A 115343-nucleotide genomic window follows, 5' to 3' on the forward strand; every position below is an offset into this window, starting at 1 on the left:
CCGCGCGACCAAGCCCTTTTCCGCGTCAACCCCATGTCCTACATCGTCATCGCCATCCTGGTCGTGGCCATCCTCTGGCCCGTCGCGGCCTACCCACTGGCCCTGGGCTGGCTGGTGCTGATCCCGGTGGCCTTCGCATGGTGGGTGGCGAGGACCCGCACCCGGCTCGACGAGCGCGGAGTGCACCTGTCGACCTGGCGCTCCCGGCGCTCGGTCTCGTGGGACGAGGTGAAGGGCGTGATGTTCCCGAAGAAGGGCTTCGCCCGGCTCGTGACGACCTCGGACGACTCCCTACCGATGGGCGGCGTGTCGTTCCACGACCTCCCGCGCCTGTCCGCCGCCAGCCGGGGCCGGATACGCGACCCCTATTCCGCGCCCGGACCCGAGCAGCCCTGATATTCACCGGCCGACTGACACCCGGTCGCCCAGCACCAGGCTGACAGCACCCCGGCGTTGCCGATCGCGGCGGCCACCATGACGACGAGCGCGTAGAACACCGGCGGCGGGTCGTTGGAGACGCCCGCCGGCAGCGGGTTCCACGCCGAGACGTCCACTCTGATCGGGTCCTCGAAGGCGAGCGCGGCGCCCGCGCCCACCGAGCCGCCCTTCGCGCCCACCGGGGCGTATCGTGGGGAGGTCACGGCGCGTCCGGGGCGCCCCGCGGGTGCGGCCCCTCCGGCCGCCCGCCCCCTTCGAACCGGATCGAGGTCCCATGCCGCCCCTGAGGTCACGAACCAGTACCGCCGGACGCAACGCCGCGGGGGCCCGGGCCCTCTGGCGTGCGACCGGTATGACGGACTCGGACTTCGGCAAGCCGATCATCGCGATCGCCAATTCCTACACGCAGTTCGTGCCCGGCCACGTCCACCTGAAGAACGTGGGCGAGATCGCCGCGGAGCAGATCGCGGCGGCGGGCGGCGTGGCGCGGGAGTTCCACACCATCGCGGTCGACGACGGCATCGCCATGGGGCACGCCGGGATGCTGTATTCGCTGCCCAGTCGCGAGATCATCGCGGACTCGGTGGAGTACATGGTCAACGCCCACACGGCGGACGCGTTGGTGTGCATCTCCAACTGCGACAAGATCACGCCGGGCATGCTCAACGCGGCCATGCGGCTCAACATCCCCACGGTGTTCGTCTCGGGCGGTCCGATGGAGTCGGGCTTCTCGGTGGTCGTGGACGGCGTCGTCAAGGCGGGTTCCGACCTCATCACCGCGATCTCCGCCTCGGCGAACTCCGCCGTCGACGACGAGAATCTGGACGCCATCGAGCGATCGGCCTGCCCGACATGTGGGTCGTGCTCGGGGATGTTCACCGCCAACTCGATGAACTGCCTCACCGAGGCTCTCGGGCTGTCCCTGCCGGGTAACGGTTCCACGCTGGCCACGCACAGTGCGCGTCGCGAACTGTTCGCCGAGGCGGGTCGCCTCATCGTTGACCTGTGCACGCGCTACTACCGCGACGAGGACGACTCGGTGCTGCCGCGCGCGGTGGCCACCAAGTCAGCCTTCACCAACGCGATGGCTCTGGACGTCGCGATGGGTGGCTCCACGAACACGGTGCTGCACATCCTCGCCGCCGCGCAGGAGGGCGAGGTCGACTTCGACCTGCACGACATCGAAGAGGTCTCCCGCCGGGTGCCGTGCCTGGCCAAGGTCGCCCCGAACTCGGACTACTACATGGAGCACGTCCACCGGGCCGGCGGCATCCCCGCGATCCTCGGCGAGCTGTACCGCGGCGGCCTGTTGGAGACCGACGTCCACTCTGTGCACTCGACCTCGCTCGAGCAGTACATCGCCGACTGGGACATCCGCAGTGGCACGGCCACCGAGAAGGCGGTCGAATTGTTCCACGCCGCCCCGGGCGGGGTGCGGACGATCGAGCCCTTCTCCACGGACAACCGGTGGGAGTCGCTCGACACCGACGCGGAGGGCGGCTGCATCCACTCGGTGGATCACCCCGCGACCGCGGAGGGCGGCCTCGTCGTGCTGCGAGGCAACATCGCCCCCGACGGGTCCGTGTTCAAGACCGCGGGCGTGTCAGAGGAGAACTTCCACTTCTCCGGGCCGGCCAGGGTGGTCGAATCCCAGGAGGAGGCGGTGTCGGTGATCCTCAACAAGACGCTGCAGGCCGGTGAGGTCCTGGTGGTGCTGTACGAGGGGCCTGCCGGCGGCCCGGGGATGCAGGAGATGCTGCACCCGACTGCGTTCATCAAGGGCGCGGGCCTCGGCACGAAGTGCGCCCTCATCACCGACGGTCGGTTCTCGGGCGGTTCCTCGGGGCTGTCGATCGGACACATCGCGCCCGAGGCCGCCTCGGGCGGCCCGATCGGACTGGTGCGTGACGGCGACATCGTGACGATCGACGTGGCCACGCGCTCCATCTCGGTGGAGGTGGACGACGACGAGTTGGCCCGCCGCCGGGAGGAGAAAGGACCGCTACCGTGGCGGCCGGCGAACCGGGACCGGAAGGTCTCGACCGCCCTGCGTGCGTACGCCTCGATGGCGTCGTCGGCGGACAAGGGCGCCGTCCGGATCCTGCCGGACTGATCGCGGATGCGGGCCGACCGCCGGCGAGCGGTCGGCCCGCTGCGACCGGCCAGCCAGTCGGCGGCACTGTCGGCCCGCAGTGAGGTCAGCCCGCGGTGATGGGTGCGCTGTCGGCGGTCGATGTCAACGGGTTGGTGCCGTTGAGGAGGTACCACACGAGCCCGGCGAGCACGACGACGATCACCAGCCAGACGATCCCGCTGAACCGTGGGCGGTGCGACCATCCCCACTTGCGGTCGGCGGCCCACCGCCCGGGTCCGGTGAAGAGCAGCGTCAGCAGCGCCGCAGCGTAGAGGATCGACGGCTCGAGTCCCCGCGAGGTGTCGCCGAGGACGGGAATGGGGTCCGCGCCGGTCAACCGGACCGCGATGCCGAGCCCGACTATCCCGAGGAGGCCGGCCGCGGCGATGGGCGTGGCCAGCCCTACGACGAGCATGACGCCGGCGACGAGCTCGACGGCTCCGCCGGCTATCGCCAGCGCGCGGGCCATGTCGAAACCGGAGTCGGCGAGCGTCTCCGTGAACCCGTCGATCCCCGGCCCGCCGAACAGCCCGGCGAGCTTCTGCAGGCCGCGCATACCCAGCAGGACGCCCACTACCAGGCGGAGGACGAACAACCCGAGGTCGATGGTCCCGCGCCTACCGATCTCGTCGCGACGGGCGGGCGTGATGGTTGTCGGCTGCTCGCCGAACGGCAGTGGCGCGGACATGTCGTACCCGCCCGACTCGGCGAACTGCGAATAATCGGTGCGCCCGGCGGCCGGGAACGCGGTGGTGGCGGTGTCGCCCGTCCCGCCGCTCGCGCCCGTAGCCGCGCTCGCTCCCGTGCCCTTGGTGCCGGGCACGTCGAGCGGGTAGTCGACGTCGTGGATGATCTCGGTCCGGGCGTCGTCGTCGCCGCGCTTTGAGGGAGTCACCCCTCGACTGTAGGCCGCGGCCGCCGCGGGGACCCGTAGGACACGGCGCGCCGTAGTCTGGTCGGCATGAGATCGCTCGCGCTCGTCCTGACGCTCGCCGTCGCGGTGTCGGGCTGCGCGAGGTTCGACGATCGCCTGGAGGCCCCGTTCACGCCGGCACCGGGCCCGGGGGCGGGGGCCGCGCCGCCGCCGAGTGCACCCGGCGCTCCGACTCCCCCGCCGACCTCGCCCTCCGGCGAGCCCGAACCGGCCCCTGAGACCGGACCGTGCGTGGACCCTGATCCCGCTGTGATCGCCACGTGTCTGGGTCCGGCCGTCGCCGTGGCCGGTCTGGGTGACGGGGCGCTGGTCGCGGAGTCGACGGGTGCGGTACGGATCGTCTCGCCGGACGCGGTTCCGGAGGAGTTCGGGCGGGTGGATCCGCGGGGCGGTCGGGTGGCCGCGGTCGCGCCGTCCCCGGATTTCGCCCAGGACCGGTTGGTGTATCTCCTCGTCGTCGGCGATGGACCCACACGCGTCGAGCGCCTGGCGCGCGGCGACGCTCCCCGCACGGTGGCGGAGCTCGCCCCTGCTGAGAGCGGCGGCCTCGCGTTCGTCGCGGACATCCTCACCGTCGGCGTCGGTTCGGAGCTCGTGCGGTTCCCGTCGTTCACGGGGATCGGTCGCGCCGAGCGGCCCGAGGTGATCGCGCGCGATCTGGGTGGCATCCAGGCGCTGTGCGTCCACGACGACGAGCTGTATCTCTCCACGGTGACCGACCGTGGTGCCGCACTCCGCGCCCCGGGTCGGATGGTGTGGACGTGGCCGGACCAGCGTTCGGCGGGTGGGTGCGCGGCCGGCGAGGGGACGCTGGCGATCGCGCTACCGGACGCCGAGCGGGTCGATACCCTGCAGACCGCCGGCGGTGCCGCGCGTGGTCAGCCCGAGGCCCTCGCGGAGGGGCGCTACGGGCGGCTCACGGGCCTCACCGTGGTCGGCGGGGGCATCCTCTTGGCCGGGACCACCAACAAAGCCGGCGGCTCCCCTGTCTCGACTGACGACCGGGCGGTCATCCTGCCCGACTCCGGTGGTGGCCGGGACGCCCGCATGTGAGTCCTACTCGAACGCTTGTGCGATCTCGGACCGCCCGGTATGCTCGTTCTCATGTTCGAGTGAGGGTGCGGCGCGGGCGGGGGGGTGACCGGGGTGGATACGACGACGAGGGCGTTCGGTCTCGGCGCGCTGCGCGCGGTGGAGGAGCCGTTGGAGTCGTTGGACGCCTCGGCGCTGAGCGAGGTGGCGCGGTCGGTGACGCTGGCGCAGAATCTGGCCGGGGCCACCCGGTTGCATGCCGCGCACCTGCTGGTCGAGAGCTTCACAGCGCTGGACGAGGCCACCCACGGCGGCCCCGGTGCCGATACCCGTCCCGCGCACGCCCGCCTGGACCCGGCCGACCGGGCCCGCCACCACCTCGCCGCGGCGATGGCCCTGACCGGCTGGCACGCCCGCCACCTGGTCACCGCCGGCGTGCAGATCCACACCCGCCTGCCCCGCCTGCGCGAGGCCGTCGAGCGGGGGCTGCTGCCCGAGCAGTTGGCCATCGACGCCGCCTGCCGCCTGGCCGGCATTCCCGACGACATCATCGGCGGTGTCGAATCCGATGTCGTGGCCCGCCTGACCCGCGACCTGGCCGGCGGTCACCGACCGAGCCGCACCGCCCTGGACACCACCGTCGACGCCTCCCGCGAACGCCACGACCCCCAAGGCGCCGGCGATGCCGTCGACGCGGCCGCCGACAAGCGCACCGTGCGGTTCCGCCCCGAACGCGACGGCATGACCAGCATGTGGGCCCACCTGCCCTCCGGCGACGCCGAGAAACTACGCCGCCGCATCGACGCCGTCGCCCGCGCCGCCGCCGAGTCCGGCCATCCCCGCACCCGCAACCAACTGCGCGCCGACGCCCTGGTGGCCCTCGGCGATCCCAACACCACCGACATCGCCGACCCCCTACCCGACCACCCCGCCGACGCCGACGCCGACGTCGGCACGGCCGCCGCCGCCGACGACGCTGGCGCTGGCGCGGGTCGTGCGCGGCTGGGGGCCTCGTGGGGCACCGACCAACCGATCCGCATCTCCGTGATCAACAGCATCACCCGGGGCATGCCCAACCGCGTGGAGTTCGTCACCGGCGCCTACGCCAGCTTCGACTGGCTCTGCGAGGAACTGCTCTCCGGCGGCGACGCCAAGGTCCGGTTCGAACTACTCGACCCGCAACCGGGCACCGAGGACACCCCCGAGGCGGCGCTGAAGTACCGCATCAGCCCCGCCCTGGCCGAACGGATCCGCCTGCGCGACGGCACCTGCCGCCACCCGGGGTGCACCGTCGATGCCCACGACTGCGAGATCGACCACGTCATCGCCTTCGACCACCAGCGCCCCGAGCTGGGCGGGCCCACCGCCGAGTGGAACCTGGTGTGCCTGTGCCGCAAGCACCACCGGGAGAAAACCTTCGGCCACTGCGCCTACCGGCCAGGCCCGCTCGGCGAACTGACCATCATCACCGAGACCGGACACGAACACCACACCCGACCCCACGGCCCCCTGGCCCAGGCCCGCGACCGCATCCTCGACCACCGCTGGCACCACCACCTCGACCGCCTCATCGCCGACGACGGTCACCTCACCAACCCACCCGGGGTCGAACGCGACGGACCCCGTCCAGCCTGATCGGCGGGGCGAGGTCCGGAGGCGAGGGACGACCGATGACGTAGTCGGTCGTACCGCCTAGGGCGTGTCTCCCATAGCTGAGCGGTGACCCGCGAGACCGTGGCCGTATGGGACAGACGAAGTCACGATTTCGCCAGTTCACCGACGAGCAGTGGGAGCGGATAGAGCCCCTGCTGCCCTCCAATGAAGGGCGGCAGGGGCATCCGTTTCGCGACAATCGCAAAGTCGTCGAGGGGATCATCTACCGCTACCGAGCAGGTATTCCCTGGCGGGACCTACCCCGCGAGGAGTTCGGTGCGTGGCAGACCGTGTGGAAGCGTCACGCCCGCTACGCCCGGGACGGGACCTGGGATCGCATCCTGCACGTGATCCTGGCCGATGCCGACGCGGCCGGAAAGATCGACTGGAACGTCTCGGTCGACGCCACCATCTGCCGCGCTCATCAGCACAGCACAAATACGACGCGCCCTGAGCAGGACACAGGGGGCAGGGTCGAATCACAAGAACCGGCCCTTCCGGGACTGTGAACCCGCAGGTCACGGCATCGGCCGCTCGCGAGGAGGGCTGACCACCAAGATTCACAGTGCTGTCGATGGCCGCGGCCGACCGCTGGCGAACGTGATCACCGGTGGGCAACGAAACGACGGCGCGATGCTGGCCGAAGTCCTGGCCGATATCCACGTCCCCCGCCACTGCAAGGGCCGACCCCGCACCCGCCCCGACGCGGTGATCGCAGACAAGGCCTACTCGTCCGGCACGATCCGCCGCCAGCTCCGCAGTCGCGGTATCGCCGCTGTCATCCCGGAGAAAAGCGACACCATCGCCGCTCGCGAACGCCGCGGCAGCCGCGGTGGCCGACCCCCGAAACTCGACGCTGACCTCTACAGAGGCCGAAATGTCGTCGAGCGATCCTTCGCTCTGGCCAAGCAAGGGCGAGCGCTGGCCACCCGCTACGACAAACTCGCGATCACCTACCGCGCCGCCGTCACCCTCTGCGCAATTCTCACCTGGCTACGCCGATTGGGAGACACGCCCTAGCTGCAGGCGGCGATCACCAGCTCTTTCACGCGAGCCGGGTCAGCTTGTCCGCGGGTGGACTTCATGACCGCGCCGACGATCGCGCCGGCGGCCTGCACCTTGCCGGAGCGGATCTTGTCCGCGATATCCGGCTGAGCGGCGAGCGCATCGTCGACGGCCTTCTGGAGCGCGGAGTCGTCGCGGACCACCTCGAGGCCCCTGTCCGCCACGATGTTATCGGGCTCGCCTTCTCCGTCGAGGACCGCGTCGACGACCTGCCGGCCCAGCTTGTTGGTGAGCTTGCCCTCCGCGACCAGCTCGATGACCCGCGCCAACTGCGCCGGAGTGATGGCGAGGGCGTCCAGCTCGAGGCCCCGCTTGTTGGCCTGCTGCGTCAGGTAGGACACCCACCAGGACCGGGCCTCGGCGGGCGGCGCGCCGGCATCGACGGTGGCGAGGATGAGGTCCAGTGCGCCGGCGTTGACGAGATCGCGCATCTCCTCGTCCGATACGCCCCAGTCCGCCTGCACGCGCGCCCGACGCACCCACGGCAGCTCCGGCAGCGTCGCTCGGATCGACTCGATGAGCTCCTCCGTCGGCTCGACGGGTGCCAGGTCCGGCTCGGGGAAATAGCGGTAGTCCTCGGCCGACTCCTTCGGGCGACCGGCGGTCGTCGTTCCGTCCGATTCGTGGAAGTGCCGGGTCTCCAGGACGACCTCTCCGCCGGACTCGAGTACGTCCGCCTGGCGGCACATCTCGTGGCGCACCGCGATCTCGACGCTGCGCAGGGAGTTGACGTTCTTGGTCTCGGTGCGGGTACCGAACTCGGTGGCGCCCCTGGGCATCAGGGAGACGTTCGCGTCGCAGCGCATCGACCCCTGATCCATCCGGACGTCGGACACGTCGAGACTCCTGAGGAGATCACGCAGCGCCGACACGTAGGCACGGGCGATCTCGGGGGCCCGCTCCCCGGCCCCGACGATCGGCTTGGAGACGATCTCGATCAGCGGGACGCCGGCGCGATTGAAGTCCAGCAGCGAGTGCGTGGCGCCGTGGATGCGGCCGGTCGCAGAGCCCACGTGCGTGGACTTCCCGGTGTCTTCCTCCATGTGGGCGCGCTCGATGTCCACGCGCCAGGTGGAGCCGTCCTCGAGCTGGACGTCGAGGTAGCCGTCATGCGCGATCGGCTCGTCGTACTGGGAGATCTGGTAGTTCTTCGGCTGATCCGGGTAGAAGTAGTTCTTCCGCGCGAACCGGCTGTACGGCGCTATCGAGCAGTTCAGCGCCAGTCCGATCTTGATGGCCCACTCCACCGCCTGCCTGTTGGCGACCGGCAACGCGCCCGGCAGGCCGATGCACACCGGACACACCTGCGTGTTGGGCTCGGCCCCGAACGCGGTCGGACACCCGCAGAACATCTTGGTGTTGGTGTGCAGCTCGACGTGCACCTCCATACCCATGACGGGATCGAAACGTGACACGACCTCGGTGAACTCCATGCGGAACAATCTAGCCGAAGAGGCAGGCGGCCTCGCGGTAGCGGTCCTCCGGAACGGTCTTGAGCACCGACACGGCCTCCTCGACCGGCACCATCGCGATTGACTCCCCGCGCAACGCCACGATCTGACCGAAATCCCGGCGGTGAACGGCATGCGCTGCGTGCACCCCGAACCGGGTGGCAAGGTTGCGGTCGTACGCGGTCGGCGTGCCGCCCCGCTGGATATGGCCCAGCACAGTCGTGCGGACGTCGCGGTTCATGCGCTCACGGATCGCCGTCGCCATCTGCTCCGCGACACCGGTGAAGACCTCGTGCCCGAACTGGTCGGTGCCACCCTCGCGCAGGGTCATCCCGGAGCCCTCGACGGGTGTCGCGCCCTCGGCGACCACGCAGATGCCGTAGGCCTCGCCCATCTGGAAGCGACGCTTCATCACCTTGCACACGTAGTCGATGTCGAACGGGACCTCGGGGATCACGATCATGTGCGCCCCCGAGGCGAGCCCGGCGTGCAGGGCGATCCAGCCGGCGTGACGGCCCATCACCTCCACCAGCATCACCCGCTCGTGGGACTCCGCGGTCGTGTGCAGACGGTCGATGGCGTCCGAGGCGATCGACACGGCCGTATCGAAGCCGAAGGTGTAGTCGGTGCCGCCGACGTCGTTGTCGATGGTCTTGGGCACGCCCACCACCGGGATGCCGTTCTCGGTGAGCCACCGGGCGGCCTTCAGCGTCCCGTCGCCGCCGATCGCCACCAGGGCGTCCAGGGCGTGCCGCTCGAGCGTCCGACGGATCTCCGGGAGGCTGGCCATCAGGACGTCCGGGTTGAGTCGGCCGGTCCCGAGGATCGTGCCACCGCGGAGCAGGATGCGGTCGATGCCCTCGTCGTCGAACAGTGGGACCGCACGGTCCTCCACCAGGCCGGACCACCCGTCCTGGAAGCCCAGGACCGGCGAGTCGTACTCGGAGTTGGCGGTGCGGACCAGGGCGCGGATCACCGCGTTGAGGCCCGGGCAGTCGCCGCCGGCGGTGAGGACACCTATACGCACGTCGAGCTCCTCTCGGTTCCCCCGCAGTCTAGGGGCGCGCGGCCTCCCGCCGCGCGGGTCACCTCGCCCGGCGGGTCACCTCGCCGGGCTCGTCGACGGCTCCGCGTGCGACCGATCGCCCGTTTTGAACGCCATCGTGGCCAGGCCGCCGAGCAGGACGACCACCGCGGGGAGGAACATCGAATCCGCGACCGCCTGACCGATGTCCCCGTGCGCGACCTGGCGGGCCTGCATGAGCGCGCCGATCGCGGCGGACCCCAGCACGGCGCCGACCTGGCGAGTGGTGTTGTACACGCCGGACCCGGCGCCCGCGGAGGCCAGCTCGAGGCGGCGCATCGCGGTGGAGGACGTCGGCGCCCACACACACCCGTTTGCCACCCCCATGAGGGCGATGGGGCCGAGAAGGACGAGCACCGGCGTCTGCGAGTCCATCACCAGCGCCAGCCAGAACAGGGAGATCGCGAAGGAGAAGTAGCCGACGCCCGTGAAGATCCGCGGGTCGAGGCGGTCGGCCCACCGACCCACGACCGGCGCGAGGACACCGGCGACCAGTGCCATCGGCAGCAGCATGAGCCCGGCCCGTGTCGGGGTCAGCTCCTTGACGCCCTGAAGGTAGAACATGAGCGGCACCATGGTGCCCGCGGTGACGAAGCCGATCGTCGACACGCCGAAGGTGCCGATCGAGAAGTTGCGATCGCGGAACAACCGTAGAGGCACCAGTGGTTCGGTACGCACGCGCGACTGCCACCACACGAACAGCGCGAGCGCCACGACCCCGGCCACGATCAGCGCCGCGGTCGTACCGCCCCAGCCGTGTGACTCGCCCTGCTGGATGCCGAACACGAGCAGGAACATGCCGATCGCCGACAGCACGATCCCGGGCACGTCATAGGAGCGCGTTCGAGTCTCCAGCACCGGTACCCACAGCCACACCAACACCACGGCGAGCACGCCGAACGGGATGTTGACGAAGAAGATCCACCGCCAGTCGAAGGCGTCGATCAGCACGCCGCCGAACACGGGACCGACCACCGACGCGATACCCGCCACCGCGCCCCACGTTCCCATGGCCGCGCCCCGACGCTCGGGCGCGAAGACGCGCGTGATCACGCTCAACGACTGCGGCGTCAGGAGCGCGGCCCCGACACCCTGGAACACGCGGGCAACGATGAGCATCTCGACGTTCGGGGCCAGGCCGCACCACAGCGAGGCGCCGGTGAAGACGACCAGTCCGGCGATCGCGACCGTGCGCGGCCCGATCTGGTCCCCGAGCCGCCCCGTGAACAGCAGCGGGACCACGTACGCCAGCAGGTAGGCGCTCGTCACCCAGATCACCTGGTTGGTGCTGGCACCGAGCTGGGTGACGAACGCGTCGGTGGCCACGGCGACGATCGTCTGGTCCACCAGGATCATGAAGAACCCGATGACCAGGGCCGCGAGGGCCTTCCAGGCGTCCCGCTCGGGGACCGTGGTCACCCGATCGCGCCTCTCGCGGCCTCGTACGCCGCGCCCACCCGGTAGAGGCGGTCGTCGGCGAGCGCCGGCGCCATGATCTGCAGGCCGGCGGGCAGCCCGTCGACCAGGCCGGAGGGCACGGACATGCCACAGTGCCCTGCGAGGTTGAGCGGCAGCGTGCACAGGTCGAACTGGTACATCGCGACCGGGTCCTCGACCTTGTCGCCCAGCGGGAACGCGGTCGTCGGCGTGGTGGGCGAGACGAGGACGTCCACCTTCTCGTAGGCGGCGTCGAAGTCGCGCGCGATGAGCGTGCGTACCTTCTGCGCCTGGCCGTAGAAGGCGTCGTAGTAGCCGGCCGACAGGGCGTAGGTGCCCAGCATGATGCGACGCTTGACCTCGGGCCCGAAGCCGGCCTCGCGACTGGCGGCCATGACCTGGTCGGCCGACCCGTCACCGGTCCGCAGTCCGTAGCGCATGGCGTCGAACCGTGCCAGGTTGCTGGAGACCTCGGACGGGAGGATGAGGTAGTAGGCGGGCAGCGCGTACCGGAAATTGGGGCACGAGACCTCGACGATCTCGGCACCCAGCTCGCTCAGGGTCTCCACGGCGGCGCGGAACGACTCCTCGACGCCGGGCTGGTAGCCCTCGCCGGAGAACTCCGTGACCACGCCGACCCGCAGGCCCGTCAGGTCACCCTTCGCGCCCTCACGGGCGGCGGCGACGACGTCCGGGACCGCCACATCGAGGCTTGTCGAGTCGCGCGGGTCGTGCCCTGCGATGACCTGGTGCAGCAGCGCGGTGTCCTCGACGGTGCGGCCACACGGCCCACCCTGGTCGAGCGAGGAGGCGCAGGCGACGAGACCGTATCGAGAGACGGTCCCGTACGTGGGCTTCACGCCGACCGTCGCGGTGAGCGCGGCGGGCTGTCGGATCGATCCACCGGTGTCGGTGCCGATGGCGAGCGGGGCCTGGTGGGACGCGAGCGCCGCGGCCGAACCGCCGCCCGAGCCGCCCGGTGTACGGCTGGGGTCCCAGGGGTTGCGGGTGGGCCCGTATGCGGAGTTCTCGGTGGACGACCCCATGGCGAACTCGTCCATGTTGGTTTTACCGAGAATCGGGATACCCGCCTCCCGCAGCCGGCCCGTCACGGTGGCGTCGTACGGCGAGCGGTACCCCTCGAGCATGCGGGAGCCGCACGTCGTGGGCGCGTCGGTGGTGGTGAAGACGTCCTTGAGGGCGATGGGCACGCCGGCCAGCGGCCCGAGCACCTCACCGGCGGCCAGGCGGGAGTCGACGTCCCGGGCCGCCGCGAGGGCCTCGTCGGCACCTACGTGCAGGAAGGCGTTGATCTCGCCGTCGACCTCGTCGATCCGGTCCAGATGCGAGCGGGTGACCTCCTCCGAGGACACCTCTCGCGCGGCGATCCGGCCCGCCAGCTCGGCGGCGGTGGCGGTGGTGAGCTCGGTCATGCGTCCTCTCCCAGGATCTGCGGGACCTCGAAGCGTTGCTCGTGGGCGGCGGGGGCCTGGTCGAGGGCCTGCTCGGGGGTCAGTCCCGGGGTGACCACGTCGTCCCGGTACACGTTGCTGATCGCGGTGGGGTGGCTCATCGCCGGGACGTCGTCCGCAGCGACCTCGGAGACGGCCTGCACGTGGTCGAGGATGTCGGTGAGCTGCTGTGCGAACGAATCCAGCTCGGAGTCGCTCAGTTCCAGGCGGGAGAGCCTGGCCAGATGCGCGACGTCCCCGCGTGAGATCGAGGTCACGTGCCTGCCCCTTTCCGTGGCGTGGTCGGTACCGGCCCAGCCTAGTCAGGCCGCGGGGGTGCGGCACAATGGGCGTCATGTCTTATCTTCTCCGCGTCATGTTGCCCGACCGACCGGGCAGCCTCGGCTCCCTCGCGGTGGCCCTGGGAACCGTTGACGCGGACATCGTCAGCCTCGACGTCGTGGACCGTTTCGACGGCGTCGCGGTCGACGACATCGTCGTGGACGTCCCCCACGGCACCTTCCCGGACACACTCATCACGGCGGCCGAGCGGCTCGACGGCGTGGTCGTGGACTCCCTGCGTCCGTTCGGCGGGATCCTCGACGCCCATCGCGAGCTCGAGCTGATCGACGCGGTCGCCGGGGCGGGCAGCGGGGCCGCGCAGATGCTCGCCGACGAGCTCCCCGCCGCGCTGCGCGTCGGCTGGGCCCTCGTGCTGGAGGTGACCGGCGACGCGACGTGTCGACTGGTGGCGCGCGGGGAGTCCGCGCCGATGTGGGACGGGGGCGAGGTCCCCGTCGTGTGCGGACTGGCTCGCGTCACCGCTCTGTCTGACGACGACGAGGTCCCGGCCGAATGGACGGCGATGGACACCGCGTTGGCGGCCGCGCCCCTGAACGCCGGGCACGTCCTGGTGGTCGGTCGGCCCGGCGGCCCCTCGTTCCGGCCGTCGGAGATCGCCCGTCTCGGTTACCTCACGGGGATTCTGCGCTCGCTGCACGCCGGCTGAGGCGCGCCGTCACCGGTCGAAGTCTGCCACGTCCGGTTCCGCGGTCCCGGCCGGGGCGGGCCCGCTCTCCATGAGCTCGACGAAGCCCGCCTCGTCGAGGATGGTAAGACCCAGCTCCTCGGCCTTCGCCGCCTTCGAGCCCGGGTTGTCGCCCACAACCACGTAGTCGGTCTTCTTGGACACCGAACCCGAGGCCTTGCCGCCGCGGGCGATGATGGCCTCCTTGATGCCGTCGCGGGTGAAGCCCTCGAGGGAGCCCGTGGCGACGATCGTCAGCCCCTCGAGCGTGCGCGGGATCGACTCGTCCCGCTCGTCGGCCATCGAGACGCCGGCCGCCGCCCACCGGTCGACGATCTCGCGATGCCAGTCGACGCCGAACCACTCGACCACCGACGCGGCGATCGTCTGGCCCACGCCGTCGGTCTCGGCCAGCTCCTCCTCGGACGCGGCGCGGATCGCCTCCATCGTCCCGAACCTGGTGGCGAGGGCCCGCGCGGCCGTGGGACCGACATGACGGATCGACAGGGCGACCAGGACCCGCCACAGCGGCCGGTCCTTCGCGGTGGCGAGGTTGGCCAGCAGCTTGCGTCCGTTCTCGGTGAGCACGGTGCGCTCGGGCTCGGCCCCCTCCTCGATCTGCTTCCGGGTGGCCTTGTCGATACGGGTATAGAGGTGCGTGCGGAGGAGATCGGCCTCGGTGAGATCGAAGAGCCCGGCCTCGTTCTCGAGCACCCCACTGGCGAGGAGGTCGGACGCGCCCTCGTATCCGAGTGCCTCGATGTCCAGCGCGTTACGGGAGGCGAGGTAGAACAGCCGCTCGCGCAACTGGGCGGGACACGACCGCTGATTGGGGCAGCGCCAGTCGGCGTCGCCCTCGCGGGCGGGGGCCAGGACGGTGTCGCACTCCGGGCAGCGCTCGGGGAAGACGAACTCGCGCTCGGTCCCGTCGCGTCGCTCGACCACGGGACCGAGGACCTCGGGGATCACGTCGCCCGCCTTGCGGATCACCACGGTGTCGCCGATGAGCACACCCTTGCGGATGACCTCGGTCTGGTTGTGCAGCGTCGCGAGCGAGACCGTCGACCCCGCGACGAGAACCGGCTCCATGTAGGCGAACGGGGTCACGCGCCCGGTCCGGCCGACGGAGACCCGGATGTCGAGCAGCTCGGTCATGACCTCCTCGGGCGGGTACTTGTAGGCGATCGCCCACCGCGGGGCCCGGGAGGTCTGGCCGAGGCGACGCTGGACGGCGCGGTCGTCGATCTTCACCACGAGACCGTCGATCTCGTGTTCGGGGTCGCTGCGGTGCTCTCCCCAGTACCGCATCCGCTCTACCACCTCCTCGACGCCGGTGGCGGGCGCGGTGTGCGGGGAGACCGGAAGGCCCCAGTCCGCGAGCGCGAGGTAGACGTCGTGGAGACTCTCGAACGTCGCACCCTCCACCGCCCCGAGCCCGTGGCAGTACATGCCGAGTCGACGTTGTGCGGTGATTGCGGGGTTCTTCTGCCGCAGCGACCCGGCGGCGCTGTTGCGGGGGTTGGCGAACGGTGCCTTGCCCTCTGCGACGAGCCGGGCGTTGAGCTCGGCGAAGTCGTCGAGGCGGAAGAAGACCTCCCCGCGGACCTCCAGCAGCGAGGGCACCGGCCTGTCCTCGGTCGGGGTGAGGGTCACCGGGATGTCCTCGATCGTGCGGGCGTTGAGGGTGACGTCCTCGCCGGTACGCCCGTCGCCACGGGTGGCCGCACTGACCAGCTTGCCGTCGCGGTAGACCAGATTCAGGGCCACACCGTCGATCTTCACCTCGCACAGGAACGGCAGCCGGTCCTCGGGCACGCCCGCCTGCTCGACCGCGGAGGCGACCCAGTCGCGCAGCTCCTCCTCGGAGAAGACGTTGTCGAGACTGGTCATCCGCTCCAGGTGCTCGACCGGGGCGAAGTCCGTGGAGAACCCGCCGCCGACCAACTGCGTGGGCGAGTCGGCGGTACGCAGTGCCGGGTACTTCTCCTCGAGCGCCTGCAGTTCTCCGTACAGACGGTCGAACTCGGCGTCGGAGACGATCGGCGCGTCCTTGACGTAGTAGCGGAACTGATGGTCGCGGACGGTCTCCGCGAGCTCGGTCCACTCCTGCCGGATCTCCGGCGGGACGTCCCCGGTGCCGGCGGGCTCGGTGTTCTCCTCGGGTTGGCTCACACAGACAGGTTATGGTGCACGCGGCCGCGACGCCTCCGCGGTGTCGGAGCGCTGGCCTACGGTGAGCCCATGAACAACGACATCACGCTCCCCGCCACCATCGACCGGAACCGCCTGCTGGCCTTCGACCTCGAGACGACCGGCCCCGACCCGCGCACGGCCCACGTCGTGACCTCGGCCCTGATCGAGATCGACGGGCCACGCAAGAGGGAACGGAACTGGCTGGCCGATCCCGGTATCGAAATCCCCGAGGGGGCGACCGCGGTGCACGGCATCACCACCGCCCACGCGAGGGAACACGGTCGGCCTCACGCAGAGGTCATCGCGGAGACCGTGGAGGTCATTAGGCAGGGATGGCGCGATGGGCGCACGCTCGTGGTGTTCAACGCGTGCTACGACCTGACGATCCTGCGCCGGTGGCACCCGACCTTCGAGGTGGCCGGCCCGGTGATCGATCCCTATGTCGTCGACCGGGCCGTCGACCCCTTCCGCAAGGGCAAGCGCACGTTGGAGGCACTGTGCGGTCAGCACGGGGTCCGCCTCGACGCCGCGCACGAGGCGGTCGCGGACGCTCTCGCGGCCGCACGCCTGGCGTGGAAGATGCTGGGGACGCAGCAGGAGTTGTCCGGCTGTGACTGGCGCGAGTCCAACGCCCAGCAGGCCCGGTGGCACGAGGCCCGCCAGCGGGACTTCGCCGCCTACCTCGAGCGCTGCGGGAAGGACGCGTCCGACGTCAACACCCAGTGGCCGATGGCGGCGGTATAACCCCGGCCGGTCACTCGGCCATGCGGGACGCGGTCTCCGCGACGAGTCTGGCTCCGCGGAGCGCCGCGGCGGCCCCTGGGGCGGAGACGGTCTCGTCTGCCGTCGGCGTGAGGACGATCGAGGGAAGGCCCGAATGGGGCGGCGCCCCGAGTCGGTCGAGAAGCGCCAACACCTCCGCCGCGGGCCGTTCGGCCTCGGCGGAGGTCAGCGGCGGCCCGCCGGCACCGGGCAGGCCCTCCAACTGGAGGGTACGGCCGTCCCCCAGCAGGGTGCCGGCGGCGTCGAGGGCGGCGTGTGACCGCGCGGAGAACAGTGGTGAGGCGGGCACGCACGCGCCGTCGAGAGGCGTCTCGCCCCGGGGCGGCTCGGTGATCACGGACCAGACCGGAGGAGCGCCCGGATCCGATGTCGCCGGGACGCGGACCATGACCTCGGCTGCGCCTGCGTGGCGGAGGGCGTCCCCGAAGCGGCACAGCGACAGGGCGAGCTGGTCCGCGGGGACGGCCGCGATCGGGTCGAGCCGGCTGGGCGACTGCACGGTCCCGGCGACCACCCTCCAGAGCAGTGGCTCGTCGAGCAGGACCCGGGCGCCCGCACGCAGTCGGCTCGCGAGCCGCGCGGCGAAGCCTCCCGCGCCCTCGCCGAGGGAGGCCGCCAGGTCGCGTCGGGCACCGCGGTCGGACAGGACCGGCATCCCGCCGGGCAGTTCCACCTGCGCCGCGAGCGACCACGGGCCCACGATCCGTAGCTGGAGCCGACGACGATCGGGCTCGGGCACCTCCTCGGGGTCCCTCGCCAGCTCGTCGGCCTCCTCGAGGGCGTCGCCGTCACGGTCGAGATGGTCTGCCGCCCGCCGGGCGAGGCGGCCCGGCGAATCGGCGAGCCGCCACCCGCGCGGGGTGACGTCCGTGGGCAGATCCGCGAGCATCGCGAGGGTGCGGCCGATCGCGTCCGCGCCCGGACCACGGTCCGGCAGCTCCGGCAGGAACGGCAGGGCATGACACTCCCCCATCACGACGCGGGCAGCCTCGCGAGGATCGGTGCCGGGCATCGGGCCGGGACCGGTGCTGGACGGAGCGGGGCCCACCTCCGGCGTCACACCGTCTCCGTCGCCGGGCGGGAGGCGGAGATGGTGCCGCTGCCCAGGACGCGGTCGCCATCGGGCTCGGAGCGGTACAGGACCGCGGCCTGCCCGGGCGCGACCCCGCGGACCGGCTCGTCCAGGGTGATCTCGAGCGTGGCGTTCGCCCCGCCCCCTACGCGCCGGACGTGCGCCGGGGCGGCCTCGCCGTGCGCGCGGATCTGCACGTGGCAGTCGGTCTCGCGGATCTCGTCGTCGACCAGCCAGTACGGCGAGGTGGCCGTCATGGCGACCGACAGCAGGTGATCGGCGCCGCCGACGGTCACCGTGCCGCTGTCGGCGTCGATCGCGGTGACGTACCGGGGGCGGCCGTCGGCCGCGGGCCCCTGCACACCGAGCCCCTTGCGCTGGCCGATGGTGAACCCGTGGATCCCGTCGTGGCGGCCGAGCTCGTCACCGGTGTCGGCGTCGACGACCGCGCCGGGACGCACCCCGATCCGGGCCCCGAGGAACGCACGCGTGTCGCCGGACGGGATGAAGCAGATGTCGTGACTGTCCGGCTTGGAGGCCACCGGCAGACCCGCCGCCTCCGCCTCGGCGCGGACCTGCGACTTGAGCGAGTCCCCCAGCGGGAACATCGAGTGAGCGAGCTGCTCGGGGGTGAGCACGCCGAGGACGTAGGACTGGTCCTTGGCCGCGTCGACCGCCCGCCGCAGGACGGGCCGGCGGGAACCGTCGGGGAGCTCCTCGGTCGACAGCCGCGCGTAGTGCCCGGTCGCGACGGCGTCGAACCCGAGCGCCATGCCGCGCTCGAGCAGCGCCTCGAACTTGATGCGCTCGTTGCAGCGCAGGCACGGGTTGGGCGTCTCCCCGCGGGCGTAGGACTCGACGAAGTCGTCGATGACGTCGGCCCGGAACCGCTCGGCGAAGTCCCAGACGTAGAAGGGGATCCCCAGCAGGTCCGCGACGCGGCGGGCGTCTCCGGCGTCCTCGCGCGAGCAGCAGCCCCGGGATCCGGTCCGCAGGGTCGCCGGATCGGTGCTGAGGGCCAGGTGCACGCCCACGACCTCGTGGCCGGCGGCCACGGCACGGGCGGCGGCCACGGCGGAGTCCACTCCCCCGCTCATCGCGGCGAGCACTCTCATGATGCGCTCATCCCGGCGCGGGCCATGCCGAGACCCGCGACGCGGGCGCGGTCGGCGGCGGGGCCCAGGGCGGCTATCGCGGCGTCGATGTCGTCCTCGGTGGTCGTGTACCCCAGGCTGAGCCGCAGGCTACTCCGGGCCGAGGCGTCGTCGGCACCGAGCGCGAGGAGGACGTGACTGGGCTCGGCGACCCCGGCGGTGCACGCGGAGCCGGTCGAGCACTCGATGCCGGCGGCGTCCAGCAGGAGGATGAGCGACTCCCCGGAGCATCCGGGGAAGGTGATGTTGGCGATCCCCGGGAGGCGCTCGCCGCCCCCGTTGGCGATCGCACCCGGGACCGCCGCGAGCACGCCGTCGACGAGACGGTCCCGCAGCGCGGTCAACCGCCGAGTCTCGGCCTCCATCTCGCGGACGGCCTCCTCGAGCGCCACGGCCATGGCGACGACGCCGGGTACGTCCACCGACCCGGAGCGCAGGTCGCGCTCCTGCCCGCCGCCGAAGCCGATCGGCAGGCACTCGGCGCCGCGGTCGAGGATCAGCGCGCCCACACCGAGCGGGCCTCCGAACTTGTGGGCGGACAGGCTCAGCGAGGTGACGCCGAGGGCGGCGAAGTCCACCGGCACGTGCCCCACGGCCTGGACGGCGTCGGTGTGGACCGCGGCGCCGACCGCGCGGGCGTGGCCGGCCACCGCCGCGACGTCGCCGAGGGTGCCGATCTCGTTGTTGGCGAGCATCGTCGCGACCAGGGCGAGGCGGTGGCCGGCCTCCTCGGCGAGCTCGCGAACGGTGTCCGGGTCGACGGCGCCGCGCTCGTCGACGGGCAGGAGCCGGACCTCCTTGTCCCCCCCGCGCCCGGTCGCCAAATGGGCGGCGGCGTCGAGCACGGAGTGGTGCTCGGTGGCGCCGACGGCGACGAGGTCGCCGTCGTGCGCGGCCGCCTGGCCGAGGATCGCGAGATTGTCGGACTCGGTGCCGCCGGAGGTGAACACCACCTCCGAGGGTCGACACCCGAGGTGGTGGGCGAGCGACTCGCGGGCCTCCTCGACGCGTCGCCGCGCTCGGCGACCGGAACCGTGGAGGGAGGAGGCGTTGCCGACCACCGAGGCCGCCTCGGCGTAGGCGGCGACGGCCGCCGGACGCATCGGGGTGGTCGCGGCGTGGTCCAGATAGTGCACGGGGCGCAAGGTGGGCATATCGCAGGCAAGGATACGCCCGGATGCGCCGGACCCCGGCACCGCAGGGGTGCCGGGGTCCGGGACGCGTCCGTCAGACACGGTGTACGGGGCTCACTTGCGGGCGTTGATGGCCTCGGTGAGCTGCGGGGCGACTGTGAACAGGTCGCCGACGATGCCGTAGTCCGCGATCTCGAAGATCGGGGCCTCCTCGTCCTTGTTCACCGCGACGATCGTCTTGGAGGTCTGCATTCCGGCGCGGTGCTGGATGGCGCCGGAGATCCCCAGGGCGATGTACAGCTGCGGCGACACGGTCTTGCCGGTCTGGCCGACCTGGAACTGGCCCGGGTAGTAGCCCGAGTCGACGGCGGCACGGGAGGCGCCGACCGCACCCTTGAGGGAGTCGGCGAGCGGCTCGACGACCTCCTCGAACTTCTCCGCCGAGCCGACACCGCGGCCACCGGAGACGACGACGGTCGCCTCGGTGAGCTCGGGGCGGTCGCCACCGACGATCGGGTTGCGAGAGATGACCCTGGCCGCGTTCTCGGGCTCGGGGACCTGGACCTCGACGACCTCGCCCGCGCCCGCGGCCGGGGACGCCTCGACGGAGCCCGGACGGACCGTGTAGATCGGGGTGTCGCCGGAGACGGTGGCCTCGACCGTGTAGGCGCCACCGAAGATCGAGTGGACTGCGGAGCCGTCCTCGCGGATCTCGATGACGTCGGTGAGGACGCCCGAGCCGGTGCGGGCCGCGAGACGACCCGCGACCTCCTTGCCCTCGAACGTGGCGGCCAGGACGATCGCGGCGGCGCCCTGCTCGGCGAGGCCGGCCAGGACGTCGACCTTGGGGGTGACGAGGTAGTTCTGCACCGCGTCGCCCTCGGCGACGTAGATCTTCTCCGCGCCGGCCTCCTTGAGGGCATCGGTGAGCGCGGCGGCGGTGCCGGTCTCGCCGAACACGACGGCGGACGGCTCGCCGAGCGCGCGGGCGGCGGTCAGCAGCTCGTTGGTGACCTTCTTGAGTTCGCCGTCGACGTGCTCGACCGCGACGAGGACTTCAGCCATGGTGGGTTCTCCTTGAAAAAGACTGTGATGAGTCGGTCGGGGTGAGCTCGCGTCAGATGAGCTTCTGCGCCACGAGGTACTTGGCGATGTCGTTGCCGCCCTCGCCCTCGTCGACGACCTTCTCACCGGCCGCACGCGGCGGCTTGGGCGCGGAGGAGGTCACGGTCGACGCGGCGTTGTCCTTGCCGACCTGGCCGGCCTCGACATTCGCGTCGGCCAGGGTGAGGGCCTCGACCGGCTTCTTCTTGGCGGCCATGATGCCCTTGAAGGACGGGAACCGCGGCTCGTTGATCTTCTCCGCCACGGACACGACGCACGGCAGCGAGGCCTCGACCTCGAAGATGCCCTCGTCGGTCTCACGCTCGCCCCTGGCGACGCCGTCGGCGATCTCCAGGGTCCGCATGTGGGTGAGCTGGGGCAGACCCAGGTACTCGGCGAGGATGGCCGGGACCGCGCCCATGCGACCGTCGGTGGCCTCGTTCCCGGCGATGACCAGCTCGGTGCCCTCGATGGTGCCCAGGACGTTGGCCAGGGCCCACGCCGTCTGGACGACGTCGGATCCGTGGAGGCCCTCGTCGTTGAGGTGCACGGCCTTGTCGGCTCCCATCGACAGGGCCTTGCGGATGGCCTCGGTGGCGCGATCCGGGCCGGCGCACAGGACGGTGACCTCGCCGCCGTTGGCCTCCTTGATCTGGAGCGCCTGCTCGACGGCCTTCTCGTTGATCTCGTCCAGGACCGCGTCCGCGGCCTCGCGGTCCAGGGTGTAGTCCCCGTCCGAGAGCTTGCGCTCGGAATAGGTGTCGGGAACCTGCTTGATCAGTACGACGATGTTCGTCATGGGCCTGCGTCGACCTCCTGCGAGTCGGGGCGGGGTGCGCCCCCGTCATGACCGGGCGCACCGGATTGTGATCCTGCCTGACACAATAACGCCACCGGCGTCACGGGGGCGGGGCCGGGTTCGCCCGGTCAGTTGATCCGCTTCTCCCAGCCCGCCCACGCGGCGTCGCGCAGTTCGTTCTTGCGCACCTTGCCCGTCGACGTCCGGGGCAGCGCCTCGGTGAGCTCGACCGCGCCCGGCACCTTGTAGCGGGCGATCTTCGTGCGGCAGTGCTCGATCACGCCGGCCTCGTCGAGCTCCGACCCGGGCCGGACCACGACGTACGCCTTGGGCCGCTCTCCCCACTTCTCGTCGGGCATGGAGACGACCGCGCAGTCCACGACGTCGGGGTGCGAGACGATCGCCTGCTCGACCTCGATGGTGGAGATGTTCTCGCCGCCGGAGACCACCACGTCCTTCGCGCGATCGAGTAGCTGCACGTACCCGTCGGGGTGCATCACGCCGAGGTCTCCGGAGTGGAACCACCCACCCGCGAACGCGGCGGCGGTGGCCTCGGGGTCGTTGAAGTAGCCCTTCATGACACCGTTGCCGGTCATGACGACCTCGCCCATCGTCACGCCGTCGGCGGGGACGTCGTTCAGGCGGGTCTCCCCCGGCGAGGTGCGCTCGACCACGCGCACGGTGTCGGCGTGGATCATCGCGACGCCCTGGCGGGACTTGAGGCCGGCACGCTCGTCGGGGTCGAGGTCGGCCCAGCCGGGTTGCGGGGTGCACACGGTGAAGGGGCCGTAGGTCTCGGTGAGGCCGTACACCTGGGTGACGTCGATCCCGAGATCCTCGAAGCGGCGCAGGATCGTCGGCGAGGGCGGGGCCCCCGCGGTGATCATGCGGATCCCCTCGATCGGCCGGGCGGCCGGGTCGTCCGCGATGGTGCTCAACACGGCGGGGGCACCGGCGAGGCGGTTGATCCCCTCGTCGTCGAACAGTCTCCAGATGTCCTCCCCGCGGACGGCGCGCAGACACACGTGGGTGCCCCGCGCCCCGGTCAGGGCCCAGGTGGTGCACCAACCGTTGCAGTGGAACATCGGCAGGGTCCACAGGTACCGCGAATCGGCGTCGAGGCCCTGCGTGATGATCTCGCCGAGCGCGTTGAGGTAGGCACCGCGGTGGGTGTACATGACGCCCTTCGGGCGGCCGGTCGTGCCGGAGGTGTAGTTGACGGCGATGACGGAGTCCTCGTCGGCGACGGTCCACGGCACGGGCTGCGGCGAGGCGTTCGCGAGCCCCTCCTCCAGCGCCTCGGCGCGGGGGCCGAAGCGGGTGACATCGGGTTGGGTGCCGTCGGCGTCGGGGGCCACCAGGACGAGCCGCAGCGCGTCGGGGACCTCGTCGCCCAGGCCGGCGAGCAGGTCGGCGTCGGCGATGAGCACCTCGATGCCGGCGTGGTCGACGATGTAGGCGATCTCGGCCGGGGCCAGACGGGTGTTGAGTGCGACCACGGCTCCGCCGGCCAGCGGGACGGCGAACTGGGCGAGCAGGGCCTCCGCGGAGTTGGGGGCGAGGACGCCGACGCGGTCGCCGCGCGCGACGCCGCGCATCTTCAGCAGCGAGGCCAGTCTGGTGGCCCGGTCGGCGAACTCGGCGTAGGTCTGGCGCCGCGGGCCGTCGACCACCGCGGTCGCGTCGGGTGAGACGCGCGCGGCCTTCTCCAGGAAGCTCAGCGGGGTCAGCGCGGTGTCGAGTCCGGAGTTCGCTGTCATCGGGGTGTCCGCCTTCCGTCGGGCCGGGGCCGGGGCTGGTGCCCTCGCGGGCAGGGTGAGTGTCGTCACGGTATCGGCGGAGCGCGCTCCGCGAGTGGCGGTTCCCCCGGGCGTACCCCTGGGTCGCCGGGCGCTCGGACTACGCTTACGCCCTGATCACTCTTTCGACGGGGGGACCTGTGGCACCGGCATCGTTACCGCGCACCGTGCGGTCCCTGGTCGTGGCCGGGCTCGCCCTGGGCGTGGCCTCGGGCTGCGCGTCGGACACGCCGAGCGGGGGCGCGCGCCTCGGCCAGGCCGCGAGCTGGTCGTCGGTGGCCGGTGGCCCGCCGAACTCGTCGCGGGCGCACGCCGGGGTGTCGGACTCCCCCGAGCTGCTCTGGTCGCGCACGCTGGGCGCCCCGGCGATCGGAGTGGCGTCCTCCGACGGGATCGGCACGTCGTTCCAGGCGACGGTCTCCGAGCGCGGCTGCAACCTCTTCGCCCTGACCGCCGACGACGGCCGCAAGCGGTGGTGCTCGCGGATGCCGACGGACGGCCCGCGCATCACGGCGACGGTCGACGGGCGCGGGTCACTGTTCGTCCCGGCGTACGGCGGGGTCGCGGCGGTGGCCGCCGAGGGCGAGAACCGGTGGTTCGCCGCCACCCGCGGCGTGCCGACCACCGTGACGTTGATGGACAACCGCCACCTGCTGCTCGTCTCCCACCTCGGGGTCGCGCGTGTAGTCAACGCCCACACGGGTCTGGACGTCACCCCCGAGCTGCGTCTCACCGGTGACGTCGTGACGGACGATCCGGCCTACGGTCTGCCGTGGTGCGCCACCGGCGCGCGGGGGTGTCCGGTGCCGGCGACGGCGGCCGTGGACACCGACGCGGCCACGGCGTACCTCACCGCGTGGACGCCGGGCGCGGCGGAGCCGGAGCTGGTCGCAGTGCGGTTGGTCGGTGACGACGCGCCCGCCCTGGAGGTCCTGTGGCGCGTCCCTCTGACCGAGGGCCGGCTGGGCGTGCCGGTGGTCCTGTCGGGTGACCGGGACGAGGTCTACGTGCACGCCGCGGACGGCGCCCTCGCCGCGTACCGGGCGGCCGACGGCGCCGAACTGTGGTCGGTGCCGGTCGGGTACCGCCCGGACGCCTCGCCGGCGTTGCTGCCCGACGGCACCCTCGTCACCGCGGGCCGCACGACGACCGTGTGGAGGGGTCCCGACGACGAGCACGACGACGACGCGGGCCCGGCGCCCGTGGTGGCCGTCCGCCCGGTCGACGGGACCGGCCGCGAGGTCTGGCGCCGGGACGATCTGCAGCAGCTCACCAACCCTGCCGCGACCCCGGACGGGCAGGTGATCGTGGCCGTGCGCGCGGGCGGTGGCGGCGGCGAGCCCGGCATCGCCGTACACGTGCTCGACGGCGGCGACGGGCGGACCGTCCACCGGCTCGAGGTGCCCGCGGCGTCGGGTCCCGTGTCGGGGCTCAGCGTCGATTCGGACGGTCGGATCGCGTTGACGACCGCGATGGGCGCGGTCTACATGTTCGGCTGATCCCCGGTGGCCCGGGTCCGGGGCCCGCACACGAACACCACGGCCGACGTGCCGATGCGGGTGACCACCAGCGCGAGCGGCCGCGACCCCGACAGCGACAGCGAGCGACGCAGCACGTCCGGGTCGGTGTCGACGCCGCGCACGAGGATCTCCAGCGACCCGCAGTCCCGCGCGCGCAGGGCGAGACGCAGCTGCTTGCGGTCCAGCCGACACCGCTCGAGCACCTCGAACCCGCTGTGGCCCGGAGGGATCCGCGGGCCGGTCAGGTGCGCGATCCGCGGGTCGAGCTGACGGAGCCCGTGTCTGCGGGCCCAGTGCCGCACGAGCCCCGCCCGGACGACCGCCCCGTCCGGGTCCACGATGAACCGCTCGGGTTCGGGGTGGGCGGCGACCTCGTCGTCGTCGCCGTCGGTCACCTCCTCCACGTGCACGGCGACACCGTCCGCGGTCAGGCGCGCCGGTCCCCACGGGCCCGGCGCCCCGGCGGCGGCGGTGCGCACGACCGTCGCGCGTCTCCGTACGCCCCCGGCCAGGCCCGACGACCACAGGCAGGCCTCGCGTACCGAGCCGTCGAGGGAGACCAGCTCGACCTCGCCCTCGTGGCCGAGGGCGGAGGTGTCGAGTCCGGGCGCGCACTTGATAACGTGGTCGCGGTCCGTGGCCACGGCGAGGAGGTCCGGCAGCGGTGGGCTGAGCTGCGCCGGGTCGTGGATGCGGCGTCCCCCGGCGCGGCGGGCGGGATCGGCCACCAGCACGGCGTCGCGGCTCGGCGGCGCGAGCGCGTCCGCCACACACACCAGCGCCCCGGGGACGTTGTGGGCGGCCATCCGCGCGCGCACCGGGTCGAGGTCCGAGCCGATCACGCGGCCGGCCGTGCGGACGAGCTCGGTGAGCTCGGCGCCGACCGAGCACGTCACGTCGTGGACGTCCCGGCCCGCCAGGCGTTCGGCGCGGAGGGCGGCGACGGGCCAGGCCGTGGCCTGCTGCACCGCCTCGTCGGTGAGAAGCATCGCCCCCGCCCCGCGGATCCGGCCGTGCGCGCGGGCACGGGCGGTGACGACGTCTATCGCCGCGGCCGCGTGCTCGGCGTCCGCGCGGCGCACGGTCGCCGTCGAGGACACGACGTGGGCCCGCGACCAGTCGAGCCCGGCGGCGAGCTCGATCAGGTCGCGGCCGGCGTCGGTGCGCAGGAAGTCGAGGTCCTCGGGGGTCACCGCCGCAAGGTTAGTTCCCGCCGGGCGCGATGGCCCGTTCGGTGGCCAGCACCTCGGCGACGTCCGCGGCTCCCGCGAGGTCGGACAGCACGTCGAGGGTCGGCCGGAGCATCCCGAGGTGCCCGAGGACGCCGGCCTGGGCGGCGTCGTCGGCGCGGATCCACTCGGCGGCCCGGGCCTCGCTCGTCCCGCCGTCCGGTTCCGCCCCCTCCGGCAGTGCGGCCACGAAGAACAGCGTGTCGTAGCGCCGCGGCGGCCCGACCGGGGTCGTCCAGCGGTCCCACGGCCGCAGCAGGTGCGCGGACAGCACCAGGTCGTGGGCGGCCAGGAGCGAGTCGAGGTCCCCGTGCCCCGCGTCGAGCGCGCGCCGCTCGGCGACGCCGGGCGACGCCGGGGGCACGGCCGCGGGCGTGGTCGGGCGCGGGGTGGGTTCCGCCGGCTCGGCGAGCAGGACGCCGGTCTCCTCGAACAGCTCGCGCGCGACCCCTCGGACCGCCGCGGCGGCGCGGCCCTCGTCGATGCCGAACCGCTCGGCCCACCACCGCGGCGCGGGCCCCCGCCAGGACCGCGTGCCGTGGTAGTCGCGCGGCTCCACCCCGCCGCCGGGGAACACCGACATGCCCGCCGCGAACTGCATCGTCGACACGCGGTGCTGCAGGAACACCTCGACTCCCCCGCCGACCCGGGCGTCGCGGATCAGCGCGACCGTCGCCGCCTCACGGATCGGGACGGAGTCCGGCGCGTATCCCGCGTGGGTGTCCCCGCCGCCGCCATTCGCGCCCGCCACGCCGGTCACGCCCGTCGGTGCCGGCCCGATCGGCGGGCACGGCGGGCGAAGTAGCGGCCGTCGATCGCGTCGACCGTGATCGACTGCGCGAAGGCCCGGCTGAGGTTCCCGGAGGTGATCACGTCGTCGATGAGCCCCATGGCGGTCACTTCACCCTCCGCCAGCAGCATGGCGTGGGTGAATCCCGGGGGGATCTCCTCGACGTGGTGGGTCACCAGGACCGTCGCGGGGGCGTCCGGGTCCATGGCCATGTCCCCGAGCCGGGCGACGAGGTCCTCGCGGCCGCCGAGATCCAGCCCGGCGCCCGGCTCGTCGAGCAGTAGCAGTTCGGGGTCGGTCATCATGGCGCGCGCGATGAGCACGCGCTTGCGCTCGCCCTCCGAGAGTGTGCCCCACGTCCGGTCCGCGAGATGTTCGGCGCCGATCGACTCCAGGGTGTCGGCGGCGCGGTCGAAGTCCTGCTCGTCGTACCTCTCCCGCCAGCGGCCCAGGACCGCGTACCCGGCGGAGATGACGAGGTCGCTCACCACCTCGTCGCCGGGGATCCGGCCCGCGACGGCGACCGACGACAGGCCGACCCGGCTGCGCAGCTCGGTCACCTCCGTCCGACCGAGCTGCTCACCGAGGATGACGGCTGTGCCCGTGCTCGGGTACTCCAACGCCGAGGCGATCCTCAGGAGCGAGGTCTTACCCGCACCGTTGGGGCCGAGCACCACCCACCTCTCGTCGAGTTCGACCTGCCAGGTCAGTGGCCCCACGAGGGGCTTGCCGTCCCGCCGGAGCGAGACGTCACGCAGGTCGAGGACGAGGTCGGGGTCGATGTCGATGGCGGTGCTCACGACGCCCATCTAACCGGTTATCGCGGCCCCGGGTGGGGAGGAACACGACTCGCGCGGGTTAACCGGAGATGACGGCCCTGAAGGATCGGCCCGACTTCGCTAGCGTCGACGGTGACGGACGTCGCCACTTCGCGGCGCCGACCCGCAGCCGGAAGGAGCACCGACGTGAACGACCGTCTTGCCATCGACGAGGTCCGTCCCCTCGTCTCCTGCGGGAGGTTCCCGTCGAAATCGGTGGTCGGCGAGATATTGCCGATCTCGGCCGTCGTCTGGCGGGAGGGGCACGACGCCCTGTCCGCCAGCCTCGTGGTACGCCGACCCGGCGGCCTCTCCTCGCGCACCACGATGGCGCCCGGTACCGAACCCGACACCGTGCACGCCCTGTTGCCCACCGACGTGCCCGGCATGTGGTCGTTCCGCGTGGAGGCCTGGTCCGACCCCTTCGCCACCTGGCGCAGCGGCATCATCAAGAAGATGGACGCGGGTCAGGACGCCGACGTGCTGGGCAACGAGTTCGAGGTGGGCGCGCGCGTGCTCGACCTCGCGGTCGCCCGGGCCACCACCGCGGGGGAGACCGACCGCGCCGCCCTCCTCTCGGGGGCCGCCGACGCGCTGCGCGGTGACGGAGACGCGGCCACCCGCACGGAGCGCGCCCTGTCGGCGGAGGTCGCCGCGGCGCTCGCCACCGACCCGGTGCGCGAACTGGTCACCGTGGGGCAGACCCACCGGGTGTGGGTCGATCGCCGCGAGGCTCAGTTCAGCTCCTGGTACGAGTTCTTCCCCCGATCCACCGGCGGCTGGGACGCCGAGGGCAGACCCGTCCACGGCACGTTCGCCACCTCGCGGGCGTACGTCGACCACGCGGTCGACCTCGGTTTCGACGTGGTGTACCTGCCGCCCATCCACCCCATCGGGGAGATCAACCGCAAGGGTCGCAACAACACACTGACCCCCGACCCGGACGACGTGGGGTCCCCGTGGGCCATCGGTTCACGGGACGGCGGCCACGACGCCGTGCACCCCGACCTCGGTACGACCGAGGATTTCCGGCGTCTCGTCGAGTACGCGGGCGAACGCGGCGTCGAGGTGGCCCTCGATCTCGCGCTGCAGTGCGCGCCCGACCACCCGTGGGCCGCCGAGCACCCGGAGTGGTTCACCGTCCTGCCCGACGGACACATCGCCTACGCCGAGAACCCGCCCAAGAAGTACCAGGACATCTACCCGATCAACTTCGACAACGACCCCGAGGGCATCTACGCCGAGGTGCTGCGCGTGGTCAGGCACTGGACTTCACTGGGCGTGCGGATCTTCCGTGTGGACAACCCGCACACCAAGCCCGCCGACTTCTGGAACCGGCTCATCAGCGAGGTCAAGCGCACCGAGCCCGACGTGCTGTTCCTCGCCGAGGCGTTCACCCGACCGGCCCGGCTGTTCGGGCTCGCCAAGCGGGGGTTCTCGCAGTCCTACACGTACTTCACGTGGAAGACCAGCAAGGCCGATCTGGTCGAGTTCTGCGAGCAGCTGCTGGCCCACGTCGACGAGGCGCGGCCCAACATGTTCACCAACACCCCGGACATCCTGCACGAGTCGCTCCAGCGCGGCGGCCCGGCGATGTTCGCGATCCGCGCCGCCCTCGCCGCGACCCTCTCGCCCGCCTGGGGCGTGTACTCGGGCTACGAACTCTACGAGTGGCAGCCGGTCGCCGAGGGCAGCGAGGAATACCTCGACTCGGAGAAGTACGAACTGCGGCCCCGCGACTTCGCGGCCGCCGAGGCCGCCGGACAGTCGCTGGCGCCCTGGCTGCGCGCGCTCAACCGGATCCGGCGCGAGCACCCCGCGCTCCAGCAGCTGCGGACCCTGCACTTCCACGACGTCGACAACGACCAGATCCTCGCCTACTCCAAGATCGATCCCGCCACCGGCGACACCGTCCTGACCGTGGTCACCCTGGACTCCCTCGGCGCGCAGGAGGGCACCCTGCACCTGGACATGGCGGCGCTCGGCTACGACGACGACGCCCGGTTCAGCGTCCGCGACGAGGTGTCGGGCACCGAGTTCCACTGGGGGTCGAGCAATTACATCCGGCTCGAGCCGTGGTCCGCGGTCGCGCACATCGTCTCGATCCCACCCTGCTCCGAAGCACGTAGGGTCGAACTGTCCTACCGAACGCACACCGTGGATTGAGGCGAACGACCATGGGAAAGCACAAGAAGCAGGACCCCGCGACCGCCCGGCGCCGGCCGGAGAAGACCTCGTCGTCGTCGCCGTCATCCCCGGCGGCACCCGCGACACCCGGGCCGGCCGCGAGCCCCGCTCCGGCCGCCGCCCCGCATCCCACGCCCCTCACCGACGAGGTGCTCGGTCGGCTGCGCGCGGGCACCCACCACGATCCCCACTCGGTGTACGGGACGCACCGCGACGGAGACGGTTCCGTCGTGCGCACCATGCAGCCGGGTGCGGTGTCCGTCGAGATCGACTTCGGTGACCGGACGGTCCCGATGGAGCCCGTCTCCGACGGCCTGTTCCAGGCCGCGCTGCCCGAGGCCGAAGTGCCCGACTACCGCTACCGCGTCGCCTACGCGGACGGCCACACCCGCACCGTCGCCGACGGTTACCGGTTCCTGCCGACCCTCGGCGAGGTCGACCTGCACCTCATCGGCGAGGGGCGCCACGAGCGCCTCTGGGACGCACTCGGTGCGCACGTCCGCACCTACGACTCCCCCACCGGGCCGGTCACCGGCACGTCCTTCGCCGTGTGGGCACCCAACGCCCGCGGTGTCAGCGTCGTCGGCGACTTCTGCGGGTGGAACCCCGTGGCACTGCCCATGCGCTCGATCGGCTCCTCCGGCGTGTGGGAGCTGTTCGTCCCCGGCGTCGGCGACGGCGCCGTCTACAAGTACCGCGTCCGCGGCGCCGACGGCCGGACCGTCGACCACGCCGACCCCATGGCCGTCGCGACCGAGGTGCCCCCCGCCACCGGGTCGAAGGTGTTCACCTCCGCCTACGAGTGGAACGACGACGAGTGGATCGCCGCCCGAGCGACCCGCGACCACTCCCGCTCCCCCATGACGATCCTCGAGGTCCACGTCGGCTCCTGGCGCCCCGGCCTCGACTACCGCGAGTTCGCGCACCAGCTCGCCGAGCACGTGCTCGAGACCGGGTTCACGCACGTGGAGCTGATGCCCGTCGCCGAGCACCCCTTCGGCGGGTCGTGGGGCTACCAGGTCTCCGGCTACTTCGCCCCCACCAGTCGGTTCGGCTCCCCGGACGACCTGCGCTACGTGATCGACCACCTGCACTCACACGGCATCGGCGTCCTGGTGGACTGGGTCCCCGCGCACTTCCCCAAGGACGAGTGGTCCCTCGGCCGGTTCGACGGCACCCCGCTGTACGAGCACGGCGACCCCCGGCGCGGTGAGCAGCCCGACTGGGGCACCTACGTGTTCGACTTCGGCCGGCGCGAGGTCCGCAACTTCCTCGTCGCCAACGCCCTGTACTGGGCGGACGAGTTCCACGTCGACGGCCTCCGGGTGGACGCTGTCGCCTCGATGCTCTACCTCGACTACTCCCGCGACGAGGGCCAGTGGACGCCCAACATCCACGGCGGCCGCGAGAACCTCGAGGCCATCTCGTTCCTCCAGGAGGTCAACGCCACCGTCCATCGCAAGCACCCCGGCGTCCTCACCGTTGCCGAGGAGTCCACCTCGTGGGGCGGCGTCACCTCCCCCACCTACACCGGTGGGCTCGGCTTCTCGATGAAGTGGAACATGGGCTGGATGAACGACACCCTCCAGTACGTGGGCCTGGACCCGATCTACCGCGGCTACCACCACGGCGAGATCACCTTCTCGCTCATGTACGCCTGGAGCGAGCGCTTCGTCCTCCCGCTCAGCCACGACGAGGTCGTCCACGGGAAGGGCTCCATGTGGGAGCGCATGCCCGGCTCCTCGTGGGACCGCGCCGCCGGGATCCGCAGCCTCTACGCCTACATGTGGGCCCACCCCGGCAAGAAGCTTCTCTTCCAGGGACTCGAGTTCGGCCAGACCACCGAGTGGAACGCCGAGCGCGGCGTCGCGTGGGACGACCTCGAGGGCTGGGAGGGCGAGTACCACCGCGGCATCCGCGACTGTGTGCGCGACCTCAACGCCCGCTACGCCGAGAACCCCGGACTGTGGGCGCTCGACGACGATCCCTCCGGCTTCTCGTGGATCGACGCGAACGACTCCGAGCACAACACGCTGTCGTTCCTGCGGACCGACCACGACGGCAGCACCATCGCGTGTGTCGTGAACTTCTCCGGCGCGCCACTCGGCGACTACCGCATCGGCCTACCCGAGGGCGGCTACTGGGAAGAAATCCTCAACACGGATGCCGAGGCCTACGAGGGATCCGGCGCCGGCAACTACGGCGGCGTCCACGCCGAGCAGGTCTCCCACCACGGGCGGCCCTACTCCGCCGCGATCACGGTCGGTTCCCGCGCGACCGTGTGGCTCCGCCACGCCGCCACCGCATAGCGGTGAGCCGTCGGCGGACTCTCGGGGTGGAGGCCGCCGACGGCTCGACGCGGTTCACCGGCGGCCCGACGCGGGGCCACCGGTGATGCGTTAGTACAGGGCGCTCGCCAGGTCGCGGCGCGCGGCCAGCACCCGCGGATCATCCGCCGGCAGCGCGTCGAGGAGCTCCAGCAGCCTCGCGCGCAGGGCGGCACGGTCGTCGCCGGCGGTGACCCGGACGGCGCCCACCAGCCCGGAGAAAGCGGTCTCGTACTCCCCGGCAAGCAGCGCCGCGTCCGCGGCCCGCAGCGCCTCGGGCACCGTTCCCTCGCCCGCGTCCGCGACCTCCGACACTCGCCGCGCCGCCCGGACGTACTGCAGCGCCTCGACCAGCGTGTGATCGCCGGGTCGCGCGTCCACGAGCGCGGTGAAGTGCTCCTCGGCGGTCGCGAGATCCCCCTCGGCCAACGCCTCCTCCGCGGCGTCCCGCTCGGGATCCGACTCCTCGTCCGGCTCGGCCTCCCCGGCCTCCGGGGCCGGGCCGCTCAGCTTGCCCTCGGTCGCGCGGAGCACGGCCGCGAGCCACTGGCGCAGGGCCTCCTCGGGCTGTTCGCCCTCGAAGTCCGCGAGCGGCCGCCCGGCCGCCACGGCGTAGACCGTGGGCACCGCCCGCGCCTGGAGTGCCTGTGCGATCCCGGGGGCCACGTCGACGTCGACCGTCGCGTGCACCCACTGACCCCCGGCCTCCTCTGCCAGGGCCGCCAGCGTCGCCGTCAGCGCGGTCGGCGCCCGCTGCGACACGAGCTCGAGGATCACCGGCACCTGGTCGGAGCGGACGAGGACCTCCTGCTCGAAGGAGGCCTCGTCCACCTCCACCCGCACCCGCGACCCCCCAGCCTGCGGCGGACCGCCCTGACCCGGGGCGCGACCGGGGGCGGCCGCGTCCCGACGGGTCTCGGCCCGCTTCTTCAGGCCGGAGAGATCGACGGCGCCGGCGAGCGACGCCGCGAGCTTCTGCTCGGCGGCGGACGGGGGTCGGTTACCTGGTCTCGTCACGTATCCGATCCTGCCACGATGCCCGGGCGGGGGTGTCAGCCGGCTGCGGGCACCCGGATGATCAGGGCGTCGCCCTGGCCGCCGCCGCCACAGAGCGCGGCCGCGCCGAGTCCGCCGCCCCGCCGGGCGAGCTCGAGCGCCAGCGTGAGGACGACGCGGTTACCGGACACGCCGATCGGGTGGCCGATCGAGATGGCGCCGCCGTTGACGTTGACCTTGTCCGAGCTGAGCTCGAGCATCCGGGTCGAGTGCAGACCGACGGAGGCGAAGGCCTCGTTGAACTCGAACAGGTCGATGTCCTTGACGTCGATGTCCGCCCGCTTGCAGGCGTCGAGGACCGCGTCGGCGGGCTGGTGCTGCAGCGTCGAGTCGGGGCCGGCGACGGTCCCGTACCCGACGATCTCGGCCAGGACGGTCCAGCCCTCGGCCTCGGCCCGCGCGGCGCTGGTCACGATGACCGCGGAGGCACCGTCGGAGATCTGCGACGACGACCCGGCCGTGATGGTGCCGTCCTTGGAGAAGGCCGGCTTGAGCTTGGCCATCGACTCGGGTGTGGAATCGGGGCGCACCCCCTCGTCGGTGTCCACGACGGTCTCGCCCTTGCGGCCCTTGACCGTGACCGGCACGATCTCGTCGGCGAACCGGCCCTCCGCGGCAGCTGCGGCCGCGCGCTGGTGGGAGATCGCGGCGAACTCGTCCTGGTGCTCACGGGTGATCTCGAGCTCGGCGTTGCGGGTCTCGGTGAGCGCGCCCATCGGCTGGTCCGTCGGCACGTCGTGAAGGCCGTCGAAGGCCATGTGGTCGAGGACCTCGATGGAACCGTACTTGTAGCCCGACCGACTCTTGGGCAGCAGGTGCGGGGCCTGCGACATGGACTCCTGGCCGCCCGCGACGACGACCTCGGAGTGGCCCGAGCGGATCGCCTGGTCGGCGAGCGCGATGGCGGTGAGCCCGGACAGACACATCTTGTTGATGCTCAGCGCGTCGACGCGCTTGGGGATACCGGCCGCGAGCGACGCCTGCCGCGCGGGCATCTGTCCGTTACCGGCGGACAGCACCTGACCCATGATCACCTGGTCGACGGCCTCGGCGGGGACGTTACCGCGCTCGAGGGCGGCGCGGATGGCGATGCCGCCCAGCTCGGGGGCGGACAGGGACGACAGGCCCCCCTGCAGGCGGCCGAACGGGGTGCGGGCACCGGAGACGATGACGGTGCGGGTGGGGTCGGCTGTCATGGGACACCTTCCGATCGAGGGGAAACGACTGTACTGGCCAAACTACCGGGACGGGGGAACGGATAACGTGGCAGGTATGACCACTACCCCAACCGGCCAACCCCTGCTGCCGTCCGAGCTCGTCGTGGCGATCGACCACGTCGGCGTCGCGGTGCCCGATTTCGACGTCGCAGTGGCCTGGTACCGCGACAACCTGGGCATGGAGAACCTCCATGAGGAGGTCAACGAGGAGCAGGGCGTGCGCGAAGCGATGCTCGGCTCCCCCGGACGCCCCGAGGGCAGCGCCCTCCTCCAGGTCCTCGCACCGCTAGACGAGACCTCGACCATCGCCAAGTTCATCGACCGCAACGGGCCCGGCATCCAGCAGATGGCGGTCCGTGTCACAGACATCGACGCGATCACCGACCACCTCACCGGCCGCGGCGTCCGGGTCCTGTACCCCGCGCCCAAGCGGGGCACGGCGGACTCCCGCATCAACTTCGTGCACCCGAAGGACGCGGGCGGCGTGCTCCTCGAGCTGGTCGAGCCCGCCGCCGATCAGCACTAGGCGCGACGGCCGCGCCCGCGGCTAGGGTGGGGGTATGTCGAGCATGCACACACCCCCGGCGACCATCGAGCCGTTCGCGGTGGTGCGCAGGGGTTTCGACCGCGAGCAGGTGACGGCCGCCCTCTCCCGCCTCGAGGCCGAGACGGAACTCCTGCGCGCTGACCGCGACGCCGCCGTCGCGCGCGCCGACCGGGCCGCTGCAGAGGCCGGGCGGGCACACGACCGCGTGCGCGAGCTGGAGTCCCGCGTCGCGGAGCTGGGACGGGCGCCGGTCACCAGCGACCAGATGTCGGATCGCCTGTCCACCATGCTCTCGCTCGCCACCGCAGAGGCCGCGGCCATACGCGACGCCGCCCTCTCGGCCGCGGATCGCGTCCGCACCGAGGCCGACGAGGAGACGTGGAGACTCCGGGAGACCGCGGCCGCCGAACTGTCGGACGTCCGCGCCCGGGCCGCGGCCGTCCGGACAGAACACACCGTCGTGCTCGCCGCGGCCCGCACGCGGGCGGAGGAGATCGTCCGCGCCGCCCAGCGGCAGGCGCGCGCGCTCGACGAGGAGGCCGCCCGTCGTCGGGAGCAGATCGACGAGGATTTCCGACTCGCGTCGGATCTGCGCCGCAGCGAGTCGCTGCGAGAGGAGCGCGAGCGCCACGACGCCGCGGTCGCCGCCGCCGACGCGACGCGCCGTGAGGCGCACGAGGAGGCGCGACGGATCGTCGACCGGGCCCGCGACGAGGCGAGGGCCGTCACGGCGCGGGCACGCGCGCACGTCGAGGAGCTACGGGACCTCCGGCTGCGTGTGGTCGGCGATCTCACCGCGATCCGCGCGAGGCTCGAACCCGTCCCCGGCACCGAGGGCGACGACGTGTTCGAGCTGCCGCCGGAACCGGGGTTCAGCTCCAGCGACGAGTGAGACCACGACGGCCGCGGCCAGCCCAGCATCCGGCGTGCCAGTGCCGTCGCTCGTCGTCGCCGCCCGGCCGGTCCGGCCAGGCGACCACGTGAGGTGTTCCCACGGTGACGAGGTGGTCGCAGCCCGGGCACCTGTAGTCCTTCGTAGCCCGTGCCGCCGGGATCCGTCGGACGTGGTACGGATCGGGATCGCCGGCGGGGCCGGACTCGAGCGGGCCGCCGCCGAGGCCGTCCCGCCGGGGCGCGGGGGGTTCGCCGCCGCCGCGCCGGTGTCTCCTGGGCATCTGCCTAGCTCAGAAGAGCCGTAGGTCGGTGGACTCGATGCCGCGGAGAGTGTCGTAGTCGAGGGTGACGCAGCGGATTCCCCTGTCAGTGGCGAGGGTGCGGGCCTGCGGCTTGATGACCTGTGCGGCGAAGATTCCGGTCACCGGGGCGAGCAGCGGATCGCGGTTGAGCAGCTCCAGGTATCTCGTGAGTTGTTCCACGCCGTCGATCTCGCCACGACGCTTGATCTCCACCGCCACTGTCACACCGTCGGCGTCACGGCCGAGGATGTCGACCGGCCCGATGGCGGTCATGTACTCGCGGCGCACGAGGCTGTAGCCCGGCCCCAGGGTCTCGATGTGTTCGGCGAGCAGTTCCTGCAGGTGGGCCTCGACGCCGTCCTTCACGAGACCCGGATCCACGCCGAGTTCGTGATGGGAATCGTGGTGCACCTCGGCCACGGTGATCCGCAGCTGCTCCCCCGCCTTGTTCTCCACGATCCAGAGGCGGTGATCAGGGTTCTCCGGGTGGTCCTGTTCGGTCAGTGAGCAGGGCGGCGTCATCCAGTTGAGCGGCTTGTACGCCCGGTCGTCGGCGTGGACGCTGACCGAGCCGTCGGCCTTGACGAGCAGCAGGCGCGGCGCCATGGGAAGGTGCGCGGTGAGACGGCCCACGTAGTCGACCTGACAGGTGGCGACGACGAGACGCACGGATTCCTCCTGGATACGGGCAGTGAACCGCTGGGAGCGGGCAGCGGACCGAGAGCGCGGTCCCGGGGCGTCAGCGGTGGGGACGCCGTGGGCGTACCTGCTCGGTCGAACAGGCCTCGACCCATGCGAGCATCCCGGTCAGTTCGGCGGGCGCGAGGCACAGCTCACCCTCGACGACGGAGCCCCCGGGATCGGTCCCGGAGAAGGGCACGATCACCTCGCCCTCCTCGGCCACGTCGAGCTCGGGACCGGTCGGTTGTCGTCGCGCCCCCAGTGCGAGACTCCGACGGTCGAGCCGTACATCGGCTCCGAACCGGACGCTGCCCAGGCGGTAGAAGGCGACGTCGGTATCGGAGTACCGGACCGCTCCGTATCGCCACGACTCCTCCCCCGTCCTGCGCACGAGGACCGACGTGGAGTTCCGTCGGACGACCACCAGACGATAGACCGCGGCCGCGACCACCGGGATCAGGACGAGCAGGACGACGACACCGAGAACGATCTCGATGGGAGCCGTCAATCTGCTCAACTCCTTCCGGTGGCCGCGGCCGGGGGTGCCGGTCGGGCCGGAGGTCGACTTAGGCGCCGGCCTTCTCGATGGCGCGGAGGCGACCCCGGGCCTTTGCGGCGGCGGCGGCGTCGTCGCCGGCCTCGGACAGCGCCTTCTCGGCAGCGGAACGGTCGATCGCGTCGGACCACTCCGCCGCCTCACCGAGGATACTGACCTTGTGGGCGGTGACCGAGAGGAAGCCACCCTGGACCGCGGCGACCTTCTTGCCCTCGTCGGTGTAGACGGTCACGGTGCCACCGGCGTCCAGTTCGCCGAGCAGCGGCTCGTGCCCGGCCTGGATGCCGATCTCGCCCTCGGTGGTCTTGGCGACCACCATCGTGGCGGTACCGGACCAGAAGCGGCGCTCGACCGTGACGAACTCGACTTCGATGTCAGCCATTGTCTACGGTCACTTCCCCGAGAGCTTCTTGGCGGCCTTCTCGACGTCGTCCAGACCGCCGATGCCGTTGAACGCCTGCTCGGGCAGGTGGTCGAGCTCGCCCTTGCACAGCTTGTCGAAGGCCTCGATGGTCTCGGACAGCGGCACGACCGAGCCGACCTGGCCGGTGAACTTCTCGGCGACGAGGAAGTTCTGGCCCAGGAAGCGCTCGAGACGACGGGCCCGCTGGACGGTGACCTTGTCCTCCTCGGACAGCTCGTCCATACCGAGGATCGCGATGATGTCCTGGAGCTCCTTGTACTTCTGGAGGATCCGGATGACTTCCTGCGCGACGCGGTAGTGCTCCTCGCCCACGATGCCGGGCTCGAGGATGCGGGAGGTCGAGGTGAGCGGGTCCACGGCCGGGTAGATACCCTTCGACGCGATGGAGCGGGAGAGCTCCGTGGTGGCGTCGAGGTGGGCGAACGTGGTCGCCGGCGCGGGGTCGGTGTAGTCGTCCGCGGGGACGTAGATCGCCTGCAGCGAGGTGATCGAGCGCCCGCGGGTCGAGGTGATCCGCTCCTGCAGCTGACCCATCTCGTCCGCCAGGGTCGGCTGGTAACCGACGGCGGACGGCATACGGCCCAGCAGCGTCGAGACCTCGGAACCGGCCTGGGTGAAACGGAAGATGTTGTCGATGAACAGCAGGACGTCCTGGCCCTGCACGTCGCGGAAGTACTCGGCCATCGTCAGGGCCGAGAGGGCGACGCGCATACGCGTCCCCGGCGGCTCGTCCATCTGACCGAACACCAGGGCGGTGTCCTGGAGAACGCCCATCTCCTCCATCTCGAGGAAGAGGTCGGTGCCCTCACGGGTGCGCTCGCCGACGCCGGCGAACACCGACGTACCGGAGAACTCACGCGCGATACGGGTGATCATCTCCTGGATGAGAACGGTCTTGCCGACACCGGCGCCACCGAACAGGCCGATCTTGCCGCCCTTCACGTACGGGGTCAGCAGGTCGATGACCTTCACGCCGGTCTCGAGGATCTCGGTCTTGCCCTCGAGCTGGTCGAAGGCCGGCGGCTCGCGGTGGATGCCCCACTGCTCGCCGTCCCGGCCCGTGCCGGGGGCGTCGAGGCAGTCGCCGAGCGCGTTGAAGACGTGGCCCTTGACGACGTCGCCGACCGGCACCGAGATCGGCTTGCCGGAGTCGACGACCTCGGCACCGCGGACGAGACCGTCGGTCGACTGCATCGAGATGCAGCGCACCATGTTGTCACCGAGGTGCTGGGCGACCTCGAAGGTCACCGTCTTGGCGACGGCCGGGAGGGTGATCTCGGCCGTGAGGGCGTTGTAGAGGGCCGGGAGGGCGCCGCGCGGGAACTCCACGTCGACGACCGCGCCCAGGACGCGGGAGACCCGGCCGGTGAGACCGGCCGTGCCCGTCGTGCTCTGATCGGTTACAGCTGTGGTCATTGTCTAGTCACTTCCTGCGCTCGCGGCGAGCGCACCGGCTCCGCCGACGATCTCGCTGATTTCCTGGGTGATCTGTGCCTGACGGGCCTGGTTCGCCTCACGGCTGAGGCCCTCGACGATGTCGGTCGCGTTGTCCGTCGCCGACTTCATGGCCGTACGACGGGCCGCCGACTCCGACGCCGCCGACTCGAGCAGTGCGGCGAAGGCCCGGGTCGACATGTACCTCGGGAGGAGGTTGTCGAGCAGGGTGTCGGCGTCCGGCTCGAAGGTGACCTCGGGCTTGAACTCGGCCTCCGGGGAGTCCATGTAGTCCTCGCCCAGGTCCAGCTCCTCGATCTCGACCTGGGTCTCGATCGGCGCCAACCGCCGCGCCTTGGGCGTCTGGGTCAGCATGGAGACGAACCGGGTGTAGACGATGTGGACCTCGTCCACGCCCTTACGGGTCGTGTCGCCCTGGTGATCCTCACCGAGGAACTCCGCGGCGTCGAACGAGTCCTCGCCGCCGACAGCGAACGCCTTCGACAGGAGCTGGAAGGCCGGCCGGGCCTCCTGGTAGTCGGGCTTCTCGGAGTGCCCGGACCACGAACCGGCGAGGGGGATCTCCCGGAACGTGTAGTAGACGATGCCCTTGTTGCCGAGGACGTAGATGTCCACCTCGCGACCCTCGCCCTCGAGGTACGCGATGAGCTCGGCGGCCTCCTTGAGGACATTGTGGTTGTAGCCGCCGGCCATGCCACGGTCGGAGGTCACCACGAGGACCGCGGACCGCTTGGGATCCTCGGGCTCGTTGAGCATGCGGTGCTGGATCGACGACGCACTCGCGAGGTCGGTCAGGATCGCCGTGATCTGGTCCGCAAACGGCTTCGCCGCGGCGACCCGTGCCTGGGACTTGGAGATCTGCGAGGTGGCGATCAGCTCCTGGGCCTTGGTGATCTTCTTGGTCGAGTTGACCGACTTGATCCGGTCGCGGAGTTCGCGCAGGTTGGCCATGGTCTCAGATCACGCTCCTCTCGCCCGAGTATCGGATGGCTGTCATCGCGAGGCCTCAGGCCTTCTTCTTCTTGGTGACCGTCAGCGTCTCGCGGTCGATCTCGTCCTCGGACAGCGCCTCGGCCTCGGGCTCGTTGACGACCCGCGAGCCGTCGGAGGCCACGAAGCCCTCCTTGAACTCGTCGGTCTTGGCCTTGAGGGTGGACATCGAGTCGTCGGACAGCGCGGCGCCGCCGGCGATCTGCTCGTAGACGTCGGAGGCGGCGTGGTGCAGGTGCTCGAGGAGCTCGTTCTCGAAGCGACGCACGTCCTCGACGGGGACGCTGTCGTAGAAGCCCTCGCCCGCGAGGTAGATCGACACGATCTGGTCCTCGACGGCCACCGGCGAGCTCTGGTCCTGCTTGAGGATCTCCACCAGACGCTGGCCGCGCTCGAGCTGGGCCTTGGAGGCGGCGTCGAGGTCGGAGGCGAACGTCGCGAACGACTCGAGATCGCGGTATGCGGCCAGGTCGAGACGCAGCGAGCCGGAGACCTTCTTCATGCCCTTGGTCTGGGCGGCGCCGCCGACTCGGGAGACGGAGATACCGACGTTGACGGCCGGCCGCACACCACGGTTGAACAGGTCGGACTCGAGGAAGACCTGGCCGTCGGTGATCGAGATGACGTTGGTCGGGATGAACGCCGAGACGTCGTTGGCCTTGGTCTCGATGATCGGCAGGCCGGTCAGCGAGCCGCCGCCCATCTCGTCCGAGAGCTTGGCGCACCGCTCCAGCAGGCGGGAGTGGAGGTAGAAGACGTCACCCGGGTAGGCCTCGCGGCCCGGCGGGCGACGCAGCAGCAGCGAGATCGCACGGTAGGCGTCGGCCTGCTTCGACAGGTCGTCGAACACCACGAGGACGTGGTTGCCCTGGTACATCCAGTGCTGGCCGATGGCCGAGCCGGTGAACGGGGCGAGCCACTTGAAGCCGGCGGAGTCGGAGGCCGGGGCCGCGACGATGGTCGTGTACTCCATCGCGCCGTGCTCCTCGAGGGTCGCCTTGACGCCCGCGATGGTGGAGCCCTTCTGGCCGACCGCGACGTAGATGCACCGCAGCTGCTTGGTCTTGTCGCCCGACTCCCAGTTGGCCTTCTGGTTGAGGATGGCGTCGATGCAGACGGCGGTCTTGCCCGTCTTGCGGTCACCGATGATGAGCTGACGCTGGCCGCGGCCGATCGGCGTCATGGCGTCGATCGCCTTGATGCCGGTCTGCATGGGCTCCTCGACCGGCTGGCGCTCGAGGACGGAGGGGGCCTGCAGCTCGAGGGCGCGGGTGTCCTCCGACTCGATGTCGCCGAGGCCGTCGATCGGCTGGCCGAGCGGGTTGACGACGCGGCCGAGGAAGCCGTCGCCGACGGGCACGGAGAGGACGTCACCGGTGCGACGGACCTCCTGGCCCTGGGCGATCTCCTCGAAGTTGCCGAGGATGACCGCGCCGATCTCGCGGTCCTCCAGGTTCAGCGCGACGCCGAGGATGCCGCCCGGGAACTCCAGCAGCTCGTTGGCCATCGCCGAGGGGAGACCGCTGATGTGCGCGATGCCGTCACTGGTGTCGACGACGACGCCGACCTCTTCCTTGGTCGCGTCGGTCGAAACAGTCGAGGTGTAGTTCGCAATCGCGCTGCGGATCTCATCGGAGGAGATCGTCAACTCCGCCATGTCATTCCTGCTCTCAAAGTCGGGATGTGCTTTATAGGTGTGTGCCGAGCCTCGACCACTGGAGACCGCAGCTCGTCGTTCGACCGGTCGAACCGGTCAGCGCAGGGTGCGCCGCAACGCGTCCAGGCGACCCGCCACGCTGCCGTCGATGATCTCGTCACCCACGCGGACCACCGCCCCGCCCAGCAGGGCGGGATCGACGTCGTTGTGGATGGCCAGCTCGCGGCCGTAGATCGACGCGAGCCGGCCACGGAGGTCGTCGGTCTGCTGCTCGGTCAGGGGCTCCGCGCTCGTCACCACGGCCACGGCGCGGCCGCGCAGTTCCGCGGCCTGCCGGGATATCTCCATGAAGTCGTCCGCGGGCATCCCGGCCGGCCGGGCGACGGCCTGGGAGGCCAGCGCCTCGGTGACCGCGGTGACCTTGCCGTAGAGCACCTGGGCGAGCAGGGCCCGCTTGGCGTCCGCCGGCGCGGTCTTGTCGGCGAGGGCCTGCTCGAACTCCGCGTCGCCGGCGACGATGCGGCCGAGCCGGAACAGCTCGTCCTCGACCGTCTGGAGCTGGCCCTGCTCCTCCGCGGAGCGCAGGAGCGCCTCGCGGCCCAGCAGGATCAGGCCCGCCCGCAGTTCACGCGGGTTGGACCAGTCCCGGGACACCGCAGCGAGCAGGAGGTCGAGCGTGGTCTGGTCGACCTTCCACCCGAACACCCCGCGGACGAGGTCCTGGCGGGCCTCCACCGGGGCGGACGTGTCGGCCACGGCGACCCGGAGTGACCGGTTGTCCTCCAGGACGTCGACGACCTGGAAGAGCTCCTGGCCCACCTTCGCACCGGTCGCCCCGCCGGCCGGATCGGCGGCCAGGGCGGACTTCAGTGCCTCACGGGTCTGGTCGAGCGCGTCGCGACTCGCTGCGTGCATGGACTCCACTTCCCTTAGTTCTTGCCCGCGCCGGGGACCCGGTCGAGGTCTGCCAGAAAGCGGTCGATGGTGCCGGAGCGACGGACGGAGTCCGACAGCTGCTCACCCATGAGCCGCTCGGCCAGATCGACGGACTGACGCCCGAGATCGGAACGGAGTTCCGCGACGATCTGCTGACGCTGGGCCGCGAGCTGCTGGTTGCCGGCGGCGACGATCCGGTCGCTCTCGGCCTGCGCCTCGGCCTTCATGTCCGCGAGGATCTGCTGGCCCTGGGCTCGCGCGTCGTCGCGGATCTTGGCCGCTTCGCTGCGCGCCTCGGCGAGCTGGGCCTTGTATTTGGCCAACTCCTCCTTCGCCTCGGCCTGGGTCTGCTCGGCACGACGCAGACCGCCCTCGATCCGCTCCTCTCGCTCATCGAGAACCTGCTGGAACTTCGGAAGGATGAACTTCCAGAACAGCCAGAGGATGACGGCGAGCGGGATGAGCGACCAGACGATGTCATACAGCGGAGGAATGAGCGGGTTGGGGCTCTCCTCCAGGGGGAGTGTTTCCCCCTCGGCCGCCAAGATGGCGATGACGTTGTTCATGGTGCGTCCCTAAGAGGTCGGTGTGTCGTCGGTCAGAACAGGAAGCCGGCGACGATACCGATCAGGGCGAGCGCCTCGGTGAAGGCGATGCCGAGGAACATCGTGGTACGGAGGGTGCCGGCCATCTCGGGCTGACGCGCCATACCCTCAACGGTCTTGCCGACCAGAATGCCGATGCCGATGCCGGGGCCGATCGCGGCGAGGCCGTAGCCGATCGCGCCGTAGCCGGTGACGGTCTGCTCGGTGGCCTGGGCGAGAGTGACGATGTCCATGGGGTTTCCCTTTCAGATGGCCGGGGCGGGTGGTTCCGCCCCGGTCGGACGTGGGTTGTCTGATTGACGGGTGGTCGTGTCAGGCCTGTCGGCCCGGGTACTAGTGGTTCTCCGCGTGGAGCGCACTGTCGATGTAGACGGCGACCAGCAGCGCGAAGATGTAGGCCTGCAGGAAGATCACCAGCAGCTCGAAGAGCGTGAACGCGACGGACAGCAGCGAGATGCCGGCGGAAAGGACCGTCCAGCCGTTGAGCTGCCAGAAGAAGAAGTTCGACGCGCTGAACAGCAGCACCAGAATCAAGTGCCCCGCGAGCATGTTCGCCATGAGTCGGATGGTGAGCGTGGCGGGGCGCAGGATGAACGTGGAGACCAGCTCGATCGGCACCACCAGCAGGTGCAGGGCCGGCGGCAGGTTGGGGATCACGACGCTCGCCTTGATGAAGCGACCGAAGCCGTAGCGCTTGGATCCCGCGTAGATGAACGTGACGTAGCCCAGCAGGGCGAGCACCAGCGGGAAGCCGATCCGCGCGTTCGGGGAGATGTTCAGCCCCGGGATGATGGCCGGCAGATTCATCGCCACCACCGCGAAGAAGATCGTCGCGATGATCGGGAGGAAGCGGCGACCCTGCTCCTTGCCGAGGATCTCCTCCGAGATGTGCACCCGGACGAAGTCGAGACAGATCTCCGCGACGTTCTGGACGCCCCGCGGCACCAGCTTCGGGTTGCGCATCGCGATCACGAGGAACGCGAGGAGAACGACCGCCATGAGGAGTCGGACCAGCATGAGGCGGTCGAGGGTGAAGGCACCGCCGGCGAAGTCCGTCAACCACTGCTCGGCAGGGAAGAACTCCTTGTCGATGTTCGGGGGGTGGAACTCGCCTTTGAAGGCCAGAAGCGTGGTACTCAGTGTGTTCTCCCCTGGTCGTGTCGGGCGACGGGCGCCCCAGCGCGTTCGGTATGAGCGGCCCGGAGTTCGCGGCCGGATCGGGTCAGCGCGCGAACGTCGTCAGGCCACGTGGCAGCCCGGTGACGTGCTCGTCTCACCGTCGTAAAGAGTAACACCCCGGTCTCGGTCCGTGACGGCAGGGGCACCCCTCAGGACACGGTGGGTTCGACGTACGGCGTCCGGGTCTTGAGCACGGCCCACGTCTCCCCCGCGAGCACCACGACCAGCGAGACGATGATCGTCACGCCGAAGGCCGTGTGCGAATAGAAATCGAACTGTGCGAGGGCGGCGACCACACCCATCGCCACCAGAAGCTTGAGGAGCCACGTGCCCAGCACGACCGCCGCGGTGGTCTGCGGTGCGGAGCGTGCGGTGGCGATGACGACTATCGCGGTGGTGAGCACGAACGCCCCGCCGATCCCGGCGCCCATCAGCGCGCCCCACAACCCGGGAAGACCGTCGACGAGGGCCCAGACGATTGCGCTGATGACGGCGAGCACGGCGAGTGCCAGGACGCCGAGCCGGACCGCTTTGCGCAACGCGGTGGTGTGCGGGCTCTCGGCGGGACGGTCGTCGGGTGCGGGCGCATCAGTCATGCCGTGCAGCCTAGCCGGATGCGGTCCCGCCTCCCGTGTGGTGTTGCGCCCGCGAGCTGCGGAGGCGCGGCACCAGGGTCGCGGCCAGCACGAAGAGCAGACCGGCGGCGACGAGCGGCACGATCACCTCGGTGGGCAGCATGGTCGCGCCCACGGCGCCGAAGGCGATGAGCGAGACCCAGGCGTAGATCACGAGGGCGACGCGGCGATGGGAGTGACCCAGTGCGAGGAGGCGGTGGTGGAGGTGCATCTTGTCCGGCGCGAACGGGCTGCGGCCCGCCCCGACGCGGCGCACGACCGCCATGACGAGGTCGAGGACGGGCACGAACATCGCCGCGGCCACGACGATCACCGGCGAGAGCAGCACGATCATCTCCTGCGGCCCGTACAGGCTCTGCGAGATCTTCCCGGACGCGCTGGTGGAGGCCGCGGCGAGTACCAGTCCGATGAGCATCGACCCGGAGTCACCCATGAAGATGCGCGCGGGCTGGAAGTTGTGGGGCAGGAAGCCCAGGAGCGCGCCCGCGAGCACGGCGGTGACGAGCGCCGGCGGATAGGCGCCGACCGTGCCGCCCTGGTCGAGCATGATGCCGACGGAGAACACGCAGATGGCGAGCGCGGCGATCGCGCCGAGGCCGGCGGCGAGCCCGTCGAGCCCGTCGACGAAGTTCATCGCGTTGACGATCGCCAGCGTGAAGACGACGGTGAGCAGCCCGGCCTGGAGCTGGTCCAGGACGAGGATGTTGCCGTCGCCGAACGGCAGGTACACGAGGGTCCACGACACGCCCATGGCCACCAGGACGCCGGCGGCCGCGGCCTGACCGGCGAGTTTCGTGACGGCTCCGAGGCCGAGGATGTCGTCGACGATCCCCACCAGGACGATGACGCCGCCGGCCATGATGGTGGCCTCGACGTCGGGCGCGAAGGGCGGGAATGCGCGATTGAGGGCGGGGAGTTGGGCGGCCAGGTAGACGGCGACGAGCAGCCCGGTGAAGACGCCCACCCCGCCGAGCCGGGGGGTGGGCACGACGTGCACGTCGCGCTCCCGCGGATAGGCGAGACCGCCGATCGCGGGCGCCACTCCCCTGACGAGTCCGGTCACGACGAAGGTGACGAGACCGGCGGTGACACCGATGAGCAGGAGCTCCCGGAACGGGATCCCGATGCCCACGGCTCAGCCGCGCAGGGCCGCGGGATCGATGCCGAGGACCTCTCCGACGCGCTCGGCGGTCACCGCACCCTCACGCACGATGCGCGGCGCGGCCCCGGTGAGATCGACGATCGTCGACGGGGCCCCGATCGCGCAGGGACCGCCGTCGAGATACACGGCGACGGAGTCGCCGAGCTGCTCGCGCGCCTGGGCGACGGTCGTCGCCGGCGGCTGTCCGGAGACGTTGGCGCTGGACACCGCGAGCGGACCGACCTCCCGGAGGAGCTCGATGGCCACCGGGTGCAGCGGCATGCGCAGCATGACGGTGCCGCGGGTGTGGCCGAGGTTCCAGTTCAGCGACGGCGCCTGGTGCACGATGAGGCTCAGCCCGCCGGGCCAGAAGGCACGGATGAGGTCCCGGGCGGGGGCGGGCGTGCTCACGACGAGGCCGTCGATGGTCTCCCATGATCCGACCAGCACGGGCACGGGCATGTCGGGCCCGCGGTGCTTGGCCGACAGCAGCAGGTTGACGGCGTCGGGGTCGAAGGCGTCGGCGGCGATGCCGTAGAGCGTGTCGGTGGGGGTCACGACCAGCCTGCCCGCGCGCAGGGCGCCGGCCGCGGAGCTGAGGCCGACCTCGCGGCCGGTGTCCTCGGTGCAGTCGTAGGTGATGGTCACCTGGTGGTCCCCTTCCGGGCGCTCGTGACGACCTCGTCGTCGTCGTGGGTGTCACCGTGGTCGCCGACGGTGCCGCGGCGCGCGTCGAGTCGCCTCGCGGTGACGAACCGCGGCCGACCGGCTAGGTCGGTGTGCTGCTCCACGGTACCGAAACCCCCCTGAGCGGAGATCACCGCGGCGACCGCGTCGCCGGTCGTGTCGTCGTGCTCGACGGCGAGGAGGCCGCCGGGCGCGAGGAGCGCGGCCGCGAGGTCGACGAGGGGGACGACGACGACGAGGCCGTCCCCTCCCCCGAACAGCGCGGTGGCCGGCTCGTGCGCGAGGACCTCGGCGGGCAGGTCGTCGGTCACGGGGATGTACGGCGGGTTGGACACGACGGCCGCGACCCGGCCCCGCAGGTGCACGAGGGTCTCGGGAGCGGTGGCGTCGGCGTGGTGGATCTCGACCGGCGTGTCCCCCGCCGCCGCCCGCTCGTCCGCGTTGCGGCGGAGCCACTCGAGGGCCGCGTCGTGCAGTTCGACGGCGTGCACGCTTGCATCCGGCCGGGCGTGGGCGATCTCCAACGCGATCGTGCCGCTGCCGGCGCAGAGGTCTACCACCACCGGTCCGGGTCCGGGCGCGGGAGCGGGCGCGGGCAGCGCGGCGAGGGTCCACCCGACGAGCAATTCGGTCTCCGGGCGCGGGATGAACACGCCGGGCCCCACGGCCAGGTCGAGCCGACCCGAGGCCGCACGGCCCAGCAGGTACTGCAGGGGCGTCCGATCCCGCGCGCGGGCGGCCACGATGCGCTCGACCTCTGCCACCGCCGTGGCGTCGAGGTCATCGGCGATCATGAGTCGGCCGCGGTCGATGCCGAGGACGTGGGCGCAGATGAGCTGCGCCTCGACGTGTGCCGAGTCGACACCGGCCGCCTGTAGCGTCCGGGTGGCCGAGCGCACCACCTCGGCGGCCGGGGCGGGGCGGGGATCCACGACGTCAGCAGCCTTCCACGGGCTAGGTGTACTGTCCACGCAGGTTGTGTACGCGGTCTGCGGGTGAGGCGCCTCTTAGCGCGGTGTGGCCGCGGTGGAAATTGTAGTGGTGCAGGAAGGCCGGTAGACGTGCCGCGCGGTCGGCTTCGCAGGAATAGGGTTCGGCGTAGGCCCATTCCTCGAGCATCGTGCGGTTGTAGCGCTCGACTTTGCCGTTGGTCTGCGGCCGGTACGGGCGAGTGCGCTTGTGCGTGACCTCGGTTCCGAGGGCGTCGGCGAAGGCATGGGAGCGGTAGCAGCTGCCGTTGTCGGTCAGGACCCGGCGCACGGTGATACCGGCATCGGCGAAGAAGGCCTCGGCCCGCTTCCAGAACTCGGCCGCGGTCTCCTTGCGCTCATCTTCCAGCAGCTCGCTATAAGCCAGCCTCGAGTGGTCATCGACAGCGTTGTGGATGTACCAGTAGCCCATTCGACGCTTGCTGTTGCGCTTTCCCTTGGCTCTGCCGAGGACCTTGTGACCACCGCCATCGGGGATGCGGCCGAGCTTCTTGATGTCCACGTGCACCAGATCGCCCGGTGCCTCGTGCTCGTAGCGGCGCACCTGCCGCTTGCCGGCACGCACCGGGGCGCCGGTGGCCGGGTCGGTGAACGACAGGCGCAGACAGCCGTAGCGGGACAGGATCTTGTGCACGGTCGAGGGCTGCATGCCCAGGTGGTAGGCAATCCGGGCCGGCCCCCACCGGCGGGACACGCGCAGGCCGATCACCCGCCGCTCCCGCCGCCGCGGTGTCCGGCCCGGGCTGTGGTGGGGCCGGCTGGAGCGATCGACCATGCCGTCCTTGCCGTACTCGCGATACCGGTTGACCCACTTGCGCACGGTGCCCACCGAGACGTTGAACCGCTCGGCAGCACGGACACGGGTCCAGCCGTCCTCGACGACACACCGGGCCAGACGCAGCCTGCCCGTCGGAGTCAGCGGGGCGTTACCGTGGGACATGAAGACCTCCGTTGTGAGTGTGGTTGCTTTGTCGCTTTCACACCTCACACGGAGGTCTTCCTTATGTCAGCCCGCCATGCCGACCAGTGACACAACGTCCGTGGTCAGTACAGCTAGGCCTGTTCCATGCGGCGACGGCGCTCCTCGGCGGCGAGGGCGTCGAGCACCGCGTCGAGGTCGCCGTCCAGCACGGCGTCGAGATTGTGGGCCTTGAACCCGACCCGGTGGTCGGCGATGCGGTTCTCCGGGTAGTTGTAGGTCCGGATGCGCTCCGAGCGGTCGACGGTGCGGACCTGGCTGGCCCGGCCCTCCGCTGCCTCCGCTCCGGCGGCCTCCTCCGCCGCGGCCTGGAGCCGCGCGGCGAGCACCTGGAGGGCGCGTTGCTTGTTCTGCAACTGACTGCGCTCGTTCTGACACGTGACGACCGTGCCGGTGGGCAGGTGGGTGATGCGCACCGCGGAGTCCGTGGTGTTGACGCCCTGCCCGCCCTTGCCGGACGAGCGGTAGACGTCGATCCGCAGATCCGACTCGTCGATCTCCACAGGGCCGACGTCCTCCGGTTCCGGGAAGACCAGCACTCCGGCGGCCGAGGTGTGGACACGACCCTGCGATTCGGTGACGGGCACCCGCTGAACGCGGTGCACGCCACCCTCGAACTTCAGCCGCGACCAGACCCCGTCGCGCGACGGCTGGCGGGAGCGGATGGAGAACGACGCGTCCTTGTAGCCGCCGAGGTCGGACTCGGTGACGCCGAGGACCTCGACGATCCACCCGTGCTTCTCGGCGTACCGCGTGTACATGCGGGCCAGGTCCGCCGCGAACAGCGCGGACTCCTCACCGCCCTCGCCGGACTTGATCTCCATGACCACGTCGTCGGCGTCGTGCGGGTCGCGGGGCGCCAGGAGATCCGCCAGTCGTGCCTCGAGCTCGGCGGCCTCGGCGTCGAGACGGTCGGCTTCCTCGGCGAACGAGGGGTCGTCCCCCGCGAGTTCGCGGGCCGCGGCGGCGTCGTCGCGGGTTGAGACCAGCGCGCGGTGACACTGCACGATCGGGGTCAACTCGGCGAACCTCTTGCCGACCCGGCGCGCGGCGGCCGCGTCCTCGTGCAACGTCGGGTCGGACAGCTGCGCCTCGAGGCCCCCGTACTCGGACAGGACGTCGTCGATCGAGGACGGCGACCGTCCCGCGCCCTGGGTCACTCCTCGTCCTGCGGCAGCGTGGGCGTCGTCTTGGCCACCTGCAACAGGAACTCGTAGTTGGTGTTGGTCTTGCGCAGCTGCGACATGAGCAGGTCGATGGCCTGGTGGGTGTCCAGACCCGAGAGCACCCGGCGGAGCTTGTGCATGATGCCCGCCTCCTCGGGGCTCATGAGCAGCTCCTCCTTGCGGGTACCCGAAGGGCCGACGTCGACGGCCGGGAAGACCCGGCGCTCGGCGATCCGACGGTCCAGCTTGAGCTCGGCGTTGCCGGTGCCCTTGAACTCCTCGAAGATCACGGTGTCACCGGCCGAGCCGGTCTCGACCATCGCGGTCGCGATGATCGTCAGGGACCCGCCGTTCTCGATGTTGCGTGCCGCGCCGAGGAACCGCTTGGGCGGGTACAGGGCGGTCGAGTCGACACCACCGGACAGGATGCGCCCCGAGGCCGGGGACGAGTTGTTATAGGCGCGGCCGAGACGCGTGATCGAGTCGAGGAGGACGACGACGTCCTGACCCAGCTCCACCAGCCGCTTCGCACGCTCGATCGCGAGCTCGGCGACCTGCGTGTGGTCGGACGGCGGACGGTCGAAGGTCGAGGCGATGACCTCGCCCTTGACCGACCTCTGCATGTCGGTGACCTCCTCCGGTCGCTCGTCTACGAGGACGACCATCAGGTGGCATTCAGGGTTGTTCGTGGCGATCGCGTTGGCGATGTTCTGCAGGATCGTGGTCTTACCGGCCTTCGGCGGCGACACGATGAGGGCGCGCTGCCCCTTGCCGATCGGCATGATCAGATCGATCACGCGGGTGGAGATGATGTTCTTCTCCGTCTCGAGCCGCAGCCGCTGGTTGGGGTACAGCGGGGTGAGCTTGGAGAACTCCGGACGCTGGCGGGCCTGGTCCGCCGGGCTGCCGTTGACCGTGTCGATGCGGGCGATCGGATTGAACTTCGCTCGGTTCTTCCCACCCTGTCCGCCACCGCGGCCGCCACCCTGGCCACCGCCCGGACCGTCGTGCTGTCCGTCGGACTGCCCGTCGCGGGGCATCTTGACCGCGCCGGTGATCGCGTCACCGCGACGCAGGCCGTAACGACGGATCATGTTCATCGACACGTAGACGTCGTTGTTGCCGGCGAGGTAGCCGGAGGTGCGCACGAACGCGTAATTGTCGAGGACGTCGAGAATGCCGGCGACCGGCTGGAGGACGTCGTCCTCCCGCACCTCGGTCTCACCCTCGGCCGGGCGGTTGCCGCCACGATTGCGCTCGCGACGCCGGCGACCACGACGACCGCGGCCCCCGCCGTCGTCGTCGCGGTTCTGGCCGTCGCCACGGGGGCCGTTCTCGCCGCCGTCCTGGCCGCCCTGGTCGTTCCGGCTACCCTGGCCGCCCTGGTCGTTCCGGCTACCCTGGCCGTCCTGATCGTTGCGGCCACCCTGGTTGTTCCGGCCGCCCTGGCTGCCGCGGTCATTGCGGCCGCCCTGCTGGTCCCGGGAGTCCTGGTCGCGGTTCTGATGACCGCGCCCCTGCCGCTGGCCACCGCGGTTGCCGTCCTCGCGGCGCGACCGCTCGCCCTGGGCGCGTCCGTCGCCCGGGGAGCCGCCCTCGTCGCCCGCCGGTGCGGACTCGCCGCCGTCGGCGCCGTCGCGCGTCTTCTCCCCCGCGTCGTCCGCCCGGTTGCCGCGTCCGCGGCGACCCGTACCCGTCGACGGTGCCGGCCCATCGGCCGAGGGGGACTCGGACCGCGCGTGCGCATCCTCGCGGCGGGGCGCGTCCGCCTGTTGCGGTGCGTCCGCCCGGCTCGTGGCTTCTGCCTCGCGCGGGGTCTCCGCCTGACGCGGGGTATCAGCCTGGCGCGGGGTCTCGGCGCGGCGCGGTGCGTCGGACTGAGCGGGGCGGCCGCCCCGCGCGCCTTCGATCATCGCGACGAGGTCGCCCTTGCGCTTACCCGACAGGCCCTTGAGGCCCATCTGCTGCGCCAGTGCCTTGAGCTCGGGCAGTCGCATCGCCGACAGCGCGGCACCCTGGGGAGGGGTGGAAGTGGTGTCCGTCGAGGTCACAAGGATCCTTTCTGGGCCCGGGGCCGGGGCGGTGTGTTCCGCCTCGCATCGAGCAGGTGTCCGGGAAGCGGACTCGGCGTCCCGGGGTGGCCACGTGGGCCTTCCGCACCGGCACAATGGCCGGGCACGGATCTTTCGTCTGAGGGGGATCCACGCGAGGGGAGAACCGCCCGATGCGGGGGATCCCTGTACGTCACTCGCCGATCGGCCGCTCCGACCGAGACCGACCCACGTCGTACCGACCTGCAGCGGCGGGAATGGAAGTGGGATGACTCGGGACGCGGGGACGACCGGGCGCCCGTGACTGAGGTACAGCATACTACCCGGATGCCGATCTCGTGCACATCCCCCTCACGCGGGTCGCGACCGGCGCGAGGGGCGGTCTCCCGGGCCGGTAACGTACACCACACCGAAGGGCGCACGAGGTGGAGGTGACCGTGTTCGGAACCATGGCGGACACGCCGTTGCTCGTCTCCCGCATACTCGAGCACGCCGCCGAACGACACGGCGGTTCCACCGTCACCGGATTCGTCGGAGATCTGGAGCCACGGCCCGTCCGCTTCGACGTCGTAGCCTCGCGGGCCGCCGCCACCGCACACGCGCTCGCCGGCCTCGACGTGCGCCCCGGCGACGTGGTGGGCATTCTCTCCGGCGCCCGCACGGAGGTCGTCGAGCTCATGTTCGCGCTGCCCGCCATGGGCGCCGTCGCATTCCCCGTGAACATCCACCGTTCGGAGGACTTCATCCTCTCCGCCCTGAGGGACAACCGGGTCGAGGTCGTCGTGGTCGATCCCGAACTGCTCCCCTCGGCGTACGCCGTGGCCGCACAGGTCGAGACACTGCGCCACCTCGTCGTCGTCGACGCCGCCGTCCCCTCCGCCCCCGGCGACATGCGCGCCGAGGTCCACGCCCTCGAGGCCCTCCTCGACGGGCAACCCACCACCTACCCGTGGCCCGAACTCGACGAACGCTCCGCGGCGGCCATCGCCTACACCTCGGGCACCACAGGCGCCTCCAAGGGCGTCGCCTACACCCACCGGTCCATCTGGCTCCACTCCATGCAGATGTGCATGGCCGAGAGCGCGGCGCTACGCAGCGGCGACACCGTCCTGACCACCATCCCCATGTACCACGTCATGGCGTGGGGACTCCCCTACGCGGCGTTCATGTCCGGCGCGGGCATCATCACCGCCAGGCCGCGCCCGGGGAAGGTCATGAGCACCGGCGCAGACGTCGCCGGACTTCTCGCCACCTACCGACCCAACAAGATGGCGACCACACCCGCCACCCTCCAACGACTCCTCCAGCGCCTCGAGACGAACCCCCAGCAGGTCGGCCACCTCAGCGAGGTCCTCGTCGGCGGCTCCCCCGTGCCCGAGGCGCTGTTCGACGCGTTCGTCAAGCGCCACGGCGTCACGATCATGCAGGCCTACGGCCTCACCGAATCCAGCCCGATCGCCGCGTTCGCGCGCCCGGACCCGCACTCGTCGGCCACCTACCGACGCGCACAGATGCTCGGCCAGGGCAGGTTCCCCGCCGGCGTCGAGGCGCGCCTCGTAGACGGCGACCGAGTCCAGCCGAACGACAGGTGGTCCGCCGGCGAACTCCAGATCCGCGGACCGTGGGTCACCGCCGGATACCTCGGGGACGAGGCGTCCGACCGGTTCGTCGACGGATGGCTCCGCACCGGCGACGTGGGCACCATCTCGCCGAGGGGCTACCTCGACGTGGTCGACCGGGTCGACGACATCATCGCCTCCGGCGGCGAGCTGATCTCCACCGTCGAGCTCGAGCACGCGGTGCTGCGCGACGACCGGGTCGCGGAGGTCGCCGTCGTCGGCGTGCCCGACGAGCGCTGGGGAAACCGGCCCCTCGTGCTGGTGCGTCTCAAGGCCGGCGCCACCGCGACCGCCCGCTCGCTGTGGGACGGGCTCGACGGGCTCGTCGAGCCGTGGAAACGCCCCGATCACTGGGCGTTCGTCGACAACATCCCCCAGACCACCGTCGGAAAGTTCGACAAGATCCGGATCCGCGCCCGCCACGCCGCGGGCGAATACCAGGTCACGACGATCGCGCCGGGCGCGGCGCGCTGACTCCGGTCGGCGAGGCGCTGCGCGGCGCGGCGTGGCTGCGCCGCCGGTCGGCGCGGGGTGACGCGGCTCAGGCGCCGGTCAGCCGGCCGCCACGACGCGGGCGCCGTCCGCGATCTCCAGGTCCCGGACCGTCCACCCCTGCCGCTCGGCCAGTTCCCGCAGATCCGAGGGGAGCGCGCCGGTGCCGAGCACCAACACGGTCGGGCCCGCACCGGAAACCGTCGCGGCCAGCCCGCGCTCGCGGAGCCGGGTGACCCACTCGGTGGTGCCGACCAGGGCCGGCGCGCGGTACGACTGGTGCAGCCGGTCCTCCGTCGCGGCCAGCAGGTGCTCGGGGTGGGAGGCCAGGGCGACCGACATGAGCGCAGCGCGGCTCGCGTTGAACGCCGCGTCCTCGTGTGGGACGGTCGCCGGCAGCAGGCCCCGGGTCTGGGCGGTCGAGGACGTCTCCGACGGCACCAGCACGGTCGCCACGATCGACGGGTCGACCTCCATGCGCACGGCCCGGTAGTGGACGCCGTCGGACGACCGCTCGGTCCACGAGACCACGACGCCGCCCAGGACACTCGCGGCGGCGTTGTCCGGGTGACCCTCGAACTCACTCGCCAGCTGCACGAGATGGTCGGTGGACAGCGCACCGTCCATCAGTCCGTTCGCCGCCACCAGTCCCCCGACCGCGGCCGAGGCCGACGATCCGAGACCGCGCGAGTGCGGGATGGAGTTGGAGCACGAGATCCGGACGCCCGGCGCTCCGACACCGCCCGCCCGGAGACCCGCCTCGACGGCCTTGGCCACCAGGTGCGAGGCGTCCTCCGGCACCTGGCCGGCGCCCTCCCCCGAGACCTCGAGCTCGAGACCCGAGGCGATGACGGTCACCGTGATGGTGTCGTACAGGCCGAGCGCGACACCGAGCGCGTCGAACCCTGGCCCGAGGTTCGCGCTCGAGGCGGGGACCTCGATCGTCACCGTCCGGCCGACGGGCAGGATGCGCCCGCCTGAACTGCCGAAGACCTCCGGGCCGGAACCGTCCACGGCGCTCACTGCAGACCGAGAGCGCCGGCCACCGCGGAGGGGTCCACCGGCACGGGCTCGACCTCGGGCATGCCCAGCAGCGCCGTGTCCGGGTCCTTGAGACCGTTACCGGTCACCGTGCACACGATGGTCTGCCCGGCCTCGAGCTCGCCGTTCGCGTGCGCGTCGAGCAGGCCCGCCACCGACGCGGCCGAGGCGGGCTCGACGTAGACGCCGTCCTTGCCGGCGACCGTGCGGTACGCCTCGAGGATCTGCTCATCCGTGCGCTTGCGGAACGTCCCGCCGGACTCATCCCGCGCCGCCACGGCCCCGTCCCACGACGCCGGGGCGCCGATCCGGATGGCGGTGGCGATGGTCTCCGGATCCTTGACCGGCGCGCCGTCGACGAGCGGTGCCGCACCCGCGGCCTGCACACCCATCATCCGCGGCCGGGACGAGATGACGCCGTCGGCGTTGTACTCGGTGTAGCCCTTCCAGTACGCGGTGATGTTGCCCGCGTTGCCGACGGGCAGGAAGTGCAGGTCGGGCGCCCGGCCGAGGACGTCGACGATCTCGAACGCCGCGGTTTTCTGCCCCTCGATACGCACCGGGTTCACGGAGTTGACGAGCCCGATCTCCGCGTAGGTGGCGGTGGTCTTGCGTGCCAGTTCCAGGCAGTCGTCGAAGTTGCCGTCGACCTGGATGATCGTCGCGCCGTGCATGACCGCCTGGGCGAGCTTGCCGGCGGCGATCTTGCCCTGCGGGATGAGCACCGCGCAGCCCATGCCGGCACGGGTGGCGTACGCCGCCGCGGACGCCGACGTGTTGCCCGTCGACGCGCACAGCACCGCCTTCTGGCCCCGCGCCTTCGCGTCCGTGACCGCCATGGTCATGCCGCGGTCCTTGAACGAGCCGGTCGGGTTGAGGCCCTCCACCTTGAGGTACACCTCGCACCCGGTCACCGCGGACAGATGGGTGGCGTGGATGAGCGGGGTGCCGCCCTCGTACAGCGTCACCGGCTCCCAGTCGGACCCGATCGGCAGGCGATCCCGGTAGGCCTCGATGAGGCCGGGCCACCGGCGGTGCACAGGCTGGTGGGTGTTACTCATTCGGTGTCCACTCCCTCGAGACGGATGACGCTGGTGATGGCGGTGACCGCGTCCTGGTCCGACAACGCGGCGACGGTGTCCGCCAGTGCTCGCTCGGTGGCCAGGTGGGTCAGGACGGTGATCTCGGCGGTCGGCTCGACGTCCTCCGCCTCGGCGTCGGGCACCTCGACCTCGGTCTGACGGACCTGGGCGATCGAGACCCCGTGAGTGGAGAACTCCGTGGCCACCTGTGCGAGCACACCCGGCTTGTCCGCGACGCGCATGCGCACGTGGTACCTGGTCGAGATCTCGTCCATGTTCGCCACGGGCAGGGCGGCGTACGTCGACTCGCCGGGCGCGCGGCCCGCGCCGGCCTTGTTGCGCGCGGCCGCGACCATGTCTCCGAGTACGGCGGAGGCCGTGGGCGCGCCACCCGCGCCCTGACCGTAGAACATGAGGCGACCAGCCGCCTGGGCCTCCACCACGACCGCGTTGAACGCGCCGTTGACCGCCGCAAGCGGGTGGCTGTTCGGCAGCAGAGCCGGGTACACGCGCGCCGAGACCGCCTCGGAGCCATCGCTCTGACGCAGCTTCTCGCAGATCGCCAGCAACTTGATGGTGCAGTCCATGTCACGCGCGGACTCGAAATCGTCGGGCGAGATGCGCGAGATTCCCTCGCGGTAGACGTCCCCGGCGGTCACGCGGCTGTGGAAGGCGATCGAGGCGAGGATGGCCGCCTTGGCCGCGGCATCGTAGCCCTCGACGTCCGCCGTCGGGTCTGCCTCGGCGTAACCCAGTCGTGAGGCCTCGGCGAGCGTCTCCGAGTAGTCCGCGCCGGTCGAACCCATCTCCGACAGGATGTAGTTGGTGGTGCCGTTGACGATGCCCACCACGCGCTCGACCTGGTCGCCGGCCATCGACCGACGCAGAGGGCCGATGACGGGGATCGCGCCGGCGACGGCCGCCTCGAAGTACAGGTCGGTGTGCGTCGAGTCAGCGGCTTCGGCCAGTTCGTCGGTGTACTCGGCGAGCAACGCCTTGTTCGCGGTGACCACGGCCTTACCGTGGCGCAACGCCTCGAGCAGGAGGGGACGTGGGAGGTCGATGCCGCCCATGAGCTCGACGACGATATCGACGTCCTCGCGCGAGACGAGCGAAGCCGGGTCCGCGGTGAGCAGATCCGGGTCCAGTCCGCGGTCCTTGGTCAGGTCTCGGACGGCGACGCCGCGCAGGGCCAGGGGCGCTCCGATGCGGGCGGCCAGCGCCTCGGCGTTCTCGGTCATGTAGCGGATCACCTCCGTTCCGACGGTGCCCATCCCGAGTACCGCCACTCCCACGGGTCGCACATCCGACGCGGTTACGTCGCTCACTGTCCCACCTCCAGGCTCGTCAGATCGTCCAGGGTTTCACGGCGCAGCATCAGTCGTGCCCGCCCGTCACGCACCGCGACCACCGCGGGACGCCCGATCAGGTTGTAGCGACTCGACATGGAGTAGCAGTACGCGCCGGTGGCCGCGACGGCCACCAGGTCGCCGGGGCCGGCGTCCTCCGGCATCCACAGGTCGCGGACCACCACGTCACCGCTCTCGCAGTGTTTGCCGACGAGCCGGGACACGACCGGCTCGGCGCCCGAGGCGCGTCCCACGAGCCGGGCGTCGTAGACGGCGTCGTAGAGGGCCGTGCGGATGTTGTCGCTCATGCCGCCATCGACGCTGATGTACCGCCTCTGCTCGCCCCCGGCGAGATCGACGTCCTTGACCACACCGACCTCGTACACGGTGACCGTCCCGGGGCCGGCGATGGCGCGGCCGGGCTCGACGACGAGAGTCGGAGGGGTCAGCCCCGCGTCACGCGCGAAGCCTTCGACGATCTCCCGGAGGGAGGCGGCGAGCCTGGCCACCGGGGGCGGATCGTCCGAGGGGACGTAGCTGATGCCCAGCCCTCCGCCGAGGTCGAGGTGGTCGAGCTGAGCCGTGCGTTCCGCCCCGAACTCGTCGACGATGTCGCGCAGGAGTCCGATGACCCGGCGCGCCGCGAGCTCGAATCCGTCGATGTCGAAGATCTGCGAGCCGATGTGGCTGTGCAGGCCGGTGAGCCGGATGTGCGACGCGGCGAAGACAGCCCGGACCGCCTCCATCGCCGCGCCGCCGGCGAGAGAGAAACCGAACTTCTGATCCTCGTGCGCGGTGGCGATGAACTCGTGCGTGTGGGCCTCGACGCCTACGGTGACGCGGATGAACACGTCCTGGATCACGCCCTCCTCGCGGGCGATCCGGTCCAGCAACTCGATCTCCGACATCGCGTCGATCACCACGTGGGCGACGCCGCTGCGCACCGCGTACCGCAGTTCGCCGGCCGACTTGTTGTTGCCGTGCACGGTGATCCGCTCCGGCGGGAAGTCCGCCCGCAGGGCGACGGCCAGCTCGCCCCCCGAGGCGACGTCGAGACTGAGCCCCTCCTCGGCGACCCAGCGGGCCGTCTCGGTGGTGAGGAACGCCTTGGACGCGTAGTGCACGCGGTCCGCTCCCCCGAACGCGCCGGCCATCTCGCGGCAGCGTGACCGGAAGTCGTCTTCGTCGATCACGAACAACGGCGTCCCGAACTCGGCGGCCAGATCGGTCACCGGCACACCGGCGATCTCGACGACGCCGTCATCGCGCCGACGGGCGCCCCGCGGCCAGACCGAGGGGGCCAGCGCCATGAGGTCGTCGGCGTCGGCGGGCCTCTCGGCGATACTGGGTGCGTGCGGGACCTCGTGTCGGGCGCCCGCGGGATGCGCGCTCACATCCTCTCCGGGGCGGTGACGCCGATGAGGCGGAGGCCGTTGGCCAGCGTCTGCCGGGTCGCCGAGCTCAGCGCGAGCCGGGCCGCGTGCAGGGGCCCGGGCTCCTCGTCGCCCATCGGCAGGACCCGGCAGGTGTCGTAGAAGCGGTGGTAGGCGCCGGCCAGTTCCTCGAGGTACCTCGCGACGCGGTGCGGCTCGCGCAGGTCCGCGGCACTGGCGACGACACGGGGGAACTCGCCGATGGTCCGGATGAGGGCGCCCTCGCGGTCCTCTACGAGCAGTGCCAGATCCGCGCCCTCCGTGGTGACCCCGAGGTCGGACGCGTTGCGCGCGAGGGAGCAGAGACGGGCGTGCGCGTACTGCACGTAGAAGACGGGGTTGTCGTTGGTCGCCGACGTCCACAGCTTCAGATCGATGTCCATGGTCTGGTCGACCGAGGAGCGGATCAGCGCGTAGCGCGCGGCGTCGACACCGATCGCGTCCACGAGGTCGTCGAGCGTGATGACGGTGCCCGCCCGCTTGCTCATCTTCACCGGTTCGCCGTCGCGCACGAGGTTGACCATCTGGCCGATGAGCACCTCGATCGTCGCCGGATCGTCGCCAAGCGCCGCGGCGGCCGCCTTGAGTCGTGCGATGTACCCGTGGTGGTCGGCGCCCAGCATGTAGATGCACAGGTCGAATCCCCGCTCGCGCTTGTCGAGGAAGTAGGCGATGTCGCCGGCGATGTAGGCGGCGTCGCCGTCGGACTTGAGGACCACACGGTCCTTGTCGTCCCCGAAAGCGGTGGAACGCAACCACCACGCACCCTCGGACTCGTACAGGTTGCCATTGCGCTTGAGCGTCTCGATCGCCCGATCAACGGCGCCCGAGGTGAACATGGAGTTCTCGTGCGTGTAGACGTCGAAGACGGTGCCGAACTCGGCGAGCGAGTTCTTGATATGGGAGAACATCAGGTCGACCCCGGCCGCGCGGAAGGTCTCCAGCGCCTCGTCCTCCGGCTTGTCGAGGACGCCTGGATGCGCGGTCATCACCTGCGCGGCGATGTCCTGGATGTATGCCCCGGCGTACCCGTCCTCCGGGGTCTCCTCGCCACGTGCAGCAGCGGCCAGCGAGCGGCTGAACCGGTCGATCTGGGCACCGTGGTCGTTGAAATAGTACTCCCGGGTGACCTCGGCTCCGGAGGCCTCCAGGACGCGGCCGAGCGCGTCACCGACGGCCGCCCACCGGGTGCCGCCCAGATGGATGGGGCCGGTGGGATTCGCGGAGACGAACTCGAGATTGACCCGTCGGCCGTCCATCGCGTCGCCGTAACCGTACCGCTCCCCCTTCTCGAGCACGGTGGCGACGAGCGAGCCCTGGGCACCGGAGTCGAGCCGGATGTTGAGGAAACCGGGACCGGCGATCTCCGCCGACTCGATGCCCGGGTCCTGCGCCAACGTGTCCGCGAGCGCCTGTGCGAGGTCCCGCGGCGCGGACCCGGTCTTCTTGGCCAGCTGCAGCGCGACGTTGGTCGCGTAGTCGCCGTGTTCGGGATTGCGGGGCCGCTCCACGGTCACCGTCTCCGGAACGACCGAGGTGTCGGCACCGCGCTCGGCGAGAACGGCGATGAGGGCGGCGCGGATGACGGCGGCGAGGTCGGCGGGAGTCACGTCTGACCATCCTAGATGTCGGCACGTCGACCCGGGAATCGGCGCCCGTGGGCGAACCGGCGACCCGCGCTGGAGGACACCCGATGCGGTGTCCGCCCGGGCCCGGTGCTACGATCAGTTTCGCTGTTCGACCGGCTCCGCCACGCGGGTCCACGAGACAGCCTCCGGCCCCTGAGGGCCGGTATCCCGCCCTCGTAGCTCAGGGGATAGAGCGTTGGTTTCCGGTACCAAAGGTCAGGGGTTCGATTCCCTTCGGGGGCACGACACAAGCCCTCTCCCGCCTGCGCAGTCGCAGGATCGGGAGAGGGCTTGTCACTTATCCGGGGCGGGCGCCGGGAGCAACGCGGCAATCGCCGGGCCGGTGGGCGGCGCACCTGATGAGCCCCCTGCCGCGGCGTCACCGTGGCGTCACCGCGGCAAGGTGATGCCGTCTACCTTCCCGACGCGCTGCACGACCCTTTCGAAGATGTCGGTTAGCATTCCGACCTCCTCGGGCGTGAGCTCGTCGATGAACAACTCGCGGACCTTCTCCACGTGCTTGGGGGCCACGGCGGCGATCGCCTGGGCGCCGGCCTCGGTCAGGGTGACGACGGTGCCGCGACCGTCCTCAGGGCATTCGCCCTTGGCGACCAGACCGCGCCCCTCCATCCGACGGACCTGGTGGGAGACCCGGCTGCGGTCCCAGCCCAGCGCTGCGCCGAGTTCACGAGCACGCAAACCCTGCTCGCTGCCCTCGCTGAGGCTCACGAGTACCGAGTAGTCGGACTGGGACATCGAGGCGTCACGCTGGAGTTGCCGTTCCATCGCGAGCTCGAGCAATTGATTGGCGTCGCGGTACCGCCGCCACATGCGCTGCTCATCGTCGCTCAACCAGCGTGTTTGACTCATGTGACTATTACAGCACGACGTTCCTTCGCCGAGTGTCCAGGCTCTACCCCGCCACCCGCACTCGATCAGTCCGCGTTCACCCGTTGGACGCACCCGATCGCTGCATAACGTGCGTCCGGGCCCCACCGATGCCGGCGAAGCGCGCCCGGTCGCACGTTAGCACGATCACCTGTGAGGTCGCCGCGGCCGCGGCGATGACCGCTCCCATGGTGAGCCTGCGTGTCGGGTCGGTGTAACCCATGGTGTCGTCGAGGAACACCGGGACGCCGTCGTCCCCGACGAGACGCGCACACGCGATCCGGACGATCACCGCCAACTGCTCCCGCGCTCCACCGGACAGTGACTCGTAATCCACTGTGACATCTCCGATCCGCCGGGACAGGATCGTCAGGTCCTCACCGAGCCGGACGTCGAAGTCCCGCCCGTAGACGAGCGACCCCAGTTCGACGACCGCACGGTGGAACGGCTCCTGATAGGCGAGCAACGCCTCGGAGCGCCGGGCGACGAGCGTTCGGTGGAGTAGGTCCGCCGCGCGGGCCCGACGCCAGAGGGCGGCGTTCTCCCGCTCCGCCGCGTTCAGCTCGCGCTCCGCAGTGGCGACCGCCTCGAGCCGTCCCTGGTCGCCGATCGCGTTGACCCGACCGAGCGCCGTCGCCACCGCCGCGGCGGAGTCGCGTTCCTCCGCCGCGAGTGTGGCGAATGAGGCCCGCGCGTTCTCGAGCAGATCCGGCGGTGCATCGGCGAGCGCGTCCTCGAGCGCGGCCCTGGCCTGCTGCGCCTTATCCCGCGCCGACTGGGCGTGCTCGCGTGTCTCCGCCTCAGCCTCCTCCAGGTCCCGGTCGGAGACCGCCTCCCTCGCGGCGCTGAGCGCGTCTCTGCACTCGCCGAGCCGTCCGGCGGCCTCGGCGGCCAACGCCGCCTTGGTCGCGTGCTCGGTCCTGAGGGTCGCGGCCTCGACATCCGCGGCGCGGTCGTCGGCCCGGCATCGTGCGAGCGCCTGTTCCGCGTTCGCGGTCTCCTCCGCCGGGTCCCCGGCCCCGTCGGCATCGGGTGCCGCCGGCCCGCCTTCCTCCTCGGCCGCCGGTTCCGGCGCGTCTGCCAGCAGGGCCCGCAGGTCGGCGCGCCGGTCCTCGAGATCCTGCGGGTTGTCGGCGCCGAGCAGGTCCGCCCGACGGCGCCTCAACGCGGCGACCTCGGCCCGGAGCCCCTCGGCGCGCCGTGCGCGCTGATCCGCCTCCTCGACGGAGTCGATGCCGAGGTCGGCGAGGAGCCGGTCCCGTTCGGTGCGGGCGGCGTTCTCCTCCCGCCTGACCGCCTCCGTGTCGCCCGCGGGGACGACCGTGAGGGAGACCGCGCCCACCTCGAAGACCGTCTCCTCGACGATGTCGCGGGTCCACCCCGTCCCCGCATCGAGGCTCTCCCCCGCCACGCGGACGTCGCCCTCACCGGCGATCTCCACCCTGGGCGCGCTGGCCGCGCTCCGGGCGACGGCCTGCCGGAGCGCGTCCTCGGCGCGGCGGCAGGCCTCGACGGCGCCGTCGGGAACCGCGATCGCGGCGAGGTCGGTCTCCTTGCCCCGCAGCTCCTCGCCGAGCGTCTCGAGCGTCCGCAGCAGGCGCTCGATCCCCTCCAGATCAGCGCGCCTCCGCGCCCGTTCCTCATCCGCCCGGACGGCGTCGAGTCGAGCCCGGGCACGGGACACGCGTTCCTCGGCTGCCTCCAGCTCGGCACGGGCGCGGTCGGCCCGGGCCTGCGCCGGCGCCATCCGTTCGGCGGCCACCGCCGTGGCCGCCGACAGGTCGTCGTGCCGGCGTTGCTCGTCCTCGGCCCTCGCGACGAGTGCCCGACGCTCCCGCAGCGCGCCGGACGCGGCGTCGTGCGCGGCCACGGCGCGGTCGAGTTCGGCGTCGGCGGCGGCACGGGCACGGCGCAGCTCGTCCACCACGCGGCCGGCGGCCTCCAGTCTGTCGACCTCCGCGCGCAGCGTGGTCAGTGACTCCTGCCGCGCCCGGTGGACGGACGCCTGCGCCTCGTGATCGGACACCGCGGCGTCGAGCTCGGCGTGGCGTGCCCGCGCCTCGGACAGGGCGCCACGTGCCTCGGCGAGCCGCGTCTCCGAGCGCGCGAGTTCACCCGTCGGCTCGCCCCGGCGGGCCGTCAGGTAGCGGTTGCGTTCCTCCGCGACCCGGTCCATCAGCGAGTCGTCACCGGTGGGGTCCTCTCCGCCCGCGGCGGCGTCCAGGGCGCGGCGCAGAGAGCCCATCCCCTTGGCCGCGTCCACCTGACCCACCGGTTCGTCCTGCGCGATCCGCAGTGCCTTCCACAGCGACCGGTCCACCTGGCGGTCCAGCAGGTCGCGGACGTGGTCGTGCGCGTCGTCGCCGCTCAGCGCCGGGCGCGTAGAACCCGGGAACTCGAGTGACGTCCGCTTTCCGCGGACGAACTCCTTGCGGTACCGCATCCGCTGCCCGTCGACCGTGAACTCGGCCTCCACCACCACCGGCACGTCCCTGCCCACGGGGCTCGCGGCCTTGATCTCCGCGCGGCCGGACGACGCCTTGTGCTCGAGGAGCATCTCCAGGGCGTCCATGAGGCTGGTCTTGCCCGATTCGTTCGGTCCCTCGATCACCAGGACGCCGCGCGGTTCCAGTTCGACCTCCTCGCGGACCACCCCTCGGAAGTCCTCGAGCATGAGTCGGTGCAGGATCATCGCGTCGCTCCGTCCACGAGTCGGTACAGCAGACTGAGGGCGTGGCCCGCGTCCTCGGCCTCGGCCCCGCCGGACCCGGCCATCGCGACGAGATCCGCGACCGCGCGGCCCGCGTACCCGTCGACCAGGTCCGTGAAGTCCGTGTCCTCGGCCCGGACGACCAGATGCGTCCGGGACTGTCGCAGGTAGGCGGCGGCGAACAGCGCGTCCCACGTCTCCAGAAGGTCGTCGATTCGCGCCCGGAGAGCGACCCCGACCGTACCCGTGAGCCCGAGCTTGAGCACCGTCCGCGGCTTGTCGTCCATGGCCTCGATCCGCTCCGCCAGGGCGTCGAGATCGGCGTCCGTGTCGATCCGGGCGTCGATCGCACGGAACGACCATCGTCCCGTCCGTAGCGGCGTGACCGTGCAGGCACCCCGCTGCGACGGGGGCACGGCCAGGGAGAGTTCGACGAGCAGGGCGTGGCCCGAGTCGCTCTCCACATCGTCGAAATCGGTGGTCTCCGGGCTGCCCGAGAACCAGATCCGCTCACCGGAGCCGACCCGGGTCACCGAGTGCCGGTCGCCGAGTGCGACGTAGTCCAGCCGACCCGATCCGATGGCCTCCTCCAGGGGGGCGACCGCGATCGCCTCGACCGACGGCGAGTGACCGCCGTAGATCTCGTCCGTCCCCCCGTGGGCGACCAGGACACGCAGACCGTCCGTCGGCTCCAGGGAGTCCAGCAACGCCGGCAGTCGGGAGGGATCCGGCCGCTTGGATGTCCACGGGACGCCCACGACCTCGACGCCGGGCACAACCTCGACCGGCCCGGTGCCGTCGAGCACGACGACGCCGCCGCCCTCGACCGCCGGCGCGAAGTCCCTGCAGCGGAACACCGACGACACGTCGAGCGGGTCGTGGTTGCCGGGTAGCACCAACACCGGCACCGGGAACGCCGCCAAGGCCTCGACCGCGCGCAGGACGACCGAGCGCGGCACCGCGTTGTCCTCGAAGGCGTCGCCGGCCACCACGATGAACTGCGCCCCGTGTTCGGCCGCGAGCGTGCCGAGCGCCTTCACGGCGGCCAGCCGGTCGGCGGTGTAGACGGCCTGCGACTCGCCTCCGAGGAACCGCCGGGTCATGCCGAGCTGCCAGTCGGCGGAGTGCAGGAACCGGATCGTCTCGCCGTCCCGTGGGGTGATCATGGCCGCATCGTAGGACGCCGGTCCGACACCACGGCCGGCGCGGGCCCGCTCACCGCCGTCGGTACCTGCCGAACGCGTCGAGGAAGTCCTCCAGATCGGCCACGACCCGCAGCTGCTCGAGGGGGTCGTTCGTCGTCGCGGCGGCGAGTCTGCGGGTGACGGGCGCGTCCAGGAGGTCCTCGAGTCCGGCCGGCTCCGGGGACGGCACCGTCGGCAGGACCGGCTCGGTCCCCCACAGCGCCTCCTCGACGTCGACGGACACCTCGTCGTCGTCCCCTCCCCTCAGGACGGCGCCGAGGTGCTCGGCGCTCAGGCCCCGCAGCGCGAACATGACGTCCGGCCTGGCGTCCCACCACTCGACCATGATGTACGCGGCCGCCAGCACGTGCAGGCACGGCCCGGGCTGGACGGGACACCGGCAGGAGTGCGAGGTGTCGCCGTGGACCGCCGGGAGGAGGAGGAACCCGACGGTATCGGAGAAGTTCCCCGCGAGCGCGCCGATCACGCCGCCCTCCTCGCGTCTCAGGGCGGTGCGGAGGGCGTCCGAATCGGCGGCGTCGAGGGGGGCGAAGGTGAACTCGACGGTGAACGGTTCGGGTCGGCTGCCGTCGACGTCGCAGCGTACGGACCGGCCCGCGTGCTCCAACGAGAGCACCCTGTCGGCGCGCGCGGCCTTCCGCGCGAGGTACGCCTCGCCGCGCGTGACCCCGGATTCGAGGTCGCTCGTCCACCGCCGGCTCCACATGTGCCCGCCGAACGCGCCGGCGCGCGCCCTCGCGCGGATGCCCTTTCCGCCGTTCATTCCTCGTCCCGCCCCTCGTCGGTGAGTTCCACCAGCGCCGCGAGATCGGCGTCGGCGAGTTCGGTCAGCGCACCCGCGAGCGGGCCCAACGTCAGCTCCGCGAGGTCCCGCTTGGCCTCGAGCAGTTCGTCGATGCGGTCCTCGACCGTCCCCGGGGCGACGAGGGTGCGGACCTGGACCTGCCGCGTCTGACCGATCCGGTGGACGCGGTCGGTCGCCTGGTTCTCCACCGCCGGGTTCCACCACCGGTCCAGATGCACGACGTGATTGGCCTCCGTCAGCGTCAGACCCGTCCCGCCCGCGCGCAGCGACGCCAGCATCACCGGCGGCCCCTGCGCGCTCTGGAACTCCTCGACCATCTGCGCTCGACCGGCCGCCGTGACGCCACCGTGGAGGAACGGCACCGAGCTGGCCGCCCGCCGCTCGAGCAGGGGCAGGATGAGGTCCCCGAACGCGCGGTACTGCGTGAACAGGAGGACTTTCTCGCCGGCGTCCAGGATCTCCGTGAGAACCTCGTCGAGCGCGGCGAGCTTTCCGGAACGGTGGCGGCCACCCCGCAGGAGCGCGGACCCGTCCCCGAGATAGTGGGCGGGGTGGTTGCACACCTGCTTGAGCGCGGTGAGCCCGGCGAGGATCGCACCCTTGCGTGCGGTCCCCTCCGACTCCTTCACCTGCTCCATCATGTCCTCGACGACCGCCTGGTACAGGGTCGCCTGCTCGCGGGTCAGGGGCGCGTCGACCCGGATGTGCAGCTTGTCCGGCAGGTCGGCGAGCACCCTGGGATCCGATTTGAGGCGCCGCAGGACGAACGGCGCGGCCAGAGCCCGCAGCCGCGAGGCCGCGGCCTGGTCGCGGTGCGATTCGATGGGCACCGCGAAGCGCGCGCGGAACGTGCCCGCCGACCCGAGCAGACCCGGGTTGGCGAAGTCGAGAACCGCCCGCAGCTCGTCCAGCCGGTTCTCGACCGGCGTGCCAGTGAGGGCGATCCGGTGCTCCGCCGGGATCGAGACGATCGCGCGGGCGACCGAGGTGGAGGGGTTCTTGATGGTCTGGGCCTCGTCGGCGACGAGTCGGCGCCACGGCACCGCGGCGAGCAACTCGGCGTCACGGGAGGCGGTGCCGTACGACGTGAGGACGAGGTCGGCGGCGCCGAGCAGCCCCGCCGCGTCGTCGCCGCGCTCACGTGAGGGGCCGTGGTGGATGCGCACCATCAGCTCCGGGGCGAAGGTCGCGGCCTCGCGCGCCCAGGTGGCGACCAGGGTGAGGGGCGCCACCACGAGGGTGGGGCCGAGCACGCCCCGGGCGCGCTCGGAGGCGGTGAGAGCGAGGACCTGCATGGTCTTACCGAGCCCCATGTCGTCGGCCAGGACGGCGCCGACGCCAGCGCGGGCCAGCGCGGACAGCCAGCGCACGCCCTCGAGCTGGTAGGGACGCAGCGTGGCGAGGAACCACGCCGGGAGGTCGACGGGCATCGACGACGAGGGGATCCAGTCGAGGGTCGTCGGCGCCTCGATCTCGACGCCCTCCGCCTCCTCGGACATCATCGCGGCGGCGAGGGCCGGCGCGGTGACCCGCCCGCCACGCCTGGCAGCGAGGAAGCGGGCCGCGCGTCGGAGCGCCCCCGGATCCGCACGGACCCACTGACCGCGGAGCCGGACGAGGTCCGAGGCTGCGTCCAGGAGCATCCGGACCTCGGTGGCGTCGAGGGGAACGTCGTCGACGACCATCTCCCAGTTGACGTCCGCCAGCTGGTCCAGTCCCAGGCGGCGACCGGAGTCGATGTTCTCCGTCCCGGGTTCCGCGACGATGACGCGCACGGCGGTCCGCACCCTGGTCCACGCTCGTGGCAGGAGCACCTCGACGCCCCGCCCGCGCAGAGCCTCGACCCCCTCGTCGACGAGCTGCACCACCAGCTCGGTGGGGAGTAGGAGATCCGGGCCGTCGGCCGCCGGTACGGCGCGTCCCAGGGGTGTCCAGCAGCGCACCGCCCGGTCGACGACATCGCGGACGGCGTCGCCGACCGCGGTCGCGTCCGGCAGGTCCGAGAACGGGCGCAGGGTGTCCGTACCCGTGCGCACCAGGACCTCCAGCCGCCACAGAACCTCCGCGTCGGCGGCGCCGTCCCGGCCGGCATCACCGTCGCCGTCCCGGTCGACGTCCACCTCCCCGGACGGTTCCACCACGCGGAAGACCACCTCGACGTCTCTCGCCGCCGCCGCGCGACCGAACTCGCCGATCGCCTCGGCCAGCGCGTGGCCACCCGAGGTCACCTCTCCCCCGACGATCAGGGCCGTGCCCAGCGCGCTGCGCCGGTCGGCGGCCAGCGGAGCGAGGGACATACGGGCGTGCTGATCCGCCAGAGCCGCGAGCAGCCGGTCGAGATCCTCGCGGTCCGACACCAGACCGTGGCACCGGCTCAGGCTCTCCGCGGCCCACGCTGACACGACGGGTGAGGCCGCGAGCGCCCACGAGGCGTTCCAGGCGCCGTCGGACCGCGACATCGTCGGAACGACGTGTCCGGCGCGGACGAAGGCCGCCACACCGGCGGAGAGCGCCGCGAGCGCCCGCAGCCCCGGGCCGACCCAGTGCTCGGCGACGTCCGCCATCCCGCACAGGTCCACCGCCGAGGCCACCGAGACGCGGATCCCCGGGACGGTCGCCGCGCGGACCCGGCCCTCGAGCGGCACCCGCACCACGATCCGGTGTGTGAGCGAGAACCCGTCGAGCAGCTCCACCACCTCCGGCGGGGCCCCCGCCCTCGCGACCGCGGTCACCGAGGCCGCGGGGGCTATCGAACCGGGCCGGCGCAGGCCCGTCTCGCACCACAGGCCGACGACACCTGACTGCCACACGGCGTGGAGTCGGGGGGCTGGCGTCCGGGTCACGCCCACATGTAAGCACGCCGGACCGACACGGCTCCGGGCGCACGCCCCCGCTGTGGCGCGCGGTTCCTCCACAGGGCCCGTCCCCCTCCACAGGCCGACCGCCGCCACCGCGTGCGCGGGCGGCGGGATTCGAGGCCGGTGTCAGGATCGGTCCGTGATCCGGAGAGTGCGGCTGTGGACGTCGGCGCGTGCGGCGGCGGGCCCTTGGCCGCCGCCGGGTCGGCGCACCACCGCACGCTCGAGGGTGGTCCCGCCCCTCGCACCGCGGGCACTGGCGGTCGCGTCGGCGGTCCTCGTGGCGGTGATCGTCGTCGCCCGGCTCGGCCAGCCGCCCGACTCGGCGCCCGGCAGCCCCCCGAAGGGAGCCGTCCTCGCGCTGCTGGAGTCGGTGCGCGTGGTGGACGCCCGCGAGCCGGTGCCCGGATACGACCGCGAGTGCAGCGGTGCATCCGCCTGCGTGTTCGGGCCCGCCTGGAGTGACACGACCGAGGCGCCAGGGTCGGGCAACGGGTGCTCGACCCGCCACGACGTCCTGGCGCGTGACCTGCGCGGGGGGACCCCGGTACCCGGCTCGCCATGCGAGCGGGCCGGTGGCGTCCTCGTCGACCCGTACACCGGGAGGACCGTCGACGTGGGCGTCACCGGGCTCCGCGGGATCCACATCGACCACGTGTACCCACTGTCGGCGGCGTGGGACCTCGGCGCGTCGGCCTGGCCCTCGAGCCAGCGTGCCGCCTTCGCCAACGATGTCGACCACAATCTGCTGGCCGTCACCGCCGCGGTCAACACCGGGAAGAGCGATTCCACCCCGGCCGACTGGCTCCCGCCGGACCCGGCCCGTCACTGCTTCTACGCGTCCCGGTACCTCACGGCGGCGACGGTCTACGGGCTACCCGTGACGAAGTCAGATCATGCGGCGCTCGCCGACGCCGCCCGCCGGTGTCCGGCCGGGCGGTGAGGCGGCAGGCTGGTGTCGACACGGACTCCCCGCGGGAATCCGTGTCAGTAGCGGTCCTGCCCGCCCCCGGAACGCCCGCGGAACCCTCCGCCGCCGCGACGGTCGTCGTCCCCCCGGCGGAAACCACCCCGGTCGTCGCGCCGGTTGTCGCGCTTGTCCTCCCGGCGATCCCCGTGCCGCTCACCGCGACGGTCGGAGTAGCCGCCGCGGTCACCGCGATCGTCGCGCCGGTGGCCGCCCCCGCGCGGCTTCCCGCCGCGGTCGTCCCGGAACGAGGAGGGCCGCCCCGCCGGCGCACCGCTGTCGGGTCGGATGTCGATCTCAGCGCCGCCGACGCGGATGCCCTTCATGGACTCGAGCTGATCCGAGGGAAGGCCGGCGGGCAGTTCCACGATCGAGTGATCGAAGCGGATCGAGATACGCCCGATGTCGCCCCCGCTGAGGCCGGCCTCGTTGGCCAACGCACCCATGATGGAACCGGGCTTGACGTTGTTCCGCTTGCCCACCGCGATCCGGTACTGGGCCATGTCCCTGCCCGAGCGCGACGGCCGCGGCCCGTCGGAGAAGTTCCGCGCGGGACGGTCGCGACGGTCGCCCCCGCGGTCGTCCTGCCGCTCACGCCGCTGGGGACGCTCGGGCTCACGCATGAGGAACTCGTCCGAGTTGCGGGACTGGGTGGCCAGTGCGGCCGCGATGTCGGCCATCGAGACCGAGTGCTCGGACGCGTACTCCTCCACGAGCCGGCGGAACAGCGCGATGTTGGGGTCGTCGAGGCTCTCGGTGATCGACTGCGCGAACTTGGCCATCCGCATCTCGTTGACGTCGTCGACGCTGGGCAGCTGGATCTCCGTGAGCGGCTGCCGGGTCGCGCGCTCGATCTGGGACAGCAGTCGACGCTCGCGGGGGGTGACGAACAGCAGTGCGTGCCCGCTCCGGCCGGCGCGACCCGTGCGGCCGATGCGGTGGATGTACGACTCGGTGTCGTGCGGGATGTCGTAGTTGACGACGTGGCTGATACGCGGCACGTCGAGGCCGCGGGCGGCGACGTCGGTCGCGACGAGGATGTCGGTACGCCCGTCCTTGAGCGCCTCGATGGTGCGCTCGCGGAGATTCTGGGGGATGTCGCCGTTGATCGGGGCGGCGGAGAAGCCACGTGCGCGCAGCCGCTCGGCGAGTTCCTCCGTCGCCGACTTGGTCCGGACGAACATGATCATCGCGTCGAAGTCCTCGACCTCGAGGATGCGGGTCAGGGCGTCGAGCTTGTCACGGTGGTTGACCAGGACGTAGCGCTGCTGGATGGTCGGCGCCGTCGACGTCTTCGAGGCGACCTTCACCTCGGTGGGATCGGTGAGGTACTGCTGTGAGATCCGTCGGATCGCGGACGGCATGGTGGCCGAGAACAGGGCGACCTGGGTGCTCTCCGGGGTGTCCGAGAGGATCCGCTCGACGTCCTCCTGGAAGCCCATCGCGAGCATCTCGTCCGCCTCGTCGAGGACGAGGTGCCGCAGGCCGGAGAGATCGAGCGTGCCCTTCTTGAGATGGTCGATGACCCGCCCGGGAGTGCCGACGATGATCTGCGCGCCCCGGCGGAGACCCGAGAGCTGGATACCGTAGGCCTGACCGCCGTAGATGGGCAGGACGTTCACCTGGGGCATGCCCGCGGAATAGGTGACGCACGCCTCGGCGACCTGGAGCGCGAGCTCGCGGGTCGGCGCCAGGATGAGGGCCTGGGGGCTCTTCACCGACGGGTCGATCAGCGAGAGGATGGGCAACGCGAACGCGGCCGTCTTGCCGGTACCCGTCTGGGCGAGCCCGACGACGTCCCGCCCCTCGAGGACGAGGGGGATCGTGGCCGCCTGGATGGCGGACGGCACTTCGTAGCCGACGTCCCGGACCGCCTTCGCGACGGCGGGCGCGAGACCCATGTCCGCGAAGGTGACCGCGGCATCCTCAGCGGAAGACTCGTCGCGGGGGGCGTCGTCGCGGGACCCGGCGTGCGCGGCTACGGGTGTTTCGGGCGTGCTGGCGTCGGTGTCGACCTCGTCGCCGGCGGTGGCGGTACGGTCCTCGTCGTTGTTGTCCATGAGGCTTCACATGCTACGGCCTGCGAGGTCGGTTGAGCGACACGGCTTACGCAGGTCACTCCCCCGCGGCCACCCTGTCGGCCGCCTGTCGGGGTTCCCTGGCCACGACCCAGGGCACCACCGCCGCCAGGAGGAGGACGCCTGAGACCGCGAAACCCGTCGCGTAACCCAACCGGTCCACCACCAGGCCGACGACCACGGGGCCCAGGATCGCCCCGGAATCACTCGCCATCTGGAATGTGGCCAGTACCTTGCCGCCGGCACGGTCCGCACCGATGACGTCGGCGACCGCCGCCTGCTGTGCCGGGTTGAGGATCCCCGCACCCATGCCGGCCACCACCGACGCCGCGACGAGGAGTGGAACGGTGTCGCACCATCCCAGGGCGATGGTCGTCACGCCGGAGACCACGAGACCGGTAATCACCATCGGCCGCCTCCCGAAACGGTCCGACAGTCTGCCCGCCACCGAGACCACGGAGGCCGTGCCCACCGCGAAGGACGCCAACGCCGTGCCCGCGATGCCGGCGCCGGCGTCGAAGTTGGCCGCGGCGAACAACGGGATGATGGCGACGCGAACGCCGAACGAGGTCCAGCCGTTGACGAAACTGGAGATCAACGCGGCACGGTAGCCGCTGTGACGCAACGCTTCGCCGACGAGCAGTGGCTCCTGCTCGGGGGACTCGTCATCGGGTGAGCGTCGACGGCCGCCGCGCAGGAACACGGCCACCACGCCGGTCGCCACGAGCAGGGTCCCGGCGTAGACGAAGAACGGGACGCGCATCCCGAACTCCGCCAGCAGTCCGCCCAGCACGGGCCCGCCGATGTTGCCGATGAGGAACGCGGTCGCGTACAGCCCGGCGATCCGTCCCCGCTCACCCGGCGGTGAGAGCCGTGTCAACAGCGCCATCGCGGAGATGGTGAACATCGTGGACCCGAGGCCACCGAGGCCGCGGAAGACCAGCAACTGCCAGTAGGACTGCGCCAGGCCGGTCGCCAGGGTGGAGACCGCGACGATGAGCAGGCCGGTCATGTAGACCCAGCGCTCCCCCATCCTGTCCACGAGGAACCCACCGGCGGGCGCGAACACCAGGCGGAAGAAGGCGAAGGCACTGACCACGACCGAGGCGGCCGCGACCGACACGTCGAAGTCGCGGGCGAACTGCGGCAGCACCGGCGCCACGAGTCCGTACCCGATCGCGACCGCGAACGCGGCCACGACGAGGACCCAGATGTCCGCGGGCAGGCGGGGTCGCGGCGAGGACCGCGCGGCGTCGCGGTCCTGCGTCGTGCCCCTCACGCCGATCGGAGGACGCGCGCTAGCACGTCGGCACCGAAGTGCAGCGCGTCGACGGGCACCCGTTCGTCGACGGCGTGGAAGTGCCCGAACACGTCGAACTCGTCGGGCACACGCAGCGGGACGAAGCCGTATCCGTCGATCCCCAGCTCGGAGAGATGCTTGTTGTCGGTGCTGGCGGGCAGGAGATAGGGCACCACCAGGGAGTCCGGATCCGACTCTCGGACGGCCTCGCCGATCACGTCGACCAGGGGGGCGTCCGCCGGAGCCGCGATGGGCGGCTGCCAGATCCACTCGACCGACACGTCGGGCCCGAGTTCCCGCTCCACCTCCGCGCGGAACGTCTCCTCGCCGCCGGGCAGGACACGGCAGTCGATCTCGGCGTGCGCCTCGGTCGGGATGACGTTGGTCTTGTACCCGGCGGACAGGACGGTCGGCGACGCGGTGTGCGACAAGGAGGCGGCGACGAGCGGGCCGAAGTGGCCGAGGACCTCGAGGCGGTCCGGCAGCTCCGCGACGTCCCCGCTGCCGCCGGCGATTCGGCCGACCGCCGCGGCCAGCGCGGTGTTGGCCTCGGTGGGTTCCACCGGGAAGTCGATGCCGGCGACGCGGTGGACCGCACCGGCGATGGCCGCGACGGCGTTGTCGGGCGTGGGGCGCGACGCGTGTGCGGCAGCACCGTGCGCGGTCACCTTCGCCCAGGCCACGCCTTTCTCGGCGATCGCGATGGGGTACAGACGACGTCCCGCCACGGGCACCGACCATCCGCCGACCTCGCTGAGCGCCTGGGTCATGCCGTCGAAGAGCTCGGGGCGTTCGCGGACGATCCACTTGGCGCCCATGATGCCGGCCGCCTCCTCGTCGGCGAAGAAGGCGAGTAGAAGGGAGCGACGGGGGACGATCCCCTCGCGGCGGTAGTGGCGCACCACGGCCAGGATCATGCCGATCATGTTCTTCATGTCCACGGTCCCGCGGCCGTAGAGCCACCCGTCCCGGATCTCCCCCGCGAAAGGCGGGACGGACCAGTCCTCCGCGACCGCCGGCACCACGTCGACGTGACCGTGCACGACGAGACCACCTGCGTGCGGATCCTCACCCTCCATCCGCGCGAACAGGCTTCCCCTGCCCGGGACCGACTCCACGAGTTCGCTGTCGATGCCGACCTCGCGGAGGTACTCGGCGATCCGTAGACAGACACGGGTCTCGCCGTCGCCGATCGTCGCGGGATCACCGGTGTTGGTCGAGTCGATGGCGACGAGGTCGGCCGTGATCGAGACGGCCTCCGCGCGCATCCGCTCCCGGGCCTCGTCGGTCATCTCGTGGGCGTCGGTCATCCGAAACACTTCCCTTCACCACGGTAGGTGGGCCAGCGGTCCACGAGGGCGGGCCCGTCAGCAGTCTCGTCCACCACGTGCAGCGTGTCGAACCGCTCGCACAGCTCACCGGCCTTGGCGTGCCTCCACCAGGCACGCCCGCCGATGGCCACCTCCCCGCGCACGGGCGTCTGGACCTCTCCGGCGCCCTCCCGGCCGAGGTATCGCAACCCCGCCGGCGCGACGGGCACGGGCAGGCGATCGCCGCCCGGTGCGCCCGAGGCGACGTAGCCCCCGTAGAGAAACGTGGTCAGTCCGGGCCCGGGCCTCCGCACGGCGGGCAGTGCGAACATCAGGGCCGGCCGTGGCGTGAAGGACCGGTAGGCGTCGAACAGCCCCGGCACGTAGAGGCCCGAACCGGCGGTGACCTCGGTGACGGCGGGAGCCGCAGCGCTCTCGGCGACCGACCCCGAGCCGCCGGAATTGACGATCTCCGGCCACTGACCGGTGATGTCCGCGATGACCTCGGCGACCGAACTACGGACCCCGCGGAGCCGCCGCATCGACAGCCGCTTCACCATGCCGACCCCGGGGACGTCGTCCGGCACCCCTGCGACCTGCGCCTCGTAGAACATCGAGCCGACCACACGGAACCCCTCGCCGGTGGCGTGACGCACCAGGGGTGCCACGTCCTCCGGGCCGCGGAGGGGGGATCGCCGGACCCCGAGGTGGACCGGACCCAACCGCAGCGACGAGTCGACGTCGATGCACACCCGCGCGTCGCCCGCCCCGGCCTCGCGGGCGATCTCCAGCTGCCGCGGGTGGTCGACCATGAGGGTCACGGCGTCGAGCGCCGCCGCATCCGCACCGAGGCGGCCCAGGGCCGCGCGGTCGACGGTGGGGTACCCCATGAGAACGTCGTCGCACCCCGAGTCGACGAGCCACAGCGCCTCGGAGAGCGAGTACGCCATGACGCCACGGACCGCCTCGTCCCCGAGCAGGTCCGACCCGAGTACCTCGCGGAGCACCCCACGCGACCGCACCGATTTACTGGCGACGCGGATCCTGGTGCCACCGGCCCGCCGGCGCAGATCCCGCAGGTTCGCCCGCAGGCTCGGCAGGTGCAGCGCGGCGAGCGGCGCGTCGATGTCGGCTGTCGCGGCGTCCAGGGCGCCGACGACTCCGAGCTCATGGGCCCGGGCCGGGCTACGCACCGTCGGCGGGCCGCGCGTCCCGCACCACGAGGTCGACCGCACGGTGCAGCAGGTCGTTGGCCTCGTCGTCGTCCCGGTAGATCTGCCACCGCAGGCTGATGCCGGTGATGATCGACAACACCACCCGCACCATGTCGTCCAGGCCCATGCCCCACCGCAAGCCGGCCGACTCGGCGGTGCGCTCCAGGACGGAGCGCACGATCGCCTCGTTCGACTCCTGCTGGTCACGGGCCAGCCCCACCTCCGGCAATCCGTGCGTCCGCAGCGAGTACGAGACGATCTCGTAGGTGAGCAACTGCCGATCCGGCGACGCGGAGATGACCGCCCAGATCAGGTCGATCGCCTCGTACAGCCGCCGGCGGAGGCCCTCCGTCCCACGGGCGCCCGAATCGAAATCGACGCTCACGAAGGCCCTGGCTGCCTGGTGCACCTCGGAGTTCACCGCGCCGATCACCTCTCGGAGGAGTTCCTCCTTGTCGGTGTAGCAGTAGTGGACGACACCGAGGGAGACGCCGGCACGCTCGGCGACGCCCCGCACGGTTACCGCCCCCAGGCCGTCGTGCTCGGCGATCTCCAGCGCGGCCCGGAGGAGCTGCGCCCGGCGCTGATCGGCAGGTAGTCGTCTGGTCACCCGTCCATGGTACGACGGCGAGCAGGGAGTAGACACCGATAACAGGGCACCGCCCCCGCGGCCGACCGGGCCCCCACCGAATCTTCAGGTCGATCGTCCAGGACGGCACCCGGCCCGGCCGCCCGCGGGTACTCTCTCGAGCCATGACGACCTCTGTGGCCTCCTGGCAGAACTGGGCCGGCAACGTGCTGGCGGCCCCGTCGGAACGGCGGGCCCCCACGACGGTGGCGGAGGTGAGCGACGTGGTGACCGCGGCGGCGGAGCGTGGTGACCGGGTCAAGTGTGTGGGCGCCGGACACTCCTTCACCCCGGCCGCGGCGACCGACGGGGTACTGGTGTCCCTGGACGACCTCACCGGGATCGAGTCGATCGTACCGACCCGCGACGCGGCCGGCCGGGTCGACGGTGCCGACGTGACGGTCTGGGCCGGGACCCGCCTACACCGGCTCGGCCCGCTGCTCTGGGACCTCGGGTTGGCACAACAGAACCTCGGGGACTTCGCGGAGCAGTCGCTCGCCGGCGCCGTGTCCACCGGGACCCACGGCACCGGGTGCGGGGCGCCGGGTCTGCCCGCCACCGTCGTCGGACTGCAGCTCGTCTCCGCCGACGGGTCCGTCTTCTCCTGCTCACCGACCTCGCATCCGGAGGTCTTCGAGGCCGCGCGTCTCGGAATCGGCGCGCTGGGGATCATCACCAAGATGACGATCCGATGCGTGCCCGCCTTCGCCCTGCGGGCCGAGGAGAGCCCGTGGACGCTCTCGGCGGCACTACGGGACCTGGAGGGATTCGCCCGCTCCGCCGACCACGCCGAGTTCTTCTGGTTCCCGCACACCGACGCGATCACCGTCAAGCGCAACACCCGCTTACCCGGGGACACTGAGCTGAGCCCCGTGGGCCGTGTCCGCGAGCTGGTGAGCGACGAGTTCCTGGCCAACGAGGCGTTCGACGCGTTGTGCCGCGCCGCGACGCGCAGGCCCACCCTGACACCCCGGCTCAACCGCTTCGCCTCACGGGCGCTCACCGCCCGCGAGTTCACGGATCGCGGCTACCGCGTGTTCGCGTCGCCGCGGCGCGTGCGGTTCCGCGAGATGGAGTACGCGGTACCCCTCGGAGCGGCCTCCAGCGTGCTGCGCGATCTGCGAGACACGATCGATCGGTCCGGCGTCGTCACGCCGTTCCCCGTGGAGGTGCGGTTCGCCGCCGCCGACGACGTGTGGATGTCCACGGCGCACCACCGCGAGGTGTGCTACATCGCCGTCCACCAGTACCACCGGATGGACCACACCGAGTTGTTCCGGCTGGCCGAGTCAATCTTCCTCGCATCGGGCGGGAGACCGCACTGGGGCAAAATGCACACCCGGACCGCCGCGGACCTGTCGACGATGGTCGAGCGCTTCGACGACTTCCTCTCGGTGCGCGACCGACTCGACCCCGATCGGCTCTTCGGCAACGAGTACACCGAGCGCGTACTGCCCTAAGGCGCGCCCCGCCCCGGGTTGCGTACCGTGGTGGTCCGAGCGGCCCGAGCCGACCGCCCGCCACGACCCCCAGGAGTGAGTGACCAGTGCCCGACCGCGTCCCCGCCGAAGCCTCCGGTCCCGCAGCGGGGGTGGTGACGGCAGCCCTGCGCCGGGCTATCCGAGGTCAGGCCGGCGCCGCCCGCGCCTATGTCCGCCAGCTCCGTCGCGCGCACCCCGACGAGTCGCCCGCGCGGATCCGTGAACGTCTCGACAGCCGATTCCTCACCGCCGTCACCGCATCCGGAGCGGCCGTGGGCGCCGCCGCCGCCGTTCCCGGCATCGGCACGGTCGTCGCGTTCGGCGCGGTGGGAGCAGAATCTCTGGTGTTTCTGGAGGCGGCCGCCTTCTACACGATGGCGGTGGCGGAGGTGCACGGTATCGACGTCCGAGAGGGCGAGCACGAGGAACTCCTGGTCATGACCGTGATGCTCGGGGCGTCCGGCACGGCGATCCTCGCCAACGCGGTCGGGCCGTCCGGCGGCGCGGGTTCGCTGGCGAGCAGGTCGCTGCACGTGCCGGGCCTCAAGGAGATCAACCGCCGCATGCTGAGTCGTTTCGCCCGCAAGTTCGCCGTCAGGCGCGCCGGGCTGGCCGTGGGCAAACTCGCGCCCGCCGGGCTCGGGGCCGCGGTCGGTGGATGGGGCAACCGGCGACTCGGGAGGACGGTCGTGGAGACCGCCGACGCGACCTTCGGCGCGTCCCCGAAGGAGTGGCCCACCGTATGAACAGACGACCCGGCCCACCGTGTGAACCCACGGTGACGGGCGAGTGGCATCCCCCTGTCAGGTGAGATCGGAAAGCCCCGATCGGGCAGACGGTCTAGCCTGGATCCATTGACGTGTGAAACCCACCACAGAATCAGAGAGGCACCACAAGATCGTGAGCAACAACGTCTCACAGTTCGGACAGAACCAGTGGCTCGTAGACGAGATGTACGAGCGGTTCGCCCAGGACCCGTCCTCGGTGGACGAGTCCTGGCACGAATTCTTCAAGGCCAACCCGGAGGCCGCCTCCTCCACCGGGTCCGGCTCCACCAACGGCACAGCCCCGCGCGGAACGGACGGAGCCGAAGACCGGGCGCGGTCCGGCGGTGAGACCCGTGCGTCGTCGAAGCAGTCGGCCAAGGCGACGGGTGCGACCGCCTCGGCCGAGACCGGGTCCTCGGCGGAGAAGAAGACGAAGAAGGCCGCGGATCTGACTGTGGACGATGTGACGCCGACCGCGTCCGCCAAGGACGTCGCGGCCAAGCCGGACGCCGACGCGTCCCCGCGTCGCAAGGCGCGGGGACAGGGCGTACCCGCCCCCTCGGGAACCCCGGAGACACGCAGGAAACCCGATACGCCTGCGGTCGGCAAGCCCTCCCGTCCGCAGTACACCCCTCCGCAGGAGACGGAGACCAAGGCGCTGCGCGGTGCGGCCAACGCGATCGTCAAGAACATGAACGCGTCGCTCTCACTGCCGACCGCGACCTCCGTCCGCGCGGTCCCGGCCAAGCTGATGATCGACAACCGGATGGTCATCAACAATCATCTCAAGCGCACACACGGTGGGAAGATCTCCTTCACCCACCTCATCGGGTACGCGATGGTGCAGGCCATCAAGGCGTACCCGAATATGAACAACCACTACGAGGAGATCGACGGCAAGCCGCACACCGTCACCCCGGCGGGGATCAACCTCGGACTGGCCATCGACATGAAGACCAAGGCCGGTCGCTCGCTCGTCGTCGCGGCCATCCGCAACTGTGAGGCGCTCGACTTCCGCGGCTTCCTCGACGCCTACGAGGACATCGTCGCCCGCGCCCGCGAGGGCAAGCTGACGATGGACGACTTCTCGGGCGTCACGGTCTCGCTGACCAACCCGGGCGGTATCGGCACCGTGCACTCGGTGCCCCGTCTGACCGTGGGTCAGGGCGCGATCCTCGGTGTGGGCGCCATGGAGTACCCCGCCGAGTTCCAGGGTGCCAGCGAGGAGCAGCTGGCCAACAACGCCGTCGGCAAGATCACCACACTGACCTCGACCTACGATCACCGGATCATCCAGGGCGCGGAGTCCGGCGAGTTCCTGCGTGAGATCCACCGCCTGCTCCTCGCGGACGAGTTCTACGACGAGATCTTCGACGCCCTCGGCATCCCGTACGAGCCCGTCCGGTGGCGCCAGGACATCACCGATCCCCGAGTCGACAAGGACGCCCGCGTCCTGGAGCTCATCGCCGCGTACCGCGATCGCGGCCACCTCATGGCCGACATCGACCCACTCGACGGGAAGCACGCGCAGCGGCGCCGCACCTTCCACCCGGATCTCGACGTCAACTCGCACGAGCTCACCCTGTGGGACCTCGACCGCAGGTTCTCCGTCGGTGGATTCGTCGGCAAGGACAAGATGCGTCTGCGCGACGTGCTGGCCGCGCTGCGCGCCGCCTACTGTCGCAAGATCGGCATCGAATACACCCACATCCTCGAGAACGAACAGCGCCAGTGGATCCAGGAGCGCATCGAGGGGGTCGACGACAAGCCGACCGTCGCCGAGCAGAAGTACATCCTGTCCAAGGTCAACGCCGCCGAGGCATTCGAGACCTTCCTGCAGACCAAGTACGTGGGTCAGAAGCGGTTCTCCCTCGAGGGCGCCGAGTCCGTCATCCCGATGATGGACGCGGTCATCGACGAGGCCGCCGAGTTCAGCCTGGACGAGGTCGTCATCGGCATGCCGCACCGCGGTCGCCTCAACGTGCTGGCGAACATCGTCGGCAAGCCCTACCGCCAGATCTTCACGGAGTTCGAGGGCAACATGGACCCCTCGGCCGCGCACGGTTCGGGCGACGTGAAGTACCACCTCGGCGCCGAAGGCATCCAGTACCAGATGTTCGGCGAGAACGAGATCAAGGTCTCGCTCACGGCCAACCCGTCCCACCTCGAGGCGGTCGACCCGGTTCTCGAGGGCATCGTCCGCGCCAAGCAGGACCTCATCGAGGACCCGGAGTGGCGCGCCGAGTACCCGGTCGTGCCGCTCATGCTGCACGGTGACGCCGCGTTCGCCGGCCAGGGTGTCGTCGCCGAGACGCTCAACCTCTCCCAGATCGACGGTTACCGCACCGGTGGGACGATCCACATCGTGGTCAACAACCAGATCGGGTTCACGACCGCCCCCGAGGCCGGCCGCTCCAGCCAGTACGCCACGGACGTCGCCAAGATGATCGGCTCGCCGATCTTCCACGTCAACGGCGGCGACCCCGAGGCGTGTGTGCGCGTCGCCCGCCTCGCGATGGACTTCCGTCAGCAGTTCAAGAAGGACGTCGTGATCGACCTCGTCTGCTACCGCCGTCGCGGGCACAACGAGGCCGACGACCCGTCGATGACCCAGCCGCGGATGTACGAGGTGATCGACGGTAAGAAGAGCGTCCGCCAGTCCTACACCGAGGATCTCGTCGGCCGTGGCGACATCACCGAGAAGGAGGCGGAGAACGCCCTGCGCGACTTCCAAGGCCAGCTCGAGCGCGTCTTCAACGAGGTCCGCGAACTCGAGAAACACCCGGTCAAGGCCTCCGAGTCGATCCTGCCCAACCAGCCGCTGCCCAAGCGCCTGGTGACGGCGGTGGACGAGTCTGTCATCCACGCGATCGGCGACGCCTTCGGCAGCCTGCCGGAGGAGTTCCACATCCACCCGCGCGTGAAGCCGGTGTACGAGGCACGCCAGAAGATGGCCTACAACGGCAACGTCGACTGGGCCTTCGCCGAGCTCCTCGCGCTCGGCTCGCTCGTCCGTGAAGGCAAGACCGTCCGCCTGGCCGGCCAGGACTCGCAGCGCGGCACCTTCACCCAGCGGCACGCGGTGGTGGTCGACAAGACCACCTCCGAGCCCTACTCCCCGCTGCAGAACCTCGAGGACGCCGAGGGCCGCTTCGAGGTGTGGAACTCGGCGCTCACGGAGTACGCGGGCCTCGGCTTCGAGTACGGCTACTCCGTCGGCGACCCCGACGCACTCGTGCTCTGGGAGGCGCAGTTCGGCGACTTCGTCAACGGTGCGCAGATCATCATCGACGAGTACATCTCGTCCGGTGAGGCCAAGTGGGGCCAGAAGTCCTCGGTCACCCTGCTGCTCCCCCACGGCCACGAGGGCATGGGCCCGGACCACACGTCCGGCCGCATCGAACGGTTCCTCCAGCTGTGTGCGGAGGGCTCGATGACCGTCGCCCAACCGTCGACCCCGGCGAACTACTTCCACCTCCTCCGCCGCCACGCCACCGACGGCATCAAGCGGCCGCAGGTGGTGTTCACGCCCAAGTCGATGCTGCGCAACAAGAAGGCCGTCAGCGCGATCGCGGACTTCACCTCCGGCAAGTTCCGGTCCGTCCTCGACGATCCGACGTTCGCGGACGGGTCCAGGGACGCGGGCAAGGTCAAGACCATGCTGCTGGTGTCCGGCAAGCTCTACTACGAGCTGGCCGCCCGCCAGGAGAAGGAGGGCCGCGACGACATCGCGATCGTCCGCCTCGAGCAGCTCTACCCGATCCCCCACCGCCGCATGCGCGAGGCGCTGGACCACTACCCGAACCTCACCGAGGTCCGCTGGGTCCAGGAGGAGCCGGCCAACCAGGGCGCGTGGAGCTTCCTCGCGCTCGAACTGCCGGAGCGGATCGACGACTTCCCGCCGCTCAAGCGGGTCTCCCGTCGCCCGATGGCCGCCACCTCGACCGGCCTGAGCAAGGTCCACGCCGTCGAGCAGAAGGCTCTGGTGGACGAGGCGTTCGCCTGACCCACCCGAACCGGGAACGGGGCCCGGCCGCCATCGGCGGCCGGGCCCCGTTCTCCTATGCGGCGCGCCGCCGCCGGGCCGGTCAGTACCCGTGCGAGTCCAACCAGTAGTTGGCCAGGGCGACGGGGGTTGAGGTCCCGAACTCCACACCCAGCAGCAGCTCACGCACGTCATCGGTGGTCAGCTCTCCGCTGATCCGGTTGATCAGACTCAACTGGTCCTCCGAGAGCGAGCCCTTGCGGAAGACGGGCACCAGGTTCTGGGCGCGGACCGCGTTCTCGTCGTCGTCCAGTGTCACGATGTCCTCGGGGAGGCCCACCGGGTCGGCCGACTGGACCAACCCCACGCCGATCTCCCCCGCACGCAGGGCGTCGAACACCGCACGAGGATTCGGCCCCAACGGGATCCGACGGCCGAAACCGCAGTCGTACGTCTCTCCCACGGCGGCGGCCAGGTCGCCGTCAGCGAGGGCCTCCTGCCTCGCGCCGAGCGTGAGCTCACCGCACCGACCGGCCAGGTCGGACATCGTCCGCAATCCCCGGGTCTCCGACGTGTTGCGCGTGACCACGTACACCGGCGCGTCCTCGGCGGGTGCCGGGTCCGCGGCGGTGACCCCCTCCGGTAGCGCGGCCATCATCGCGGCATACACCTCGTCCCCCTCGGTCGCCGTCGCACCGGGGTCGAAGGCTCCCAGGAGCTCACCGGTGAATCCCACCGTGAAGGTCGCGTCTCCCGCGACGACGGACTCCACGACCTCCGCCTGGGTCCCGGATTGGGGTCGCGCGGTCACCCGCGAGCCGGACCGTACCAGCGCGTTGCCGTAGATGTGGCCCACGATCTCCGCCTCACCGAACGAGGCCGTCTCGATCACCGCCACCGGGTCGTCCCGGTGCGCCGGCACGATCGACGACTGCGCCTGACAGCCGGACAGAGCCATCGCCACCACACCCGCGAGCGCCACCGCGCGCCTCCCGGGCCGCCCCACCGTCCGCAGCACCCGACCACGTCCTTCCTCACACCGACCGCACCCGTCAGCGCGGACATCTCGTCCGACAGTGTCCCAGGACCGTCCCGGCGCCGTCACGCCGAGGCCCCACGTGGTCGCCGTCCGGAGTCGACGGGCCGTCCGTCAGCGGGTCAGGCCGGGGTTCACGGCGGACCGGGCGGGATCGGTGACGTCGATCCCGGCTTCCGCCCACGCCTCCTCGAGTTCGGCCGCACCCTTCATACGGACCCACGCCGCCTCCGTGTGGGTGACCGGCACGGCCCGGAACACCCGGACGGGTGCCGCGTCACCCGGCAGTTCGACGTCCGGGATCTCGGGGGCACGCAGCACCACGGCGGTGAACGCCGCGCCGGGCCACAGCGGCTCGCCCAGGTCGATCAGCGCGCCCTCGGACAAGACCAGTCCCTCCACCGCGGGCGCGGCCGCGAGCACGGCCAGGGCGCGCACCACGCCGTCCACACCGCCCCGGAGCACGAGGCTCAGCTCCGCGCGCGGCGCTGTCGGATCGGGCACGAGCGCCGACGGATCCCCCATCGGCTCGGCCGAACACCCCAGCGAGACGTACCGCACCACACCGCTCTCCACGTCCACGAACCGGAGGATCCGGATCGGCGCGGTGCCGAGGAACGTCACCGACGCCTCCTGCGGCTCCGGTCCGTAGCGCTCCTCCAGGTGAGCGCGTACCGCCGCCGGAACCGTCGACCCGTCCGCAGGGCCTCCCGGTAGCACTACTTCAGCCCGAGCCGGGCGAGCTCGTCGCGCACCCGCTCGGCGTTGGCGGGTTCGCACAGGACGTCGTAGCGGCCCGCGACCAGCTGGGAGGTGGACGCGAAATCCCGCTTCCCGCGGGTCGCGGCGTAGGACAGCGACGCCGAGACGACGCCGAACACGGAGCCGCCGACCAGACCGGTCAGCACCACGCCCCACATGGGTTGCGTGAAGATGCCCAGGAGCAGGCCGATGAACAGGCCGAGCCACGCGCCGGTCGCCAGCCCGCCCAGCAGGACCTTCGGCCAGGTGAGTCGGCCCGTGACCCGCTCGACCTGCATGAGATCGACGCCGACGATCGTGACCTCGTGGACGGGGAAGTCCTCGTCGGCGAGGTGATCGACCGCCGCCTGGGCCTGCGCGTACGTGGGGTAGGAGCCGACGACCCACCCGGTGGGCGGTGTGGGCAGACCCGGCGTCTGGGCGCCCCGGGCGCGCGCGCCCCGCGGGTTCACGGGAGTGGTCATGAGGTCCGTCCTTCCGTTTCGTTCCCGGCGGGGTCCCGATCCGAGACGGTCATCCCGGCCGCACGGCCACGGGCGGAGACGACCAACGCCATCTTACGGCTGGCCTCGTCGAGCATCTCGTCACCGAACATCACCGCACCGCGGGCGCCGCCCTCCACCGAGGTCGAGCGCGCGTAGGCCTCGAGGATGGCCTCGGCCTTGTCGAACTCGTCCTGACGCGGGCTGAACACCTCGTTACCCGCGTCGACCTGCGCGGGGTGCAGGACCCACTTGCCGTCGAACCCGAGGGCGGCGGTGCTGGCCGCCGCGCGACGGAAACCGTCCTCGTCGCGGACTCTGAGGAACGGACCGTCGATGGCCTGAAGGCCGTGCGCGCGGGCGGCCACCAGGATCGTCATGAACACGTGGTGATAGGCGTCGCCCGGGGCGTACCCGTCCGGCTGCTCCCCCACCGTCAGCGTGCGCATCCCGATGGAGGCCATGAAGTCGGCGGGACCGAACACGAGCGTGAGCACCCGCGGGCTGGCCGTCGCGATCGCGTCGATGTTGGTCAGACCGAGGGCGTCCTCGATCTGCGGCTCGATCCCGATGTGACCGACCGGCAGGCCCGCGGCCTTCTCCACCTGGGTCAGCACGAGGTCGAGCGCGGCGACCTCCGCCGCGGTCCGCGCCTTGGGCAGCAGCAGTGCGTCGACGTGCGCACCCGCCCGACCGACGACCTCCGTGACGTCGCGGACCGTGTACTCGGTGTCCCAGGCGTTGACGCGCACCACCACGGTGGGCGCCGCGAACCCACCCCCGCCGAGAGCGGCGACCACGTTCTCGCGAGCCTCCTCCTTAGCCGGGCCCGCGACCGCGTCCTCGAGATCCAGGAAAACCTCGTCCACAGGCAGTCCCCGCGCCTTGTCGATCATTTTCACACTGCTGCCGGGCACGGCGAGGACCGTGCGCCGCGGCCGGGCGCGCAGGTCCGCGATCGTCGAGGCGGCGTCCGCCGACGGCGCGGCTGTCGCGTGGGGGGCGGCGGTCATCGTGGGTGGCACTCCCTTACGTCCGGTACGGCGGGCGGGCGCCGCCTGTCGGTGACTAGGTTGGTCTGCATGGCGAACCTCAACAAGGCCTTCGTCGCCAGGCTAGCCGGATTGTCCGTGATCGGCCCTGACGGGGACGACATCGGACGAATCCGGGATGTCGTGGTGACGATGCGGTCCGGGCACAAACCCCCGCGGGTCATCGGGCTGGTCGTCGAACTACCCACGCGGCGCAGGATCTTCGTGCCCATGCTCCGGGTCGCCTCGATCGACCCGAGGTCGGTGTCGCTGGTGTCGGGGACCATCAACCTGCACAGGTTCCAGTCCAGGCCCGGGGAGAACCTCGTGCTGGGCGCCCTGGTGGACTCGGTCATCGGGGTCGAGCGCGACCAGCCCGCGGGCGAGCGCTCCGGGTCCCGGGGCCGCCCGGCCCGGTACCAGGTCGTGGACGTGGAGATCGAACGCCAACGCTCGCGGGACTGGCTCGTGTCGCGGCTCGCCGTCCGGGAGCGCCGCGGGCGTTCCCCCCTCGGCCGGCGCGGAGAGGTGTCGATCCACCCGTGGAACCGCATCAGGGGCCTGGACGACGCGATCGGCACCCCTGAGCACGGCGCAGAAAGCCTGGTCGAGCAGTACGCGGACCTCCGCCCGGCGGACGTCGCGATCGCCCTGCGCGAGCTGCCGGAGGTACGGCGGCTGGAGGTCGCCCGCACCCTGGACGACGAACGGCTGGCCGACATCCTGCAGGAGCTCCCCCACGACGAGCAGACCGAGATCGTCACCCGGCTCGAACTCGAGCGTGCTGCGGACGTCCTCGAGGCCATGGATCCTGACGACGTCGCCGACCTCCTCGGCGAGCTGCCCGAGAAGGACGCCGAGTCGTATCTCGAGCGGATGAACCCCGAGGACTCGTCGAACGTCCGGCGTCTGCTGACGTTCGACGCCGACACCGCCGGCGGGTTGATGACGCCCGAGCCGATCATCCTCTCGCCGCAGACGACCGTGGCGGAGGCGCTGGCGCACTGCCGCAACCCCGACCTCAGTCCGGCGCTGGCCAGCCTTGTCTTTGTCGTCCGCCCTCCCACGGCCACCCCGACGGGTAAATACCTGGGCTGCGTCCACATCCAGGCGCTGCTGCGCGAGCTCCCCTCCGCCATGGTCGCCGAGACGGTGGACACGAGCCTGTCGGCGTTGCGCCCCACCGACTCGGTGGACGCGGTGACCCGGTTCTTCGCCACCTACAACCTCGTGTGCGGCCCCGTCGTCGACGACGAGGGGCACCTCCTCGGCGCGGTCGCGGTGGACGACCTGCTGGATCACCTTCTGCCCGAGGACTGGCGGGACATGGACCTGCACGACGACACGGAGACGGCCCGATGACCGAACCCACCGTGAGGTCGTCGCTGTCCACGCCGATGACCTCCCGCCGACCCCGGATCAGCTTCGACTCCGACGCGGTCGGTCGGTACAGCGAGGCCGTCGCCCGGTTCTTCGGCACCGGCATGTACCTGCTCATCCAGACGGTCGTGGTGATCGTGTGGATCGTCATCAACGTCGCGGTCGTGGCGCTGCGGTTCGATCCGTACCCGTTCATCCTCCTCAACCTGGCGTTCTCGACCCAGGCCGCCTATGCGGCGCCGCTCATCCTGCTCGCGCAGAACCGCCAGGAGGACCGCGACAAGGAGTCCGTCAAGGAGGACCGGCTCCGGGCCACCCAGACCAAGGCGGACACGGAGTTCCTCGCCCGCGAGCTCGCGTCGGTACGCCTGTCGGTGGGCGAGACCGTCACACGCGACTACCTGCGCCGCGAGCTCGACGACCTCCGGGATTCCGTGGAACGGATCGAGACGATGCTGGCCGGCTTCCCCGCCGCCGGAGGTAACGCCGATGGCGGGGAAACCGATCCAGACGACAGGGGCCGGGGGTAACCTCGCCCCAGACGAAGCGTCGCGGGGGCGGTGCACGGCCGTCGCGCCGCCCGTTACGTCGTAGGGGGAATATCTTGCGCCGAATCGCGCACACTGCAGACCGTCGGGTGCTCACCAGTGCAGCCGTGACCGTCGGAGCCATCACGGTCCTCGCCGCGGTCGGGCTCACGATCGACACGAGCCGCCCCGCCGCACCCGACATCACGCCGCTGGCCGAGTACTCGCCGGAGCCGCCTCTCGCGACGACGCCGCCTCCCGGCACCGACCCCACCACCTCGGAGAAGATCCCGGAGCCGCCGGTCGACCCCGGCGCCGCGCACATCGAGCCGGCGACGATCCCCGACGGCCCACTCGGGATCCCGGGCATCGCCCTGGACGCCTACCACCGCGCCACGGACCGGCTCAACGCGGAGCGCCCCACCTGCGAGATGGACTGGACCGTCCTCGCCGGGATCGGCCAGGTCGAATCCAACCAGGGCCGCGGGCTCTTCGACGTGCGCGGCGACACCATCGGCCGCATCGTCGGCCCCCGGCTCGACGGCTCCCTGCCGGGCACCGCCGTCATCACCGACACCGACGGCGGCAGGTTCGACGGAGACCCCGACTTCGACCGTGCCGTCGGGCCCGTCCAGTTCATCCCGTCCACCTGGGCGACGCTCGGGCGCGACGGCAACGACGACGGCGTCGCCGATCCGAACAACATCTACGACGGTGCCCTGGCCGCGGCGACGCTCCTGTGCAACCAGGGCGGGTCCATGGCGGACCCGGCAGCCCGAACCCGCGCGCTCCTGGCCTACAACAACTCGCTGGCGTATGTGGCCAACGTCAACGCGTGGGCACACGGCTACGCGATCAATGCCTTCCCGCTGCCCTCCGATCTGCCGGAGATCCACCGACCGGAACCCACGGTCGAGCCCCCGCGGCCACCAGAGCACTGCCCCGAGGGCTGGGAGGGCGAGCCGACCGCCGCGCCGGAGCCCGCGGAGCCCGGTGAGCCGGAACCGCCGGTACCCGGCTGCACGGAGGTCACACCGACGACGACGTCGCCCACGACCGAGGTGTCGGCGACGGCGCCGTCGCCGACAACGACGGAGTCGTCCCCGGCCGCCGCGCCCGCGCCGGCGCCCCCCGCCATCCCGGGCCTGCCGGTGATCGAGTTGCCCTGTATCCCGCCGTTCTGCGTGCCGCCGCCCCCGGCCTGAATCGTCACCGGGTGCCGCGACGCCTAGACTCGGGGCATCATGAGTGCACCCAGCGAAGAATCGATCCGCGCCGCACTGGCCAAGGTCGATGATCCGGAGATCCGCAAGCCGCTCACCGAACTCGGCATGGTCAAGGGCGTCGAGGTGGACCCCGCGACCGGCCGCGTCGATGTCGGCATCTACCTGACCGTCGCCTCGTGTCCGATGAAGGACACGATCAGCGACCGCGTCCGCTCGGCGGTGTCCGACGTCCCCGGCGTCGGCGAGGTCGCCGTCGAGCTCGACGTGATGAGCGACGAGCAGCGCACCGAACTGCGCAAACACCTGCGTGGTGACGCGGCCGAACCCGTGATCCCGTTCGCCCAACCCGGCAACCTCACCCGTGTCTATGCGGTCGCCTCGGGGAAGGGCGGCGTGGGCAAGTCCACCGCGACGGTCAACCTGGCGACGGCGCTGGCCTCCCGAGGACTGTCCGTGGGCGTGCTCGACGCGGACATCTACGGGCACTCGATCCCGCGGATGCTCGGCACCGACGCCCGGCCGACCCAGGTCGAGCAGATGATCCTCCCGCCCGTCGCGCATGACGTGAAGGTCATCTCGATCGCCCAGTTCACGAAGGGCAACACCCCGGTCGTCTGGCGTGGCCCGATGCTCCACCGGGCGCTGCAGCAGTTCCTCGCCGACGTGTACTGGGGCGACCTCGACGTCCTGCTGATGGACCTGCCCCCGGGCACCGGCGACGTGGCGATCTCGATCGCCCAGCTCATCCCGTCGGCGGAGATCCTCGTGGTCACCACTCCACAGCAGGCAGCCGCCGAGGTCGCCGAGCGTGCGGGGTCGATCGCGCTGCAGACCCGTCAGCGGATCGCCGGTGTCATCGAGAACATGTCGTGGCTGGAGTTGCCCGACGGCACCCGCATGGACGTGTTCGGTACCGGCGGCGGCGCGGAGGTCGCGGCCAACCTGTCCCGCTCGGTCGGCGCACCCGTCAAGCTGCTCGGTCAGGTGCCGCTCGAACAGGCCGTACGCGAGCACGGGGACGAGGGCACGCCGATCGTGCTGGCCGAGCCCGGGTCACCATCGGGGCGCGCGTACCGCGACATCGCCGACGGCCTGGCCGTACGGCCCCGGGGCCTGGCGGGGATGAACCTGGGGATCGACACCACGCGTCATCTCTGACGGATCGGCCTCTCCCGTGGTCGGCGGGCGTCACTCCCCCGCCGGCCGCTCGCCGGGTCGCCTACCGCCTCCGGGCGGGTGACGACTCACCCGACGTCCGCCCTCAGGTGGCGTCGAGGTCCCAGACCGGACCGGGGGCCGGTGCCGTGTCGCCGGGGGCGTTCGCGTCCCGGGTCGCTGCGGGCGGGGTGGCGGCCGGCGGTCGGGTCGACCGGCGCGGCTCGGCCGCGGTGCCGGCGCCCGCCGACCCGGCCGCACCGGTGGGAGCGGCGGCGCCGAAGTCCCCGGTGAACAGGGAGTCGTCGCCGTCCAGCAGGTGCTTGGTGACCATGGCACGCGGGCTCATGCCGCGCAGGTCGTTGAGCTGCTTGAGCGGCTCGCGGAACTCCTCGAAGTCGGTCCCGTAGTCGTCCTTGAGCTGTTGCTGGGCGTTGCTGGCGAACTCGCGGACCTTGCGGATCGCGGACGCCAGCCAGCGGGCGGCCTCGGGTAGGCGCTCAGGACCCAGGACGACCAGTGCGATCACCCCGAGAACCAGGAGCTCGGACCACCCCACGTTTGTGAACATCGCAGTCAGGATACGTCGTGGCGGGCGCGAGTGGGAGCCTGGCGTGCCCGGGTGACCCCCCGGGCTCAGCCGAGCGTGGGGCGGACGGTCAGTTCGACGCGCGATCCGCCGCGGATGACCTCGACCGGGACGTCGATGTCCGCACCGGCGCGGCGGACGGCCACCACGAGCTCGTCGGACGAGCGGACCTGTCGCTCGCCGACGCGGGTGACGACGTCGCCCTCGCGGAGGCCGCCGGCCTGGGCGGGCGACCCCTCGCGCACGTTGACGATCTCCGCGCCCTCGACCGCGCCGTTGTCCGCCTTGCGTGCGTTGACCCCGATGGTCGCGTGCCGGACCGACCCCTCGGTCATCAGCGAGGTGGCGATGTCGCGGACGTCGTTGACGGGGATCGCGAAGCCGAGGCCGATGGATCCGCCGGACTGGGTGAAGATCGAGGTGTTGATCCCGATGACCGCGCCGGTGCCGTCGATGAGCGGCCCGCCGGAGTTGCCGGGGTTGATGGCAGCGTCGGTCTGGATGGCGTCGATCACCACGTCGCCGTCGGAGGTCGACTCCCCCAGCGCGATCGGCCGCCGGGTCGCGGAGACGATGCCCTCGGTGACCGTCCGCGCGAGTCCGAGCGGGGATCCGATCGCGATGACCTGCTCCCCGACCTGGACGTCATCAGAGTCGCCGAGGGTGGCGACGGTGAGGTTCTGGACGTCCTCGACCTTGAGGACCGCGAGGTCCGTGGCCGGGTCGCGGCCCACCGTCTCTGCCGCGGCGCGGGAGCCGTCGGGGAAGATGACGTCGATGTCTGCGCGGTCGGCGGCACCGTCCATGGTGACGACGTGGTTATTGGTGACGATGTAGCCCTGAGGGTCGATGACGACCCCGGAGCCCTCGCCGCGGGCCGACGGTGTGGAGACCTGGATGTTGACGACGGCGGGCTGGACCCGCCGTGCGACCTCCCCGACGGGATTGTCCGGGCGCAGGACGTTGTCGGGCGCGTCTGCGATCCGGACGGTCGAGGTGGTGAGGACGCGGGCGGAATCAGCGACGACGGCGCCGACGGCACCGCCGGCGAGGGCGACGACGGCGACGGCCGCGGTCGCCCCGGCCAGCGCCCGCCTGCTCAGTCGGCGCTCGAACAGTGCCTCGGAGAGCGAGAGCCGAGCCGGTGGGGCCTCGTCCGCGCCCGACAGGTCTACCGGGCGCGGCTCGGGTGGAGCCGCCACGGCGGGTGCGCCGAGACCGACCGGGGCCTGCGGGTCACGCCAGGGGTCGGGCGTGCGCGGCGGGGGCGTGGCGGCTTCGTCCTGCCAGTCCGGATGACGTTCGATGCCCCGTGGGCTCTCCGGGCCGGGGCCGAAGGCCTGGGCCAGGGCGGGGTCGGCGTCACGGTCGATCCCCGGGCCAGCGCGACCCACGGCACCGGTGTGGGACGCGGGGTCGAATCCTCCGGAGACGCCGTCGGGGCGGGAGAACAGGGCGACGTGCTCCGGCTCGACGGCCGGTCGGTGGATGGGTGCAGGCTCGCGCAGGGGACGGTCGGGGGCTTCGTCGCGCCCCGTCGACCCGCGCACGCCATTCTGGTCCTCCACCCGACCCACCCTAACGGCCGCGTCGCCCCAGCCGACGAAGTAGCCTCGCCCACGCGGTCCCGGACGTCTCCGCGGGAGCGGGCGTCCGGGACCGGTCGTCGTCTCGCGCGGGAGCGGTCGCGGCCGGGTCCTCCAGATTCCGTAGCCGCTCGAGGAGCTCGCGGGGCATGTGGATGGGTCCCGATCCCCGTAGCGCATGGCGCGCCTCCCGCTGCCCCTCGACCTCGCGGCGACAGTCGGCGCAGCGGGCGAGGTGGGCGTCCGCGCGCGATTGGCCGGCCTCGGGCAGGCGGCCGTCGACGTACGCGGCCGCGGCCTCGATGGAGAGATGATCGGTGGACAGGAACTGCTCTCGCACCCGCGGCGGCCCGGTCCGGCCCGCCACCTCGCGCGCGGACGTCTGCGACAACCTGAACTCGGGCGCGGAGCCGCGCCCGTGACGATGTCGATCCACGCCACGCCCTCCCGACCGTCGTCCTGCGGGACGGCACCGCGCCCCGCTCCTGATGGGTCAACGTCCGCCACGGCTCCGCGGTTCCCGCCGTCGGACGCGGCGGATCAGCTGGAACGCTGGTGCGCTCCGGTGACCCCGGCGGCCTCGAGTTCGGCGCGCAGGGCGGCGCGGCCGCGGTGGATACGGCTGCGGACGGTACCCATCTTGACCCCGAGGATGCGCCCGACCTCCTCGTAGCTGAGGTCCTCGATGTCGCTGAGGACGACGGCCGCCCGGAACTCAGGGGTCAGGTTGTCGAGCGCCGCCTGAAGGACGGGGTCGAACGTCTCATCGGACAGGACCTGCTCCGGACTCCGCTCGCGCCCGGGGACGCGTTCGGCGTCCTCGGGGAGGGTCTCGAAGCGGATGCGCGAGCGCCGCCGGGCCATGTCGAGGAAGAGGTTGGTGACGATCCGGTGCATCCACCCCTCGAAGGTCCCCGGTTTGTAGCGGTCGAGGGACCGGAAGACGCGGATGAACGCCTCCTGCGTGATGTCCTCCGCGTCATGGGCGTTGCCGCAGAGCCGGAACGCGAGGCGGTAGACCCGGTCACCGTGCTGGGCGACGAGTTCGGACCACGTCGGCATGTCCTCGGCGTCGCCGGTCGTGTCGAATCGTGCGGTGCCTGCCGACTCGTCGGGGGCCACCGGGGCGATCGTCGTCCCGTGCACGGTTCGTGAGTACATGCGCTGCCGCCGCCTTCCGGCGCGGGGCCCGTCCCCGCGCGGTGGTGGATCGCGCCCTCGTGACGCGACGTCCGACCACTCTCCCCTACCGGTCTGTCCTCACGGTATACGCGTACTGAGATCGCACTGAGAGTTTCGTACCGATCAGGTCACCGCGCGTTGGTCGCCGCTGTACCGGTCCGCGGCGATACGCTGCTCGGGTGTCCGATTCCTCTGATCTCCCCGCCACCGACCGCTCCGGGACCGACGGGCTGGCGCACCGGAGCGCGGCCCTCGTCGACGACTCCCTCTACGCCCCGGCCCGCGCCGAGGCCGACGAACTGGGTGCGCCCTCACCGGACGCCCCGACCGCGGAGACCATCCGGATGATCGCCCGGCTCAACGGCACCCGCGCCGCGGTGTGCATCACGCCGGCGCCGGGCGTCCCCGCACTCGCGATTCTCGCGGCGGCGGGCCAGGGTTCCGGGACCGTGGTCACGTGCATCACCGAGGATCCGCACCACCTGGATGCCGCGCGGGCCGCGGTCCGCCGGGCGGGCCATCCCTCCTCGGCGGCGCGCTACATCGCGGCCCGCCCGCTGGAGGTCGCGGACAAACTCGCCGACGGCGCGTACGACCTGGTGGTCGCGGATGTCCCCGCCCACTCGGTGACGCGCCTGATCTCCCGCTCGCATCAGCTACTGCGTTCCGGTGGGGCACTCGTGCTCATCGGTGAGCACGCGCCCCTGCCGGAGGACACGGACCTCCCGGAGCACGCCCACGTCACGCTCCTGCCGGTGGGTGTCGGGCTCACCGTCGTCGCACTCTGACCCGTCACACTCTGACCCGTCGCGCCGCCCGGCGATCAGCCCGGCAGGGACGTGACGGTGTTCTTGGCGACGCTGACGACGCCGCCCGCGCTGACGGGGAACCGCTTCCGGTCGCGTTCGTGGTCGACGCCGATGAGGTCCCCGTCGCCGATGTGGCAGTTCTTGTCGACGATCGCCTTGCGCACGACCGCGCCGCGGCCGATACGCACACCCGGCATGAGGACACTGCCCTCGACCACGGCGCCGTCCTCGACGACCACGTTGTTGGACACGACCGAATTGCGCACGGTGGCCGCGGAGATGATCGTGCCCGCACCGACCATCGACTCCTGCGACATCCCGCCGTTGACGAACTTCGCCGGCGGCAGATTGTCCTGCTGGGTGCGGATGGGCCACCGGTCGTTGTAGAGGTTGAACACCGGGTGGACCGAGACGAGGTCCATGTGGGCGTCGTAGAACGCGTCGATGGTTCCGACGTCACGCCAGTAGCCGCGGTCACGCTCGGTCTCGCCGGGTACGTCGTTGCGGGCGAAGTCGTAGACGTACGCCCGCTCCTGCTCGACCAGGGCGGGGATGATGTCGCCGCCCATGTCGTGGGAGGAGTCGGGCTTCTCGGCGTCCGCCCTCAGGGCCTCGATGAGCGCATCCGTGGTGAAGATGTAGTTGCCCATCGACGCGAAGGTCGCGTCCGGGTCGTCGGGGGTACCGGGCGGATCGGACGGCTTCTCCACCCAGCCGCGGATGATGTCGTCCTCGCCGGCGTCGATACAGCCGAACGCGAAAGCCTCGTCGCGGGGGACGCGGATCCCGGCGACCGTCACCGCGGCGCCGGTGGCGATGTGATGATCGAGCATCTGGCGCGGGTCCATGCGGTACACGTGGTCGGCGCCGAAGACGACGATGTGGTCGGGCTTCTCGTCGTGGACCAGGTTGAGCGACTGCAGGATCGCGTCGGCCGAACCCGTGTACCAGCGGGGTCCGAGTCGCTGCTGGGCCGGCACGGGGGCCACGTACTCGCCGCCCATGCCCCGCATGTGCCACACCTGCGCGATGTGGCGGTCCAGGGAGTGGGACTTGTACTGGGTGAGGACGCAGATGCGCATGAACCCGGCGTTGACGAGGTTGCTCAGCACGAAGTCGATGAGTCGGTAGGACCCGCCGAACGGCACGGCCGGTTTCGCGCGGTCCGCCGTGAGCGGGAAGAGTCGCTTGCCCTCGCCGCCGGCGAGAACGATTCCTAGGACATGCGGCTGGTTCCTCACGACCCCACCGTATCGACTCCGCGCGACTCCTCATGGGGCAACGGGCGCTTTGACCCCCGCCGCGCGCCCGGTCGTCACCCCGGCGACGGGCGGTGTTCACCGGGCACGCCTCGGGCGGGGGCCCGAGCGACTACCTTGGCCGGTGTGCGAGTAGCGATGATGACGAGGGAGTACCCGCCGGAGGTCTACGGCGGGGCCGGGGTGCACGTGACCGAACTGGTGGCGAACCTGCGACCACTGTGCGACGTGGACGTGCTGTGCATGGGCGCGGACCGCGACACCGCCCGCGCGTTCCGCCCCGACCCGGAGCTGGGGCCGGACGCCAACCCCGCGATCCAGACCCTGTCCGCCGGCCTGCGGATGTCCGTCGCGGCCGAGGGGGCGGACATCGTCCACTCCCACACCTGGTACGCCGGGCTCGCAGGGCATCTGGCCGGTCAGCTCTACGGCGTCCCCCACGTGGTGTCAGCGCACTCGCTCGAACCGAGCCGCCCGTGGAAGGCCGAGCAGCTCGGCGGCGGCTACCGGGTCTCGTCGTGGTCGGAGCGCACCGCGTTCGGAGGCGCTGACGCCGTGGTCGCGGTGAGCGCCCGGATGAAGGACGAGATCCTGCGTGTCTATCCCGAGGTCGAGCCGGACCGCATCCACGTGATCCTCAACGGCATCGACACCGCGGTGTGGGCGCCGGTCGAGACGTTCTCCGGGGAGAACTCGGTACTGCGGCGCCACGGGGTCGACCCGGACCGGCCGATCGTGGCTTTCGTCGGACGGATCACCCGGCAGAAGGGCGTGCCGCATCTCGTGCGGGCCGCCCGCGATTTCCACCCGGACGCCCAGTTGGTGTTGTGCGCGGGCGCACCGGACACCCCGGAGATCGCCGCCGAGATGGAGTCACTGGTCGCCGAGCTCAGGGCGGCGCGTGACGGCGTCTTCTGGCTGCGCGACATGCTGCCGCGAGAGGAGGTGATCGAGATCTTGTCCGCCGCGACGGTGTTCGCGTGCCCGTCGGTGTACGAGCCGCTGGGCATCGTCAACCTCGAGGCCATGGCGTGTGACACCGCCGTCGTGGCCTCCGACGTCGGTGGGATACCGGAGGTCGTCGTCGACGGCGAGACGGGCGTCCTCGTCCACTACGACGAGTCGGCGACCGTGGCGTTCGAGCAGGGGCTCGCGGAGGCGGTCAACGAACTGATCGCGGATCCCGAGCGGGCGGCGCGGATGGGCCGGGCCGGCAAGGAGCGGGCCGTGTCCCGGTTCTCGTGGCAGGCGATCGCCGAGCAGACGCACCGGATGTACGCCTCGCTGCTGTAACGCCGCCCCCGTCAGGGTCGGAGGTCGCCCAGCGGAACTCGGTAGGAACGCACCTCGACGTGCAACCGGACCGGTCGGTCGTCGGCGCCGAGGGCGGCCTCCAGCCGCGCCCGGTCGAGGTGCACCCCGCTGGGCCCCATGAGCGCGAGGTCGACGGCGACCGCCGCGAGCACCTCGGTGTGCTGGTCTACGACGCGGACCGGGCCCGGCTCGAAGGCGCCCGCCAGCTCCGAGTCCAGCCTCGCGGCCTTGTCCGGCGCCGGCTCGAGCAGTCCCCCGGCCGAACGAAGCGGTTCCAGATGGCCCTCCCCGGGCACCGCGACGACCAGTGTCCCGCCCGGGCGCAGCACGCGCGCGAACTCCGACGGATTGCGGGGCGCGAAGACCACCTGGAGGAGGTCGACGCTGTCGTCGGCGAGCGGGAAGCCGTCCCACGTGTCCGCGACCAACGCGGCCGCCGCGGGGTGCGCGCGGGCCAGGCGTCGGGCGGCCGCCGCGGAGATCTCCGTGCCGATCCCCACCACGTCGGCCCCGCCGGCGTCCCGGCCGACGGCGTCGAGAACCCCGGCGAGGTAGTGGCCGGTTCCCGCGCCCGCTTCGAGGACGACGCGGCGGGAGACGGACCCGGCCGGGGCGCCCGCCCCGATAGCGTCGCGGGCCACCGCCGCCAGCTCGTCGAGGACCCCGTCGAAGAGCCCCGAGGACAGCACCCGGTCGCGGGCCGCGACCTGATCGGCGGTGTCCCCGGGGAAGCGCCGACCCCGGGGGCCGAAGAGGCTGAGATACCCCTGGCGGGCCCGGTCGAACGGATGCCCGGAACCGCACGTGACGCCCTGGTCGGTCGCCCGCATCGCCTCCCCGCAGAGCGGGCAGCGCAACAGGGGCACGATCCGTCGGAGGGCGGGTCCGGGGGTCACGCCCGCGGTCGATCCGCGAGGTCGCGGAGCAACCCGAGCAGCGTGCGGGTGGCGAATCCCGTCGCGATGGGCCCGACCTCGTCGATCTCCTCGGGAGAGCGGGCCGGCCCGGCGATGTCGAGGTGCGCCCACGGGCGGCCGTCGACGAAGCCCTCGAGGAAGAGCGCCGCGGTGATGGCGCCCGGTCCCTTCGGTGCCTGGCGGCGGTCGGCGACGTCGGAGCGGACCGCCGGACGCAGATCGTCGGGGAGCGGGAGCCGCCACCACCGCTCCCCCGCCCTCGCCCCCGCGGCGGCGACCCGGTCGGCGAGATCGTCGTCGGTGGCCATGACCGCACCCGTCCGCATCCCCAACGCCACCTTCATCGCGCCGGTGAGCGTCGCGACGTCGATCACCACCTCCGGGTCGCACTCGGCGATGCCGTGAGCCAATGCGTCGGCCAGGACCATCCGGCCCTCCGCGTCGGTGTTGGTGACCTCGGAGGTCGTCCCGCCCACATGGGTGACGACGTCGCCCGGACGGTAGGCGGAACCGGAGAGCATGTTCTCCGCCGACGGCACCACCACCGTGAGATCCACTCCCGTGTACGCGGGCGCGGTGTCCGCGCAGAACGCCTCCGCCGCCGCCACGACGGCCGCCGAGCCCGCCATGTCGGTCCGCATGAGGTGCATGCCGTCGGCCGGTTTCACCGAGATCCCGCCCGTGTCGAACGTGATGCCTTTGCCCACCAGCAGCACCCGCGGGCCCGGGCCGGGGCGACGGGCCACCAGAACAGCCGGAGGGTTCGCCGAGCCACCGCCCACCGCGAGCACGCCGCCGAACCCGCCGGAGACGAGATCCCCACCCGAGAGGACGTCCGCGCGCATCCCAGCGGCGCGCAGCGCCCCGGCCATCCGCCCCACCAGCCACTCCGGCGTCTTCCGGTCCGAGGGGGCGCCGGCGAGATCGCGGGCCGCGGCCGTCGCCCGCGCGGCCTCCACCGCCGTCGCCACCTCACGGGAGACGCGCTCCTCGTCGTCGTCGTCGCCCCCTCCCGGTCGCGCGGTGACCACCACCACGAGTTCCGGCGCCACCGGCGCGGGGTCGGCCGCGAACACGTCCTGGCCGCGCGCCCCCAACAGGTAGCCCAGGACCACGTCCACCACCCGGTCTGTCGGGACCTCGCCGGGCACCGAGACCGCCACCGGTTCGACGGACCCGGCCTCGCGGAGGTGACGCGCCAGCGCCGCGCCCGCGCGGCGATGCCCCAACCCGTGGTCCACGGCGCCCGACCAGCCCGAACGCGGCGTCGACCCGTCGACCTCCACCTCCAGCACGGCACGCCCGTCACGGACGGTCACACGGACCTCCCGGGCCAGGCCGCGCGTCACCCGGCCGGCCTCCGGACGACGCACCACGACGGGCCGCGCTGCCGCGGGGACCTCACCGGACGCGACACGGACCGCGGGCAGGGGGCGGCTGGGGACATCGGACATCGGCGGTACCTTCCGGTGACATGAGTCGGCGCATCCGCCACGAGGGTCGGATGCGCCGGCATCGGTGGGACGATCGATCAAGAGGTGGCCTGCGTCAGCTCCTCGCCGAGCGACTTGGCCTCATCGGGGGTCAGCTCGACGACCAGCCGACCGCCGCCCTCGAGAGGGACGCGCATGACGATCCCGCGGCCCTCCTTGGCCGCCTCCATCGGTCCGTCACCGGTCCTGGGCTTCATAGCCGCCATCAGGTCGATTCCCTTCGTCCTAGTCCGCGGGGCGCGCCCTGCCGGGCGCCCGTGCCCACGATCGGTACTGCTCCAGTGGATACAACAGATTCTAGCGCGTCCGGCCCGACTCGGACGTCGTAGCAGACCGACCGTCCGCACCACGCACCCCGCCGACCGCGCCGCCGTCCGCCCCGACGGGCGCGCCGTCACCGACGGCGGTCTCCCCGAGCCGCGCCCGCAACCGGTCGATCTCCAGCGCGGCCTGCTCCAGGGTCCAGTCGACCTCGGCCATCGTGTACCCGCGCGCGGACACCCCGAGGCGTACCGCCCGGATATCATCCCCGGACAGCGGGCCCTGCGGCAGGCGGGTGACGGTGTGGCCCGCCTCCACTGCGGGCAGCAACTCCGAACGCCCGAACACCAGCAGCGACAGCGCGAACAGGCCCGAGGCCACGATCAGCGTCACGACCACGTAGACGACGATGGTGAGCATCGCGCTCCCCTCCTGTAGTGACGACCGCCGCGCCCAGTCTCCCACACGGGTCAGGCCAGACCGCGTACAGTCCGCGCAGGTCGGCGGGTGCCCACGATCGACGCGACCATCTCCAGGGCGCGCAGCGTGCCCGGCACGTCGTGCGTGCGGAACACCCGTGCGCCGAGGTAGGCGGCGACCGACGTGGCCGCCAGCGTGCCCTCCGCGCGGTCGTCCACCCCGGCGTCCAGGGTCTCGCCGATGAAGTCCTTGTTGCTCAGGGCCATGAGCACCGGGTATCCCACCGCCACGATCTCGTCCATCCGCCTGAGCAGTTCGAGCCCGTGGAAGGTGTTCTTGCCGAAATCGTGGGTCGGGTCGATGAGGACGCCGTCGGCCGGCACCCCCGCGGCCAGCGCCCGCTCGGCCGCGGACGTGAGCTCCTCGACGACGTCACGGACCACGTCGGCGTACCCCACCCGGAACGGGCGCGTCCGCGGCACCGCGCCTCCGGTGTGCGAGCACACGAAGCCCGCGCCGGCCTCCCCGGCCGCGGTGAGCACCCCGGGGTCGTGGCCCGCCCACGTGTCGTTGACCACGTCCGCCCCGGCCGCGAGCGCGCGCCGCGCCACCTCACCGCGCCATGTGTCCACCGAGATGAGCACGTCCGGGTGCCGCCCGCGCACCGCCTCGACGAACGGCACGACCCGGCGGGTCTCCTCGTCGACGTCGACGAGGTCCCCCGGCCCGGCCTTGACGCCGCCGATGTCGAGGACGTCGGCCCCCGCCGCCACGACCTCGTCGACGCGGCGCATCGCCGCGGGATCGGTGAACGTCGCGCCGCGGTCGTAGAACGAGTCGGGGGTGCGGTTGACGATCGCCATGACCAGGGGGCGGTCCACCGGCACCGGCCGACCGCACAGAGTGGGTGCCACGACCGGCCGGGGAGCGGGGCCCGGCTGGGTGGCGGGCTGGTTGGCGGGCTGGGTGGCGGGCGAGTCGCCGGGCGTGGTCACCTGCGCCCTCCACAGGCGTCGAGGGCAGCGTCGAGATCGTCGCGCACGACCAGGCGGTCCAGCGCCGCCGGCTTGACCAGCCCGGCCTCCGCCAGCCCGTCGACCCAGTCGAGGAGCGGGCGGTAGAACCCGATGGGGTCGTAGAGCACGACCGGCTTGTGGTGGAACCCCAGCGAGGCCGAGGTCCACATCTCGAACATCTCCTCCATGGTCCCGATCCCCCCGGGCAACGTGAGGAACGCGTCCGAGCGCTCCTCCATCTCCCGCTTGCGTTCACGCATGGTGGTGACGACGACGAGCTCGTCGGCCGCCGTGTCGGCGACCTCCCGCACCCGCAGCCCCTCGGGGATCACCCCGACCGTCCGGGCGCCGCCCCCGCGGGCCGCCTCGGCCAGCGCGCCCATCATGGAGACGTTGCCACCGCCCGAGACCAGCGACCAGCCCCGGCGGGCGATCGCGTCGCCCACCTCGGTCGCGATCTCGAGCAGGCGCGGGTCGTAGGTCGAGGACGCGCAGTAGACGCACACCCGACGGTTCGGGACCGGCGCCATCAGCGCTCGACCCCGCGGTGCTCCTCGCCGATGAGGTCCTCCCGCTGCTCGGACGTCAGCGCGGCGCGGTGGTGCGCCTCGCGGATGAACTCCACCGCCTCGGGCACCGAGTCGGTCACGAGGAACAGCTCGAGGTCGGACGCCGAGATCATGCCTTGTTCGGCCAGCGTGCCGCGGATCCAGTCCACCAGCGGGGACCAGAAGTCCACGCCCAACAACACGATCGGAAACCGGGTGATCTTGTCCGTCTGGACCAGGGTGATGGCCTCGAAGAACTCGTCGAGGGTGCCGAATCCGCCCGGCGTACACACGAACGCCTGCGTGTACTTGACGAACATCGTCTTGCGGATGAAGAAGTACCGGAAGTGCAGACCGAGGTCGACCCACCGGTTCATGCCCTGCTCGTGGGGGAGCTCGATACCCAGTCCGACCGACTGACCGTCGGCCTCCCACGCGCCCTTGTTGGCCGCCTCCATCTGGCCCGGGCCGCCGCCGGTCACCACCGCGTAGCCCGCCTCGGACAAAGCGCGGCCCAGTTCCACCGCCTGCTCGTAGGCGGGGTCGCCGGGCCGGGTGCGGGCCGAACCGAACACGCTGACCGCGTCCCTCAACTCCGCCAGGGCGCCGAAGCCGTTGACGAACTCGCTCTGTATGCGCAGGACCCGCCACGGGTCGGTGTGCAGCCAGTCGGTGTCCTGGTTCTTGTCCAACAGTCGCTGGTCTGTGGTCGTGCGCTCGCCGTCCTTCTCTCGACGGACGAGGACGGGTCCACGCATGTGGACCGGGTCGTTGGGGGCCATGGGCCGTGTCTCCTTCTGTGCTCTGGTGAGTCGGGCGGCGGCGCGGGACCCGGGCTCGGGCGGGGCCCGGCGCCATCTCAGCCCGAGGTGGTGAGGTAGTCGCGCAGAGTCCGGGTCACCTCGGTGATCTGGACGGCGGGACAGTGCTCATCGCGCTTGTGCGCCAGTCCGGGGTCGCCGGGTCCGAGGTTGACCGCGGGGATCCCCAGAGCGGCGAACCGGGACACGTCGGTCCAGCCGTACTTGGCGCGGACCCGCCCGCCGGCCGCGCGGACGAGGTCCGCCGCCGCGGGGGCGCTCAGCCCGGGCAGCGCGCCCGGGGACAGGTCGGTCAACTCCCAGTACAGCCCCGGTTCGGTCGGCGGGACCTCGCCGGTCTCCACCCGGGGGAGCCCGGCGAGTCCGAGGGCGTCGAGCGCGTGCGCGAGGGCGGCGTCCGTGTCCCGGTCCGGGGCCGAACGGAAGTTGACGTCGAGCCACGCCTCGTCCGGCACGGTGTTGCCGGCGACTCCCGCCGACATCCGCACCGCCTGCAACCCCTCGCGATAGACGCAGCCGTCGATGTCCACCGACCGGGCCTCGTAGGCCGCGAGCGCCCCGAGCACCGGCGCGAGGCGGTGCACCGCGTTGTCGCCGAGCCAGCTGCGCGCCGAGTGTGCTCGCACACCGCGGGCGTGGACCCGGATCCGCAGGGTCCCCTGACACCCGGCCTCGATCAGTCCGCCGGTGGGCTCACCGAGGATCGCGACGTCACCGACCAGCCAGTCGCGGTGGCTGCGCTCCAGGTGACCGAGGCCGTTGGCCGTCGCCTCGATCTCCTCGCAGTCGTAGAGCACGAGGGTGAGGTCGTGGACCAGGTCCTCGCTGTCCGCCAGGAGAGCGAAGAGGTGGAGGAACACCGCGTCCCCGGATTTCATGTCGACCGTCCCGCAGCCGTGCAGGATCTGCTCGTCGGCCTCGCTGGTGACCCGGCAGGGGACGTTGTCGGCGAGCGGCACCGTGTCGAGGTGCCCGGCCAGCACGACCCGGCCCGGCAGCCCGCGTCGGGTCCGGGCGAGGACCCGGTTGCCGTCGCGGATCACCTCCGTCCGCCCCGCGGCCGGGCCGGTGAAGGCCGCGACGGTCGACTCGAGCGCGGCGTGTACGGCCGTGGCGATCGCGTCCTCCTGCCGCGAGGGGCTGGGGATGTCGACCAGGGCACGGGTGAGGTCGACCGGGTCGGCGGTCAGATCGAGGGCGGCGGTCACGGTCTCCACCCTAGTTGCCCTGGCCCGGTGTGCGACTCGACCGTGACCGGTGTGCGTCCGGGCGGACCGCTAGCATCGGGGCCATGAGTGCACATGGAGCCGTGGCCACCGGAATCGCCACCCTGACGTCCGACCACACCGTCCTCGACGTGTGGTACCCCGAACCGGAGCTGGGCGCCGCCTCCTCGAGCGGTCACGCCGTCCTGTCCGGCGACGAGGTGCCCGCCGAGCTCGCGTCCCTGACCGGGCCGGACGAGGACCGCGGGGTCGAGCGGGTGGCCGTGCGGGTCGAGATCTCCGACCTCACCGAACCACCGGCAGACGCCTACGACGCCTACCTACGCCTCCACCTGATCAGCCATCGCCTCATCCGACCGCACTTCGCGAACATGGACGGCCTGTTCGGAAAGCTCACCAACGTCGTGTGGACGAACTTCGGCCCCTGCGCCGTCCCGGGCTTCGAGTCGGTCCGGGCCAGGCTCCGCGCCCGCGGCCCGGTGACCGTGTACGGAGTGGACAAGTTCCCGCGCATGGTGGACTACGTGGTCCCGTCGGGCGTTCGGATCGCCGACGCCGATCGCGTCCGCCTCGGCGCGCACCTGGCCGAGGGCACCACCGTCATGCACGAGGGCTTCGTCAACTTCAACGCCGGGACGTTGGGCGCGTCGATGGTCGAGGGCCGCATCTCCGCGGGCGTCGTCGTCGGAGCGGACTCCGACGTGGGCGGCGGGGCCTCCATCATGGGCACCCTTTCCGGGGGCGGCAAGGAGACCATCTCGATCGGCGAGCGCTGCCTCCTCGGCGCCAACTCGGGCGTCGGCATCTCGCTCGGTGACGACTGCGTGGTCGAGGCCGGTCTCTACGTCACCGCCGGCACCAAGGTAGACGTCCGCGCCGGGGCCTGGGCGGAGCGCGAGCCGGTCAAGGCCGGTCAGCTGTCCGGGATGGACAACCTGCTGTTCCGCCGCAACTCCGTCTCCGGTGCGGTCGAGGCCGTTCCGTGGAAGCGCGAGGGCGTCGAGCTCAACGCGGATCTGCACGCCAACGACTAGAGACGCGTCCCGCAACGACAGGACGGCTCCGCACACCCCACTCGGGCGATGTGTGCGGAGCCGTCTTCTCGATGTGCTGTGCAGGACGCGGGGGCCCGGGCCGGGCGGTCAGGCCAGCCGGCGCACGGCCTCGTCGACAGTCGCGTCTGTGGCGGTGAGTGCGATGCGCACGTGCCGCGCACCGGCGGGGCCGTAGAATTCGCCCGGCGCCACGAGCACGCCGCGCTCAGCGAACCAGTCCACCGTGTCCCGGCAGCGCTCGTCGCGGGTCGCCCACAGGTAGAGCCCGGCCTCGGAGTGGTCGATCCGGAAGCCCGCGGCCTCCACCGCCGGCCGCAGACGCGCCCGGCGGGCCCGGTACCGCTCGCGCTGTTCGTCCTCGTGGGTGTCGTCTGTCAGGGCGACCGCCATCGCGGACTGCACCGGCAGCGGCATCATCAGCCCGGAGTGCTTGCGCACCGCGAGCAGCTCCGCCACCAGGGCGGGGTCGCCGGCGACGAACCCGGCCCGGTAGGACGCCAGGTTGGAGGTCTTGGACAGCGAGTGCAGCGCCAGCAGCCCGGTGTGGTCGCCGTCGCACACGCGCGGGTCGAGGATCGAGGGGGCCTCCCCCTCCCACACCAGGCCGAGGTAGCACTCGTCGGAGGCGACGATCACACCGCGGTCGCGTGCCCAGCCCACGACCTTGCGCAGATGGTCCACGCCGAGGACCTTGCCGCTCGGGTTGGACGGCGAGTTGAGGTACAGGAGCGTCGGCGACGACGGTCCGAGTTGCGTGAGCGAGTCCGCGCGCACGACCGTGGCCCCGGTGAGCAGGGCCCCCACCTCGTAGGTCGGGTAGGCGACCTCCGGCACGACGACCGTGTGGCCCGGGCCCAGGCCGAGTTGTGAGGGAAGCCCGGCGATGAGCTCCTTGGTGCCGATCGCGGGCAGGACGGCGTCGGTCGTCAGGCCGGTGACGCCGTAGCGCCGTGCGAGGGCGCCCACGGCGGCCTGCCGCAGTGCGGGTGTGCCGACGGTCGTGGGATAACCGGGTTCGGCCGCGTCGACGGCGAGCGCCTCGCGGATGACCGGGGCGACCGGGTCGACGGGAGTGCCGACCGTGAGGTCGACGAGCCCGTCGGGGTGAGCCGCCGCGCGGGAGCGCGCCTCGGCGAGGGTGTCCCAGGGGAACACCGGGAGCGCACGCCCGGGCGGTCGACGCTCCGGGCGCGACACCACCGGGTTCACTCCTGGTTCATGGGCGGGAGTGCCTTGATGAACGGCACGTCGTAGTCGACCTTGCCGACCTTGGCCGCCCCGCCCGGCGAACCCAGCTCGACAAAGAAGTCGGCGTTCGCGGCGTTGTACTCGGTCCACTCGTCCGGGACGTCGTCCTCGTAGAAGATGGCCTCCACGGGACAGACCGGCTCACACGCGCCGCAGTCGACACACTCGTCGGGGTGGATGTACAGCATCCGTCCCCCCTCGTAGATGCAGTCGACCGGACACTCCTCGACGCAGGACTTGTCCATCACGTCGACGCACGGCTCTGCGATCGTGTAGGTCACGTCAGCCACCTTCCTCGTAGCGGTATGGCCAGCATCGTATGCCACGACACACTCCGATGCCGAAGCCGCCCCACGCGCGGTTCCGGCTATGTGACGACCGCCACGTGAACGGGGCGCGGCGCGGGCCCGTACAGGGTGTCACGCCGGCGGGCCGGGCGACCGATCCCGGTGGCGATCTCCTCGATCTCCGCCGGCGACTTGGCCGAGCCGTTCTCCGCCCCCGCCATCCGCGAGATGGTCTCCTCCATGAGGGTGCCGCCCAGGTCGTCGGCGCCCGACCGCAGCATCGTCCGCGTGCCCGCCACGCCGAGCTTGACCCAGCTGGTCTGCACGTGGTCGATGGCCCCGTGCAGCATGATCCGCGCCAACGCGTGCACCGCCACGTTCTCCTCGCGCGTCGGCCCGGGACGGGCGGCCCCGGCGAGGTACAACGGGGCGCTGCGGTGCACGAAGGGCAGCGGCACGAACTCCGTGAACCCGCCGGTGCGTTCCTGGATCCCACGCAGGGTCCGCAGGTGCGCCACCCAGTGGCGGGGCGTGTCGACGTGGCCGTACATCATGGTCGAGCTCGAGCGCAGGCCCACCTCGTGAGCGGTGGTGACGATGTCGATCCACTCGGCGGCGGGCAGCTTGCCCTTGGTGAGGACCCAGCGGACCTCGTCGTCGAGGATCTCCGCGGCGGTGCCCGGGATGGTGTCGAGACCGGCGGCCCGCAGCTCGGTGAGCCATTCGCGTACGCCGACCCCGGAGCGCGACGCGCCGTTGGAGATCTCCATGGGGCTGAAGGCGTGGACGTGCATCGACGGCACCCGCTCCTTGACCGCGCGCACGAGGTCGGCGTAGCCGGACACGGGCAGGTCCGGGTCGATCCCACCCTGCATGCACACCTCGGACGCCCCGGTGACGTACGCCTCGTACGCCCGGTCGGCGACCTCGGCGGCGGACAACGAGAACGCGTCGGCATCACCCTTGCGCTGGGCGAACGCGCAGAACCGGCAGCCGGTGTAGCAGATATTGGAGAAGTTGATGTTCCGGTTGACCACGTAGGTGACGGTGTCCCCCACCACGTCGGCGCGGATCCGGTCGGCGAGCCCCGCGACGGCCGCCAGGCCGTCCCCGGTGGCGGTGGCCAGCGCGAGGTACTGCTCATCGGTGAGGCCGGCGGGGTCCGCCTCGGCGGCGCGCAGCGCGGCCACGACCTCGGCGTCGGCCCGCTCGGGGACCAGCGCCGCGGCCCCGAGCTCCGCCGCGCGGGCCCGGATGACGTCCCAGTTGCCGAAGGCCTCGCCGATGTCCGACCGGGTGTCCGTATTGCGGCCCTCGGAGTCGATCGCCGTGTGCAGATCGGTCCGTCCGCTCGAGTCCCAGTCGTCGTCGGGCTCCTGCCAGGGCCGTCCCTGCGGCTGCACCACCTCGTCGTCGTCGCCCGACACGGCCAACCCGCTGGCCGGGTCGGCCAGGGCGCGGACGTGGCCCGCCACCCGCGGGTCGATCCAGGCGTCTCCCCCGCCCACGTAGCGCGGATGGGCGGTGAGGCGCTCGGTGAGCGTCCACCCGCGCGCGGCGAGGTCCGCGGTGAGCTCGTCCAGGTGCGGCCACGGCCGCTCGGGGTTGACGTGGTCAGGGGTCAGGGGCGAAATGCCCCCCAGGTCGTCCACCCCGGCGTCCACCAGCGCCAGCACGTCACCCCGGTCGACGAGGTTGGGCGGTGCCTGCACGGCCACGCGCGGCCCCAGCACGAGTCGCGCCACGGCGATCGCGGCGAGGAACTCGTCCCGGTCGGCGTCGTCGGCCGAGCGCATCGCGGTGTCGGGCTTGGCGCGGAAGTTCTGGACGATCACCTCCTGCAGGTGGCCGAACTCGCGCGCGAGCCCGGCCAGCGTCAGCAGGCTCTCGGCGCGCTCGGTGCGGTTCTCCCCGATCCCCACGAGGATCCCCGTGGTGAACGGCACCGCGAGGCGGCCGGCATCGGTGAGGGTCCGCAGCCGCACGGCCGGGTCCTTGTCGGGGCTGCCGTGGTGGGCGGCGCCCGGGGTGGTGAACAGGCGGGTCGCCGTGGTCTCGAGCATCATGCCCATCGACGGCGCGACGGGCTTGAGCCGCGACAGCTCCGCCCAGCTCATGACGCCGGGGTTGAGGTGCGGCAGCAGGCCGGTCTCCTCGAGCACGCGGATCGCCATGGCGCGCACGTAGTCCAGCGTGGAGGAGAAGCCGCGCGATTCGAGCCACTCGCGCGCCTCGGGCCACCGCTCCTCGGGCCGGTCCCCCAGGGTGAACAGCGCCTCCTTGCAACCGGCCTCCGCGCCGCGGCGGCACAGCTCCACGACCTCATCGGGGTCGAGGAACATGCCCTGTCCGGCCGCGCGGAGCTTGCCCGGCACGGTGACGAACGTGCAGTAGTGACACCGGTCCCGGCACAGGCGGGTGAGCGGGACGAAGACCTTGCGCGAGTAGGTCACCACGCCGGGGCGTCCCTCGTCGACCAGACGCGCGTCCCGACGCGCGGCGGCCAGGGCCATCAGGCGGTCCAGGTCCCCGCCCCGCGCGGCCAGCAGCACCGCGGCCTCGGTCACGTCGAGCGTGAGGCCGTCGGCGGCGCGGCGCAGGGCGCGGCGCATGGCCGACGGCGTGGGCTGGGGATCGGCGGGCGGCACGGCGGGATCCATACCCGCGATGATGCCCCACCGCGGCGGCGGCGAGAGCGGAGCGGTGCTCCAACGGTGGTCACGGGCTTACCGGCGCCAGGCTGGCGTTACTGTTGTCGCCATGCCCGATCACGCAGTGCCCCTCCGCACGAACGGGGACCCCCTGGTCTCCTCCGCGGCGCCCGGCCAGGGGGGCGCCCACGCTCTCCGCGAGCCCCGTCCGGCCGACGACGGCGGCTCCCCCGACGTCGTTCCGGACGCCGGTGACGCCCTGCTCACCTCCAACCGGGTGCTGGTGACCGCGCCGCGGCACCGTATCGAGAAGCGGACCGCGTTGCTGTTCGTGATCGAGGGGATCTGGTCGTGGGCCGTCCTCGCGGGCCTGCAGGTCGCCTGGTTCTACTGGGGTGACAACGTCATGGGCTTCTGGAACTGGGTCGCCCTGGGCGTGACGGTGCCGTTGGCGTTCATGGGCATCGTCGTGGCGCCGTGGTGGCGCTACCTGGTCGCCCGGTGGGACGTGTCGGACACGGCGGTGTGCTCGCGCCAGGGGTGGTGGACCACCCAGTTCCGCATCGCCCCGTTGGCGCGACTGCAGAGCGTGTACACCACGCGGACGCTGTTCGAGCGCTGGTTCGGCCTCGCGACGGTCAACGCTACCACCGCCTCCGCGCAGGGGACGGTGCAGATCCGCGGCCTGAACCTCGCGGACGCCGAGGCGTTGGCGCAGCACCTCATCGCGATCGCCAACCTGGACGCGGGGGACGGGACGTGACCGCGCCCGGCGCGGGGGGACGACCTGACGGCGACGACGACGAGGGCCGCTCCCCCGTCGACACCGCCACCGCCCCGGAGGCGGGACCGGCGGAGGAGGTCCTGGCGGCCGACGAACCCGCGGCGGCGGAGAAGGTCGACCCGGAGGCGCCGTGGGAGCGCCTGTCGTGGCGGATGCTGCTCGTCTATCCGCTCGGGATGCTCACCCGCCTCCTGCCGCTGTTCCTCGTCTCCCTCTGGCTGGGTTCCAACCGGAGCAACTACTGGTTCGAGATCGTCATCGTCTCGATGGTGATCCTCGGTGGCGTGCTGCGGTGGCTCTCGACCAGCTACCAGGTCGGCCGCACGCACATCATCCTGCGCAAGGGCTTCTTCAGCCGCCAGGTCGTCACGGTGGCCCGGCAGCGGATCCGCAGCGTGGACACCGAGTCCGACCTGTTCCACCGGGTCCTGAGGGTCTCGATCGTGGAGGTGGGCACGGGCCGCGCGGACTCGGGTAAGTCGGACGCCGAGCGGTTCCGCCTCGACGCGATCGACACGGCGCTCGTGGAGCCGCTGCGCGACGAGCTGCTCAAGCACCGGCGGGCGCTGGATCCCTCCCTCTCCGAGGAGGACGAGGTCCAGTGGGGGTCGAAGTACGGCGAGGACATCGCGCAGTGGAAGGTCACGTGGGCCCGGTTCGCCCCGTTCTCCTTCATCGGGTTCGGCGTCCTGTTCTCCCTGTGGCTCATCACGTGGCAGATGGGCGACATGCACGACCGGATCATGGACCTCGCGGTGGTCGAGGGCACCATCGCCTGGCTGGACTCGCTGGGGCAGCCGTGGGCGTTCGTGGGCAAGGGCGTCGCCATCTGGGCGGTCGCCGGGGTGCTGGCGGTCATCACCTACGCGATCCGCTACGGCAAGTACGCGCTCACCGACCACGGCCAGCTGCTCTACGTGCAGAACGGTGTCCTGCGCCGTAAGCACCAGGCGCTGGACAAGGCCCGCCTGCGCGGCGTGGAGATGCGCCTGCCGGTGTACCTGCGGATGCTCGGGGGCGGCCGCCTCGAGCCGATCATGACGGGCACCAAGAAGGGTGCCACGGCGTCCACGCTGCTGCCGCAGGCACCGATCAAGGACGTGCGCCGCGTGGCGATCCGCATCCTCGGGGACCCGACGCCGGTGACCGTCCCGCTGCGTCGTCACCCGTGGAAGGCGGCGCGGCGTCGCATCACGCGCGGCCTGCTGCCCTTCTGGATCGTCGCGGGATTGATCGTGCTCGTGCGGATCGACTCCGGCCCGTCCGCCGACATCTGGGTGGAGTGGGGAATCCCGGCCGCGCTCGTGCTCTTCCTGCTGCTCGCGGCGGACCGCATCCGCATGCTCGGGCACGCACTCCTGCCGGGGATGCTCGTCACCTCGCACGGGTCGTGGACCGCCAAGCGGACAATCCTCGAGGCCGACGGGATCATCGGATGGACCGTCACCCAGTCGGTCTTCCAGCGTTCGGCGGGCGTGGCGACGGTGGCGGCGGCGACCCCGGCCGGCAACGGCGTCTACTCCGTGATGGACATCGATGCCGACGAGGCGTGGGCGCTGGCCGAGGCGCTGACGCCGGGCATCACCGACGTCTGGCACCACGACGCCGACCCGGGCGGCCGCGTGTCACCGTCGTTGGGGGTCCGGCGCGGGTGAGACCCGCAGGGTGGCCACCCACAGCGGGATGAGGCCGCCGAAGACCAGCAGCGCCAGACCGCGCAGGCCGACGGGCACCGGCATGTCGCCGCCCGGGCCCAGTTCGAGTGCGACGAGCGTGAGGATCCACACCAGGGCGGGGAACGCCGCGACGATCCTCCGGTCCGACCACGTCGAGGCGACGCGCACCAGGAACAGCGACCAGGCGCCCGCCGCCAGCACGCTGACGGGCATCGGCACGGGGCCCAGGTACATCGTCAGCCATGCCGAGGCCAGCACGCAGCTGGCCGCCGCGCCGATCGCCAGCAGCACCAGGGCGACCCCGAACTCGACCGCCGAGGCGGGCCGGGCCGGGCGGACCGGGTCGGTAACCGTGGGCACGGCGGCCGCACCGGCCGCACCGGCCGCGGCGGTCACGACGCGTCCCCGCGGAGGCCGTCGAACAGACGGGCCGAGCCGGGCTGGCATGTGACGTAGGGCCCGTCGTCGCCGGACCGGTCGTGGGCGATGTACCACTCCACCTGCGGGACGGGCTGCAGGACGCCGTTGGTCAGGGCGAGGAACCACGGCTCCCCCTCGGGCCCGGGCACGAGCTCGAGCTGGGTGGCGTGCCCGGTGAGGGCCTCCAGCTTGGCGGCGTAGTCCGCGTCGTCCAGCGGGACGCGGTGGGTGAGGCGCGAGTCCGGCACGGACGGCAGTTCGTCCGGTTCGGCGTGTCGGAGGTGGGCGGGCGGCTCGGGGTGCTTACGGTCGAGCTCGGAGCGCGCGGTGACGGTCCACGCCACCCGGTCGGGCCGGTGGGCGGACTCCTCGACCGCGGCGTGCACCATCTCGTGGGCCCGGATGTGATCCGGGTGTCCGTACCCGCCGCGGGGGTCGTAGGTCACCACGAGGTGGGGTCGGAAGTCGTCGAGGACCGCCACCAGCTCGGCGACGGCCTCGTCACCGGACCGGACGAACGCGCGCGGATGGTGGGCCGACGGCGTGCCGGACATCCCCGAGTCCCGCCAGCGGCCGGCCCCGCCGAGGAACCGGGTGCGGTCCACGCCGAGGGCGCGCAGCGCGATCCCGAGTTCCCCGATCCGGTACCCGCCCAGCTGGTCGGCGCGGTCGGCGACGAGCCCGGACAACGCATCTCCGAGGACCTCCCCCTCCTCGCCGAGGGTGCAGGTGATCACGCGGACCTCGGCGCCGGCCGCGACCAGCGCGGCGATCGTGCCACCGGTGGTGATCGCCTCGTCGTCGGGATGGGCGTGCACGAACAGGGCGCGCAGCCCGTCCGCGGCCGGGGTCGCGGGCGTCGGGGTCATCCGGTCCTCCTCCAGGTGGGTGCGGTGTCGAAGACGTCGGTGACCGGACGCGTGGCCCGGGCCCCGCCGTCGGGGTCGGTGCCGGGTCCGCTCACGTCGACCCCGTCGGTGGCCAGCAGCAGGGTGGGGCGCACGAGCGGCACCCGCAGTGCCAGGTCGGCGACGCGGTCTCCCGCGGCGACCAGATCGGGTGTGGCCGTCGGTGCCGATGCGTCCCCGCCGGACACGCCCAACGCCCGGTCGAGCACGGGATCGCAGATCCCGGAGACGTCGGAGGCGCGGGCGGTGGCGTCCCGGCCGATCGTCCGGGGCGGGGAGGTCGGGGCGGTACTGGTCGCGCCGGCGCTCACGGTCGTGTCGGTGGTGCGGCGCTGGCGGCTCCGGCCGGTGTCCGGCTCGGGCGGGGACAGGCTCGGCACGGTCGTGCGGGGCCGGGCCGGTGTCGTGGTCGCCTCCTCCGACGTGGCCGAGCCGGACGTGGACGCGGACGCGGACGCCCCCGATCCCGGTCGGGGAGCGGCCGGGGCGCAGGCGAAGCGGGAGACGGCGGCGAGCTCCGGCTGCCCGTCGGTGCTCTGCCAGCCGACGACGGCGTCGACCAGACCGTGCGGCAACGCGTCGGCGTACAGAGCCGTCGACCCGAGTTCCCACACCCGGGCGCCGATCCCGGCGCCGCGCAGCTGGTCGGCGACGGAGTACGCGGCGGTCACGGCGCGGTCGTCGGTGGCCTCGACGCCGAGCGTGAGGGAGAGCGGGACCTCGTCGCGCTGCCAGCGCGGACCGGTCAGGGCGAAACCGGCTCCCGTCAGCGCGCGTTCGGTCAGCGCGGGATCGGCGGTCGTGGTCACGGCGGACCCGGCCGGGAAAGGATGGGATGTCACCTCGGGCCGCGCCTCCCCCGTGACGACCCGCCCGATCACCTGCGGGTCGAGAGCGGCGGCGACGGCGCGACGGACCGCGGGCTCGGACACGGTCGGGGCGACGGTGTTGAACGCCAGCTCCAGCTGGGCGGTGCCGGCCAACGGCGTGCCCGTCACCCCGGGGACGGTCTCGGAGACGTCCCTGGCCACCGGCGTCGCGGAGACCAGGGCCATCGACCCCGGACCGTCACGCAGGGCCGCCCCGAGCTGGCCGGGGCCGGTGGCGCGGCGGACGACGATCTGCTCGATCTCCGGGGCCCCGGCCCAGTAGCGGTCGTTGCGGACGAACTCGATCTCGCCACGGCCGATGTCGGCCGCACGGATCATGAACGGCCCCGCGCTCATCACCGGCAGCGCCTCCATCGAGCCCTGGAAACCGTCGGGGGCACCCTTGAGGATGTGCGCGGGCAGCATGTGCTGGAAGAGTGACCGCCAGTGCGCGGGTACGGACTCGAAGACGACGTCGACGACCTTGCCGCCGGCGCCGGAGCGCACGTCGACGATCTGCTCGTAACCGGCGGGGTCGACTACGCCGGGCTGACCGGTCATCTGCCGCCACAGGTACTCGAAGTCCTCGGCCGCCACCGGGACGCCGTCGGACCACTGGGCCTGCTGATCGATGGTGTAGCGGATGGTCTCTGGGGCGTCCGGCAGCGGTGCCGCGGACAGCAGCAGGTCGCGGTTGAGGACGGGCTCGCCGTCGACGCCGGGGACGAACGCGCTGGGGAGCAGCAGCGAGGCGACGAGGTCGGTGTCCGCACCCTGGTCGGCGAGGAGGTGTGGGTTGAACCC

The 115343-nt window shown here is 71.6% G+C and carries 100 protein-coding genes and 1 tRNA gene (2 of these 101 running past the window's edge); 27 read left to right on the forward strand and 74 right to left on the reverse strand.

Annotated elements, in window-relative coordinates:
* On the forward strand, positions 1–396 hold the 3' portion of the coding sequence (locus tag C3V38_RS15320) for a PH domain-containing protein (protein WP_129591201.1). It extends 39 nt beyond the left edge of the window; 396 of the gene's 435 nt are visible here — the last part of the coding sequence; the start codon falls outside the window, past its left edge; its stop codon occupies positions 394–396.
* Here C3V38_RS15320 and C3V38_RS15325 read toward each other — a convergent pair.
* Positions 366–641 carry a hypothetical protein gene (locus C3V38_RS15325; protein ID WP_129591202.1) on the reverse strand — a complete coding sequence of 92 codons (276 nt, stop codon included), beginning with the start codon at positions 639–641 and terminating at the stop codon, positions 366–368. The genes C3V38_RS15320 and C3V38_RS15325 overlap by 31 nt on opposite strands.
* A gap of 71 nt (positions 642–712) precedes the next feature.
* Between C3V38_RS15325 and ilvD the strand changes: the two genes are divergently transcribed.
* On the forward strand, positions 713–2551 hold the full coding sequence (gene ilvD / locus C3V38_RS15330) for a dihydroxy-acid dehydratase (protein WP_106386229.1): 1839 nt from the start codon (positions 713–715) through the stop codon (positions 2549–2551).
* Between the two features lie 85 nt (positions 2552–2636).
* Here ilvD and C3V38_RS15335 read toward each other — a convergent pair whose 3' ends face one another.
* Positions 2637–3467: a DoxX family protein gene (locus C3V38_RS15335; RefSeq protein WP_106386230.1), complete on the reverse strand. Its 831-nt coding sequence runs from the start codon at positions 3465–3467 to the stop codon at positions 2637–2639.
* A 66-nt stretch (positions 3468–3533) separates the two neighbouring features.
* Between C3V38_RS15335 and C3V38_RS15340 the strand changes: the two genes are divergently transcribed.
* From C3V38_RS15340 to C3V38_RS15350, 3 genes are all read left to right on the forward strand, one after another.
* Positions 3534–4559 (forward strand): PQQ-dependent sugar dehydrogenase, encoded by a 1026-nt coding sequence (locus C3V38_RS15340; protein ID WP_165001126.1) that lies wholly within the window; start codon positions 3534–3536, stop codon positions 4557–4559.
* Positions 4560–4652: 93 nt separating this feature from the next.
* The gene (locus C3V38_RS15345) at positions 4653–6173 is read left to right on the forward strand and encodes an HNH endonuclease signature motif containing protein (RefSeq protein WP_106386526.1); all 1521 of its coding nucleotides are present in this window, start codon (positions 4653–4655) and stop codon (positions 6171–6173) included.
* Between the two features lie 107 nt (positions 6174–6280).
* Positions 6281–7211, forward strand: a protein-coding gene (locus tag C3V38_RS15350) for an IS5 family transposase (RefSeq protein ID WP_371412128.1) whose coding sequence is annotated in 2 segments (ribosomal slippage) — positions 6281–6673 and positions 6675–7211 — 930 coding nt in all. Because the reading frame shifts where the segments join, the coding sequence is not laid out codon by codon here.
* Here C3V38_RS15350 and gatB read toward each other — a convergent pair.
* From gatB to gatC, 5 genes are all read right to left on the reverse strand, one after another.
* Positions 7208–8689 carry an Asp-tRNA(Asn)/Glu-tRNA(Gln) amidotransferase subunit GatB gene (gene gatB, locus C3V38_RS15355; RefSeq protein WP_106386527.1) on the reverse strand — a complete coding sequence of 494 codons (1482 nt, stop codon included), beginning with the start codon at positions 8687–8689 and terminating at the stop codon, positions 7208–7210. The two genes, C3V38_RS15350 and gatB, sit on opposite strands and share 4 nt — an antisense overlap.
* A 10-nt stretch (positions 8690–8699) precedes the next feature.
* Positions 8700–9734 carry an ATP-dependent 6-phosphofructokinase gene (locus C3V38_RS15360; protein ID WP_106386231.1) on the reverse strand — a complete coding sequence of 345 codons (1035 nt, stop codon included), beginning with the start codon at positions 9732–9734 and terminating at the stop codon, positions 8700–8702.
* A 75-nt stretch (positions 9735–9809) separates the two neighbouring features.
* On the reverse strand, positions 9810–11210 hold the full coding sequence (locus C3V38_RS15365) for a DHA2 family efflux MFS transporter permease subunit (RefSeq protein WP_106386232.1): 1401 nt from the start codon (positions 11208–11210) through the stop codon (positions 9810–9812).
* Entirely contained in the window at positions 11207–12661 is a 1455-nt protein-coding gene (gene gatA, locus C3V38_RS15370) for an Asp-tRNA(Asn)/Glu-tRNA(Gln) amidotransferase subunit GatA (RefSeq protein ID WP_106386233.1), read from the reverse strand. The genes C3V38_RS15365 and gatA overlap by 4 nt, the downstream gene beginning before the upstream one ends.
* Entirely contained in the window at positions 12658–12957 is a 300-nt protein-coding gene (gene gatC, locus C3V38_RS15375) for an Asp-tRNA(Asn)/Glu-tRNA(Gln) amidotransferase subunit GatC (protein WP_106386234.1), read from the reverse strand. Before gatC ends, gatA begins: the two co-directional genes overlap by 4 nt.
* 77 nt (positions 12958–13034) lie before the next feature.
* Between gatC and C3V38_RS15380 the strand changes: the two genes are divergently transcribed.
* A complete protein-coding gene (locus tag C3V38_RS15380) occupies positions 13035–13688 on the forward strand; it encodes an amino acid-binding protein (RefSeq protein ID WP_106386528.1) in 654 nt (217 codons plus the stop codon).
* 9 nt (positions 13689–13697) lie between these two features.
* Here C3V38_RS15380 and ligA read toward each other — a convergent pair whose 3' ends face one another.
* The gene (ligA, locus tag C3V38_RS15385) at positions 13698–15878 is read right to left on the reverse strand and encodes an NAD-dependent DNA ligase LigA (protein ID WP_106386235.1); all 2181 of its coding nucleotides are present in this window, start codon (positions 15876–15878) and stop codon (positions 13698–13700) included.
* A 69-nt stretch (positions 15879–15947) separates the two neighbouring features.
* Between ligA and C3V38_RS15390 the strand changes: the two genes are divergently transcribed.
* On the forward strand, positions 15948–16643 hold the full coding sequence (locus tag C3V38_RS15390) for an exonuclease domain-containing protein (RefSeq protein ID WP_106386236.1): 696 nt from the start codon (positions 15948–15950) through the stop codon (positions 16641–16643).
* A gap of 10 nt (positions 16644–16653) precedes the next feature.
* Here C3V38_RS15390 and C3V38_RS15395 read toward each other — a convergent pair whose 3' ends face one another.
* From C3V38_RS15395 to C3V38_RS15420, 6 genes are all read right to left on the reverse strand, one after another.
* Complete coding sequence (locus C3V38_RS15395) at positions 16654–17742, reverse strand: cobalamin-independent methionine synthase (protein WP_254426017.1); 1089 nt, start codon at positions 17740–17742, stop codon at positions 16654–16656.
* Positions 17739–18869, reverse strand: coding sequence for a tRNA 2-thiouridine(34) synthase MnmA (gene mnmA, locus C3V38_RS15400; RefSeq protein WP_106386237.1), 1131 nt, complete (start codon positions 18867–18869; stop codon positions 17739–17741). Before mnmA ends, C3V38_RS15395 begins: the two co-directional genes overlap by 4 nt.
* Positions 18866–20062, reverse strand: a complete 1197-nt coding sequence (locus C3V38_RS15405; protein ID WP_106386238.1) for a cysteine desulfurase family protein — start codon at positions 20060–20062, stop codon at positions 18866–18868. The genes mnmA and C3V38_RS15405 overlap by 4 nt, the downstream gene beginning before the upstream one ends.
* A gap of 93 nt (positions 20063–20155) precedes the next feature.
* On the reverse strand, positions 20156–21106 hold the full coding sequence (locus C3V38_RS15410) for an electron transfer flavoprotein subunit alpha/FixB family protein (protein WP_106386239.1): 951 nt from the start codon (positions 21104–21106) through the stop codon (positions 20156–20158).
* Positions 21107–21158: 52 nt separating this feature from the next.
* Positions 21159–21944 (reverse strand): electron transfer flavoprotein subunit beta/FixA family protein, encoded by a 786-nt coding sequence (locus tag C3V38_RS15415; protein ID WP_106386240.1) that lies wholly within the window; start codon positions 21942–21944, stop codon positions 21159–21161.
* Positions 21945–22072: 128 nt separating this feature from the next.
* Positions 22073–23704, reverse strand: a complete 1632-nt coding sequence (locus C3V38_RS15420; protein WP_106386241.1) for an AMP-binding protein — start codon at positions 23702–23704, stop codon at positions 22073–22075.
* 206 nt (positions 23705–23910) lie between these two features.
* Here C3V38_RS15420 and C3V38_RS15425 point away from each other — a divergent pair, with 206 nt between their 5' ends.
* Complete coding sequence (locus tag C3V38_RS15425) at positions 23911–25242, forward strand: PQQ-binding-like beta-propeller repeat protein (RefSeq protein ID WP_106386242.1); 1332 nt, start codon at positions 23911–23913, stop codon at positions 25240–25242.
* Here the strand turns inward: C3V38_RS15425 and C3V38_RS15430 are convergent.
* The 3 genes from C3V38_RS15430 to C3V38_RS15440 are packed head-to-tail and all read right to left on the reverse strand — an operon-like array spanning position 25227 to position 28091.
* Complete coding sequence (locus tag C3V38_RS15430) at positions 25227–26456, reverse strand: SAM-dependent methyltransferase (RefSeq protein WP_106386243.1); 1230 nt, start codon at positions 26454–26456, stop codon at positions 25227–25229. The genes C3V38_RS15425 and C3V38_RS15430 overlap by 16 nt on opposite strands.
* A gap of 10 nt (positions 26457–26466) precedes the next feature.
* Entirely contained in the window at positions 26467–27243 is a 777-nt protein-coding gene (locus C3V38_RS15435; RefSeq protein ID WP_106386530.1) for an NUDIX hydrolase, read from the reverse strand.
* Between the two features lie 5 nt (positions 27244–27248).
* Entirely contained in the window at positions 27249–28091 is an 843-nt protein-coding gene (locus C3V38_RS15440; protein ID WP_106386244.1) for an ABC transporter ATP-binding protein, read from the reverse strand.
* Between the two features lie 156 nt (positions 28092–28247).
* Between C3V38_RS15440 and C3V38_RS15445 the strand changes: the two genes are divergently transcribed.
* Together C3V38_RS15445 and glgB are read left to right on the forward strand one after the other, a co-directional pair.
* A complete protein-coding gene (locus tag C3V38_RS15445; protein WP_061229422.1) occupies positions 28248–30266 on the forward strand; it encodes a maltotransferase domain-containing protein in 2019 nt (672 codons plus the stop codon).
* Positions 30267–30277: 11 nt separating this feature from the next.
* Positions 30278–32596: a 1,4-alpha-glucan branching protein GlgB gene (glgB, locus tag C3V38_RS15450; RefSeq protein WP_254426018.1), complete on the forward strand. Its 2319-nt coding sequence runs from the start codon at positions 30278–30280 to the stop codon at positions 32594–32596.
* 90 nt (positions 32597–32686) lie between these two features.
* On the opposite strand, the gene C3V38_RS15455 is transcribed toward glgB, so the two are convergent.
* Positions 32687–33631 carry a tetratricopeptide repeat protein gene (locus C3V38_RS15455; RefSeq protein WP_106386245.1) on the reverse strand — a complete coding sequence of 315 codons (945 nt, stop codon included), beginning with the start codon at positions 33629–33631 and terminating at the stop codon, positions 32687–32689.
* Positions 33632–33666: 35 nt separating this feature from the next.
* Positions 33667–34866 (reverse strand): acetyl-CoA C-acetyltransferase, encoded by a 1200-nt coding sequence (locus C3V38_RS15460; protein WP_106386246.1) that lies wholly within the window; start codon positions 34864–34866, stop codon positions 33667–33669.
* A 76-nt stretch (positions 34867–34942) separates the two neighbouring features.
* Between C3V38_RS15460 and mce the strand changes: the two genes are divergently transcribed.
* Together mce and C3V38_RS15470 are read left to right on the forward strand one after the other, a co-directional pair.
* Entirely contained in the window at positions 34943–35413 is a 471-nt protein-coding gene (mce, locus tag C3V38_RS15465) for a methylmalonyl-CoA epimerase (protein WP_106386247.1), read from the forward strand.
* Positions 35414–35447: 34 nt separating this feature from the next.
* Positions 35448–36326, forward strand: a complete 879-nt coding sequence (locus C3V38_RS15470) for a hypothetical protein (RefSeq protein WP_254426019.1) — start codon at positions 35448–35450, stop codon at positions 36324–36326.
* A gap of 292 nt (positions 36327–36618) precedes the next feature.
* Here the strand turns inward: C3V38_RS15470 and nucS are convergent, their stop codons facing one another.
* From nucS to rho, 17 genes are all read right to left on the reverse strand, one after another.
* A complete protein-coding gene (nucS, locus tag C3V38_RS15480; RefSeq protein WP_106386248.1) occupies positions 36619–37299 on the reverse strand; it encodes an endonuclease NucS in 681 nt (226 codons plus the stop codon).
* Between the two features lie 70 nt (positions 37300–37369).
* Positions 37370–37819 carry a DUF2550 family protein gene (locus C3V38_RS15485; RefSeq protein WP_106386249.1) on the reverse strand — a complete coding sequence of 150 codons (450 nt, stop codon included), beginning with the start codon at positions 37817–37819 and terminating at the stop codon, positions 37370–37372.
* A gap of 58 nt (positions 37820–37877) precedes the next feature.
* Positions 37878–38249 (reverse strand): F0F1 ATP synthase subunit epsilon, encoded by a 372-nt coding sequence (locus C3V38_RS15490; protein ID WP_007627612.1) that lies wholly within the window; start codon positions 38247–38249, stop codon positions 37878–37880.
* A gap of 9 nt (positions 38250–38258) precedes the next feature.
* Positions 38259–39707 (reverse strand): F0F1 ATP synthase subunit beta, encoded by a 1449-nt coding sequence (atpD, locus tag C3V38_RS15495; RefSeq protein ID WP_007627613.1) that lies wholly within the window; start codon positions 39705–39707, stop codon positions 38259–38261.
* 3 nt (positions 39708–39710) lie between these two features.
* Positions 39711–40697, reverse strand: a complete 987-nt coding sequence (locus tag C3V38_RS15500) for a F0F1 ATP synthase subunit gamma (protein ID WP_007627615.1) — start codon at positions 40695–40697, stop codon at positions 39711–39713.
* A 55-nt stretch (positions 40698–40752) separates the two neighbouring features.
* The gene (atpA, locus tag C3V38_RS15505; RefSeq protein WP_007627617.1) at positions 40753–42393 is read right to left on the reverse strand and encodes a F0F1 ATP synthase subunit alpha; all 1641 of its coding nucleotides are present in this window, start codon (positions 42391–42393) and stop codon (positions 40753–40755) included.
* A gap of 96 nt (positions 42394–42489) precedes the next feature.
* Positions 42490–43308 (reverse strand): F0F1 ATP synthase subunit delta, encoded by an 819-nt coding sequence (locus tag C3V38_RS15510; RefSeq protein ID WP_106386250.1) that lies wholly within the window; start codon positions 43306–43308, stop codon positions 42490–42492.
* A gap of 14 nt (positions 43309–43322) precedes the next feature.
* Positions 43323–43895 (reverse strand): F0F1 ATP synthase subunit B, encoded by a 573-nt coding sequence (locus tag C3V38_RS15515; protein WP_106386251.1) that lies wholly within the window; start codon positions 43893–43895, stop codon positions 43323–43325.
* Positions 43896–43927: 32 nt separating this feature from the next.
* On the reverse strand, positions 43928–44167 hold the full coding sequence (locus C3V38_RS15520) for an ATP synthase F0 subunit C (protein ID WP_106386252.1): 240 nt from the start codon (positions 44165–44167) through the stop codon (positions 43928–43930).
* A gap of 100 nt (positions 44168–44267) precedes the next feature.
* The gene (gene atpB, locus C3V38_RS15525; protein ID WP_007627624.1) at positions 44268–44993 is read right to left on the reverse strand and encodes a F0F1 ATP synthase subunit A; all 726 of its coding nucleotides are present in this window, start codon (positions 44991–44993) and stop codon (positions 44268–44270) included.
* A 269-nt stretch (positions 44994–45262) separates the two neighbouring features.
* Positions 45263–45709 (reverse strand): hypothetical protein, encoded by a 447-nt coding sequence (locus C3V38_RS15530; protein WP_106386253.1) that lies wholly within the window; start codon positions 45707–45709, stop codon positions 45263–45265.
* Positions 45710–45719: 10 nt separating this feature from the next.
* Entirely contained in the window at positions 45720–46880 is a 1161-nt protein-coding gene (locus C3V38_RS15535) for a glycosyltransferase family 4 protein (RefSeq protein WP_106386254.1), read from the reverse strand.
* Between the two features lie 3 nt (positions 46881–46883).
* The gene (locus C3V38_RS15540) at positions 46884–47537 is read right to left on the reverse strand and encodes an L-threonylcarbamoyladenylate synthase (RefSeq protein WP_061227665.1); all 654 of its coding nucleotides are present in this window, start codon (positions 47535–47537) and stop codon (positions 46884–46886) included.
* A complete protein-coding gene (gene prmC / locus C3V38_RS15545; protein WP_106386255.1) occupies positions 47534–48508 on the reverse strand; it encodes a peptide chain release factor N(5)-glutamine methyltransferase in 975 nt (324 codons plus the stop codon). Before prmC ends, C3V38_RS15540 begins: the two co-directional genes overlap by 4 nt.
* A gap of 22 nt (positions 48509–48530) precedes the next feature.
* Positions 48531–49505, reverse strand: a complete 975-nt coding sequence (locus tag C3V38_RS15550; RefSeq protein ID WP_106385127.1) for an IS481 family transposase — start codon at positions 49503–49505, stop codon at positions 48531–48533.
* Positions 49506–49618: 113 nt separating this feature from the next.
* Positions 49619–50704, reverse strand: a complete 1086-nt coding sequence (gene prfA, locus C3V38_RS15555) for a peptide chain release factor 1 (protein ID WP_007627631.1) — start codon at positions 50702–50704, stop codon at positions 49619–49621.
* Positions 50701–52878 (reverse strand): transcription termination factor Rho, encoded by a 2178-nt coding sequence (rho, locus tag C3V38_RS15560; RefSeq protein ID WP_371412129.1) that lies wholly within the window; start codon positions 52876–52878, stop codon positions 50701–50703. The genes prfA and rho overlap by 4 nt, the downstream gene beginning before the upstream one ends.
* Positions 52879–53192: 314 nt before the next feature.
* On the opposite strand from rho, the gene C3V38_RS15565 reads away from it, so the two are divergent.
* On the forward strand, positions 53193–54854 hold the full coding sequence (locus C3V38_RS15565) for a long-chain-fatty-acid--CoA ligase (RefSeq protein WP_254426020.1): 1662 nt from the start codon (positions 53193–53195) through the stop codon (positions 54852–54854).
* A gap of 78 nt (positions 54855–54932) precedes the next feature.
* On the opposite strand, the gene thrB is transcribed toward C3V38_RS15565, so the two are convergent.
* From thrB to argS, 5 genes are read right to left on the reverse strand one after another with little or no spacing between them, the layout of a single operon-like run.
* Positions 54933–55895, reverse strand: coding sequence for a homoserine kinase (thrB, locus tag C3V38_RS15570; protein ID WP_007628485.1), 963 nt, complete (start codon positions 55893–55895; stop codon positions 54933–54935).
* Complete coding sequence (thrC, locus tag C3V38_RS15575; RefSeq protein WP_061227661.1) at positions 55892–56974, reverse strand: threonine synthase; 1083 nt, start codon at positions 56972–56974, stop codon at positions 55892–55894. Before thrC ends, thrB begins: the two co-directional genes overlap by 4 nt.
* Positions 56971–58323 carry a homoserine dehydrogenase gene (locus C3V38_RS15580; RefSeq protein ID WP_106386258.1) on the reverse strand — a complete coding sequence of 451 codons (1353 nt, stop codon included), beginning with the start codon at positions 58321–58323 and terminating at the stop codon, positions 56971–56973. The genes thrC and C3V38_RS15580 overlap by 4 nt, the downstream gene beginning before the upstream one ends.
* Complete coding sequence (lysA, locus tag C3V38_RS15585) at positions 58320–59738, reverse strand: diaminopimelate decarboxylase (protein WP_106386259.1); 1419 nt, start codon at positions 59736–59738, stop codon at positions 58320–58322. The genes C3V38_RS15580 and lysA overlap by 4 nt, the downstream gene beginning before the upstream one ends.
* The gene (gene argS, locus C3V38_RS15590) at positions 59735–61387 is read right to left on the reverse strand and encodes an arginine--tRNA ligase (RefSeq protein WP_106386260.1); all 1653 of its coding nucleotides are present in this window, start codon (positions 61385–61387) and stop codon (positions 59735–59737) included. The genes lysA and argS overlap by 4 nt, the downstream gene beginning before the upstream one ends.
* 188 nt (positions 61388–61575) lie before the next feature.
* Between argS and C3V38_RS15595 the strand changes: the two genes are divergently transcribed.
* A tRNA-Arg gene (locus tag C3V38_RS15595) sits at positions 61576–61648 on the forward strand.
* Positions 61649–61795: 147 nt separating this feature from the next.
* Here the strand turns inward: C3V38_RS15595 and C3V38_RS15600 are convergent.
* The 5 genes from C3V38_RS15600 to C3V38_RS15620 form a co-directional block, all read right to left on the reverse strand.
* The gene (locus C3V38_RS15600) at positions 61796–62275 is read right to left on the reverse strand and encodes a MarR family winged helix-turn-helix transcriptional regulator (protein ID WP_254426021.1); all 480 of its coding nucleotides are present in this window, start codon (positions 62273–62275) and stop codon (positions 61796–61798) included.
* A gap of 76 nt (positions 62276–62351) precedes the next feature.
* Complete coding sequence (locus C3V38_RS18245; RefSeq protein ID WP_106386262.1) at positions 62352–64985, reverse strand: AAA family ATPase; 2634 nt, start codon at positions 64983–64985, stop codon at positions 62352–62354.
* Complete coding sequence (locus C3V38_RS15610) at positions 64982–66169, reverse strand: metallophosphoesterase (RefSeq protein WP_106386263.1); 1188 nt, start codon at positions 66167–66169, stop codon at positions 64982–64984. Before C3V38_RS15610 ends, C3V38_RS18245 begins: the two co-directional genes overlap by 4 nt.
* Positions 66170–66218: 49 nt before the next feature.
* A complete protein-coding gene (locus tag C3V38_RS15615; RefSeq protein ID WP_106386264.1) occupies positions 66219–66971 on the reverse strand; it encodes a hypothetical protein in 753 nt (250 codons plus the stop codon).
* Positions 66968–69823, reverse strand: coding sequence for a DEAD/DEAH box helicase (locus C3V38_RS15620; protein WP_254426022.1), 2856 nt, complete (start codon positions 69821–69823; stop codon positions 66968–66970). The genes C3V38_RS15615 and C3V38_RS15620 overlap by 4 nt, the downstream gene beginning before the upstream one ends.
* A gap of 277 nt (positions 69824–70100) precedes the next feature.
* Between C3V38_RS15620 and C3V38_RS15625 the strand changes: the two genes are divergently transcribed.
* Positions 70101–70814 carry an HNH endonuclease family protein gene (locus C3V38_RS15625; RefSeq protein WP_106386265.1) on the forward strand — a complete coding sequence of 238 codons (714 nt, stop codon included), beginning with the start codon at positions 70101–70103 and terminating at the stop codon, positions 70812–70814.
* A gap of 44 nt (positions 70815–70858) precedes the next feature.
* Here the strand turns inward: C3V38_RS15625 and C3V38_RS15630 are convergent, their stop codons facing one another.
* From C3V38_RS15630 to C3V38_RS15650, 5 genes are read right to left on the reverse strand one after another with little or no spacing between them, the layout of a single operon-like run.
* Positions 70859–72898: a DEAD/DEAH box helicase gene (locus C3V38_RS15630; RefSeq protein ID WP_106386266.1), complete on the reverse strand. Its 2040-nt coding sequence runs from the start codon at positions 72896–72898 to the stop codon at positions 70859–70861.
* 55 nt (positions 72899–72953) lie between these two features.
* Entirely contained in the window at positions 72954–74195 is a 1242-nt protein-coding gene (locus C3V38_RS15635; RefSeq protein WP_106386267.1) for an MFS transporter, read from the reverse strand.
* Positions 74192–75526, reverse strand: coding sequence for a M20/M25/M40 family metallo-hydrolase (locus C3V38_RS15640; RefSeq protein WP_061227651.1), 1335 nt, complete (start codon positions 75524–75526; stop codon positions 74192–74194). Before C3V38_RS15640 ends, C3V38_RS15635 begins: the two co-directional genes overlap by 4 nt.
* On the reverse strand, positions 75523–76719 hold the full coding sequence (locus C3V38_RS15645) for an alanine racemase (RefSeq protein WP_174705812.1): 1197 nt from the start codon (positions 76717–76719) through the stop codon (positions 75523–75525). Before C3V38_RS15645 ends, C3V38_RS15640 begins: the two co-directional genes overlap by 4 nt.
* A complete protein-coding gene (locus tag C3V38_RS15650) occupies positions 76712–77350 on the reverse strand; it encodes a TetR/AcrR family transcriptional regulator (protein WP_106386268.1) in 639 nt (212 codons plus the stop codon). The genes C3V38_RS15645 and C3V38_RS15650 overlap by 8 nt, the downstream gene beginning before the upstream one ends.
* Positions 77351–77493: 143 nt before the next feature.
* On the opposite strand from C3V38_RS15650, the gene C3V38_RS15655 reads away from it, so the two are divergent.
* The 3 genes from C3V38_RS15655 (at position 77494) to C3V38_RS15665 (ending at position 83622) form a co-directional block, all read left to right on the forward strand.
* A complete protein-coding gene (locus tag C3V38_RS15655; RefSeq protein ID WP_106386269.1) occupies positions 77494–78828 on the forward strand; it encodes a D-arabinono-1,4-lactone oxidase in 1335 nt (444 codons plus the stop codon).
* A gap of 86 nt (positions 78829–78914) precedes the next feature.
* Positions 78915–79595 (forward strand): hypothetical protein, encoded by a 681-nt coding sequence (locus tag C3V38_RS15660; RefSeq protein ID WP_106386270.1) that lies wholly within the window; start codon positions 78915–78917, stop codon positions 79593–79595.
* A gap of 154 nt (positions 79596–79749) precedes the next feature.
* Entirely contained in the window at positions 79750–83622 is a 3873-nt protein-coding gene (locus C3V38_RS15665) for a multifunctional oxoglutarate decarboxylase/oxoglutarate dehydrogenase thiamine pyrophosphate-binding subunit/dihydrolipoyllysine-residue succinyltransferase subunit (protein ID WP_174705791.1), read from the forward strand.
* Positions 83623–83704: 82 nt separating this feature from the next.
* On the opposite strand, the gene C3V38_RS15670 is transcribed toward C3V38_RS15665, so the two are convergent.
* The 4 genes from C3V38_RS15670 to C3V38_RS15685 all read right to left on the reverse strand — a co-directional run bounded on the left by C3V38_RS15670 (position 83705) and on the right by C3V38_RS15685 (position 86906).
* Positions 83705–84583, reverse strand: a complete 879-nt coding sequence (locus tag C3V38_RS15670) for a glycine betaine ABC transporter substrate-binding protein (RefSeq protein WP_106386271.1) — start codon at positions 84581–84583, stop codon at positions 83705–83707.
* 168 nt (positions 84584–84751) lie between these two features.
* Entirely contained in the window at positions 84752–85357 is a 606-nt protein-coding gene (locus C3V38_RS15675; RefSeq protein ID WP_106386272.1) for a suppressor of fused domain protein, read from the reverse strand.
* Positions 85357–85863: a general stress protein gene (locus C3V38_RS15680; protein WP_061227646.1), complete on the reverse strand. Its 507-nt coding sequence runs from the start codon at positions 85861–85863 to the stop codon at positions 85357–85359. The genes C3V38_RS15675 and C3V38_RS15680 overlap by 1 nt, the downstream gene beginning before the upstream one ends.
* Entirely contained in the window at positions 85860–86906 is a 1047-nt protein-coding gene (locus C3V38_RS15685; RefSeq protein WP_371412130.1) for a CoA ester lyase, read from the reverse strand. The genes C3V38_RS15680 and C3V38_RS15685 overlap by 4 nt, the downstream gene beginning before the upstream one ends.
* 57 nt (positions 86907–86963) lie before the next feature.
* On the opposite strand from C3V38_RS15685, the gene C3V38_RS15690 reads away from it, so the two are divergent.
* The 4 genes from C3V38_RS15690 (at position 86964) to C3V38_RS15705 (ending at position 91203) form a co-directional block, all read left to right on the forward strand.
* Positions 86964–88274, forward strand: a complete 1311-nt coding sequence (locus C3V38_RS15690) for a magnesium transporter MgtE N-terminal domain-containing protein (protein WP_106386274.1) — start codon at positions 86964–86966, stop codon at positions 88272–88274.
* Positions 88271–88822, forward strand: a complete 552-nt coding sequence (locus C3V38_RS15695) for a DUF1003 domain-containing protein (protein WP_106386275.1) — start codon at positions 88271–88273, stop codon at positions 88820–88822. Before C3V38_RS15690 ends, C3V38_RS15695 begins: the two co-directional genes overlap by 4 nt.
* 125 nt (positions 88823–88947) lie before the next feature.
* Positions 88948–90024, forward strand: coding sequence for a lytic transglycosylase domain-containing protein (locus C3V38_RS15700; protein ID WP_106386537.1), 1077 nt, complete (start codon positions 88948–88950; stop codon positions 90022–90024).
* 39 nt (positions 90025–90063) lie between these two features.
* The gene (locus tag C3V38_RS15705; RefSeq protein ID WP_106386276.1) at positions 90064–91203 is read left to right on the forward strand and encodes an Mrp/NBP35 family ATP-binding protein; all 1140 of its coding nucleotides are present in this window, start codon (positions 90064–90066) and stop codon (positions 91201–91203) included.
* Between the two features lie 103 nt (positions 91204–91306).
* Here C3V38_RS15705 and tatB read toward each other — a convergent pair whose 3' ends face one another.
* The 4 genes from tatB to sigE form a co-directional block, all read right to left on the reverse strand.
* The gene (gene tatB, locus C3V38_RS15710; protein WP_106386277.1) at positions 91307–91771 is read right to left on the reverse strand and encodes a Sec-independent protein translocase protein TatB; all 465 of its coding nucleotides are present in this window, start codon (positions 91769–91771) and stop codon (positions 91307–91309) included.
* 65 nt (positions 91772–91836) lie between these two features.
* The gene (locus tag C3V38_RS15715; protein WP_254426023.1) at positions 91837–93357 is read right to left on the reverse strand and encodes a S1C family serine protease; all 1521 of its coding nucleotides are present in this window, start codon (positions 93355–93357) and stop codon (positions 91837–91839) included.
* 10 nt (positions 93358–93367) lie between these two features.
* Positions 93368–93811, reverse strand: a complete 444-nt coding sequence (locus C3V38_RS15720) for an anti-sigma factor (RefSeq protein ID WP_106386278.1) — start codon at positions 93809–93811, stop codon at positions 93368–93370.
* A 104-nt stretch (positions 93812–93915) separates the two neighbouring features.
* A complete protein-coding gene (sigE, locus tag C3V38_RS15725; protein WP_106386279.1) occupies positions 93916–94536 on the reverse strand; it encodes an RNA polymerase sigma factor SigE in 621 nt (206 codons plus the stop codon).
* Positions 94537–94736: 200 nt separating this feature from the next.
* On the opposite strand from sigE, the gene C3V38_RS15730 reads away from it, so the two are divergent.
* Positions 94737–95345 (forward strand): class I SAM-dependent methyltransferase, encoded by a 609-nt coding sequence (locus tag C3V38_RS15730; protein ID WP_106386280.1) that lies wholly within the window; start codon positions 94737–94739, stop codon positions 95343–95345.
* A 35-nt stretch (positions 95346–95380) separates the two neighbouring features.
* Here C3V38_RS15730 and glgC read toward each other — a convergent pair whose 3' ends face one another.
* A complete protein-coding gene (gene glgC / locus C3V38_RS15735) occupies positions 95381–96607 on the reverse strand; it encodes a glucose-1-phosphate adenylyltransferase (RefSeq protein ID WP_106386281.1) in 1227 nt (408 codons plus the stop codon).
* A gap of 144 nt (positions 96608–96751) precedes the next feature.
* Between glgC and glgA the strand changes: the two genes are divergently transcribed.
* On the forward strand, positions 96752–97918 hold the full coding sequence (gene glgA, locus C3V38_RS15740) for a glycogen synthase (RefSeq protein ID WP_165001129.1): 1167 nt from the start codon (positions 96752–96754) through the stop codon (positions 97916–97918).
* 11 nt (positions 97919–97929) lie between these two features.
* On the opposite strand, the gene C3V38_RS15745 is transcribed toward glgA, so the two are convergent.
* The 8 genes from C3V38_RS15745 to dapE form a co-directional block, all read right to left on the reverse strand.
* A complete protein-coding gene (locus C3V38_RS15745; protein ID WP_254426024.1) occupies positions 97930–98835 on the reverse strand; it encodes a putative RNA methyltransferase in 906 nt (301 codons plus the stop codon).
* Positions 98832–100310: a M17 family metallopeptidase gene (locus tag C3V38_RS15750; protein ID WP_106386283.1), complete on the reverse strand. Its 1479-nt coding sequence runs from the start codon at positions 100308–100310 to the stop codon at positions 98832–98834. The genes C3V38_RS15745 and C3V38_RS15750 overlap by 4 nt, the downstream gene beginning before the upstream one ends.
* A 77-nt stretch (positions 100311–100387) precedes the next feature.
* Positions 100388–100555, reverse strand: coding sequence for a DUF3117 domain-containing protein (locus C3V38_RS15755; RefSeq protein ID WP_007629831.1), 168 nt, complete (start codon positions 100553–100555; stop codon positions 100388–100390).
* Between the two features lie 91 nt (positions 100556–100646).
* Positions 100647–101030 carry a DivIVA domain-containing protein gene (locus C3V38_RS15760; protein WP_061227639.1) on the reverse strand — a complete coding sequence of 128 codons (384 nt, stop codon included), beginning with the start codon at positions 101028–101030 and terminating at the stop codon, positions 100647–100649.
* A gap of 50 nt (positions 101031–101080) precedes the next feature.
* Positions 101081–101893 (reverse strand): dihydropteroate synthase, encoded by an 813-nt coding sequence (gene folP / locus C3V38_RS15765; RefSeq protein WP_165928459.1) that lies wholly within the window; start codon positions 101891–101893, stop codon positions 101081–101083.
* 128 nt (positions 101894–102021) lie between these two features.
* Positions 102022–102576 carry a TIGR00730 family Rossman fold protein gene (locus C3V38_RS15770; protein WP_061227638.1) on the reverse strand — a complete coding sequence of 185 codons (555 nt, stop codon included), beginning with the start codon at positions 102574–102576 and terminating at the stop codon, positions 102022–102024.
* Entirely contained in the window at positions 102576–103376 is an 801-nt protein-coding gene (locus tag C3V38_RS15775; protein ID WP_061227637.1) for a TIGR00730 family Rossman fold protein, read from the reverse strand. Before C3V38_RS15775 ends, C3V38_RS15770 begins: the two co-directional genes overlap by 1 nt.
* 77 nt (positions 103377–103453) lie before the next feature.
* Positions 103454–104623, reverse strand: coding sequence for a succinyl-diaminopimelate desuccinylase (gene dapE, locus C3V38_RS15780; RefSeq protein ID WP_106386540.1), 1170 nt, complete (start codon positions 104621–104623; stop codon positions 103454–103456).
* A gap of 83 nt (positions 104624–104706) precedes the next feature.
* Between dapE and dapD the strand changes: the two genes are divergently transcribed.
* On the forward strand, positions 104707–105675 hold the full coding sequence (gene dapD / locus C3V38_RS15785; RefSeq protein WP_061227636.1) for a 2,3,4,5-tetrahydropyridine-2,6-dicarboxylate N-succinyltransferase: 969 nt from the start codon (positions 104707–104709) through the stop codon (positions 105673–105675).
* Between the two features lie 108 nt (positions 105676–105783).
* Here dapD and dapC read toward each other — a convergent pair whose 3' ends face one another.
* The 3 genes from dapC to C3V38_RS15800 form a co-directional block, all read right to left on the reverse strand.
* Positions 105784–106896, reverse strand: coding sequence for a succinyldiaminopimelate transaminase (dapC, locus tag C3V38_RS15790; protein ID WP_217354149.1), 1113 nt, complete (start codon positions 106894–106896; stop codon positions 105784–105786).
* 5 nt (positions 106897–106901) lie between these two features.
* Positions 106902–107225: a ferredoxin gene (gene fdxA, locus C3V38_RS15795; protein ID WP_007632557.1), complete on the reverse strand. Its 324-nt coding sequence runs from the start codon at positions 107223–107225 to the stop codon at positions 106902–106904.
* Between the two features lie 86 nt (positions 107226–107311).
* Positions 107312–109891, reverse strand: a complete 2580-nt coding sequence (locus C3V38_RS15800) for a bifunctional FO biosynthesis protein CofGH (RefSeq protein WP_007632555.1) — start codon at positions 109889–109891, stop codon at positions 107312–107314.
* A 100-nt stretch (positions 109892–109991) separates the two neighbouring features.
* Between C3V38_RS15800 and C3V38_RS15805 the strand changes: the two genes are divergently transcribed.
* Entirely contained in the window at positions 109992–110645 is a 654-nt protein-coding gene (locus tag C3V38_RS15805) for a PH domain-containing protein (RefSeq protein WP_043568524.1), read from the forward strand.
* On the forward strand, positions 110642–112321 hold the full coding sequence (locus C3V38_RS15810; protein ID WP_061914284.1) for a PH domain-containing protein: 1680 nt from the start codon (positions 110642–110644) through the stop codon (positions 112319–112321). The genes C3V38_RS15805 and C3V38_RS15810 overlap by 4 nt, the downstream gene beginning before the upstream one ends.
* Here the strand turns inward: C3V38_RS15810 and C3V38_RS15815 are convergent.
* The 3 genes in view from C3V38_RS15815 to C3V38_RS15825 are tightly spaced (each overlapping or abutting the next) and all read right to left on the reverse strand, a layout consistent with a single transcriptional unit that may run on beyond the window.
* Entirely contained in the window at positions 112292–112738 is a 447-nt protein-coding gene (locus C3V38_RS15815; RefSeq protein WP_232303014.1) for a hypothetical protein, read from the reverse strand. The genes C3V38_RS15810 and C3V38_RS15815 overlap by 30 nt on opposite strands.
* Positions 112735–113631, reverse strand: a complete 897-nt coding sequence (mshB, locus tag C3V38_RS15820; RefSeq protein ID WP_007632548.1) for an N-acetyl-1-D-myo-inositol-2-amino-2-deoxy-alpha-D-glucopyranoside deacetylase — start codon at positions 113629–113631, stop codon at positions 112735–112737. Before mshB ends, C3V38_RS15815 begins: the two co-directional genes overlap by 4 nt.
* Positions 113628–115343, reverse strand: partial view of an ABC transporter substrate-binding protein gene (locus C3V38_RS15825; RefSeq protein WP_254426025.1) — the 3' portion only. The gene runs 192 nt beyond the window's last position; the window shows 1716 of its 1908 coding nt (coding positions 193–1908); the start codon falls outside the window, past its right edge; it ends in the stop codon at positions 113628–113630. Before C3V38_RS15825 ends, mshB begins: the two co-directional genes overlap by 4 nt.

Origin of the sequence: Dietzia sp. oral taxon 368 (genome assembly GCF_002999155.1) — a bacterium.
Lineage (GTDB): Bacteria > Actinomycetota > Actinomycetes > Mycobacteriales > Mycobacteriaceae > Dietzia > Dietzia cinnamea.

Coding starts and splice junctions, on each gene's coding strand:
- ilvD (WP_106386229.1), top strand. CDS start 713: ATGCCGCCCCTGAGGTCACGAACCAGTACCGCCGGACGCAACGCCGCG.
- C3V38_RS15340 (WP_165001126.1), top strand. CDS start 3,534: ATGAGATCGCTCGCGCTCGTCCTGACGCTCGCCGTCGCGGTGTCGGGC.
- gatB (WP_106386527.1), bottom strand. CDS start 8,689: ATGGAGTTCACCGAGGTCGTGTCACGTTTCGATCCCGTCATGGGTATG.
- gatA (WP_106386233.1), bottom strand. CDS start 12,661: ATGACCGAGCTCACCACCGCCACCGCCGCCGAGCTGGCGGGCCGGATC.
- C3V38_RS15380 (WP_106386528.1), top strand. CDS start 13,035: ATGTCTTATCTTCTCCGCGTCATGTTGCCCGACCGACCGGGCAGCCTC.
- C3V38_RS15390 (WP_106386236.1), top strand. CDS start 15,948: ATGAACAACGACATCACGCTCCCCGCCACCATCGACCGGAACCGCCTG.
- mnmA (WP_106386237.1), bottom strand. CDS start 18,869: ATGAGAGTGCTCGCCGCGATGAGCGGGGGAGTGGACTCCGCCGTGGCC.
- C3V38_RS15405 (WP_106386238.1), bottom strand. CDS start 20,062: ATGCCCACCTTGCGCCCCGTGCACTATCTGGACCACGCCGCGACCACC.
- C3V38_RS15410 (WP_106386239.1), bottom strand. CDS start 21,106: ATGGCTGAAGTCCTCGTCGCGGTCGAGCACGTCGACGGCGAACTCAAG.
- C3V38_RS15415 (WP_106386240.1), bottom strand. CDS start 21,944: ATGACGAACATCGTCGTACTGATCAAGCAGGTTCCCGACACCTATTCC.
- C3V38_RS15420 (WP_106386241.1), bottom strand. CDS start 23,704: ATGACAGCGAACTCCGGACTCGACACCGCGCTGACCCCGCTGAGCTTC.
- C3V38_RS15440 (WP_106386244.1), bottom strand. CDS start 28,091: ATGGGCGTCGTGAGCACCGCCATCGACATCGACCCCGACCTCGTCCTC.
- glgB (WP_254426018.1), top strand. CDS start 30,278: ATGGGAAAGCACAAGAAGCAGGACCCCGCGACCGCCCGGCGCCGGCCG.
- C3V38_RS15460 (WP_106386246.1), bottom strand. CDS start 34,866: ATGACAGCCGACCCCACCCGCACCGTCATCGTCTCCGGTGCCCGCACC.
- mce (WP_106386247.1), top strand. CDS start 34,943: ATGACCACTACCCCAACCGGCCAACCCCTGCTGCCGTCCGAGCTCGTC.
- C3V38_RS15470 (WP_254426019.1), top strand. CDS start 35,448: ATGTCGAGCATGCACACACCCCCGGCGACCATCGAGCCGTTCGCGGTG.
- C3V38_RS15490 (WP_007627612.1), bottom strand. CDS start 38,249: ATGGCTGACATCGAAGTCGAGTTCGTCACGGTCGAGCGCCGCTTCTGG.
- atpD (WP_007627613.1), bottom strand. CDS start 39,707: ATGACCACAGCTGTAACCGATCAGAGCACGACGGGCACGGCCGGTCTC.
- C3V38_RS15500 (WP_007627615.1), bottom strand. CDS start 40,697: ATGGCCAACCTGCGCGAACTCCGCGACCGGATCAAGTCGGTCAACTCG.
- atpA (WP_007627617.1), bottom strand. CDS start 42,393: ATGGCGGAGTTGACGATCTCCTCCGATGAGATCCGCAGCGCGATTGCG.
- C3V38_RS15510 (WP_106386250.1), bottom strand. CDS start 43,308: ATGCACGCAGCGAGTCGCGACGCGCTCGACCAGACCCGTGAGGCACTG.
- C3V38_RS15515 (WP_106386251.1), bottom strand. CDS start 43,895: ATGAACAACGTCATCGCCATCTTGGCGGCCGAGGGGGAAACACTCCCC.
- C3V38_RS15520 (WP_106386252.1), bottom strand. CDS start 44,167: ATGGACATCGTCACTCTCGCCCAGGCCACCGAGCAGACCGTCACCGGC.
- C3V38_RS15530 (WP_106386253.1), bottom strand. CDS start 45,709: ATGACTGATGCGCCCGCACCCGACGACCGTCCCGCCGAGAGCCCGCAC.
- C3V38_RS15550 (WP_106385127.1), bottom strand. CDS start 49,505: ATGTCCCACGGTAACGCCCCGCTGACTCCGACGGGCAGGCTGCGTCTG.
- thrC (WP_061227661.1), bottom strand. CDS start 56,974: ATGAGTAACACCCACCAGCCTGTGCACCGCCGGTGGCCCGGCCTCATC.
- C3V38_RS15600 (WP_254426021.1), bottom strand. CDS start 62,275: ATGAGTCAAACACGCTGGTTGAGCGACGATGAGCAGCGCATGTGGCGG.
- C3V38_RS18245 (WP_106386262.1), bottom strand. CDS start 64,985: ATGATCCTGCACCGACTCATGCTCGAGGACTTCCGAGGGGTGGTCCGC.
- C3V38_RS15610 (WP_106386263.1), bottom strand. CDS start 66,169: ATGATCACCCCACGGGACGGCGAGACGATCCGGTTCCTGCACTCCGCC.
- C3V38_RS15615 (WP_106386264.1), bottom strand. CDS start 66,971: ATGAACGGCGGAAAGGGCATCCGCGCGAGGGCGCGCGCCGGCGCGTTC.
- C3V38_RS15630 (WP_106386266.1), bottom strand. CDS start 72,898: ATGGACAACAACGACGAGGACCGTACCGCCACCGCCGGCGACGAGGTC.
- C3V38_RS15640 (WP_061227651.1), bottom strand. CDS start 75,526: ATGACCGACGCCCACGAGATGACCGACGAGGCCCGGGAGCGGATGCGC.
- C3V38_RS15655 (WP_106386269.1), top strand. CDS start 77,494: ATGACGACCTCTGTGGCCTCCTGGCAGAACTGGGCCGGCAACGTGCTG.
- C3V38_RS15680 (WP_061227646.1), bottom strand. CDS start 85,863: ATGACCACTCCCGTGAACCCGCGGGGCGCGCGCGCCCGGGGCGCCCAG.
- C3V38_RS15690 (WP_106386274.1), top strand. CDS start 86,964: ATGGCGAACCTCAACAAGGCCTTCGTCGCCAGGCTAGCCGGATTGTCC.
- C3V38_RS15695 (WP_106386275.1), top strand. CDS start 88,271: ATGACCGAACCCACCGTGAGGTCGTCGCTGTCCACGCCGATGACCTCC.
- C3V38_RS15705 (WP_106386276.1), top strand. CDS start 90,064: ATGAGTGCACCCAGCGAAGAATCGATCCGCGCCGCACTGGCCAAGGTC.
- tatB (WP_106386277.1), bottom strand. CDS start 91,771: ATGTTCACAAACGTGGGGTGGTCCGAGCTCCTGGTTCTCGGGGTGATC.
- sigE (WP_106386279.1), bottom strand. CDS start 94,536: ATGTACTCACGAACCGTGCACGGGACGACGATCGCCCCGGTGGCCCCC.
- C3V38_RS15750 (WP_106386283.1), bottom strand. CDS start 100,310: ATGTCCGATGTCCCCAGCCGCCCCCTGCCCGCGGTCCGTGTCGCGTCC.
- C3V38_RS15755 (WP_007629831.1), bottom strand. CDS start 100,555: ATGGCGGCTATGAAGCCCAGGACCGGTGACGGACCGATGGAGGCGGCC.
- C3V38_RS15760 (WP_061227639.1), bottom strand. CDS start 101,030: ATGCTCACCATCGTCGTCTACGTGGTCGTGACGCTGATCGTGGCCTCG.
- folP (WP_165928459.1), bottom strand. CDS start 101,893: ATGGCGATCGTCAACCGCACCCCCGACTCGTTCTACGACCGCGGCGCG.
- C3V38_RS15770 (WP_061227638.1), bottom strand. CDS start 102,576: ATGGCGCCGGTCCCGAACCGTCGGGTGTGCGTCTACTGCGCGTCCTCG.
- C3V38_RS15775 (WP_061227637.1), bottom strand. CDS start 103,376: ATGGCCCCCAACGACCCGGTCCACATGCGTGGACCCGTCCTCGTCCGT.
- dapD (WP_061227636.1), top strand. CDS start 104,707: ATGAGTGCACATGGAGCCGTGGCCACCGGAATCGCCACCCTGACGTCC.
- C3V38_RS15800 (WP_007632555.1), bottom strand. CDS start 109,891: ATGGATCCCGCCGTGCCGCCCGCCGATCCCCAGCCCACGCCGTCGGCC.
- C3V38_RS15805 (WP_043568524.1), top strand. CDS start 109,992: ATGCCCGATCACGCAGTGCCCCTCCGCACGAACGGGGACCCCCTGGTC.
- mshB (WP_007632548.1), bottom strand. CDS start 113,631: ATGACCCCGACGCCCGCGACCCCGGCCGCGGACGGGCTGCGCGCCCTG.